The following is a 115,343-nucleotide window of genomic DNA, read 5'->3' on the forward strand; positions in this document are numbered from 1 at the left end:
ACGCCGGGTTGCCGCCTGACCCGGTCGAGGTCGCCGGGGTCCTCCCGGCGGGACGCCCGTCGTGCGTTCTCCGCCGGAAGTCCCCGCGCGGAGAACCACGACGGGCGTTCTCCGCGCGGGGGTCTCCGGCGGAGAGGAACTTCCGGCAAAGCCCTACGGAGCGGGCTCGGCCCGCCGATACAGGGTGTGCCACTCGCGAAGGCCCTCCCCGCCCAGGTCACGACCGCCTCCGCCGGTGCCGGATCCCCGGCCCGGACCGGGGCGCGACCGGATCACCGGGACCGAGGACACAAAAAGGTGGCCTGTTGACCATAATTTTCGGGCCCGACGAGGTTTGAACGCCCTCTAACCTGAGTCGTCCCCTCCCTCTGCACTGTGGAGACCTTCCATGACCATGCTCGATGTCCTGCTGCCGGTGCTGACGATGGCCAACGGCTTCTGGCAGAGCCCCTTCTTCCTGGTGCTGCTCGCGCTCGCCGCGGGTCTCATGGGCGCGAAGGCCGTGGAGCGCATCCCCTTCACGCGCCGGATCATCGAGCGGCGGGAGGCCGAGAACGGCTGACCCCCTCACCGGGTGGCCGGGAACGGCTGACCCCCGCCGGGTGGCCGGGCGCGGATGATCTCATGAGAAGGTTGGACACATGAGCGCGCAGATTCTGGACGGCAAGGCCACCGCGGCGAGGATCAAGGCAGACCTGGCGGAGCGGGTGGCCGCGCTGAAGGAGCGGGGGATCACCCCCGGACTCGGCACCGTTCTCGTCGGCGACGACCCCGGCAGCCAGATCTACGTCGCGGGCAAGCACCGTGACTGCGCGGAGGTCGGCATCGCCTCCATCCGCCGGGACATGCCGGACAACGCCACCCAGGCGGAGGTCGAGGAGGTCATCGACGAGCTCAACGCCTCGCCCGAGTGCACCGGTTACATCGTCCAGCTCCCGCTTCCCCGGCACCTGGACACCCAGGCGCTCCTGGAGCGGATGGACCCGGCCAAGGACGCCGACGGCCTGCACCCGGTCAACCTGGGCCGCCTGGTGCACATGGTCGACGCGCCGCTGCCCTGCACCCCGCACGGCATCGTGCTGCTCCTGCAGGAGTACGGCGTGCCGACCAAGGGCGCCGAGGTCGTCGTGGTCGGCCGCGGCATCACCGTGGGCCGCTCGCTCGGCCTGCTGCTGACCCGCCGCTCGGAGAACGCCACCGTGACGCTCTGCCACACCGGCACCCAGGACCTGGCGGCCCACACCCGGCGCGCCGACATCGTCGTCGCCGCCGCGGGCGTGCCGCACCTGATCACCGGGGACATGGTCAAGCCCGGTGCCGCCGTGCTCGACGTCGGCGTCTCGCGGGTCGAGGGCAAGATCGCCGGTGACGTCGCCCCCGACGTCGCGGAGGTCGCCGGATTCCTGACGCCCAACCCCGGAGGCGTGGGCCCGATGACCCGCGCCCTGCTGCTGGCCAACGTGGTCGAGGCAGCCGAGAGGCAGGCGGCCGCCCGGGGCTGACCCGGACCGCCGCCGCCCGCCTGTGCCGGCCGGTGGGTCAGGACGCCCGCCGGCCCACCGCTCCCGTGGCCGCCGAGGGCTCGGGGGCCCCGGTCGCGCGCTGCGTCGGCACCACGGGCGTGGGCCTGACCAGTCCCAGGGCGACGACCTCGTTGGCCAGCCGGGTGCGCCGGTTGGTCCCCTCCGGGATGCGGAATTTCTGGTAAAGGCGGAGGAGGTGCTGCTTGACCGCCGCCTCCGTCACCACCAGATCGTCCGCGATCTCCCGCGCGGTGGCCGGGGCGACGAACGCCTCGTCCGAGAGCGCGGGCCGGCACAGGGACGTCAGGACGTCCACCTCCCGCCGGGTCAGCTCCGGCGCCGCGGCGCGGCGGAGCTCGACCTCGGGGACGAAGTCCTCGCGCGGGACCCCGCCGATCCGGACCCGGGCGGCGCCGAAGGAGATGACGTCGCCGTCGTCGAGGACCCTCCGGGCGATCGGCCTGCCGTTCACCCGCGTGCCGTTGCGGGACAGGCCCATGTCGACGACGTACAGATAGGGTCCGCGCCGGACGAGTTCCGCGTGCAGCCGGGACACGCTCGGATCGGTGAGCCGGATGTCGACTCCCCGGCCCCGCCCGACCGTCGTGATCTCGGGGCGCAACGGGATCACCTCGCCGGTGTCCTCGATGCGTATGAACGGCCCCTCCACGGCAGTTCCTCCCCAGGTAGCCCGCCGTAACTGTTACTACAGCTCCGGCTTACCCAAACGAGGGGATGGGGAATCTCCTTTGCCAGAAGCAGAATCCTTCGTGAAATTGGTCTGGACCTCTCGAAAGGGTTCGTCCTGCTCACGGGTAGACTTCGGGCGACGATATGCGGAGGAAACACTTATGGCGGACAAGCCCACCAAAGGCCTCGCCGATGTCGTAGCCGCGTCCACAGCGCTCAGCGACATCGACGGCAAGGCCGGTCGCCTCTTCTACCGCGGATACGACATCCACGAGCTGGCCGGTCGCACCACCTTCGAAGAGATCGCCCACCTGCTGCAGTGCGGCACGCTCCCCACCCGTGAGCAGCTGGCCGCCTACGGGGCGGAGCTTGCCGGAGGACGCACGCTCGGCGCCCTCGTCTCGGCGAACATCGAGGAGGTCGCGGCCAAGCAGGCGCCCATGGAGGCGCTGCGCACGCTGGTCTCGCTCGCCGGCGCCGACGACCCGGACAAGGACTCCAACTCGCCCGAGGCGAACCGGCGCAAGGCCGCCCGGCTCACCGCGCAGCAGCCCCTGCTCGTGGCCCGGTACCACGCGGCCCGGACCGGCACGCCGGCCCCGGAGCCGGACCCGGAGCTGAGCGTCGCGGCGAACTTCCTGCTGCAGATCACCGGCCGGCCCGCGGACGCCCGCGCGGTGGAGATCTTCGACACCTGCCTGGTCCTGCACGCCGACCACACGATGAACGCCTCGACGTTCGCCGCCCGCGTCTGCGCCGCGACCCTGTCGGACATGCACTCGGCGATCGTCGCCGCGATCGGCACGCTGAAGGGCCCGCTCCACGGCGGCGCCAACGAGCAGGTCATGCGCACCCTCGAGTCGCTCGACCCGAGCGGCGTGGCGCAGGCCGTACGCGACAAGCTCGCGGCGGGCGAGAAGATCATGGGGTTCGGCCACCGGGTCTACAAGACCGAGGACCCGCGCGCCACGCACCTGCGCGAGATGTCGCGGGAGCTCGCCGAGGCCTCCGGTGACGACACCTACTACCGGATGTCGAAGGAGATGGAGGAGGTCGTCCTCGAGACGAAGGGCCTCTACCCGAACGTCGACTTCTACGCCGCGACGGTCTACCACTACCTCGGCATCCCGACCGACCTGTTCACGCCCGTCTTCTCGGTCAGCCGCATGTCAGGATGGACCGCGCACGTCATCGAGCAGCACGCCGACAACCGGCTGATCCGCCCGGACAGCGAGTACATCGGCGAGCGGGACCAGAAGTGGAAGCCGATCGGCGAGCGGTGAGCACACGGACGACCGACGAACGCTGGGGGCCGTACCCGCTGGTGCTGGCGGGTGCGGTCCTCGCCGTGGCCGCGGCGGTGCTGGTCGACGTCGAGTGGGGAGGGTTCTCGCTCGGCGCCGTCATCATGCTGGGCGCCGTCGTACGGCTGGCCGGAGGCGGACGGCTGGCCGTACGGAAGAAGGCGACCGACGCCGTCACCCTCGCCCTGCTCGGGGCCGCGCTGATGGCGGGATCGTTGCTCCTTGAATACCCATGGCTGATGCCGCGGTGAAGAGATCGACCGTGGCTTTCGCCGCGCACAGTCGTCGGATGACCGGGTGGCCCGCACGCCACACAGGGCCGTCCGATAGCCTCAACGGCCAGTGAGCCTCAAAAAGACTTCTGGTCAGTGTTAGTTCAGAAGGGGAACCACACGCATGCCCAAGATCAAGGTAGAGGGCCCCGTCGTCGAGCTTGACGGCGACGAGATGACCCGGATCATCTGGCAGTTCATCAAGGACCAGCTGATCCTTCCCTACCTCGACGTCGACCTGAAGTACTACGACCTCGGCATCGAGCACCGCGACGCCACCGACGACCAGGTGACGATCGACGCCGCCAACGCCATCAAGAAGTACGGCGTCGGCGTCAAGTGCGCCACCATCACCCCGGACGAGGCGCGCGTCGAGGAGTTCGGCCTCAAGAAGATGTGGAAGTCCCCGAACGGGACCATCCGCAACATCCTCGGCGGTGTCATCTTCCGCGAGCCGATCATCATGTCCAACGTGCCGCGGCTCGTGCCCGGCTGGACCAAGCCGATCGTCGTCGGCCGTCACGCCTTCGGCGACCAGTACCGCGCCACCGACCTGAAGATCCCGGGCGAGGGCACCCTGACCCTCACCTTCACCCCGAAGGACGGCTCGGAGCCGATCGAGCTCAACGTCTTCGACTTCCCGGGCTCCGGCGTCGCGATGGCGATGTACAACCTCGACGAGTCCATCCGCGACTTCGCCCGCGCCTCCATGCGGTACGGCCTGGCCCGGAACTACCCGGTCTACCTGTCGACGAAGAACACGATCATGAAGGCCTATGACGGCCGGTTCAAGGACATCTTCGCCGAGGTGTACGAGACCGAGTTCAAGAAGGACTTCGAGGCCGCCGGCATCTCCTACGAGCACCGCCTCATCGACGACATGGTCGCCGCGTCCCTCAAGTGGGAGGGCGGCTACGTCTGGGCCTGCAAGAACTACGACGGCGACGTGCAGTCCGACACCGTCGCGCAGGGCTTCGGCTCGCTCGGCCTGATGACCTCGGTCCTGATGACCCCGGACGGCCGGACCGTCGAGGCCGAGGCCGCGCACGGCACCGTGACCCGGCACTACCGCCAGCACCAGCAGGGCAAGCCGACCTCCACCAACCCGATCGCCTCGATCTTCGCGTGGACCCGGGGCCTGGCGCACCGCGGCAAGCTCGACAACACCCCCGCGGTGATCGAGTTCGCCGAGAAGCTGGAGCGGGTCTGCATCGAGACCGTCGAGGGCGGCCAGATGACCAAGGACCTCGCCCTGCTCGTCGGCGGCGACGCCGAGTGGCTGACCACCCAGGACTTCCTGGCGGCCCTGGACGAGAACCTCAAGCGGAAGATGGCGCTCTGACGAGCGTTCCCAGGCACGGCAGGGCGGGCCCGCCCCGCCTCCTCCTGCCCCGCTGAGCGCCGCCGCGAGGCGCACAGAGCACTGGAGAAAGGGCCGCCCGGCCGGGCGGCCCTTTCTCTTTTCCGCCTCTCTTTCCGCGCCGGCCCCGGCCGGGGTCCGGCTCTCGGAGGTCCCGGCCGTGGCCTGACCCGGTCCAGGGCTGGAGCCTGTGCCCGGCCCCGGGACCGCCGGGTCACGGCTCCACGGTGACCTTCCCCAGCTTGTTCAGGTAGTCGCCGTGCGCGTATCCCTTCTTGCCGTGGGTGGTGCCCCACACGTTCCGCCACTTGCCGGCGTTCACGCCCGTGCCGTGGGTCCCGCAGCCGCCGACGGTGTAGTCGTGGTGACCGAGGCTGTCGACGACCGCGCTGCCCGTGGACGGCCCGCTGCGGACGTTGAGGCTGCTCTGCCGGGTCTTCACCTTGTAGACGCAGTCGTCCGCCGCGGCGGGTGCGGCTGTCGTGAGTCCGAAGACGAGCGCGCCGCTCCCGGCGACGGCCGTGCCTGCGAGAACGCCGGTGAATCGCTTGAGATCCATGGATCCTCTCCTGTTTCGTGGCGATTTGGGCGTTATGTGCAGATTTGTCCTGGGGGTGTAGGAGAAACCGGTGATGGACGCCTATCTACCGCCCCCCGGCATGTCCATACGGAGCGCCGGGCCGCGCCAGACGGAAGGCCCGGACGGACGGGTCTCCCGTGGGTCACGGCAGGGGGCGGATCTCTCCGGAGGAGAGGGTCAGCACGCCGTACTCCCTCGTCGCGGTCCCCTCGGTCCTGAGCAGGACCTGGCCGGAGGTGATCCACCCCTGGCTCACCCAGCGGATCGCCCCGCCGTACCGGGTGACGTCGGAGCGGATCGTACGACCTCGCCCGGAGCGCCCGGCGGGAGGGCGGGCACCGGCCGCCACGAGATGAGCCCGCCGGTGACGGATCCCGGGCGCGGCCTCGCGGAGCCGGCAGGGCGTGCGGCCGGTCACCACGGGGCGACCGCGCCGACCACGGATGCCCTGAGGCGCTGGTCGAAGTGCTCGTCCGAGTAGGCGAACCCGGGCTCGGCGGTCTTCCCCGTGGCGGGATCGACCAGCTGGACGTCCTCGTCGTCGGGGTCGTCGGCGTCGAGCCTGGCCAGGAAGCGGCCGTCCCCGCTCCAGCCGAGGATCTCCGGGACGTCGGCGTCCTCGTACAGCCGGAGCCGGATCTTCACCCGGCGCAGGGTCCTGGCGGTGGCCGGGTCCACGGTCACCGCCTCGCCGTCCGAGGTGAGAACCAGCAGGCGGCGCCCGTCGGGGAAGAGCCGCGCGCACGCCGCGGGGTCGAAGGGCGCCCTCGCGCGCACGCCGCCGTCCAGGCCCACCGTGACCAGTTCGGCCTTCTCGCCCTCCGGTACGGTGACCGCCGTGAAGCCCCGGGGGCCGACGCCGAGCACCCGGGCGATCCCGGGCACCTCCGCGCTCCGCCCGCCGCCCACCTCGACGAGGCGGGTCCCGCCCGGCCCGGGCCCGGTGGTGGTGAGGGCGGCGTGCCGGCCGTCGTGGGAGAGCACCGGCACCGGCAGGTCCGCGTCGGCCAGCGGGCCGGTGAGGTCGCGGCGGGCTCCGGTGCGCAGGTCGTGGTGGACCATCCGCCGGGTCCGGGCGTCCAGGTAGACGGCGTGGAAGCCGTCGCCGCTGAGCGCGAACGGCGCGGGACGCGGCAGCGGGCCCCGCCGCCCGGCGAAGGCGGCGGCCTGCGGCAGCGAGACCATGCCCGTCGGCTCGTCGGGGCTCTCGGTCGCCGAGATCAGCTCCCACGTCGTGCAGTCCCGGACGGTCCGGCGGTCGCCGCAGTCCTTCAGCACCGCCTCCGTGACCGGCTGGGACACGGTCGTGTCCTCGTCGTGGACGGTTCGGAGTGGGGGCCGCTGTGCCGGGTCGAGTGCGGCGGCCCAGGTGAACGCGGTGCCCAGCACGGCGGCGGCCCAGAAGGCCGCCACGGCGGTGACGGGGGCCGCCCACCGGGGCCTGCGCGGCGCGCGCGGGCCGGGCGCCCACTGCCGGGTGCCCATGGCCAGGGCGACGGCCGGCGCCACCCAGCCTGCGAGGACGAACAGCGGGGCGAGCACCCCCGGCGGGTCCGGCAGGCTCGCCTGGAGCCCGCACCACAGGGCCGCCACCGACCCTCCGGTCAGCAGCGCGTGCGCGGACCGGGAGCGGGCGGCGACCTCCGCCGCGACCAGGTCGTCCGGCGCCGCGGGCAGCGGCCGGGTGCGCAGCCCGCGGACCGGGAGCAGCACGGCCGCCGCCACGGCCACCACGGCCACGGCCCACAGCAGGACGACCAGGGGGGTCTCGGACGGCGGGGCGTCCGCGGGCAGGTCGCGGCGCAGGGATCGGACCATCCCGGAGACGGCCAGCGCTCCGCCGGTCACCGCGCTCACGGCCCACAGCCAGGTCACCGCCGGTGAGACCAGTCGCAGGCCGGGAGTCTCGCACCCGGCGGGCCGGGCCCGTGCCAGCCGCGTCTCGGCGACCACGACGCCGGCGAGCCAGCCGAGGAGCGGGTAGAGCGCGTTGAGCGTGACGAACGGTTCGAAGGCGAGCAGGGCGAGCGCCCCGAAGGTCAGGCCGAGGGCCCGCCAGCGGCGGGTGACCCGCAGATAGGCCAGGACGGGGCCGATGTTGCCCGCGGTGAGCGTGAGACGCTGCCGGGAGGCGAAACGGGTGATCCGGCGCGGGTCCAGGTCGTCGGCGAGCCGCGGGACGACGATCAGCGCGATCGGGGCGAGAATGATCGCGACCGGGGCGAGCGTGGTCACGATCGGAGTGGACGACAGCACGGTCCCCCTTCCGTCCGGGCCGGAAATCTAACATGATCAATTGCCGGCCGGTAAGGGAGGGTGATGATCTCGAACGACGTCCTGGCGCGGTGGGACCCGGGGGCGGGGGCGCTCACCCCGCGAGACAGGCGCCGCTTCACGGTGGTGGGCCTCGTGGGGCTGGTCCTGGCCGGCGTGGGTCTCCTCGTCTGGTACTCGGGCGCGCTGGTGCCCAGGTTCCACGCGTTCCCCCACGGCCACCAGGCGGACATCCAGGACGACGGCCCGGACCGTCCCGGGACGCTCCTCGTCCACGAGCGGCGGATCGTCGTCAACGACGGCCTCCTCCCCGTGACGATCACCGGCGCGGCGGGGCACGGACCGAGCCTGGTCCTGGACTCCGTCGCCGCCGAGGACGGGCGGAGCCTCCCCTGGGTCGTCGGCACGGGGGAGCGGCTGACGGTGGTGGTGAGATACGCCGTCACCGACTGCGAGACGGCCGCCGAGACGATCGGCCTGCGGCTCCGGGCGGAGCGGTGGTGGGGGACGGCGGAGGCGGACGTGCCGTTCGACGAGGCCGAGGGGGAGTTCGTCGGAATGACGGGGCCGGTCACGTCCGCCTGTGAGGACGCGCAGTACACGGCACGGTACTGGGAGAGGGCGCGGCGCTGAGGGCGCGGCACCGGGGCAGGCGCTGAGGGCGCGTCGCCTTCCGCGCCGGGGTGCTCCGGCCGAGGTGCTCCGTACGCGGCCGCACGGAGCGTCCCACGGAGCACCCCGCGGAGCGCCGCTGTCACATCGCGCCGCTGTCACCGCGCTGTCACCGCGGCGCCGTCGCCGTGCCGGCGCCGCGGTGATTCACGGTGCCGTGACCGCGCCGAGGACGATCCGGTCGTCACCGGGCAGGCCGGGCACACGGCGCATCTCGCCGCCGCGCACGCCGACCCGGTAGAAGCCCAGGAAGTCCCCGCTCGCCCGGTCGGTCATCCGGACGACGACCTCTCCGGCGTCCGGCCAGCCCGCGACCTCGCAGTCGGTGGGGCCGCCCAGCGCCGCGGGGAGCGGGAAGCGCCCGGTCGTCCTCCGCGACGCCGGGTCCACGATGTGCAGGACGCAGCCGGTCTTCCCCTCCGAGGCTGCGGCGGCGTGCCGCCCGCTGGGCGAGGGCGCCCAGCCCGCGTACTCCTCGTCGAGCCAGGCCGCGGCCTTCTCCGCGGGTGTGCCCGCACCGGCGGGCAGGTCGGCGGTGGCGCCGGTCGTGAAGTCGGTCCGCAGCCGCCGCTCGCCCAGCGCGACGGTGAAGTAGCGCCCGCTGCCGGAGACGCCGACGGACGTGCCCGCGGCGCGGTCGGCCGGGGTGAGGACCGGTGACAGGTAGCGCTTCGTCCCGGTCGGCAGGTCGTGGGCGACGTACCGGTGCTCCGCCGCGCTGAGGTAGGCGACGCGCCGGCCGTCACGGCTGATGGCCGGCGCGGCCTCGCGGCGGCCGGCGCCGCCGGCTCCCGGGTCCTGGACCGCGTCGGGGACGTCCACCGCGGTCCCGCAGGACCGCCCCTCGCAGGTCTCCGCCGGGAGGCCGGAGCGGTCGCCCGGGGAGCGGCCGGCCACCAGCGTCAGGGTCCAGCCCGAGCAGGGGGTCCGCCCCGCCCCGGCCCGCGGGGAACGTTCTCCCCGGCACGTGGCGGGGACCGCGTAGCGGATCACGGAGGAGGTGCGCGGCGTCTTCCAGGCGGCGGGGGCGGCGGACGGCTCGGCGGAGGAGTCCCCGGAGCCCGCGGCGGGGCCGGAGGACGGCGAGGAGGCGGAGGGCGGGGCGGTCTGCGGGGTGGCGGCCGAGGCGCGGGAGGTGCGGTCCCCGGCGGCCAGGGCGGTGGTCCACACCTGGCCCTGCGGGGTCAGCGTGACGATGAAGGCGACCAGCAGGATGAGGACGACGGCGGTGAGCAGGATCCTCCGCCTGCCGCGGCGGCGCAGGGCCGTGAGCGCCCGGCCGGACAGGTCGGGGACGGAGGCCTCCCCGGCCTGCGTGGCGAACCGGTTGACCAGGCGCTTGCGGTCGCCCTTGGTGAGGGTGTCGAGCGCCTCGGCGATCTCCGACTCCACGGTCTCCACGGACAGGCCGAGGACGTCGGCCATCTCGGCGGGCGTCCTGCCCTCGTGGAGGCAGGCGACCGTGATGAGGCGGCGCCGGGGCGGGATCTTCACCAGGGCGGTGGCGCCGGCGGCGGTGGGCCTGCGGAGGAAGGCGCGGTAGAGCTCGGTGTGCGCGTGCGTGGCGGGGTTCTCCCACGGCGCCGGAGGCCAGGCCAGGCCGACGGTGCGGTACGCACGCAGGGCCAGGCGGATGGCCTGCTCGTGGCTGCCGGTGAGGAGGAGTCCGGTGCCGACGAGGGAACGCTGATCGCGCTGGACGAAGTCGCGAAAACCGATATATCGCCGCATTGGGCCTTACTCCGCATGGTTGGGGAGATCAACGGTATCCACCCGAGTGGCCCGTCCACCAAATCAGGACGAATTTACTGCAGTCGGTGGTGCGGAGGAGCCGGGGCGGCCGGGGCCGGGGAGCCGCCGCTCCGTCTCCGGCCCCCGCCTTCCCGTCTCCGGTCCCCGCCTCCGCGACCGGGCGCGGGGTGGCCGGGCCGAGGAGGTCACGTAGGGGTAACGGGTAGGGCCGGATGGCTACCGCGCCGTAAAGTCTTTCCCAACGGGAGGACAGGCCGGAGGGGTGGGGGACGGAAATGCCGCAGATCGAGCCGCTGGGGGCGGGGGAGCCGCGCCAGATCGGCCCGTTCCGCGTCGCCGGGAGGATCGGGGAGGGCGGTCAGGGGGTCGTCTACCTGGGGGAGGACGACGCGGGGGAACGGGTGGCGATCAAGCTGCTGCACGTGAGGTTCTCCGGTGACGCGATCGCCCGGTCCCGGTTCGCCCGCGAGGCCCGGGCGGCGCAGCGGGTCGCCTCGTTCTGCACGGCGGCGGTCGTGGCGGCCGACCTCGAGGGCGACGTCCCCTACATCGCCAGCGAGTACATCGAGGGCAGGCCCCTGCGGGAGGTCGTCGAGGCCGGCGGCCCGCTCCGGGGCTCCGCGCTGCAGCGGCTGGCGGTCGGCACGGCCACCGCGCTCACCGCGATCCACCACGCCGCGATCGTGCACCGCGACCTCAAACCCGACAACGTGCTCATGGCCGCCGACGGCCCCCGCGTGGTCGACTTCGGCATCGCCCGCATCATCGACTCCACCGGGACGATCACCAGCCGGGCCGTCGGCACGCCCGCCTACATGGCGCCGGAGCAGATCGCCGGGGACGACGTCGGCCCCTACACCGACGTGTTCGCCTGGGGGGCGACCATCATGTTCGCCGCGACCGGGAAGACCGTCTTCGCCGGCGACTCCATCGCGGTGGTGCTGAGCCGCATCCTCACCCACGAGGTGGACGTCGACATGATGCCGGAGCCGCTGCGGGGCACGGTCCGCGCGGCGCTGGCCAAGGATCCCGCCGAGCGGCCCTCGTCCGAGCAGATCCTGCTCCGCCTGCTCGGCCGCCCCGAGGAGGGGAACGTCTCCCCCGCGCTGCTCACCCAGGGGGCGCAGGTCGCCAGCCCGCCGGGGACGGGCGGCGCGGCGCCGTCGCCCGGCGGCGCCGGACAGGAGACGCGGCCCGCCGGGGCGCCGGCCGAGGAAGAGGAAGAGGCCGGGGAGGCCACCAGCGTCCTGCGCGTCCCCGGTTCCCGTACCCCGCCGCCGCCCGCCGGCACCCGGCCCTCCGGCCTCTCCGGCGGCACGGGCGACCCGCGCACGCAGCCGCAGCCCGCCGTCCCCGGGGATCCGCACACCGGGCCGCCGGACCCTTACGGCGTTCCTCGCGCTCACTCCTCCGGTGGTGCCCCGCGCACCCAGCCGGCGCCGCACCCGGCCCTCTCCGACGGCGCCCGGGCCTCCTCTCCGGCCGCGTACTCCCATCCCGCGCCACCGCCGGCGGCCTCCCGTGCGCACCCCGCGCCGCCACCACCGCCGGCTTCCCGGGCGCACCCCGCGCCGCCGCCGCCCGACAGGCCGGGGGCCTACCCGTCCCATCCCGGATACCCGGCGGCCACCGGTCCGGCGGACCCGGCCGGGATCGGAGGGCCGAGCTGGCAGGAGACGCGCCCCGTCGGTTCCGGCGCCTCCCGGCCCACCAGCCGTCCACGCCGGGGACGCTGGATCGCCCTCGCCGTGGCGGTGCTGCTGCTCGGCGGCGCCGCGACCGCCTACGCCACCGGCTGGCGGCCGCCCTTCCTCGCGGAGGCCGCGGGACCGTCCGACGGCCCGACCGCGCCGTCGGGCGGCTCGCTCGTGGACCGGGTGGCCACGACGAAGAAGCTCACCGTCGGCATGCGCGACTTCCTGCCGGGCGTCGCGCTGCAGAACGACGGGACGTGGACCGGCTTCGAGGTGGACCTCGCCAAGGAGATCGCCGAGGCGCTGCACGTGCCCCGGGACGGCGTCACCTTCCGGGCCACCAGCCTGGCGGAGCGGCCGAAGCTGCTGGCGAGCGGCGAGCTCGACCTGGTCATCGCGACCTACCCGATCAACGACAGGGACGAGGTCACGTTCGCCGGGCCGTACTATCTCGCCCACGTGGACGTGCTGGTCAAGGCCGACTCGCCGATCAGGTCCATGGCCGACCTGAGGGGCGGGCGGCTGTGCGCGCCGAAGGGCGGCACGGCCGCCGACGTGGTGCGCGAGCGGGTGGGCACGGTCACGCTGGTCGGCGCCGACAACTACGCCGCCTGCATGAACAAGCTGGTGGCCGGGGACGTCGACGCGGTCCCCGGCGACGACCTGGTGCTGGCCGGGTACGCCGATCCCGCGCGGGAGGCGACCCCAAAGCGGGTGGTCGGCCTGAAGCTCACCGACGAGCGCTACGCGGTGGCGCTGAGGAAGGGCGACGAGCGCGCCTGCAACGCCATCCGGGGCGTGATCGCGGACCTGTACGCCACGGGCAGGATCAAGCAGCTGCTCGACGAGCACTTCCCCGGCGTCGAGTTCCCGACCCGCCAGGACGAGGCCCCGGCGCTGGCCGACTGCGGCTGACCCGCGGCCGGGACCGCCGGGCGCCCCCACGGTGCTCCCGCGGCGCCCCCATGGTGCCCCCGGTGCTCCCGCGGCGCCCCCGGTGCTCCCGCGGTGCCTCCCGCGCCGGTTCCCGAGGTCGCGGGGACCGGCGGCGGGTCAGCCGCGGTCGTCGCGCTCGATCCGGTCGGCGGTCTCCTCGGCCCAGTCGCGCATCATCCGCAGCTGGCGGATCCCCAGGTCCAGGGCGTACGCCCCGAAGTGAGACCCCTGCTCCCGCGGCTTGGACGCCCGCAGCGCCTCCAGCCCGGCCAGCCTGGCGGCGTAGGACTCGGCCTCTCTGCGGAGCAGTGCGGCGGACGCCTCCGGCTCCAGCAGGGGCAGCAGGAAGGCGCGCAGCGCGCCCTCGTCGCGGACCGGCCGGAAGTTCTCCTTCGTCATCAGCCAGTCGCGCAGCAACCGGGAGCCCTCCCCGGTGATCGTGTAGGTCTTCCGGCCGCGGGGTCCCTCCTCGCCGACCGTCACCAGGCCGTCGGCGGCCATCTTGGCGAGTTCTGGATAGATCTGGCTGTGCCGGGCGTGCCAGGCGTGGTTGACCGAGCTCTCGAAACGTTTCGTGAGGTCGTAGCCGCTCGCCGGGCCCGACGCCGTCAGCAGGCCGAGAAGCGCCATGCGCAGGGACATGCCTCCATCTTAGCCAGGAATTGACATGTCAAAACTGACATATCACTATCTACATGTGACTACTGACATATCAGCTCCCCCCGTGCGGGCCCGCTCCGGTGACGGGCCGCTGCTGCTCGCCGTGCTCGGCGGGATGTTCCTGGCGATGCTCGACCAGACGATCGTCGGCACCGCGCTGCCCCGGATCGTCCAGGAGCTCGGCGGCGCCGACCTCTACACCTGGGTGGTCACGGCCTACCTGCTGACCTCCACGATCACGGTTCCCCTGTACGGCAGGCTCTCCGACGTCTACGGCCGCAAGCCGCTCCTGATCGTCGGCGTGGGGCTCTTCCTCGCCGGTTCGGCGCTGTGCGGCGCGGCCCAGGACATGACCCAGCTCATCGCCTTCCGGGGCCTGCAGGGGCTCGGCGCGGGCGCCCTGCTCCCGCTCTCGCTGGCCCTGGTCGCCGACCTGTTCCCGCCCGGCCGGAGCGGCCGGGTGCAGGGCGCGCTCGGCGGGGTGATGGCGCTGAGTTACATCGCCGGACCGTTCCTCGGCGGGGTGTTCACCGACACGGCCGGCTGGCGCTGGGCGTTCCTGGTCAACCTGCCGATCGGCCTGGCCGTGCTCGCGACCGTCGTGGCACGGCTGCCGCACACGGCCGGGCAGGGCCGCGGCGCCCGCCCGGACTATCTCGGCATCGCGGTGTTCTCCGCGGCGATCGGCGCGCTGCTCGTCGGGCTCACCGAGAAGGGGTCGGGCGACCACTCCTGGACCAGCGGCCCGGTGCTCTGGCCGATGCTGGCGGCCGCCGCGGGCCTGATGGTGTTCGTCCTCGTCGAGCGGCGCGCCGCGGAGCCGATCATTCCACTGGAGCTGTTCCGCAACCGCACCTACGCCCTGGCCAACGCGGCCTCGTTCCTCATCGCCTTCTGCCTCTACGCCGGGGTGGTCTTCCTGCCCCGCTACTTCCAGGAGGCCATGGGACTCAGCGCCACCGAGTCGGGCCTGCGGATCTATCCGCTCATGCTCGGGATGGTGGCGGGCAGCGTGGTCACCGGCGCGCTCATCTCCAGGACCGGGCGGTACAAGCCCTGGCTGGTCGCCGGTCCCTTCCTGATCGCGACCGGCGGGCTGCTCTGCGCCGGTCTGGCGACCACCACCTCCGGCCTCGCCCTGGCCGGCTGGATGGCCCTGCTCGGCCTGGGCATGGGCCCCATGCTCTCCGGCCTCACCGTCGCGATCCAGTTCTCGGTCCCGCCGCGTTTCATCGGTACGGCCAGCGCCAACCTGACCTTCTTCCGGCAGATCGGCGGGTCCGTCGCCCTGGCCCTGGCCGGCGGCCTCTACGCCGCGGTCGTCCGGGACGGGACCGCGCCGCACGGCGCTCAGGCGGCGCACGCCGCGGCGACGGCCACCGTCGTCCCCTGGCTCGCCGCCACCGGCGCGCTGCTCGCCCTGGTCGCGCTCGCGGCGCTGCCCCGAGGGCGGATCGGGGCACTCGCCGGAGAGCCGTCCCTGAGCGCGGAGTAACATCCCCAGCGTCAGAATTCACGCTTCGAGTGGGGGAAGGTCATGGCCCAGACTCCCGTAAAGGTCACCGTCACCGGCGCCGCCGGTCAGATCGGCTACGCGCTGCTCTTCCGCATCGCGTCGGGCCAGTTGCTGGGCGCTGACGTCCCGGTCAAGCTGAGCCTGCTGGAGATCCCGCAGGCCGTCAAGGCCGCCGAGGGCACCGCGATGGAGCTCGACGACTGCGCGTTCCCGCTGCTGAGCGGCATCGAGATCACCGACGACCCGAACGTCGCCTTCGACGGCGCCAACGTCGCGCTGCTGGTCGGCGCCATGCCGCGCAAGGCGGGCATGGAGCGCGGCGACCTCCTGGAGGCCAACGGCGGCATCTTCGGCCCGCAGGGCAAGGCCATCAACGACCACGCGGCCGACGACATCCGCGTCCTCGTCGTCGGCAACCCGGCCAACACCAACGCCCTGATCGCCCAGCAGCACGCCCCGGACGTCCCGGCCGAGCGCTTCACCGCGATGACCCGCCTGGACCACAACCGGGCGCTCTCCCAGCTCGCCGCCAAGCTCCAGGTCCCGGTCACCGAGATCAAGAAGATGACCATCTGGGGCAACCACTCCGCCACGCAGTACCCCGACCTGTTCCACGCCGAGGTCGGCGGCAAGATCGCCGCCGAGCTGGTGGACGAGGCCTGGCTGCGCGACACCTTCATCCCGACCGTGGCCAAGCGCGGCGCCGCCATCATCGACGCCCGCGGCGCGTCCTCGGCCGCCTCCGCCGCCAACGCGGCGATCGACCACGTCTTCGACTGGGTCAACGGCACCGAGTGGACCTCCGCGGCGATCCCGTCCGACGGCTCCTACGGCGTGCCCGAGGGCATCATCTCCTCCTTCCCCGTCGCCTCCCGCGACGGCAAGTGGGAGATCATCCAGGGCCTGGAGATCGACGCCTTCTCCCGCGAGCGCATCGACGCCTCGGTGCGCGAGCTGACGGAGGAGCGCGACGCCGTCCGCGCCCTCGGCCTCATCTGATCCGCGGCCGGCCGGCGTCCGGCCGGCGGACCCCTCCCCGGTCCTGAGCGGACGCGCCTGGAAGACGCGCACGGAAGAAGAGCCCCGAGCCCTGTGGCCCGGGGCTCTTTCGCGTCACATGCCCCCGTCATGAGGAAGACGTGGCGTGTCGGTCGGGTGGGAGAACATGATCACCGCGTTCAATGATCGCTGATGGTCGGGGGAGCGCGGTGTTGATGATGCGTGGTGCGGCGCGGGTCGCCGCAGGAGTGATGGGTCTCGTTCTCGCGGGGGTGCCGGGGGCGGCGCCTGCGGAGAGCCGGAGGACGGAGGCCGGACGGGTCCCGGCGGGGGCCGTGGTAGAAGTCGCAGCGGGAGCCACGGCGAGGACCGCAGTGGGGACCGCGGCGGGAACCGCGACGGGGGCCGCAGTGAGGGCCGCGGCGGGAACCGCGACGGGGGCCGCAGCGAGGGCCGCGGCGGTTCCGGGCGGGGCGGACCTGTCCGTGCGGCTGCAGGCGTCGCCGCGGCGCGCGCAGCCCGGGCAGCGGCTGGTCTACCGGGCGAGGGTGCGCAACGCGGGACCCGGTGAGGCGGTGCTGCCGGTGCTCACCGTCCGGGTGCCGAGGGGGGTGAGGATCCTCCACGTGGACGTCGCGGAGTGCCGCCCGGGCCGTACGGCGCGCGAGGTGGTCTGCGCCACCGGCCGGGACGTCCCGGTGGGGGAGGGCGGCAAGGTGACGATCACCGGAGTGGTCCGTCCCGGCGCGAAGGGCCCGCTGCTGGCCACCGCGCGGCTCTCCTCGCAGGTCCTGGACGGCGACGAGAGCGACAACGCGGCGCGTACGGTGACCCGGATCGGCGAGGGCGCCGACCTGTCGGTCCGGCTCTCGGGCCTGCGGCGCGCCGGGCGGACCGTCACGGTGGACGCGCTGGTCGGCAACCGGGGACCGCGGACCGTCCGGGACGGGCTGATCGTCCTGCAGGCCAGGCGGGCCCGGGTCGTCTCGGCGGACGGCGCGCGCTGCCGCTCACGCTCGCACTACACCGGCTGCGCGCTCGCCGCGCTGCGCCCGGGCGACCGGGTCCGGATCCGGTTCGTCCTGCGCGGGCGCGGTGACGCGGTGGACGCCCGGGCGACCGTCTACTCGGCCCGCCTGGGCGACCGCCGGCTGGGCGACAACTCCGACCGCGCGCGGTCACGCTGACGGAGCCGGCCGGCCGGGGCCCGGCCGGCTCCGTACGGCTCAGCGGGGCAGGGCGGCCCAGGCGTCGGCGACGATGTCCCGCACCTCGGGCCGTTCCGCCTTCCAGCCGAGCTCCCGCTGGATCTTCTCGGAGGAGGCCACCAGCACGGCCGGGTCCCCCGGCCGGCGCTCGCCGACGACGGCGGGGATCGCGTGCCCGGTGACCTCGCGGCAGACCGACACGACCTCCTGGACCGAGAAGCCGGTGCCGCTGCCCAGGTTGTAGACCGCGTGCTCGCCCGGGGCGCAGGCGTCCAGGGCGAGCAGGTGGGCCCGGGCCAGGTCGGCCACGTGGATGTAGTCGCGCACGCATGTCCCGTCGGGGGTCGGGTAGTCGGTGCCGAACACGTTGACGGATTCGCGCTGCCCCAGCGCGACGGCGAGGACGTTGGGAATCAGGTGGGTCTCCACGGCGTGGCGCTCGCGGTACACCCTGCCGTCCCCGGCGGTGTAGGCGCCGCCCACGTTGAAGTAGCGCAGGCTCACCGCGGCCAGGCCGTACAGGCCGGCGAAGGCGGACAGCGCGGTGTCGACGGCGAGCTTGGAGGCGCCGTAGGGGTTGGTCGGGCGGGTCGGGTCGGTCTCCACGATGGGGGAGCGCTCGGGCTCGCCGTACGTGGCGGCGGTGGAGGAGAACACGATGCGGCCGACGCCGGCGGCGCGCATGGCGTCCAGCAGGGCCAGGGTGCCGCCCAGGTTGTGCTCCCAGTAGAGTCCCGGCTTCGCCACGGACTCGCCGACCAGGGACTTGGCGGCGAAGTGGAGCACGCCGTCCATCCCCTCCAGCGCGGGGGCGGCCTCGGTGATCGATGCCTGGACGAAGCGCGCGCCCGGCGGCACCGCGTCGGCGTGGCCGGTGGAGAGGTCGTCGAGCACGGTGACCTCGTGGCCCGCCTCGACGAGCTGCGCGGCCACGACGCTCCCGATGTAGCCGGCTCCCCCGGTTACCAGCAGTTTCACGAACCCTCCTGTTTGATCCTGTTAGAAGATGTTTATTTATGTAAGCCTATCGCCAGCATATGCTGGCTCATCCAATATCGGCGACAGGCGGAACGGGCGACGGCCATGACGGAGTCGGTGTCGTGAACAGTGTCCTGGCCAACATCGCACTGGTCCTGCTCTTCGTCCTGATCGGCGGATTCTTCGCCGGCGCCGAGATGGCCATGGTCTCCCTGCGGGAGAGCCAGATGCGCAGGCTCGAGACCCGGGGCCGCCGGGGGGCCAGGGCCGCCAAGCTCGCCCGTGACCCCAACCGCTTCCTGTCGGCGGTGCAGATCGGCGTCACCGTGGCCACCATGCTCTCGGCCGCCTTCGGCGCCGACACCCTCGCCAAGGACCTGGCCCCCGTGCTCACCGGATGGGGCGTGCCCGGCGCCGTCACCGCCCCGGCCGCGCTGGTGCTGGTGACCCTGGCCATCTCCTACTGCTCCCTGGTCCTGGGCGAGCTGGTGCCCAAGAGACTGGCCCTGCAGCGGGCGGAAGGGCTCTCCCTGCTGGTCGCACCGGTCCTGGACCGGCTGGCGGCGCTCTCGCGGCCCGTCATCTGGGCGCTGTCGAAGTCCACCGACGGCGTGGTCAGGCTGCTCGGCGGCGACCCCGGCGCGGACCGGGAGGAGATCTCCACCGAGGAGCTCCGGGACATGGTGGTCGGCCACCACGAGCTCAACGAGGACGAGCGCCACCTGATCGCGGAGGTCTTCGCGGCGGGCAAGCGGCAGCTCCGCGAGGTGATGCTGCCCCGCACGGAGGTGGAGTTCATGGCCGCCGACACCCGGCTGGCCGAGGCCGCCGTCCTGGCCGCGGCCATGCCGCACTCCCGCTTCCCCGTCTACCAGGACTCCTACGACGACGTCATCGGGTTCGTGCACATCCGGGACCTGCTCGACCCGGTGCTCACCGGCTCGATCGAGCCGATCAGCGAGCTGGTGCCGATCCGCCCGGTCAAGCGGGTTCCCGCCAGCAAGCGGGTGCTGAGCACCCTCTCGGAGATGCGCGACGAGGGGCACCACCTGGCGATCGTGGTGGACGAGTACGGCGGGACGGCCGGGATCGTCACCCTGGAGGACCTGGTCGAGGAGCTCATCGGCGACATCCGCGACGAGCACGACCTGGAGGACCGGCACGACGTGCTTCCGGCGGGACAGGTCGAGCTCGACGGGCTGGCCAACCTCGGCGACGTGGCGGAGGAGACCGGCATCCGGCTCCCCGACGGCCCCTACGAGACCCTCGGCGGGTTCGTGATGGCGGCCCTGGGCCACCTGCCGGCGCTGGGGGAGCGGGTGGAGATCCCCGGCTTCGAGCTGTCGGTCGTGGAGATGGACGGGCGCAGGGTCGCGCGGGTCCGGATCGTGCGCAAACCGGAGGAGGCCCGCAGCGATCCGGAGGCGGACTTTCCAGTCGATTCCGGCGCCACGTCCGCGGATTCCGGCGCGCCGCCCGCGGCTTCGCCCCCGAGCACTCCTGACGCCTGACAGAATTGAAGGCATGGCCAGTCCCCGAGTCCTGTCCGGAATCCAGCCCACCGCCGACTCCTTTCACCTGGGCAACTACCTGGGTGCCGTGCGGCAGTACGTCACCATGCAGGAGGGCCACGACGCCTTCTACTGCGTCGTGGACCTGCACGCGATCACGGTGGACTACCAGCCCGAGGCGCTGCGGCGCCGCTCCAGGATCGCCGCGGCGCAGCTGTTCGCCGTCGGCCTGGACCCCGACCGCTCCACGGTCTTCATCCAGAGCCACGTGCGCGAGCACACCGAGCTGGCCTGGGTGCTGATCTGCCTCACCGGCATGGGCGAGGCCGGGCGGATGACCCAGTTCAAGGACAAGTCGGCGAAGTACGGCGAGAGCTCCGCCGGGGTCGGCCTGTTCACCTACCCGATCCTGCAGGCGGCCGACATCCTGCTCTACCAGGCGGACAAGGTCCCGGTCGGCGCCGACCAGAAGCAGCACCTCGAGCTCACCCGCGATCTGGCGCAGCGCTTCAACCACCGCTTCGGTGAGACCTTCACGCTGCCCGAGCCGTACATCGCCAAGGGCGTCGAGAAGATCACCGACCTGCAGGACCCGACGGCCAAGATGTCGAAGTCGTCCTCCTCGCCCGCGGGCATCCTCGACCTGCTCGAGGAGCCGGGACCGCTCCGGAAGAAGGTCATGCGGGCGGTCACCGACACCGGCTCGGAGATCGTGTTCGACGAGGAGAACAAGCCCGGCATCGCCAACCTGCTGCGCATCCTGTCCGCGCTGACCGGCACGCCGATCCCCGAGCTGGAGACCCGCTACGCCGGGCAGGGCTACGGCACCTTCAAGAAGGACGTGGCCGAGGCCGTCGTGGAGACCTTCACGCCGATCCGCGAGCGGACGGAGAAGCTCCTCGCCGACGAGACCGAGCTCGACCGGATGCTCGCCGCCGGAGCCGCACGGGCCCGCAAGGTGGCCGCCGAGACCATGGAGAAGGTCCGCGACCGGGCGGGGTTCCTGCCCGCTCCCTGACGCCGCGAGCGCACCGGCCGCTCCACGGCGGGCCGGCCGGTGAACGGCCCGGGGCGCTCCCGTTTCCCTCCCGGGCTCCGGGGTATCGCAACCGTCATCCACCGGTGGCGGACAGAGAGGGACGCGGTTGGGCGGCCTGGGCGCGCGGATCGAGGCGGTCCGCGCATGGGGCCGCGAGCACGTCGAGGAGAACCGCGTCAGGTGGCACTGGTTCGACCACCTGATCCGGACCGTGCAGCGCTACCAGCTCCAGTCCGGCGACCGGCTCGCCGGCGCGGTGACCTACTTCGCGTTCCTGTCCTTCTTCCCGCTCATCGTGCTGGCCTACGCCGTCTTCGGCTTCTTCCTGTCCTTCCACGAAGACGCCGACGAGGCGCTGACCAAGGCCCTCAACGACTATCTCCCCGGCCTGGCGGACAAGCTCCCCATCCAGCAGATCGCCGACTCCAAGGCCACCGCCGGGATCATCGGCCTGCTCGGCCTGCTCTATACCGGCCTCGGCGCGATCAACGTCCTGCGCGGCGCCCTCCGGCACATGTACATGGCCACCGAGGCGCCGCTCGACTTCTTCCTCGGCAAGCTCCGCGATCTGTCGGCCCTGCTCCTCGTCGGCGTCACGATGGTCGCCTCGACCGTGGTCGGCGGCTTCGCCACCCAGGCCAGCGGGCTGGTGGCCGAGTGGCTGGGCCTGTCGGGCTCGTTCCTCGGGACCGGCACGGTCTGGCTGGCGGGCCTGGCGGTGAGCGTGGCCGCCGACACCGTGGTCTTCCTGATCATCCTCGGCTGGCTGGGCCGCTCCACCCAGCCCTTCCGGGTGGTGCTGCGCGGCGCGCTGCTGGGCGCGGTCGCTTTCACACTGCTCAAGCAACTCGCCGCGTTCCTGCTCTCGTTCACCCTGAACAACCCCGTCTACGGCGTGTTCGCGGTGATGGTCGGCCTGCTGGTCTGGATCAACTTCTCCGCTCGCGTGGTGATGTACGCCGCGGCCTGGACGGCCACCGCCTCCTTCGGGCCGCCGCCCGAGCCGACCCCGGTCCCGGGCGGCGCCGATCTGCCCCAGGACTGACCCCGGGTCGTACGGCTTCTTGGTGGGGCCGGTGCTTCGGTCGTCCGGGTTGTTTGGCTGTCGCTGCGGTGGGGGCCTGCGTGGCGGGCATGGTCGCGCTCTGCGGAGGGACGTCCCGGGCGGCCGTCGCAGTTGACGTCCGGCGGGGTCAGGCCTTCGGCCTGGCGGGCGCGCGGGGTTGCGCTTTCGTATACGCCGCCCGGGACGTCCCCCCGCGCCGCGCTCCTCGCATTCCGCCGTACGGGGTGCGGGCCGTATGGATGCGGTCCTTTCCCGGACGACCGTGCTTCCCGCCGATGCTGAAACCTCGTTTCTGGTCCGCTTCGGGGTGCTCGCCGTCGCCTTGCGGCCATCCTGGAAGGAAGGAGCTCAGGATCGCCCTCCGTAGGGTGCCCCTGCCGGGGGGCAGGAGAGGTCGTCCGTTCGCCCAGCGGTCTCCGAGGGCTGGGAGTACGGGATGTGGTGGGATGACGATGATCCGGATGGCGCCGTCGTCCGGCGGGGGCTACCGTGGTGCGCATGGAGTGCTTCGCCGCCGGGCGTATCCGCCGCTGAGGGCCGGCTCGCCGCCGACACAGGCCGTGAGCGGGCCGACTGATGCCCCTTTTCGTTCGGGCGTCCAGCCCTCAGCCTGAAAGGTGCACTTCCATGATCATCCGTCCGTTCGTTCGGCATGACCTGGCGCGGCTCATCGAATTGACCATAGAGACGTTCCGGCCGTTCTACGAGGACCACTTCAGGCCCCTGGTGGGAGAGGTCGTCTTCGCCAACCAGCACGGCGCCTGGCGCGACGACTACCGCGAGCAGGTGGCCGCGCTCCACGACCCGGGTGTGCACAAGTACGTCGCGGTCGCCGAGGTCGAGGACTCCATCGCCGGCTACGTGGCCTGGAGCGTCGACCCGGCACGCAGGAACGGAACCGTCACGCACCTCGCCGTCTCGGGTGAGCACCGCCGGCACCACGTAGGTACCGTGCTGTGCGAGCACGCCTTCGGCGAGATGCGGACGCTCGGAGCCGAGGTGGTCGAGATCGGCACCGGAGGCGATCCCTTCCACGCGCCCGCCAGAGCCCTCTACAAGAAGCTCGGGTGCACTCCGCTCCCGGTCGCCGTCTACTACAGGAGGCTCTGACCTAGGGCCCCTCCGGGGCAGGCCTTCACCGCCTGCCCCGGAGGGCCCCTGAGCTCTCCCGGGGAGGGACCGCCACTCCTCCGTCGGCGGATCCATATCAGCACGCCCCGGCAGGGGCACCCTACGGAGGGCGACCCTGAGCTCCTTCCTTCCAGGATGGCCGCAAGGCGACGGCGAGCACCCCGAAGCGGACCAGAAACGAGGCTTCAGCATCGGCGGGAAGCACGGTCGTCCGGGAAAGGACCGCATCCATACGGCCCGCACGCCGTACGGCGGAATGCGAGGAGCGCGGCGCGGGGGGATGTCCCGGGCGGCGTATACGAAAGCGCAACCTCGCGCGCCCGCCAGGCCGAAGGCCTGACCCCGCCGGACATCAACTGCGACGGCCGCCCGGGACATCCCCCCGCAGAGCGCGACCATGCCCACCACGCAGGCCCCCACCGCAACGACAGCCCCACCTCCTCTTCGGAGGGTCAGCGGGAACGGCGCCGGCCGTACAGCAGCCAGGCGACGGCGCCGAGCAGGGCCAGGCCGGCCGCGGCGGCCGCGTAGGAGAGCGGGAAACCGGGCCCGGCGGGCTCGGCGTTCTCGCCCGCGGGCCGTACGGCCTGCGGATCGGCGGCGGACCCCTGGGAGCCCGGAGGCGCGGCCTTGAGGGACGGCTGGGGGGCGGGTTCGGGGGCCGGGTCCACCAGACGGCCGACGGGGGTGACCTTGCCGCGGGTGGCGAAGCCCCAGTCGAGCAGGTCGGCGATGTCCTCCCACATGTAGCCGTCGTGCCGCATGATGGCCACGATGATCGTGTGGCCGTCCCGCTTGGCCGCGCCGACGAAGCTGGCCAGGGCCTTGGAGGTCCAGCCGTTCTTGACGCCGATCATGCCCTTGTAGCGCCAGAGCAGCTTGTTGTGGTTGCCGATCTCGTAGTAGCCCTTCGGCGCCGGGAACTTGTCGGTCTTGAGGCTGACGTACCGCCGGAAGTCGGGGTCGGCGAGACCGGCGCGGGCGATCAGCGCCAGGTCGTAGGCCGAGCTGCTCTGGCCGGGCTGGTCGAGGCCGTTGGGCGTCTTGGCGACGGTGTCGAACGCCTGGAGCCGCCGGGCCTCGGCGTTCATGTCCGCGAGGGTCTTGTCCAGGCCGCCGTTGGCCTCGGCCAGGGCGAGGGCGGCGTCGTTGCCGGAGACCAGGAGCAGGGCCTTGAACAGGTCCTCCACGGTGTAGATGGGCTTGGTCACCAGGCCGACCGCGCTGCCCTCCACGTTGACGGCCTCCCTGCTCGGCTTGACCTTCTTCGCCTTGTCGAGCTTCGGGATGAGCGTCAGCGCCGTCAGCGCCTTGAGCGTGCTCGCCGGCAGGTAGCGGCCGTGCGGGTTCTTGGCGGCGAGCACCTCGCCGGTGTCGGCGTCCGCGATCACGTAGGACTTCGCCGAGGTCCTGGGCGGGGCCTTCACCCCGGAGGGGAAGACGATACCCCGCCCGCCGAGGCGGGGGCCGCCGACGGGCTCCCGGGCGGCGGAGCCGGCCGGGGAACCCGCCTGCGGGTCCGTACGGGGATCCGCCAGGGGATCCGCCAGGGGGGCCGCCCGGGTCGGTGCGGGAGCGGGCGGCGCCGGAGCCGTGACGGGCGCCGGGCCTCCGCCCGCCGTGGCCGGTACGGCCTGCGCGGGCGTGCCCAGGAAGAGGGTCGCCGTGAGCAACACTCCGGCAGGTACGACATGTTTCATCCCCATAGGGATCACAGGGTAGCTTTGTGGTGATTCGCCTGTGTTCGGCATGTGTGGGCTCGTCCCCCGGCCCGGACTGCGCCACGCTGAGGAATACGGACACGATGCAAATGTCGCGAAAGATTGCCGGATTTCTGCTGGCCCTTGCCGCTTTCATGATCTTCGAGTGGATCAACCTTGGATTCAACCTGGCGGACGGCCACAAGGCGTCGTTCTACGTGGTCCACGGGATCCTGATCGCGGTCAACCTCGTGCTCGGGATCGTGCTGGGCGTGATCGGGCTGCGCGGCCTACGCGGCGGGGCCGAGCGCCCGTAGGGTCCGCCGGTGCAGGTCGGCGGCCTCCTCCGGAGAGTTCCCGATGCTGGTGAAGCCGAGCTTGCCGAACTCCGGGACGGCGCCGAGCAGGTGCAGCACGTTCCCGGTGCGGGCCTCGCGGTCGAAACCGAGCCCCTGGGCGCGGAGCAGTTCGACGACCTCCCCCGGCCGGCGTCCCCGCAGCCGGGCGGCGGCGCAGTTGTCCGTGGCGACGTAGTACTTGGGCCGGCCGTCGCACATCAGCAGGCCGGTCTCCGGGTCGTAGACGGCTCCCGTGGTCAGCAGCGCGGCGCCGAAGGGATGGGTGGTGCCGCCGATGCGCAGGTTGATCTCGCACAGCAGCGTCCGGTAGCCGCCGTCGGTCTTGACGGCGAAGAAGTCCATCCCGAACAGGCCCACCACGCCCCTGCCGGCCAGCACCGCGGCGATCCGCCCGGCGCACTCGCCGACCTGGGCGCGGTACTCCCGGCTGGCGGGGAAGGAGCAGCCCTGGTAGACGTCGCCGTTCGGGCCGCCGAGGACCTGCTCGTGCGTGGCGACCACGTCGTAGGCGCCGCCGGGCGTGATCCTGGCCAGCGCGCTGGGGGAGCGCAGCGGCCGCTCCTCCAGGAACTCCTCGATCACCGCCCCCCGTTCGGCGATCTTCTCGGCGAAGGTCGCCCAGGTCTCCTCGGCGGCGGAGAAGCTCGTACGGCAGGCGGTCAGGTCCGGCGCGTCCTTGACCACGATGGCGTTGCCCAGCCCGGAGTAGCTGTTGTTGAGCTTGACCATCAGCCTGCCGCGGCTCAGCGCGCGGGCCGCGTGCTCCACCTCGGTCAGCGACCGCAGGTCGGTGAAGCCCGGGACGAGCGGGACGCCGGCCTCCTCGCCGACCATCCGCCCTCCGCTCTTGGAGCCCAGGTGGGCCAGGGCGGTCGCCGGTCCGTAGATCGGCAGTTTGAGCAGTTCGGAGAGGCGCTCCTCGGCCTCGCTGACCACGAAGGGCACCATCCAGGAGTCCTCGGGGTCGGCCAGGGCGCGGCGGACCCGCTCGACCATGCCGGGCCGCCGCAGGAGCTTGTCGGTGAGCGGCATGGGCCGGGCGTCGTCCAAGGTGATCATTTCCAGGCGTCCGCGCGCCTCGTCCGGGTCGTCGAGGAAACCCAGGTAATAGTCCACGATCGCCGGGTCCACCGGGACCGAGCTGAGATAGACGACCTTCACGCCGGGCCGTCTCAGCGTGAACAGCAGGAAGAGCAGCCGCTCCTCGTAGCAGCGCGCGCCGGTGATCCTGCGCAGCTCGTCCTGTGGGAGCGAGAGCGAGGGGATGACCACCAGGGTTCCCTCGTTCGGTTCGAAGATGCTCAATCTGGAGTGCTTCTCCCCAAATGGGATATTAGTGATCATAAGCGGAGTGAACCACGCATTCTTTCGGGTTGCATCAGTCCGCCGGGTTCGATGAGCGGTACCTCGGGGTCACGTAAGTTGCCAGCTCGGGCGATGTTTCAACCGCCCGGGACGAGGGTGCCAGGCTCGTGCCGCCCGGTAGGACTACCGTTCCCTGGTTAATCCTGATCATTCGTCATGGTTCATACGGGTCAGGAGGGACAGGAGAAGGGTAGGAGGCGACAAAACATTTGGCGGGGATGTCGACGCGGGGCGACGTGAGAGGGATACAGTCGTTGTCATCGTCAACGCGCGGTGGCCCCACTCCGGCATGCCGACTCAGCGTTGGCGGTTCGTCGCCCGCACAGGCGTGGCCCGTGACATCCACCCGGCCTTCCGCGCGGCGATCGTTTGTCGAAGGCCGCCCATGGATCAGGCGATTCTGGGCAGTGGCACGTGCGTCGAGGATTTACATGCCGCAGGCGCGGATGGGACGGTGACCGATGCGAGGGCGTAATCTGCGAGGGGAACTCGACGCGTTCCTCGCCGAGCGTGAGGCCGCGATGATCGGCTTCCGCCGCGACCTCCACATGAATCCCGAGCTCGCCTTCGCCGAGTACCGCACGACCCAGCGCATCGCGGAGCGGCTGAGCGCCGCGGGCCTGGCCCCCTCGATCCTCCCGCGCGGCACCGGCCTCATCTGCGACATCGGCAGCGGCGACGGACCCACCGTGGCGCTGCGGGCCGACATCGACGCGCTGCCCCTGCCCGACGAGAAGGACGTGCCCTACAGCTCGACCGTCCCCGGCGTCTGCCACGCCTGCGGCCACGACGTGCACACCACGATCCTGCTGGGCGCCGGTCTCTTCCTCGCCCAGCAGGCGGAGGCCGGGCTGCTGCCCGGCCGGGTCCGGCTGCTCTTCCAGCCCGCCGAGGAGCTCCCCGGCGGGGCGCTGGAGGTCCTGGCCGCGGGCGGCCTGGCCGGGGTGGACCGCATCTTCGGCCTGCACTGCGACCCCAAGGTGGACGTCGGCAAGGTCGGCCTCAAGACGGGGCCGATCACCTCCGCCTGCGACCGGGTCAACGTCCGGGTCTGCGGTCCCGGCGGGCACACCGCCCGGCCGCACCTCACCGCCGACCTCGTCTTCGGGCTCGCCAAGATCCTCACCGAGCTGCCCGCCGCGCTCTCCCGCCGGATCGACCCGCGCTCGTCGCTCAGCCTGGTCTGGGGCCGGGTCGAGGCCGGCTCGGTGGCCAACGCCATCCCGGACGAGGGGATCGCCGAGGGCACCATGCGCTGCCTGGACGAGGAGGCCTGGCACGCGGCCCCCGACGTGATCAAGACTCTGCTGGAGTCGGTCGCCACCGCCTACGGCATCGAGGCGCACCTGGACTACGTGCGCGGTGTGCCGCCGGTGGTCAACGAGGAGGACAGCGTCCAGATGCTGGCCGAGGCGGCCGAGAGCATGCTCGGCGAGGGCGCCGCGGTGCCGACCCAGCAGAGCCTGGGCGGCGAGGACTTCGGCTGGTACCTCGAGTCGGTCCCCGGCGCGTTCGCCCGCCTGGGCACCCGCAGGCCGGGCGCGGTGGACGCCTGCGACCTCCACCAGGGCACCTTCGACGTCGACGAGAGCTGCATCGGCGTCGGCGTGCGCTTCATGGTGGGCACCGCGCTGACCGCCCTGTGGGAGGAGCGGCAGCCCGCCGTCGACGAGCCGCTCGTCGTGGTGAACGCCGAACCCTGATCCCGGGCCGCGCGGCCGGTCATGCTCCGGCCGATCCCGGGCAAAGGTTCCGCCGCCCGGCAGGGCGGGCGACGCCCTCCCGGTGGTGTCCCCGGTGGCCGGAGCGGTCACCTCCGGTGCGCGGAGGTGCGGGCGGAGGCGTGGCGGAGCGTCCGGTATCCGCCCTATGTGAGCGTTCCGTGACATGATCGTGACGACGGGGGATCCTACCACCCGGTAGATTCACCACGCCTCGTGTGTCACAAGGTGGCTTGAGCTGGGTAACGGACCTGTTGCGGACCTGTGTGCCGGTTTGGTCCGTGCTCACCGAACAACTATCTTCCGTGCAGAGTTGCCGTGCGTCTCTTCGCGCGTGCACTGGACGCGAAGGGAGTCCATCTTGCTTAAGAAGCGATTCGGCAAGCTGGCCGCGACGACACTTGCGGGCAGCATGCTCATGACCGCCGCCGCGTGCGGCGGTGGCGATGAGACCGCCACCACGGCCTCGCCGGGCGCCACGGGCACCTCCGCTCCGGCCGCCTCCGACCTCAAGGTCGGCCTCGCCTACGACATCGGCGGCCGCGGCGACCAGTCGTTCAACGACGCCGCCGCCGCGGGCCTCGACAAGGCCAAGACGGAGCTCGGCATCGCCGACACCAAGGAGCTCGAGGCCGGCAGCGGCGAGACCGAGGCGGCCAAGGAGGAGCGGCTCCGCCTGCTCGCCCAGGGCGGCTACAACACGATCATCGCGGTCGGCTTCGCCTACTCCGGCCCGGTGAAGAAGGTCGCCACCGAGTTCCCGGACGTCAAGTTCGCCATCGTCGACGACGAGGCCGCGACCGGCGCCAACATCAGCAACCTGGTCTTCGCCGAGCACGAGGGGTCCTTCCTCGTGGGCGCCGCCGCGGCGCTGAAGTCGAAGAAGAACCACGTCGGCTTCGTCGGCGGCGTCGAGGTCCCGCTGATCAAGAAGTTCGAGGCGGGCTTCGCCGCGGGCGCCAAGGCCGTCAAGTCCGACATCAAGGTCGACGTCAAGTACCTGTCGCAGCCGCCGGACTTCTCGGGCTTCACCGACCCGGCCAAGGGCAAGACCGCGGCCGAGGGCATGTTCGACGCGGGCGCCGACGTGGTCTACCACGCCGCGGGCGGCTCCGGCGGCGGCGTGTTCGAGGCGGCCAAGGCCGCCAAGGGCTGGGCGATCGGCGTCGACTCCGACCAGGCCCTCACGGCCGCGCCGGAGGTGCGGGACGTGATCCTCACCTCCATGGTCAAGAAGGTCGACGTCGCGGTCCTCGACTTCCTGAAGGGCGTCGCGGACGGCTCGGTCAAGAGCGGCCCGGTGGTCTACGACCTCAAGGCCGGCGGTGTCGACTACTCCACCACCGGTGGCCACGTCGACGACATCAAGACCCAGCTCGACGAGTACAAGCAGAAGATCATCTCCGGCGAGATCAAGGTGCCGAGCGAGGTCTCCTGACCTGATATCAATGAAGGGCCCGGTGGAGGCGTTCCCCGGGCCCTTCGGCTCTACATCTGCCGATATATCCCGCATTTACTTTTCACACCAAGTAATCGTGGCCATCCGATGGAGGCCGTCATCAGCACCTCGACACCGGCCGTCGAGCTCGAGGGGATCACCAAGCGGTTCCCCGGCGTCGTGGCCAACCGCGACATATCCATGACCGTGCAGCAGGGGCACGTGCACGCCATCGTCGGCGAGAACGGCGCGGGCAAGTCCACCCTCATGAAGATCCTGTACGGCATGCAACGCCCCGACGAGGGCGAGATCCGGGTGAACGGCCAGGCCGTCGCCTTCAAGTCCCCCTCGGACGCCATCGCCTCGGGCATCGGCATGGTCCACCAGCACTTCATGCTGGCCGACAACCTCACCGTGCTGGAGAACGTGGTCCTCGGCAGCGAGCCGCGCAAGGGCGGCATCGCCCTCGACTTCGGCTCCGCCCGCAAGCGGATCAGGGAGATCTCCGCCACCTACGGCCTGGGCGTCGACCCCGACGCCATGGTCGAGGACCTGGGCGTCGGCGCCCGGCAGCGGGTGGAGATCCTCAAGGTCCTCTACCGCGGCGCGCGCATCCTGATCCTGGACGAGCCCACCGCGGTGCTCGTGCCCCAGGAGGTGGACGAGCTCTTCGCCAACCTGCGCGAGCTGGTCCGCGAGGGCCTGACCATCATCTTCATCTCCCACAAGCTGGACGAGGTGCTCTCGGTCGCCGACGCCATCACCGTCATCCGGCGCGGCACCACGGTGGCGAGCGTCGATCCCAGGGACGTGACCGCCCGGCAGCTGGCCGAGCTCATGGTGGGCAGCGAGCTGCCCAGCCCGGAGACCCGCGAGTCCACCGTCACCGACGTGGTGGCGCTCTCGGTGCGCGACCTGTCGGTGCACTCCGCCGACGGGCGCGCCCTGGTGGACGGCGTGAGTTTCGACATCCGCAAGGGCGAGGTCCTGGGCGTCGCCGGCGTCGAGGGCAACGGCCAGGCCGAGCTCGTCGAGGCCATCATGGGCATGCGCCACGCCGGGGGCGAGATCCGGCTCGGCGAGGAGGACATCTCCTCCTGGTCCACCCTGCGCCGCCGCGAGGCCGGCATCGGCTACATCCCCGAGGACCGGCACCGGCACGGCCTGCTGCTGGAGGCCCCGCTCTGGGAGAACCGCATCCTCGGCCACCAGACGCGCCGGCCCAACGCCAAGGGCCCGTGGATCGACCGGGCCGGGGCCCGCGCCGACACCCGGCGCATCGTCGAGGACTACGACGTGCGCACCCCCGGCATCGACGTGGACGCCGCGGCGCTGTCCGGCGGCAACCAGCAGAAGCTGATCGTCGGCCGGGAGATGAGCGGCGACCCGGTCTTCCTCATCGCCTCCCACCCGACCCGCGGTGTGGACGTCGGCGCCCAGGCCGCGATCTGGGACCACCTGCGCGCCGCGCGCGCCGCCGGTCTGGCCGTCCTGCTGATCTCGGCCGACCTGGACGAGCTCATCGGCCTGTCCGACACGCTGAAGGTGATCCTGCGCGGACGCATCGTCGCCGACGTCGACCCGCAGCACGTGACCCCCGAGCAGCTCGGCTCGGCCATGACGGGCGCGGGGGAGGCGGCATGAACCTCCGCACGCTCCGCGCCGGATCCGGAGTCATCGCATGAAAACCGCCGAGTCGAGTTTCACCGACCGCCTGCTCGGGCGGGTACGGCTGAGCGGCCTGCTCTCCGTCGTCGCGCCGGTCCTGGCCGTCGTCTTCGCCGGCCTGATCACCTCGCTCGTCCTGCTCGCCACCGACGCCCCGCCGCTGGAGACGCTGGGCGTCATGGCCGAGTACGGCGCGCAGCCGCGGTCGATCGCGCTGATGCTGAACTCCGCGACGACCTACTACCTGGCCGCGATCGCGGTGGCGATCGGGTTCCGGATGAACCTGTTCAACATCGGCGTCGACGGCCAGTACCGCCTCGCGGCGCTCGTCGCCGCGGCCGTGGGCGGCGCGGTCGCCCTGCCCGCCCCGCTGCACATCGCCCTGGTCGTCTTCGTGGCCATGGTCGTCGGCGCCGGCTGGGCCTCGATCGCGGGCCTGCTGAAGGTCAAGCGCGGCGTCAGCGAGGTCATCTCCACGATCATGCTGAACGCCATCGCCACCGCTCTGGGCGCCTGGCTGCTCCACAAGGACCGGCTGGCGGTGGAGGTCTCGGGCAGCAACAACATCGGCACCAGCCCGCTCCCCGAGTCCGGGCGGGTGCCCGGCATCGAGCTCGTGCCCGGCACCGAGTACCCGGTCTTCGGCCTGATCATCCTCGCGGCCGTCGTGGGCGTCGTCTACCACGTGCTGCTCAACCGGACCCGGTTCGGCTTCGACCTGCGGGCCACCGGGCGGTCGGAGACGGCGGCCGTGGCCAGCGGCGTCAGCGTCAAGAAGATGATCATGGCGACGATGCTCCTGTCCGGCGCCGCGGCGGGCCTGATCGGCATGCCGCAGCTGCTCGGCGCGTCCTACTCCTACAGCCTGGACTTCCCCACGGGGCTGGGCTTCACCGGCATCGCGATCGCGCTGCTGGGCCGGAACCACCCCGTGGGCATCGCGTTCGGCGCCCTGCTCTGGGCCTTCCTGGACACCTCGGCGAGCATCCTCCAGCTCCACGAGATCGCCCCGGAGATCGTCCAGATCATGCAGGGCACCATCGTGCTCTCCGTCATCGTCGCCTACGAGCTGGTGCACCGCTACCAGATCACGGCGGGACAGCGCCGGGTGGGCAAGGAACTGGCGAGCAAGACCCCGCCGCGGGCTGAAGGAGCGTCGGCATGACCGAGGAGAGGGACACCACCGCCGAGATGCGGGTGGAGCAGGTCGAGCGGATCCCCTCGAGGTTCCGCTTCACCTGGAAGCACCTCCTGCTCGCCCTCGGCGCGCTGGTCCTGCTGCTGTCGTTCGTCCGGGCCGTCACCGGGGCCGTGGACCTCACCTCGTCGGGCGCGATCAACGCGGCCATCGCGCTGGCCGTGCCGATCGGCCTCGCCGGCCTCGGCGGCCTGTGGTCCGAGCGGGCCGGTGTGGTCAACATCGGTCTCGAGGGCATGCTGATCCTGGGCACCTGGGGCGGCGCCTGGGGCGCCCTGGAGTTCGGCGACCCGTGGATGGGCGTGCTCGTCGGCGCGCTCGCCGGCGCGGTGGGCGGCCTGCTGCACGCGGTGGCGACCGTGACCTTCGGGGTGGACCACATCATCTCGGGTGTCGCGATCAACATCCTGGGCCTGGGCATCACCCAGTTCCTGTCCAAGGTGACCTTCGCCGAGATGCCCGGCGGCGGCGACACGCAGTCGCCCCCGGTGCCCAAACCGGGCCTCGTCAGCATCCCGGGCATCGGCGAGCCGCTCCAGTCGCTGGAGGCCAAGCAGTGGTTCCTGGTCTCCGACCTGGCCGGGATCGTGCGCGGCCTGACCGTCAACGTCTCGCTGCTGACCATCGTGGCGGTCCTGCTGGTCCCGCTCACGTTCTACCTGCTCTGGAGGACGGCGTTCGGCCTGCGGCTGCGCGCCTGCGGTGAGCGGCCGGTCGCCGCGGAGTCGCTCGGCGTCAACGTCTACACCTACAAGTACGTCGCGGTGGTCATCTCCGGCGCGCTCGCGGGTGTGGGCGGCGCGTTCCTGTCGCTGGTCGCCTCCAGCGCCTACCGCGAGGGCCAGACCGGCGGCCGCGGCTTCATCGGCCTGGCCGCCATGATCTTCGGCAACTGGCGGCCGGGCGGGCTGGCGGGCGGCGCGCTGCTGTTCGGCTACACCGACGCGCTCCAGCTCCGCCGGGGCGGCGAGTCGGTCCACGCGCTGCTGCTGCTGGTGGCGGTCCTGCTCGCCGGGGTCGCGGTCTACCAGCTCGTCAAGCAGAGCCGGACCCGGGCCGCGGTGATCACCGGTGCGGCGGCGGTCATCGTGCTCGTGCTGTTCACGCTGACCGACAGCATCCCGGCGCAGTTCACCTCGGTCACCCCGCACATCACCACGCTGCTGGTGCTCTCACTGGCCGCGCAGCGGCTGCGGATGCCCGCGGCCGACGGCGTGCCGTACCGGAAGGGACAGGCGAAATGACCACCTCCATCGACTGGGAGGCGCTGCGGGCCGAGGCCGTGCGGATCATGGGCAACGCCTACGCCCCGTACTCCCGGTTCCCGGTGGGCGCCGCCGCGCTGGTGGACGACGGGCGGATCGTGTCCGGCTGCAACGTGGAGAACGCCTCCTACGGCGTCGGGCTCTGCGCGGAGTGCGGCCTGATCTCCGCGCTCCAGGCGAGCGGCGGCGGCCGCCTGGTCGCCTTCACCTGCGTGGACGGGCACGGAGAGGTGCTCATGCCGTGCGGGCGCTGCCGTCAGTTGCTGTTCGAGTTCGGCGGGACCGACCTGCTGGTCGAGACCGTCGACGGGCCCAGGCCGATGGCGGAGATCCTGCCGTACGCCTTCGGGCCCGAGGACCTGGGCCGGGGGGCCTGACCATGGACGCCATCGATGTCATCGTCACCAAACGGGACGGCCGCGAGCTGTCCACCGAGCAGATCGACTGGGTGATCGACGCCTACACCAGGGGCGTGGTCGCCGACGAGCAGATGTCCGCGCTCGCGATGGCCATCCTGCTCAACGGCATGACCCGGCGGGAGATCGCCGAGTGGACCCAGGCCATGATCCGTTCCGGGACCCGGATGGACTGGTCGTCGCTGCCCGGCCGTACCACCGACAAGCACTCCACCGGCGGCGTCGGCGACAAGATCACGTTGCCGCTGGCCCCGCTGGTCGCCGCGTGCGGCGGGTACGTCCCGCAGCTGTCCGGGCGCGGTCTGGGCCACACCGGCGGCACGCTGGACAAGCTGGAGTCCATCCCCGGCTGGCGGGCCTCGCTCTCCAGCGACGAGATGCTCGGCGTGCTGGGCGAGGCCGGGGCCGTCATCTGCGCTGCCGGTGAGGGCCTCGCCCCGGCCGACAAGAAGCTCTACGCGCTGCGCGACGTGACCGGCACCGTCGAGGCGATCCCGCTGATCGCCTCCTCGATCATGTCGAAGAAGATCGCGGAGGGCACCGGCGCGCTGGTGCTGGACGTCAAGGTCGGCTCGGGCGCGTTCATGAAGACCGTGGAGCGGGCCCGCGAGCTGGCCACCACCATGGTCGAGCTGGGCACCGACGCGGGTGTGAACACCGTGGCCCTGCTGACGGCGATGGACCGGCCACTGGGTCTGACCGTGGGCAACGCCCTGGAGGTCGCCGAGTCCGTCGAGGTGCTCGCCGGCGGCGGCCCCGAGGACGTGGTCGAGCTGACCGTGCGGCTGGCCCGCGAGATGCTCTCGGCCGCGGGCCTCGACGGCGGCAAGGACCCCGCCGACGCCCTGAAGGACGGCTCGGCGATGGACGCCTGGCGGCGAATGATCATCGCCCAGGGCGGCGACCCGGACGCGGCCCTGCCGGTGGCCGCGGAGACGATGGAGATCGTCGCGCCCGCCACCGGCGTGCTGACCAGGCTCGACGCCTACGGCGTGGGCCTGGCCGCCTGGCGGCTCGGCGCCGGCCGGGAGCGCAAGGAGGACCCGGTCTCCTTCGGCGCGGGCATCACGCTGCACGCCCGCCCGGGCGACGAGGTCCGCGAGGGACAGCCGCTGATGACCCTGCACGCCGACGACGCGGCCCGCTTCGAGCGGGCGGTCGCCGCGCTGGACGGCGCCTACGCGGTCGGCGGGCCCGGCGAGGTCGACCTGCTCCCGCTGGTGATCGACCGCATCAGGGCCTGAACGACGCGGTCCGGGCACGCGACCCCGGACGGATACGGCCGGCCGCCCTTCCCGGGGCGGCCGGCCGTACCCGTGCCGGAAGCCTGCCGGAAGCGCGCGGAGGGACGGCGCGCGCGCCGGGATCTTTGCGGTGCGGGCGGTGAACCCGGCGGCCTCCCGGGGCATCTAAAACGGCAGGAGGCTCACGATGAAAAGCTCTCGCGCCGTGCTCGCGGCCGTCCCCCTCGCCCTGCTGCTGGCCGGCTGCGGCGCGTCCACCGAGGCGGACCCCTCGAGGTCCTCGGGGGCCGCGGGCTCCTCGGGGGCCGCGGCGGACCCGTCCCCGGCGCCCACCGTCACCGTGACCCGGTCGGGCCCGCCGCCCGCACGGCCTCCGGCGCCCGTCCCGGGCTCCACTTCGGCGCCCAGGTTGTCCGCACCGTCGAACACCGTTCCGGTCGAGGTCGAGCGGAGCGTCGACGAGCCGCCGCTCGTCACCGGCGTGCGGTTCGCCAGGCACTCCGCCGGCTTCGACCGGGTGGTGATCGACTTCGACGGCGCCCTGCCGGGATACACCGTGGACTGGGTCCCCGAGCTGGTCCAGGACGGGTCGGGCGACCGGATCGAGGCCGAGGGCGGGGCCTATCTGCAGGTGACGCTGACCCCGGCCAACGCGCACACCGAGTCGGGGGAGCCGACCCTGAAGGGCGGTCCGGTCTTCCAGGCCGGGCTGGGCAACGTGCGCAGCGTCGTGCAGACGGGTGACTTCGAGGCCGTCGTGGGTGTCGGCATCGTGCTGGAGCGCAAGGCCGGCTTCCGCACCTTCGAGCAGAAACAGCCCAACCGCCTGGTCGTCGACGTCGCCCACTGATCCTGGCCGGCATGCCCGCCGGTCCCGTGCGCGACCACGGTGGGAGAATGGACGGATGGTGAGGAGAATCGAGAACGCGACGCGGATCCCGGTGCCGGGCGGGAAGATCATCGACGAGTACGTCGGGCGGGTCAACAGCGGCGACGCGGGGGTCTCGATCGCGCACATGAAGGCCCCCGCGGGCTGGGACGAGCCCGCCCAGACGCCGGAGTTCACCGAGTACACGCTGGTGCTGGCCGGCACGGTCGTCGTCGAGCACGCCGAGGGCACCACCGAGGTCCACGCCGGTCAGGCGATCGTGTGCGAGCCGGGGGAGAAGGTCCGCTACAGCTGCGGCGCGGAGGGCGCCGAGTACGTCGCCGTCTGCCTGCCCGCCTTCTCGCCGGAGGCGGCGCGCCGCGACGAGTAGTCCCGGCGGACCTTCGGTGATCTTCACGAACCCGCTGACCTGCTACCGGACAGTAAGATGACGAGATGAGCCAGCTACCCACGCTTGAGGAGATCCGCCGGGCTCCGAAGGTCTTGCTCCACGATCACCTCGACGGTGGTCTGCGGCCCGGGACCATCGTCGACCTGGCCCGCGAGACCGGCTACGACCGGCTGCCGACCACCGACCCGGAGGAGCTGCGTGTCTGGTTCCGCCAGGCGGCCGACTCCGGTTCGCTGGAGCGCTACCTGGAGACCTTCGACCACACGGTCGGGGTCATGCAGACGCGTGAGGCGCTGGTCCGGGTCGCCGCCGAGTGCGCGGAGGACCTGGCGGCCGACGGCGTGGTCTACGCCGAGGTGCGTTACGCGCCCGAGCAGCACACCGAGCGCGGCCTGAGCCTGGAGCAGGTCATCGAGGCGGTCCTGGAGGGCTTCCGGATCGGCTCGGAGGGCCGGGGCATCCGGGTGGGCACGCTGCTCACCGCGATGCGCCACCAGGCCAGGTCCATGGAGATCGCCGAGCTCGCGGTCCGCTACCGCGACGTCGGCGTGGCCGGCTTCGACATCGCCGGGGCCGAGGCGGGCTACCCTCCCACCCGGCACCTCGACGCCTTCGAGTACCTCCAGCGGGAGAACGCGCACTTCACCATCCACGCCGGTGAGGCGTTCGGGCTCCCCTCGATCTGGCAGGCGATCCAGTGGTGCGGCGCCGACCGGCTCGGCCACGGCGTGCGGATCATCGACGACATCGCGCTCGCCGGCGCCGGCGACGGAGAGCCCAAGCTCGGCCGCCTGGCGGCCTACGTGCGCGACAAGCGCATCCCGCTGGAGATGTGCCCGACCTCGAACCTGCAGACCGGGGCCGCGCCCTCCATCGCCGAGCACCCGATCGGCCTGCTCCGGAGGCTGAACTTCCGGGTGACGGTCAACACCGACAACCGGCTGATGAGCGGGACCACCGTCTCGGAGGAGTTCGCCAAGCTGGTGGAGGCCTTCGGCTACGACTGGGACGACCTGCAGTGGTTCACCGTCAACGCCATGAAGTCGGCCTTCCTCCCCTTCGACGACCGGCTGGCGCTCATCAACGGCGTCATCAAGCCGGGCTTCGCGCGGCTGAAGTGGCGGGCGTGAGCGGGGCCGGGACGGGGACGGCGCGGCAGGTGTTCCGGTCGAAGACCGCGGTGGTCCTCGGCTGGGTGTGGATGGTCTTCGCCGCGCTCAACGCGGTCGACCTGATCGTGCGCTACACCGGGCCGGCCTCCCTGGCCGCCGCGGCGGTCCTGGGGGTGCTGACCGCGATGGTCTTCGTCACCTGCCTGCGCCCGGCGGTCGTCCTCGGCGAGGAGGGGGTGCTGGTCCGCAACCCGCTGCGGACCGTCTCCGTGCCGTGGGCCGGGGTGGACGACGTCACGGTCGCACACGCGATCACGATCACCTCCGGTGGCGACGTGGTCCGCTGCTGGACGCCGCAGACCACGGCCCGGGAGCGGGCGGCCGCACTGCGGCGCGGCGGGCCCGGCTCCGGCGGAGGCGGCCGGGGCCCGGCGGGCGAACCGGGCCGGAGCAGGGCTGAGCAGGCGGCGGCCGAGGCGCTGGCCGGCCGTACCCACGCCGACTGGGTGGCCGAGCAGATCAGGGAGCGCGCCGAGGCCGCGCGGCGGAGCGAGGGGCCGGGGGCCGGGGCTCCGGAACACACGGCCGGGGCGATGCGGACGACCTGGTCGCCGAGCGCCCTGGCGGTCCTGGGCGCCTCCGCGGCCCTGGTCGTGGCGGCCTTCCTGGTAGCCTGAGGGCGCCGCCCAGGAGGGACCTGATGCCCAGGGCCGAACCAGCCGCCGGGGTGACCGGCGTGACCGCTCAGGAGGGGCTGGGCCGCCAGGCGACCAGGCCCGGGACGGTCGGCATGGCCGTTCAGGAGGGGCTGGGCCGCCAGGCGGCGACCAGGTCCTCCGGAGTGACCAGCGTGACCTCCGCGGTCGCCGAGCCGCTCCGGGAGACCGCGAGCAGGGGCGTCCCGGGACCCGTGCCCGGCATCCGGGAGCGCCGCACGATGAGGGCGTCCAGGTCGCGCCGGTCGAACGGCCGGCCCTCGCGCCAGACGACGGAGCCGGCCAGGGTGACCCGCTCGCCGACCGGCTCCCGGTCCGTCCCGACGAGGTCGATCTCCGGGGCGTCGGTGCGGGTCCAGTAGCCGCCGATCGCGCCCGTCCCCTCGGGCAGATCCCCCATCCGGCGCAGGGAGGCGCGGACCAGGGGCTTGACGGCCGTCTCGCGCCAGTCGCCCCAGGAGCGGAGCAGCCGGGCCAGGACCAGGTCGCTCCGGTCCCGCGCGATCTCCGGCAGCCGGGGACCGACGAAGGCGAGCCAGAACCACAGGTGGCTGTCGGCGACGTGGTAGCGGGTCTCCCGCGACGGCCGGGTGGAGAGGGGGAGCGCGGCGGTGACCAGCCGCCGCTCCACGAGGGACTGCAGCGCCCGGTTGAGCGAGGCCCTGGGCACCGCGGGCACGGCGCGGCCGATCGAGGAGTGGGAGCGGTGCCCCGCGCCGACGGCGGCCAGGACGGCCCGCGCCTGCGTGCCCGGCGGCGCCTCGGCCGCCAGGATCCGCTCACCGGTCGCCACCAGGGGCGAGGCGGGATGCGCCAGGGCCCAGCGGAGGTACTCCGGAACGGGGAGCCCCGGCGGCCACTCCCGGCAGATCAGCGGGAGGCCGCCGGAGACCAGGCGGGCGTCGACGGCGTCGGCGGCGGACAGCCCCAGCGTGTCCGCCAGGTCAGCGGGAGTGAGGGGATGGAGCAGCATGTCGGTGGCGCGCATGTAGAACGGCCTGCCGCGCCGGTTCACCGCCTCCATCACGGCCGGGTCCGAGCCGACGAGGACGAGCAGCACGGGACGGCGGGACAGGTCCCGGGCGAACGCCGCCTGCAGGGCGCTCTCCAGCTCCGGGTCGGCGGTGAGCAGCTCGGGGAGCCCGTCGAGCACGACGATGCTCGGCGACTCCGCCGGGAGCGCCTCGGCCAGGAGCCGGAGCGCCGTCTGCCACGAGTCGGCGGACCGTCCCGCCAGGAGCCGGGCCCCGGGCAGCTCCGAGGCGGCGCCCTCCTCCAGCAGGGCCGCCACCTGCTCGGCCCGCGTGCCGGCGCTCACGGAGTGGAACAGGCACGGTACGGCCGAGCGCCGGGCGAGCTCCTCCACCAGCCGGGACTTGCCGACGCCGCGGCGGCCCCGGAGCAGGACGGCCCGGCCCGGCCGTCCCGCCCGCCCGCCCGCCGCGACCTTGTCCAGCAGGCGCTGCAGCCTGGACAGCTCGTACTGTCTCCCGATGAAGGCGGCCATCGCTCCCGAACGTCCCATCCGTGAGCGTCTCCGCTCTGAGACGCTCACGGATGGGATCCCCCGCAGCGGCGGTCTCACGAATGAGACCCTCCGATATGACCCTCTCGCGGCCGATGCTTTCACCGGTCTTGCCGCCGTGCTCGCATACGGCCCCGATTCAGGCGCTCCCCCCGGTGGAACAGCGCTTTCCGGGGCCGTACCGGCCGCTCCGCAGATGTCCTACAGGCCCAGCGCGGCCGACAGGTCGGCCTTGAGCGCCTCCAGGTCCGCCGCGGCCCTCGTCCGGGCCTCGGCGACCTCGCCGGTCACCGGCACCACCGTCTCCAGATAGCACTTGAGCTTCGGCTCGGTGCCCGAGGGCCGGACCACGATCCGGGCGCCACCGGCGAGGCGGTACCGCAGACCCTCGGTCGGCGGCAGCCCCCCGGCGCCCAGGCTCAGGTCCTCGACCGCCTCGACCTTGCGCCCGCCGAGCTCCACCGGCGGGGCGGCGCGCAGCCGCGCCATGGCGCCCGCGATCAGGGACAGGTCCTGGACCCGGACCGAGAGCTGGGAGGTGGCGTGCAGGCCGTACCGGCGGGCCTGGTCGTCGAGGAGGTCGAGCAGGGTGCGGCCGTCGCGCCTGGCCGCGGCGGCGAGCCCGGCGACGGTCAGGGCGGCGCCGATGCCGTCCTTGTCGTGGACGGGCAGGCCCTCGTCGGAACCGACGCTGTAGCCCAGGGCCTCCTCGTAGCCGTAGACGAGCCTGCCGCGGCCGCCCCCGGCCTTCATGATCCATTTGAAGCCGGTGAGCGTCTCCTCGTAGCCCACGCCGTACTCCGCCGCGATCTTCCCGAGCAGGGACGACGAGACGATGGTGGTGGCCACCAGGCGGCCGGGCCCGGAGGTCTGAGCGATGACGTGCTCGCCGAGGAGCGCGCCGACCTCGTCGCCGGTGAGCATCCGGTAGCCGCCCTGGGGCAGGGGCACGCCCACGGCGCAGCGGTCGGCGTCGGGGTCGTTGGCCAGCACGAGGTCCGCGCCGATCCGCCCGGCGAGCTCCAGGGCGAGATCCATCGCGCCGGGCTCCTCCGGGTTGGGGAAGGCGACGGTCGGGAAGTCGGGGTCCGGGTCGGCCTGCGCCTCGACGGTCACCGGCGCCTCGAACCCGGCCGCCAGGAAGGCGGAGGCGAGCGTGACGCCGCCCACGCCGTGCAGGGGCGTGTAGGCGACCCGCAGGCCGCGGGCGTCGCCGAGCGGGAGCAGGGTCACCGCGTCCAGGTAGGCCGCCACGATCTCCTCGCCGAGATCGGTCCACTCCGGATCCTCCGGGGAGCCCAGCGGGAGCGAGGAGACCGGGCCGACGGCGTCGATGGCCGCGGAGATGCCCGCGTCGATCGGCGGCACGATCTGCGAGCCGTCGCCCCAGTAGACCTTGTAGCCGTTGTCGCGGGGCGGGTTGTGGCTGGCGGTGACGGTCACGCCCGCGTCCGCGCCGAGGTGCCGCACGGCGAAGGCCAGCACCGGGGTGGGCAGCGGCGCGGGCAGCAGCGACGCCCGAAGCCCGGCCCCGGTCAGCACCGCGGCGGTGTCGCGGGCGAAGACGTCGGAGTTGTGCCGGGCGTCGTAGCCGATCACCACGTGCTTGTCCGGGCCGAGGACCGCGGCCAGCCCGGCGGCGGCGCGCATGACGGTGACGCGGTTCATCCGGTTGGGGCCGGCGCCCAGCTCGCCGCGGAGGCCCGCGGTGCCGAACTCCAGCTTGGCCGCGAACCGGTCGCGCAGCGCCGCCTCGTCCCCGGCGGCGAGGAGCGCCTCGAGCTCCGCCCGGGTCCGCGGGTCCGGGTCCTGGTCCATCCAGTCCTGTGCGAGCCGTACGAGATCGCTGCTCATGATCACCTCACGCTCCGGGCGGGACGCCGTGCCCCCGCCGGTTGTCCCTTCCGTCCGGCCCGCGGGCGCCGCGGGCCGGGCGCCTACAGCTTGTTGACGATCCCGGCGAGCAGGACCCCCATGCGGGCGGCGGTGGTACGGCCGACCTGGAGCACCTCCTCGTGGTTGAGCGGCTTGCCGACCAGGCCGGCGCCCGGGTTGGTCACCAGGGAGATGCCGAGCACCTCGGCGCCGGCCTCGCGGGCGGCGATGGCCTCCAGCACGGTGGACATGCCGATCAGGTCGCCGCCGAGGATCCGGCACATCTGGATCTCGGCCGGCGTCTCGTAGGTCGGGCCGCGGAAGGCGACGTAGACGCCCTCGGTCATGGTGGGCTCCACCGCGCGCACCAGGTCGCGCAGGCGGCGGGAGTAGACCTCGGTGAGGTCGACGAAGGTGGCTCCGAAGATCGGGTTGGCACCGGTCAGGTTGATGTGGTCGCTGATCAGCACGGCCTCGCCGACCTCCTGGACCTCCGGTCGCAGGCCGCCCGCGGCGTTGGTCAGCACGACGGTGCGGGCCCCGGCCCGTACGGCGGTGCGCACGCCGTGCACGACGGGATCGACACCGCGGCCCTCGTAGAGGTGGGTGCGGCCCAGGAAGATCAGCGCGTTCTTGCCCGACTCGGTGCGCACGGCGCGGATCTTGCCCGCGTGGCCGGCCACCGCCGGGGGCGCGAAACCGGGGAGGTCGGTCACCGGGATCTCGGCGATGGTCTCGCCGATCGCGTCGGCGGCCGGGACCCAGCCCGACCCCATCACCAGCGCGACGTCGAAGGAGTCGACCCCGGTGGCGCTCTTCAGCGCGGTCGCGGCGTCCGTGGCGAGTGCATATGGGTCATTGCTCACCTCACTGAGCGTACTCGCCATGCCGCCCCCGGCATGTCTCCGGTGCGGTGACCCGCCGTGCCGAGGTGGACCGGCCGTGCCGTCCGACCGGCGGCGATGCGGTGCGGGCCGCCGCCGGACACCGCCGGACACCGCCGGACGCCACCGGACACCGCCGGCCGCGTCCGGCCGCCCTCAGCCGCCGGAGGCGCAGGGGCGGTTGCGCAGTTCCTTGACGTAGTCGTCGGGGGCTCCGGCCTTCTCGGCGGCGTCGGCCAGGAACCCGAGGTAGCGGGCCGAGGGCAGGCCGCCCTCGTAGCCGTCGAGCACGTAGAACCAGGCCACGACCTCGCCGTCCAGGGTCTGCACGCGCAGCCGCACCTTGTGGTAGAGGCCGCGGGTGGTGCCCTCCCACTGGTCGAGGGTGGCCTCGTCCCACTCGGGCACGTCGTAGAGCACGACGAAGACCTGTTCGGCGGGGTCCTCGACGATGGTGGCGAGCGCGCCCTCCGCGCTCTGGCCGGCCCCGCCGAAGGTCAGGCGCCAGCCGGCGAGCCAGCCCGACCCCCGGACAGGGGAGTGCGGGGCTCGCTGGGCCATCTGCCCGGGGTCCATGTTGCTGCCGTAGGCGGCGTAGACAGGCACGGTGCCAAAGCCTAATCCATGATCGTGCTCAGGCCCGTCGCGCCACGTCATGTCGTGGATTTCACCCGGCCCGGTGGGTTCTCCGGCGGCCGGGCAGGGGACTCGCGCGACGGTTGGTCCGGAGATGCGGGAGAATGGGACAGTGACAAGGATCGTGATCATCGGTGGCGGGCCGGGCGGATACGAGGCGGCACTGGTGGCGGCGCAGCTCGGCGCGCAGGTCACCGTGGTCGAGAAGGACGGTCCCGGCGGGGCCTGCGTCCTCACCGACTGCGTGCCCTCCAAGACCCTGATCGCGACCTCCGTGCGCAAGCAGGCGCTGCTCGACGCGGCCGCGCTCGGCGTGCACTACACCGGCGGCCCGGACGGTGACGTGGGCACCCCCGTCGCCGACATGCAGCTGGTCAACCACCGGGTGAAGGAGCTGGCCCAGGCGCAGTCCGTCGACATCGCGGCGCGGCTGGCGGCCGAGGGCGTCGAGGTGGTACGGGCGCCCGGACGGCTGGTGGACCCGCAGGTGGTGCGGGCGGGCGACCGGACGATCCGGGCCGACGTGGTCATCGTGGCGACCGGCGCGACCCCGCGCATCCTGCCGACCGCCGAGCCCGACGGCGAGCGCATCCTCACCTGGCGGCAGATGTACGACCTGCAGGAGCTGCCCGAGCACCTCATCGTGGTCGGCTCCGGCGTGACCGGGGCGGAGTTCGCCGGCGCCTACCGCTCGCTCGGCTCCGAGGTGACGCTCGTCTCCTCGCGCGACCGGATGATGCCGAACGAGGACGCCGACGCCGCCGAGGTCCTGGAGGAGGTCTACCGGCGCCGCGGGATGAACGTCATGGGCCGCTCCCGCGCCGAGTCGGTCAAGCGCACCGCCGACGGCGTGGTCGTCACCCTGGAGGACGGCCGGACCGCCGAGGGCAGCCACTGCCTGATGACGGTCGGCATGGTCCCCAACACCACCGGGATCGGCCTGCAGGAGGCCGGGGTCGCCCTCGACCGGGGCGGCTTCATCCAGGTGGACAAGGTCTCCCGGACCTCCGCGCCCGGCGTCTACGCGGCCGGCGACTGCACGGGCGTGCTGATGCTCGCCTCGGTCGCGGCCATGCAGGGCCGGATCGCGGTCTGGCACGCCCTGGGCGAGGCCGTCCAGCCGCTCCGGCTGGCCACGGTGGCCTCCAACATCTTCACCGACCCGGAGATCGCCGCCGTCGGCATCACGCAGAAGGCCATCGAGTCCGGGGAGATCCAGGCCAACGTGGTCAAGCTCCCGCTCGCCACCAACGCCCGGGCGAAGATGCAGGGCTTCCACGACGGCTTCGTGAAGCTGTTCTGCCGCCCCAACACCGGGATCATCCTGGGCGGCGTCGTGGTCGCCCCGCGTGCCTCGGAGCTGATCCTGGCGGTTTCGGTGGCGGTGCAGCAGCGGCTCACCGTGGACCAGCTCGCGCACACCTTCGCGGTCTACCCGTCGCTGTCGGGCTCCGTCACCGAGGCGGCCCGCCGCCTCATGCAGCCGATGACGCCCAGCGGCATCTGACCGGGCCGTTCCCCGCCCGTTCCGGGGCGGGGCCCTCCGCGCCGCCGGTCCTTTCGCGTCGCCGTCCGCCCAGCTGCCCGGAGCCGTGCCCGTCCGTCCGGGGCGGGACGCGGGGCCGGTCAGGAGGGTCAGGCCGGGCGGGCGTGCGCGCGTGCCGAGGCCGTTCCGCGGCCGACGATCGCCGGGGCCTCGTGGACCAGGGCGTCGTCGGTGAGCGCCTCCACCATGAACAGCGCGAAGTCCACCCGCCGGGTGAGGTTGCTCGCCAGTACGGGGTCGCCGACGTGGCGGCTCCACACCGGCAGTCCCTGGCTCTCGCCCTCCTCCAGGTCGCTGCCCCGCACGACGGTCCAGCGGGTGCCGCTGGCGAAGATCCGGCGGCACGCCTCCACCTGGTCGTCGACGTCCGCGATCCGGGCCAGCCGGGCGAGCAGGCCGAACGCCCTGACGAACGCCCGGAGCCTGAGCGTGTAGCGGTCCTCGCCGTCGCGGGTGATGTGCCAGCCGCAGGAGAAGACCAGCCGCGCTCCGGCGGGGGCGTGGTCCAGCACGGCCTGGGCCGTCCCGCTCGAGTATCCCCGCACGCCCCAGGGGACCAGCACCGTGAGCACCCCGTCGCATCCGGCGACCGCGCGCGCGATGACCTCGCGGTCGTCGGTCGCCCCCGGTACGACGGTGATGCGCCCGGCGAACTCCTCGAGTTTCCCGACGCTCCGCTCGCGGCAGACGCCCACCACCTCGTAGCCCCGCTCCAGGGCGTGCCGGACCATGTACCGGCCGAGCTTGCCGGATGCCCCGACGACGCAGATCCTCAGCCCGCCCCGACCGGCCGTGCCGTCCGTTCCCTCACGTGCGCCCATGCTCTCTCCCTGCCGGTCGCGGGGCCGCCGTGGAGGGGAGGCGGGCCGGAACCCGTGGATTCTTACAGTCGTAAGGTACGGTTCGACGCTATTCTTACGGCCGTAAGGCGTCAAGTCCCGGAGCGCCGGAGACTTCCGAGGCACCGGGGGGATCGGGAGGCGGCAATGGCATCGCGCCCCGGCGGGCGGCGGGCGCCCCGGGCGTCCCTGAGCAGGGAGCGGGTCCTGGAGGCCGCCGCGCACGTGGCGGACGAGCGGGGCGTCGCCGCGGTCACCATGCGCAAGGTGGCCGAGCACCTCGGGGTCGAGGCGATGTCGCTGTACTACCACGTGGCGAACAAGGACGAGATCCTGGACGGGGTCGTCGACCTCGTCTTCGGTGAGATCGAGCTGCCCTCCGGCGAGGCCGACTGGAAGACCGCCATGCGCCGGCGCGCGGCCTCGGCCCGGCGGGTGCTCGCGCGTCACCCGTGGGCGCTCGGGCTGATGGAGTCCCGGCGGAACCCCGGTCCCGCGACGCTGCGCCACCACGACGCCGTGATCGGGAGCCTCCGGGCGGCGGGATTCCCGATCGGGATGGCCGCCCACGCGTTCTCCGCCATCGACAGCTACGTCTACGGGTTCGTCCTGCAGGAGTCCAACCTGCCGTTCCGCACGCCCGAGGAGCTCGGGGACGTGGCGGAGTCGATCGCGCGGCGGATGCCCGAGGGCGTCTACCCCCACCTCGCGGAGATGATGGCGGAGCACGCCCTCCAGCCGGGTTACGCCTACGCGGACGAGTTCGAGTTCGGGCTCGACCTGGTCCTCGACGGCCTGGAGAGGATCCTGCACGCGCCGGACGGGCCGGCCGGCGCCGCCGCGGAACCGCTCGGTTGACGGACGCGACCGCGGAGCCGGACCGGCCGGCGGGCGCGGCCGCGGAACCGCCTCGGTCAGCGGACGCGGCCGCGGAGCCGGTCCAGGGCGCTCCTGCCGTCCTGCACGGCCCGCGCCACGGCGTGCAGGTCCTGCTCCCGGCCAGCCGCCGCCAGGGTGTTCTTGGCCGCCTCGTAGGCGTCGAGGGCGCGCCGCCAGTCGTGGTCGCCGCTCCCGGCGCGCCCGCTGATCTGGAACTCGTAGTCGAGCCGGTCGATCTCCTCGCCGAGCCGGGTGACGTCCTCCTCGGCGCCCCGGAGCATGAAGGCTAACCGGGCCGCCCGCCTGCTCCGCCGCTGGGCGCTGACGCCCCAGGCCACCACGGTGACCGCCAGGCCCACCGCGCTGACCACGACCAGGACGAGCCCGGTGGAGATCCCTCCGCCGGCCGGGGCCGCCGGCTCCTCGTCGCCGCCGCTCCCCGGCAGGAACGCCTCCGGCAGCGAGGTGGGCAACGAGGTGGGCAGGGACGTCGGCAGGCCCGCGACCCCGGTGGGAGCGCCCCGGGCGCCCGTCAGGTCCGCGTCGTCGGCCATGGTGAAGGAGGCGCCCTCGACCGTCGCCCCGGTGAAGTCCGCTCCGCCCAGCTCGGCCATGGTGAACTCGGCCTCGGTCAGGTCGGCCCCGGCGAAGACGGCGTTGCGGAGGTTGGCCTGGGTGAAGGCGGCCTCGCGGAGCTTGGCCCGGGTGAAGTCGGCCTTGCGGGCCTTGAGCTGGCCGGGGGTGCTCTCCGACAGGTCGGCCCCGACCAGCTTGGCGTCGGTGAACTCCACCTGGGTCAGCACGGCCCGGTTCAGCTTGGCCCCGCTCAGGTCCGCGTGCGGGAACTCGGCCTGCCCCGCCTCGGCGTCGACGAGGACCGCCCCCCGCAGGTCGGCGTGGTCGAGGTGGGCCTGCCCGAGGTCGGCCTCCCTCAGGTTCGCGCCGCGCAGGTCGGCGTACTTCAGGACGGCCTGGGTGAGGTTGGCCTCCTTCAGCGAGGCGTCGCGCAGGACCGCCCCGGTCAGGTCCTCCTGCACCAGGTCGAGGCCGTCGAGCTTGGCTCCGGTCAGGTCGGCGCAGCGCAGGCTGTCGGGGAGGGACGCCCCCTTGGTGAAGTCCCTGCCGCGCAGGTTCGGGCCCTCGCCGGGACGGCAGGGCCCGGCCGAGGCGTGGGCGGGCGAGGCGTGGGCGGGGGAGGCGGCCGCGCCCGGCAGCGCGACGCACGCGGTGACGAGGGTGGTGACGAGGACGGCGGCGGGAGCCGGCAGGGGACGACGCACGGGGAGCCTCCAGTTCTGGTGCGACCCCGAGCGTGCCGTGCGCCGATTGCAGGCCGCTGGACGGCCGCTTGACCCGGCCGCCGCGTTCCCCTCAGCGCGGCACCCTGGCCACCGCGTACCCTCCCGGGGGCAGCAGCAGGTTACCGGGGATCTTCTGCTCCAGGCTGCCGTGGTTGATGGAGAAGACCCATTCGCCGCGCCGTACGGACTCGACGGGGGCCTCGGGGCCGAGGCCGAGCAGGCGGGCGTAGGCGTCGTCGGCCAGCCGGGTGGAGACGTAGACGGCGGTGCCGCGGCGGGTGACCGCCGGGGTGCCGTCCGGGTAGCGGGCCAGCGCCTCGGCCCCGGCCAGGTGGACGCGCTCGGTCCACAGGGTCGCGCTGTCCCCGGTGTCGAGGGTGACCGGCCCGCCGATCGGGCGGAACTCCTCGACGCGGACGCCGAGCAGGTCGCGCAGCGCGCCGGGGTAGCCGCCGGTCCGGACGCGGGCGTGCTCGTCGGCGATCCCGCTGAGGAAGGAGACCACCAGGCGGCCGCCGCGCTCCACGTGCCGGCGCAGGTTGTCCGCCGCCTCGTCGCAGGTCAGGTAGAGGCTCGGGACGAGCACCAGCTCGTAGGCCGACAGGTCGCCGGTGGGGTGGACGAAGTCCGCGGTGACGCCGTGCCGGTAGAGCACCCGGTGCGCCTGCCGTACGGCCTCCAGGTAGGGCACCTCGGTGGAGGGGAGGCCGGGGGAGCCGAGGGCCCAGCCCGACTCGGGGTCCCAGACGATCGCGGCGGCCGCCTCGACCGGCTCGCGGCAGGCGTCGGCCAGGGCGGGCAGCAGCGCGCCGAGGTCGCGGATCTCGCGGAAGATCCGCGAGTCCGGGCCGGCGTGCGGGACCATCCCGCCGTGCCAGAGCTCGGCCCCGCCGCGCGAGGCGCGCCACTGGAAGAACATCGCCCCGTGCGAGCCGCGGGCGACGTGCGACAGGCTCAGCCGGGTGATCTCCCCGGGTTCCTTGGCGGCCATCCGGGGCCCGGTGTAGGTCACCACGGCCTGCTCCATCAGCAGCCAGGGCCGCCCGCCCGCCCAGCCGCGGGCCAGGTCGGCGGCGAAGGCGGTCTCCTGGGGCGGGTCCTGGGACGGGTAGTGGTCGATGGCGACCAGGTCCACCTCCTTCGCCCAGTCCCACTGGTTCACCGGGACCCAGTCGCCGAAGACGAAGTTCGTGGTGACCGGGACGTCCGGGGTCAGCTCGCGCAGCACCGCCTTCTGCTCGCGGAAGTGGGCGAGCATCTCGTCGGAGAGGAACCGGCGGAAGTCGAGGGTCTGGGAGGGGTTGGGCAGGTACTGGGTGGCGCGGGGCGGCATGACCTGCTCCCAGGCCGAGTAGAGCTGGCTCCAGAAGGCGCCCGTCCAGGCGTCGTTGAGCGCCTCCAGCGTGCCGTACCGATCGCGCAGCCACGCCCGGAAGGCGGCGGCGACGTGGTCGCAGTGGCACCAGGTGCCGTACTCGTTGTGCACGTGCCACATGGCCAGCGCCGGGTGGCCGGCGTAGCGCCCGGCGAGCGCGCGGGCGATGCGGACCGAGGCCGCGCGGTAGGCGGGGGCGGCCACGCAGTAGGTGTCCCGGCTGCCGTGGGTCAGCCGGGCGCCGCCGGCGGTGACGGTCAGCGCGTCGGGGTGGGCCAGGGAGAACCACGGCGGCGGGGAGGCGGTGGGGGTGGCCAGGTTCACCTTGACGCCGCCCGCGTGGAGCAGGTCCATGACCCGGTCCAGCCAGCCGAAGTCGTAGACGCCCTCGGCGGGCTCCAGCCGCGCCCAGGAGAAGACGCCGAGGCTGACCAGGGTGACCCCGGCCTGCCGCATCAGCGCGACGTCCTCTTCCCAGACCTCCTCGGGCCACTGCTCGGGGTTGTAGTCCCCGCCGTAGCACAGGCCGCCGAGGCGCTCGGTCCAGTCCACTCTGGATCCTTTGTTCGGATGGAATCTAAACTAATTATCCATGGATCACGGAGTCGTCTCAACCGGCGCGACCGAGGACTGGGAGCGCGCCCTCATCACCGGCAACGGCCGCCAGGGCGCCCTGGTGTACGGCGGGCCGGGAGAGCTGCGGGTCACGCTCTCCCACGAGCGCCTGTTCCTGCCCGTCACCGAGCCCCTGCCGCCCCCGCACACCGCCCCCGTCCTGCCGGAGCTGCGCGAGCTGCTGCTGGCCGGGCGGGGGCGCGAGGCCGCCGCACGGGTGGTCGGGCTGGCGGCCGCCGAGCACCCCGGCTACGCCGGCACCCGCTGGATCGACCCCCTGGTCCCCGCGGCGGACCTGGTGCTGTCCACCCGGGTGCCGGGGGAGACCCGCGGCCGCTGCGACTTCGCCACCGGCCTGGTGACGCGGGAGCACGGCGTGCTCCGGCAGGAGGTCTTCGCCTCCCGTCCCGCCGACGTGGTGGTCGTCCGCCACCGGGGGGCCGGCGGGCTGCTCCGGCTCCTGCCGCCGGCCGGCGAGCCGCCGGTCCCGATCCGCTTCGCCTCGGCCACCGCCCCGGGCTTCCTGGTCCTGAGCGCGGACCTGCCCGAGTGCCGGCCCGGCGCCGTCACCGGCTACACGGTCGAGTGCCGGGTGATCGGCCCGGCGCGGGAGGTCTCCGGCGGCCTGGCGGTCGGCGAGGACGTGCTCCTGCTGGTCCGGACGGTGGTGCACGGGGTGGAGGCCGGGCGGGGGCCGTACCCGGATGCCCCGGCCGGCCCGGGGGAGCGCCTGAGCGGGTCGCCCGGCTCCCCCGGGCGGCCGCCGAGCGAGGTCCCGGCCGGCTCCGGGCGGCCGCCGAGCGAGGCTCCGGCCGGCTCCGGGTGGCCGCCGAGCGAGGTCCCGGCCGACTTCGAGCGGTTGCTGGCCGAGCACGCGGCCGCGCACGGGGAGCTGATGGGCCGCTCGAGCCTGCGGCTCCCGGACGACGCGCGGGTGGAGCGGCTGGTCGCCGCCGGGCGGTACGCGGCGGTCTCCAGCGCCGGGGAGCTGCCGCCGACCCTGCAGGGCGTCTGGAGCGGCACCTACGACCCGCCGTGGCGCAGCGGCTTCACCCTGGACGGGAACCTCGCCTCGGCGGTGGCGGGCTTCGCGCCCACCGGCACGCCGGAGCTGGTGCTGCCCGTCTTCGACCTGGCCGAGAGCATGCTGGAGGACTTCCGGCTGAACGCGGCCCGGCTCTACGGCTGCCGGGGGATCCTCGCCCCGGCGCACGCCTCCACGCACGGCCTGCACAACCACTTCGGTCCCGTCTGGTGCCTGACCTTCTGGACGGCCGGGGCGGGCTGGCTGGCCCGGCTCTACCACGACCACTACGCGCACACCGGCGACCTGGCCTTCCTGCGCGAGCGGGCCTGGCCGTTCATGGCCGAGGCGGCCCTGTTCTACGAGGACTTCCTGACCGACGGCGGCTTCGTGCCGTCCTACTCGCCGGAGAACACGCCCGCCGGCGGCGACTCGCAGGCGGGCGTCAACGCGACCATGGACGTCGCGGTCGCCCGGGACCTGCTCCGCAACCTGATCCGGGCCTGCGAGCGGCTGGGGTTCGAGGCGGACCGGTGGTGGCGGCTGCTGGAGCGGCTCCCGCCGTACCGGATCGCGCCGACCGGGGAGCTGGCCGAGTGGATCGGCCCCCTGAGGCCCGGAGGCGGTACGGCGGGCGGAGGGAACGGCGGGAGGAACGCTGGAGGGAGCGGCGGCGCAGCGGCCGGGACGTCGGCCGGGGACGGGCCGGCGGAGGGGCCGGCGGACAACCACGCGCACCGGCACGCCTCGCACCTGTACCCGCTCTGGTACGAGCGGGACCCGGCCTTCGACGACCCCCGGCTGGCGGCGGCCGCGGCGCTGGCGGTCCGGCGGCGGCTGGCCTGGTGGCGCGGGGCGGACAGCGACGAGATGGCCTTCGGCCTGGTCCAGCTGGGGCTGGCGGCGGCCGCGCTGGGCATGGCCGGTGAGGCGTACGAGGCGCTGACGCTGCTGGCCACCCGCTACTGGCGCGAGGAGAACCTGGTCTCCACCCACAACCGGGACGCGATCTTCAACGTGGACGTCTGCGGCGGGCTCCCCGCGCTGGTGGCCGCGATGCTGGCCCGCTCCTCGCTGCCCGGGACCGGCTACGGCCGGGTGGACCTGCTGCCCGCCCTCCCGGCGGAGTGGGAGTCCGGCGAGGTGGGCGGGCTGGTCGTGCGCGGCGGGACGGTCGAGCGCCTGTCCTGGCGGCCGGGGCGGGTGGAGGCGGTGGTGCGGGCCTGGGCGCCGCTCCTGGTCACCTGCGGTGCGCAGAGCGCCCGGGTGCTCCCCGGGGAGGCGCTGCCATTGACGTTTGTTGGTTTGGACGCAAAACTAATTCAGCAACTGGAAGCCTGAAGCGCTGGAGACCCCATGCCCTACCGTCCTCCCCTGATCGCGCATGAGTACTTCGTCGCGGACCCGCCGGAGCTGCCCGTCCGCTCGCGCGGCGAGGACGGGCTCTCGGCGCTGGCCTCGGCGGAGCTGGTGGCGGTCGACGAGGCCGGAGTGATCCTCAAGGCGACGACCTCCGCCGAGGAGACCCTGGTGGCCTGCGTGGGCGTGGCGGGCGAGGGGGTGATCCGGGTGCGGCTCGGCGAGGACGCCGACGCGCGCACCCGCTCGGCCCGCGCGATCACCATGGTCACGCCGGGCGCCTTCGCCGGAGCGCGGGTGGAGACCGGCGACGGCACGGTGACGGTCGACGCGGGCCCGCTCCGCGCCGAGATCACCCTGTCCCCCTGGCACCTGCGCTTCACCGACGCCACCGGGGCGACCCTGCTGGAGCAGGACCGCGGCCACGTCGACATCAGCGGCCGGCTCCGCACCCTCCCGTTCGGCCGGTCCACCGCCGACGGCGGGGTGGCCGGCTACCACGAGAGCTTCGCCGCCCCCGCCGACGAGGCGTTCACCGGCTTCGGCGAGTCGTTCACCCCGCTGGACAAGCGCGGCCAGCGGCCGGTGATGTGGAACTTCGACGCCTTCGGCGCCGAGTCGCAGCGCGCCTACAAGAACGTGCCGTTCTACCTGTCCAGCCGGGGCTACGGCGTGCTGGTCGACAGCGGCATGCCGGTGGAGTTCGACGTCTGCCAGTCCACGCACAGCTGCGTGCAGATCGTCGTCCCCGACGACCTGATCGACTACTACGTGCTCGCCGGGCCGACCCCGCCGCAGATCCTCGACCGCCTCGACCGGCTGACCTGCCGCCCGCAGCTCCCGCCGAAGTGGGCCTTCGGCACCTGGATCTCCTCAGGCTTCTTCGTCGACACCCAGGAGCGGGTGATGAACCGGGCCCGGACCATCCGCGAGCGCGGCATCCCCTGCGACGTGCTCCACCTGGACACCTACTGGCAGACCGACGGCCACTGGTCCGACCTGCGCTGGGACGAGACGAACTTCCCCGACCCGGCCGGCATGCTCGCGGACCTGAAGGAGATGGGCTTCAAGGTCTGCCTCTGGATGAACCCGTACGTCTCGCACCTGAGCCCGGCCTTCGCCGAGGCCGCCGCCGCGGGCTACTTCCTGAAGAAGGCCGACGGCGAGGTCTACGTCGCCGACTCCTGGCACGGCTCCTACCCGGAGTGCGGCATCGTCGACTTCACCGACCCCGAGGCGGCCGAGTGGTTCCGCGGGCTGCTCCGCCCGCTGCTGGAGCAGGGCGTGCAGGTCTTCAAGACCGACTTCGCCGAGGGCGTGCCGCACGACGCGGTCGCCGCCAACGGCATGACCGGCACCGAGCTGCACAACGTCTACACGCTGCTCTTCAACGACCTGGTCTCCGAGGTGACGCGCGAGGTCACCGGGCACGGCATGGTCTGGGCGCGCTCGTCGTTCCTCGGCGGGCAGCGGCACGCCGCCCAGTGGAGCGGCGACACCTACACCAGCTACCCCGCGATGGGCAGCACCCTGCGCGGCGGGCTGGCCCACGGCCTGTCCGGCATCCCGTTCTGGAGCCACGACGCCGGAGGCTTCACCGGCCGCCCCACCGACGACCTGTACGTGCGCTGGACCCAGTTCGGCGCCCTGTCCCCGCTGCTGCGCCTGCACGGCACCACCAGCCGGGAGCCGTGGGAGTTCCCCGAGGTCGAGGCGGAGGCCGTGGCGGCGCTGGGGCTGCGCTACCGGCTCATGCCGTACATCTACACCGCCGCGGTCGAGGCCGCGCGGACCGGGGCGCCGATGATGCGGGCGCTGTGCGTCGACCACCCGGACGACCCGGTCGCCTGGCAGGCCGACCTGGAATACCTGCTCGGCCGCGACCTACTCGTGGCCCCCATGACCTCGCCCGGCGGCGTCCGGAAGGTCTACCTCCCGGCGGGGGAGTGGGTGGACCACTGGACGGGCGAGACGCTCACCGGCGGGCGCCACGTCACGGTCTCCGCGCCGCTCGAGCGCATCCCTCTCTTCGTACGGCACGGCGCGCTCATCCCCGTCCTGGCCGACCCCGGCCAGACCGTCGGCGACGGGCCGTTCGGGGAGATCACGCTGGTCGGCTACGGCACGGAGACGGGGACCGCCGTGATCAGCGATGTGGACGGCGACACCACGGTGACCGTGGACGCCGCCGGGATCCGGGTGGACGGCCCGGCCCGGATCACGGGCGTCGACCGGGCCGGGACCGCCTGAGCAGCCCGGGCGCCGGGCGGGCCGGGGCCGCCCGCGCGGCCCGGCCACCGGGCGGGCCGGGGCCGCCCGCACGTCACCACCTCTAGGAGAGAACATGTTCAAGGTGAGAACCGGTGCGGCGGCGCTGGCCGCGGCGGCCATGCTGGCCGTGCTGGCGGCCTGCGGGAGCGACGCGGAGGAGCCCGGCGGGTCCGCCGCCTCCTCCGGCCCCCGGACGCTGAAGCTCTGGCACTACGAGAGCGCGGACGGCGCGATGGGCAAGGCCTGGACCGAGGCGATCAAGCAGTTCGAGGCCACGCACCCCGGGGTGAAGGTCCAGTTCGAGGAGAAGGCGTTCGAGCAGATCCGCCAGTCGGCGGGCATGATCCTCAACTCGGACGAGGCCCCCGACGTGATGGAGTACAACAAGGGCAACGCCACCGCCGGCCTGCTCTCCAAGCAGGGCCTGCTGACCGACCTGTCCGAGGAGGTGGCGAAGCGGGGCTGGGACAAGCTGCTCAGCCCCTCGCTGCAGACCACCGCCAAGTACGACGACCGGGGCGTCATGGGCTCCGGCAGGTGGTTCGGCGTGCCGAACTACGCCGAGTACGTGATGGTCTACTACAACAAGGACCTGTTCGAGAAGCACAAGGTCGAGGTGCCGGCCACGTTCGAGCAGTTCACCGCGGCCATGGACGCCTTCGTCAAGGCAGGGGTGACCCCGCTGGCGGTCGGCGGCGCCGAGTACCCGGCGCAGCAGATCTTCTACCAGCTCGCCCTGAGCAAGGCGCAGCGGCCGTGGGTCGACGCCTTCCAGCTCTACAAGGGCAAGGTCGACTTCCACGGGCCGGAGTTCACCCACGCGGCCCGGACGATGGCCGACTGGGTGAAGAAGGGCTACATCGCCGAGGACTCCGCCGCCATCAAGGCCGAGGACATGGGCACCTCCTTCATCTCCGGCGACTACCCGATGGTGGTCACCGGCTCCTGGTGGTTCGGCCGGTTCGCCACCGACATCAAGGACTTCGAGTGGGGCACGTTCCTGTGGCCCGGCAACGCCCTGCACGCCGGATCCAGCGGGAACATCTGGGTGGTCCCGGAGAACGCGAAGAACAAGGACCTCGCCTACGACTTCATCGACATCACGATGAAGAAGGAGATCCAGAACCTGCTCGGCAACTCCGGCGGCATCCCGGTGGCGGCCGACCCCGCCGCGATCACCGACCCGAAGAGCAAGGAACTGATCGAGAACTTCAACGGGCTCTCGGCCGCCGACGGCCTGGCGTTCTACCCGGACTGGCCCGCGCCGGGCTACTACGACGTGCTGGTGTCCGGGGTGCAGAACCTCGTCAACGGCAGCAAGGAGCCCTCCGCGGTGCTCGACGAGCTCGCCGGGCCGTACGAGGAGAATCTCGCCGACATCGGCGGCTGACGCCGGAACCGGGCCGGGCGGGACGACGGGGCCGGCGGGAGCCGGCGGGGCCAGAGGGAGCCGGAGGGAGACGAGATGGCAGTGCAGGCTCCGGCCGCCCGGCCGGGGAAGCCGGGGAAGCCCGGGAGGACGGCGCGGGCACCGGGACGGCCCCGCGGGCGGCGCGGCGGATACTGGGTGTTCCTGCTGCCCAGCGCGGTGCTGTTCACCGCCGTGATCGCGGTGCCGTTCCTGATGAACATCGGCATCTCCTTCACCCGGTGGTCGGGGATCGGCGACCCGAGGTGGCTCGGGCTCGACAACTACGCGCGGCTGGTGGCCGACGAGCGGTTCTGGGCGTCGTTCCGGAACAACGTGGCGCTGATCGTGGCGATGGCGATCGTGCCCACGCTCATCGGCCTGGTCCTGGCGGCGACCCTCTTCGACCACGTGGGCAAGAAGTTCGGCCCCCGTACGGCGAGCGTGCTGCGGGCCGCCTACTACCTGCCGCAGGTGCTGCCCGTCGCGGTCGCCGGCATCGTCTGGGGCTGGATCATGCACCCCCGGTACGGCGTGCTCAACGAGTTCCTGGGGCTGTTCGGCGCCGAGCCGCGCAGCTGGCTCGGCGACCCGGACTGGGCGCTGCCGAGCGTCATGATGATCATGGTCTGGTTCCAGATCGGCTATCCGGTCGTCATCTTCATGGCGGGCCTGCAGCGGGTGGACCCGGCGCTGTACGAGGCCGCGGAGATGGACGGGGCCTCGTGGTGGCGGCGGCTGCGGCACATCACGATCCCGCAGATCCGCCCGGAGATCTACGTCGTCCTGCTGACCTGCACGATCGCCGCGCTCAAGGTCTTCGGCCCGATCTTCGTGCTGACCCGGGGCGGCCCCGGCGGGGCCACGCTCGTGCCGTCGTACTTCAGCTACCAGAACTTCTTCGAGAAGGCCAACGCCGGGTACGGCGCGGCGATCGCCACCGTGCTCACCCTCGTGATCATCGTGATCACGGTGTTCTTCCTGCGGATCCAGGACGACGAGGAGCGGGAGCCGTGACCCGCCGCCCGCACCCGCGCCGGGCCGTGACCCGCCGCCTCCGCCCGCGCCCGAGGAGCGTTCGATGATCCGGAAGTACTCGGTCCTGGTCTCGCTGGCCGTGCTGGCCGTCGTGATGCTGGTGCCGTTCGGCATCGTCACGCTCAACGCGGTGCGCCCGGCGGAGGACTACTCGGCCAACGGCCCGCTGAGCCTGCCCGAGGGGATCTCCCTGGAAGGGATCGCCGAGTTCTGGACCCGGGTCGACTTCGGCGGGAAGCTCTGGAACAGCCTGCTGATCAGCGGTTCGGTGGCGGTGCTCGCGGTCGTGCTCTCGGTGCTGAACGCCTACGCCCTCGGCATCGGCCGCGTGCGCGGCCGGACCTGGATCCTGGTGCTGTTCCTGGCGGCCAACACGCTGCCGCAGGAGTCGCTGGTCTACCCGCTGTACTACCTGTCCAAGCAGGCCGGGCTCTACGACACCCGGCTCGGAATGATCATCATCTTCACGGTGATCCAGAGCGCGTTCGGCACCTACCTGCTCTCCTCGGTGCTCGGCCGGTTCCCGCGCGAGATCCTGGAGGCCGCCGCGCTCGACGGGGCGGGGAGGTGGCGGGCGCTCTGGCGGGTCGTGGTCCCGGTCAGCCGGCCCACCCTCTCCGTGCTGCTGATCTTCTTCTTCATCTGGACCTGGAACGAGTTCTTCCTCCCCCTGGTCTTCCTGATCTCCAACGAGAACCAGACCGTCCCCGTCGCGCTGGGCGTGCTCCAGGGCGACAAGATGATGGACGCCACCATGTCGAGCGCCTCGGCGCTGCTCGGCATCCTCCCGGCCGTCGTCTTCTTCCTCATCTTCCAGCGGACCCTGACCCGCGGCGTGACCGTGGGCGCGATCAAGTAGGGGCCGCCGCAGCCGCCTTCGGAGGTCACCGTCCGCCGCTCGGGGGGTGGACGGTCCCGCCACCCCGCGAGAACCAGCGCTCGACCACCTGACCTGGAGGCGCAGTGTCCTTCCGCACGTCCCCGCGCGCGTTCTTACGCGTGTCTTCACGCCCGTTCTCACGCCCGTTCTCACGCCCGTTCTCACGCGTGCCTCCGCGCACGCCGTACCCCGGGGGCGCGCGCACGCCGTCCCCGGTCCTGGCCCGCACGCCGTACCGCAGGCGGCTGCGCGGGCCGGCCGCGGCCGCCGCGGCGCTCGCGCTGGCCCTCGGGCTCGGCGCGGCCCCGGCGCACGCGGACCCCGAGCACCCCTTCCGCGACCCCTCGCTCCCGCTCCAGCAGCGCGTCGACGACCTGCTCGGCCGGCTGACCCTGGCGGAGAAGGTCTCCTGGCTCCACCAGTACCAGCCCGCGGTCGAGCGGCTGGGCATCGGCCTGTTCAAGACCGGCACCGAGGCGCTGCACGGCGTCGCCTGGTCCACCGACGCCGACGACGGCGGCAACGTCGTCACCGCCAGGGGCACGGTCTTCCCGCAGGCCGTCGGGCTGGCCAGCACCTGGAACCCCGGCCTGGTGAAGAAGGTCGGCGAGGCCGTCGGCACCGAGGCCCGCGGCTACCACGCCGAGAACCCGCGCGTGTGGGGCCTGCAGCTGTGGGCGCCCGTGGTCAACCTGCTGCGCGACCCGCGCTGGGGCCGCAACGAGGAGGGCTACTCCGAGGACCCGCTGCTCACCGGCGCCATCTCCACCGCCTACGGCCAGGGCATCCAGGGCGACGACCCCGGCCACCTGCGGGCCGCCCCGGTGCTCAAGCACTTCGCGGCCAACAACAACGAGGTCCGCCGGGACACCACCAACTCCAGCCTCCGGCCCCGGGTCATGCACGAGTACGAGCTCCCGGCGTTCCGGACCGCGCTGGCAAGCGACGCCGCCACCGGCGTGATGACCGCCTACAACCTCGTCAACGGCCGCCCCGCCACGGTCACCGACCTCAACGCGAGCGTGCGGAAATGGACGGACCGCACGCTGTTCAACGTCTCCGACGCCGGCGGACCCAACAACCTGACCGGCTCGCAGAAGTACTTCGCCACCCAGGCCGAGGCCGCCGCCGCGCTGGTCAAGGCGGGCGTGGACAGCTTCACCGTGGACAACACCGACGGCCGCCCGACCGTCGCCTCGGTCGACGCGGCCCTCGCGCAGGGGCTGCTCACCGAGGCCGACATCGACCGGGCGGTGCGGAACATCCTCAGCGTGCGGTTCCGGCTCGGCGAGTTCGACCCGGACGGCGGGCCGTACGGGAAGATCACGAAGGAGGCGGTGGACAGCCCCGAGCACCGGAAGCTGAACCGGCGGGCCGCCACCGAGGCCGCGGTGCTGCTGAAGAACTCCGGCGGGACCCTCCCGCTGGACCCCGCCGAGACGGTCGCGGTCATCGGCCCGCTCGCCGACACCCTCTACACCGACTGGTACTCCGGCGCCCTGCCGTACGAGGTGACCCCGCTCGACGGGATCAAGGAGCGGGCCACCGTCACGGCCGGGGTCGAGGGCGCCGACCGGATCGCGCTCAAGGCCGGCGGGAGGTACCTCACCGCCGGGACCGGCGCGGGCGCCGACCTGAAACTCTCCTCCACCACGCCGGGCGCGACCGAGCAGTTCGACGTCTTCGACTGGGGACAGGGCGTCGTGACGTTGCGCAGCGTCGCCAACGGCAAGTACGTCAGCCGCGCCAACTGGTCCACCCTCGTCAACGACCGGGACCAGCCCACCGGCTGGTTCGTCCAGGAGCAGTTCAAGCTGGAGGCCCAGGACGACGGGACCGTGCTGCTGCGCTACGCGGGCTATGAGACCGCCGAGCCGTGGTTCGGCCCGAACGTCTACGTGCGCGCCGCCGAGGACGGCACGCTCTCCCTGACCACCGCCGGGGCCGCCACCCGCTTCACCAAGGAGGTCGTGCGCAGCGGGATCGACGAGGCCGTCGCGGCGGCGAGGAGCGCCGGGACGGCGGTGGTCGTCGTCGGCAGCATGCCGTTCATCAACGGCCGCGAGGCCCACGACCGCACCGACCTGAACCTCGCCGAGGGCCAGCGGAAGCTGGTCGAGGCCGTGCACGCGGCCAACCCGAACACGGTGGTGATCCTGGAGAACAGCTACCCGGCCACCGTCGACCGCCTGCAGGAGTCGGTCCCGGCCATCCTGTGGACCACCCACGCCGGAGCCGAGACCGGCCACGCCCTGGCCGACATCCTGTACGGCGACGCCAACCCGGCCGGGCGCCTCGCCCAGACCTGGCCGCGCGCGGGCGCGAAGCTGCCGGACATCCTCGACTACGACATCATCAAGACCCGTTCGACCTACCTGTACTCGAAGGACAGGCCGCTGTACGCCTTCGGGCACGGCCTGAGCTACACCACCTTCGGCTACCAGGGGCTGAAGGCCCGGCGCAGCGGCGGCGGCTTCGAGGTGAGCGTCAAGGTGACCAACACCGGCCCGCGCGCCGGCGACGAGGTCGTGCAGCTCTACACCCACCAGCGCTCCTCGCGGGTGGAGCAGCCGGTCAGGCAGCTGCGCGGCTTCGAGCGGGTGCACCTGGCGCCGGGCGAGACCAAGACGGTGACGTTCACGCTGAAGACCGCCGACCTGGCGCTCTGGGACGTGACCCGGGGGCGGTTCGCGGTGGAGGAGTCCGCGCACGACGTGCTCGTCGGCTCCGCCTCGGACCGGATCCGGCAGCGGACCGTGATCCAGGTGGACGGGGAGCGCATCCCCGCCCGCGACCTGTCCCGGGTGACCCGGGCCGCCGACTTCGACGACCACTCCGGGGCGGAACTGGTCGACGAGACCAAGGCGAGCGGGGACGCGGTCGCGCTCTCGGCCGGGGAGTGGATCTCCTTCGCCGACGCCGACCTCGGCCGGGGGGCGAGCGGGGTGAGGCTGGGCGTCGCCGCGACCGAGGCCGCCTCCGTGGAGGTCCGCGCGGGCTCGCCGACCGGCAGGCTGCTCGGCACGGTCCGGGTGCCCGCCACCGGCGACGTCTACCGGTGGGCCGAGGCGTCCGCCCCGCTGGTGCGGGCCTCCGGCCGGCAGGACGTCCATCTGGTGGTCCGGGGCGACGTGCGGATCAAGGACCTCGTCCTGAGCCGCTGAGCCGCTGAGCCGTGCCTCGGCGGGACCGGTCCCGCCGAGGCACGGCGGCTCGGCGGCGCGGCGGCTCGGCGGCGCGGCGGCGCGGTAAGGATGAAAAATCTTTCCGAGGTAACTTGCATCCATGGAGCCTAGGAACCTATAACTGAAGTATGAGGTTTCCAGTAGGCAGGGCCTGAGGAACCCTGCCCGGCACAACGGAGGTGGTTATCGATGCTGCTGACGTCGATCGATCCGTTCGTTCAGGAGTTCGACCGTCGGTTCGACCGGATCGCACGCCAGGCGTTCGGCTGGGGTGAGGACACTGCGCGCGGGGCCATGCCGCTGGACGGCGTCCGCCGCAAGGACGACGTGCTCCTCAAGTTCGACCTGCCGGGCATCGACCCCGACTCCATCGAGGTCACCGTCGACCGCGGCGTGCTGACCGTCAGTGCCCGCCGCGAGGAGGAGTACGGCGAGGACGACCGCCTGTTCGTCCGCGAGCGTCCCATGGGCACCTTCACCCGCCGCGTCTACCTGCCCGATCACCTCGACGCGGAGCAGGTCGACGCCGCCTACTCCAACGGTGTCCTGGCCGTGCGCGTCCCGGTCGTGGAGAAGGCCCGGCCGCGCAAGGTCGAGATCCAGTGGGCAGACCAGAGGTCCATCGATTCCTGACCGGCCGACCCGGGCCGAGACGGGGTGGGCGCCCTTCGGGTGTCCGCCCCGTCGCCTCATCCGAGACCGGTGGAGGAGACGACGATGAGCCGGCTGCCGTTCGACGACGAGCACGCCCCCCTGTACTCCGTCGGTCAGGTGGCCGACATGCTCCAGGTCCAGCAGGCGTTCCTGCGCCGCCTCGACGAGCACGACGTGGTCCGGCCGTCCCGCTCCGCCGGAGGGCAGCGGCGCTACAGCCGCCATGAGATCGGCAGCCTCCAGGACGCGATGCGGCTCATCGACGAGGGCATGACCCTCGCCGCCGTCCGCCGCATCTTCGAGCTCCAGCAGCAGGTCCGCGACCTGCAGGCCGAGATCGCCCGCCTGCGCGCCGCCGGGGGGACGTCCGCCGGGGAGGCGTGACCACCCTCAGAGATGCGCGCCGTACGGCCCGCAGGCTGGTGTGTTTCCCCGGGGGTCAGGGAATGCGGATGTCGCGCTGCCGGAGCTCGGGCATGACCGCGGAGACCGTGACGAAGTCGTTGCCGGCATGCAGCAGCGTGAGCCCGTGGTGGACGGCGGTGGCGCAGAGCAGGAGGTCGATCGCCCCCGCTGAGCGGTGCCGCCCCTTCAAGGTGAGCTTGTACTGTGCCTGCTCGACCCAGCGCCAGGCGTTCTTGGGCACGGCGGCGAGCCGGCAGAGGTCGTTGAGCTCGGTCTCCAGTTCGTCCCGGTGGTCGGGGCCGGTCGCGGAGTGGAGGAACTCCGTCCGGGTGGGTTCGCAGATGCCCAGTGCCTGGAGGTGATGCGATCGGCCCACGCCTCCTGCGTCTCCGGGGTGCGGAGCAGGTGCCAGAGCGCGGAGGCGTCGATGAGGTAGCCCGTCAAGAGAAGGCGTCCCTACGCGCCTGCTCGGCCTTCTCGTGGGCGGCGATGGCCTCGTCGAACTCCCCGCGTGCCGTCCGGGCGGAGAGTTTCTCCAGCGCCTCGATGCGCTTGATGCGGGCGACGCACTCCCGCAGGGCCGTGTTCACGGTGTCCTTCTTCGTGGTGGTGCCGAGTAGGCGCATGGCCTCGGCGAGGGCCTCGTCATCGATGTCAATCTGAGTGACGGACATGCCTGCCCCTCTTTGTTGGTTACCTATAAACGTACGTACATAGCCCATCATCGATGGGGTGAGAAAACCGCGAAGGACGAGGGGAGCCGCGATCCGGCTCCCCGTATGGGCTCGGCGTTCCCGGTGCGATGCGGAGGATGGGACCGCTCGCCGGCGGTGCCGCTCCAGGATGACGTCCGGATGCGACCAGCGGTGGAGACGGAGCCGCGATGATCCGCGGAAGTCGTACCCGGCCGGTGGCCTTCCGGCCGAAGCGCCCGCGGCCGGGGCGCCGGGACGATGATCCGCATGTCACGATCAGTACGTTCACCTCATCCGGCTCACTCGGCTCGCTCGGCACGTCCGGCGCTCCGCGGTGCTCTGGCCGCCGCCGTCGCGCTCCTGGCCCTCGCCGCTCCTGCCCCGGCTCTCGCCGCCCCCGGTACGGCCGGCGCGGCGAGCCCGGCCTCCGCGTCCCCGGTGCGGCCCGTGGCGGGGAAGCCGGCCCCGAGGCCGGACGCGGCCGGTGCGCTCGCCCTGCCCCGGCCCACCGGCCCGCACCGGGTCGGCGTGACGGCGCTCCATCTGGTGGACCGCTCCCGCCCCGACCCGTGGGTGCCCGAGCGGAAGGTCCGGGAGCTCATGGTCTCGATCTGGTACCCGGCGCGGACCCCCAAGGGGGAGCGGGCGCCGTACATGACGGCGGAGGAGGCGGAGCTGCTGCTGAAGGGCCAAGGCGTCGAGGTGCCGGGGGAGGTGCTGAGCCGCACCCGGACCAACGCGGTCGCCGGCGCCACGCCGCGGGGACGCCGCGGGAGCCTCCCGCTCGTCGTGCTCTCCCCGGGCTTCGGCATGCCCCGCAGCTCGCTGACGGCGCTGGCCGAGGACCTGGCGAGCCGGGGTTACGTGGTGGCGGGCGTCGACCACACGCACGAGGCCCCCGTCACCTTCCCCGACGGGCGCACCGCGCCCTGCGCCGCCTGCGCGGTGGAGGACGATCCCCGGTTCGGCGAGAGGAGCACCCGGGCCCGGGCGGCGGACGTCTCCTTCGTGCTGGACCGGCTGACCGGGAAGGACCCGGCCTGGAAGCACGCCGGGCTGATCGACCCGTCCCGGATCGGCATGGCGGGCCACTCCATCGGGGGCAACAGCGCCACGCACACCATGCTCACCGACCCCCGGGTGCGTGCCGGGGTCAACATGGACGGCAGCTTCTGGATCCCGATCCCGGACACCGGGCTCGCCAGGCCGTTCCTGCTGCTGGGGGCCGGACAGGAGGTGAAGGACCCCACGTGGCCGCGGGACTGGGCGAACCTGACCGGGTGGAGGCGCTGGGCGACGGTCAAGGGAGCGGGCCACGGCTCCTTCACGGACTACGCGCCGCTGCTGGCCGGTCTGCTCGGTGACGAGGAGACGTTCGGCACGCTCTCCGGCGCCCGCTCGCTGGAGATCACCCGTACGTACGTCGCCGCCTTCTTCGACCTCCACCTGCGCGGGCGCGCGCAGCCGCTGCTCGACCGGCCCTCGCACCGCTACCCCGAGGTGGCGCTGCGCAGGTGAGCGGTCCGGTACGGCCGGCGCACGGGTGCCGGCCGTACCCGCGGCACGGGGTGCGGCCGTACCCCGGTGCGGCGGAGCGCGGGTCCCGCCGTGCGGCGGGACCCGGTCAGCCCTTGACGGCGCCGATGATGACGCCCTTGGTGAAGTGCTTCTGCACGAACGGGTAGATGAACACCACCGGGATCAGGGCGAGCACGACGATGGCCATCTGGATCGCCAGGTTGGGCGGGAGCGCGCCGCCGACCGAGGTGTCCACCGCCGAGCCGAGGGTGAGCGACTGGCCCTGCTGGACGTACTGGCGCATCACCAGCTGGAGCGGCCACTTGGCGTTGTCGTTCATGTAGAGGATCGCGTTGAAGAAGGCGTTCCAGTAGCCCACGGCGTAGAACAGGCCGATGACCGCGACGACGCCCTTGGACATGGGCAGCACGATCCGCATCAGGATGCGGAACTCGCTCGCCCCGTCGATGCGGGCGCTGTCGGGCACCTCCTCCGGGATGTTCATGAAGAACGCGCGCATGACCACGAGGTTGAACGCGTTGATCGCGGTCGGCAGGATCAGCGACCAGTAGCTGTCGATCAGGCCGAGCGAGCTGACCAGCAGGTAGCTGGGGATCATGCCCGGCGTGAAGAGGAACGTCAGCAGGATCATGAACAGCAGCGGCCGGTGGAACAGCGAGCCCGGCCGGGACAGGCCGTAGGCCGCGAGCACCGTGCAGACCAGGCTCACCGCCGTGCCCACCGCGGTGATACCGAGGCTCACCAGCACGGAGCGGGTGACCACGCCGCCGGAGAACAGCTCGCGGTAGGCGGCGAAGGAGAACCCGTCGGGCACCATCACCAGGCCGCCGGCCTCGTTCACCGCGGAGGCGGGGGACAGGCTGGTGAGCACCACGATGTAGATGGGGAAGAGGACGATGAGCGAGATGAGGGACAGAGCCAGGCCCTTGGCCAGCCTGCCCGGCAGACTCGGCGCTTCCTCCCAGGCGGGACGTGTACTCATGATTTCTTGTAGATTCCCTGCTCGCCGAAGCGGTGGGCGACCTTGTTGGCCACGATGATCAGGACCAGGCCGACCAGGCCCTTGACCAGGCCGGCCGCGGCGCCGTAGCTCCACTCCCCGGTGACGAGCGTGCGCCAGTAGACGAAGGTGTCCAGCACCTCGGCGGCCTCCCGGCCCACCGCGTCGCGCTGGAGGAAGAACTGCTCGAAGCCGACGTTGAGCGCGTCGCCGAGGCGCAGGATCAGCAGCAGCACGATGACCGGGCGCAGGCCGGGCAGGGTGATGTGCCAGATCCGCCGCCACCGGCCGGCGCCGTCCACCGCCGCCGCCTCGTAGAGGTTCTGGTTGATCGCCGCCAGCGCGGCCAGGAAGATGATCGTGCCCCAGCCGGCGTCCTTCCAGACCGACTCCGCCGTCACCAGCAGCAGGAAGGTGTCCGGGTTGGTCATGACGTCGACGCCGTCGTAGCCGTTGGCCCGGAGCAACTGGGAGGTCAGCCCCGCGCCGCCCAGGATCTGCTGGAAGATCGTGACGACCAGCACCCAGGAGAAGAAGTGCGGCATGTAGACGATGCTCTGCACGAACAGGCGGACGCGGGGGTGCATCACGCTGTCGAGCAGGATCGCCAGGATGACCGGGATCGGGAAGTAGAACACCAGCTGGAACGCCGTGATGCTGAGCGTGTTCAGCGTGGCGTCCCAGAAGCTGGGATCGGTGAGGAGCCACTGGAAGTTGGCGAAGCCGATCCAGGGGCTGTCCGCGATCCCCACGTGGGGCGAGTAGTCCTGGAAGGCGATCACGTTGCCGAGCGTCGGCACGTAGTGGAAGACCGCCAGCAGGCCGACCGCGGGCAGGGCCATCAGCAGCAGCTGCCAGTCCCGCCTGAACCGGGCGCCCAGTGAGGCCTTCCTGCGGGGGTTGCTACGCTTTGCGGGAGCGCCGGCGCCGGCGGGTGAGGTCAGGTCACCCGCCGGGCCGGTGCTCTTGTCGTTCCTGGCCTTCTCGGCGTTCTCAAGCACGGCCGTTGTCCTGCAGCACCTTCATGTAGAACTCGCGGCTCTTGTCGCCGCCGTCCTTGCGCCACTCGTCGACGACCTTCTTCAGGTCGCTGAGCGGGCGGCGGCCGCGGACGACGTCCTGGATCTTGTCCTCGGTGGGCTGCTCCAGGGCCGCGTACTCCGCGGGCCGCTGGATGCGGATGCCCTCGTGCGGGTTGGGCGCCCAGTGCTGGGCGGCCTCGTTGTACCAGTTGGCCGCGGTCTCCACGTACTTGGGCAGCTCGCTCTCGGTGATCGCGTCAGGCCGGCCGCTGAGGAAGAAGTAGGTCGGCGGGGCCTCTTTGAGGCCGAGATCGGTCCGCTTGGGGGAGCCGTTCTCGTTCTTGGTGAAGTGCTCGCCCTCGACGCCGTAGACGGACAGCATGTGCTCCTGCGTGCCGAACGGCGCGGCGAGGTAGTTCATCAGGGAGAGGACCTCCTCGACCTTCTCCTTGGCCAGGCCCTTCTTGATGAAGGTGTACTGCCCCGGCTCCTCGCTCTTGTGGTAGGCGGGGGCGCCCCCGTCGTGGCCGAAGTGCGGCAGCCCCTCGATCCAGAAGTCCGGCTTGCTGGGGATCATCTGCTCCAGCATCTCCTTCCACCCGCCGAAGCCGTCCTGGGTGATGAGGATCTGGCCGGACTTGAACAGTTCCTTGGCGTTGGCGCCCTTGCTGCTGACGATGTCGGGGTGGATCAGCTTGCCCTCGTAGAGCTTGCGCGTGAACTCGACCGCCGCCTCGAACTCCGGCGTCTCGTACCGGTGGACCAGCTTGCCGCCGGACAGGACCCACTCCTTGGGGGCGCGGAAGATCTGGTAGGTCATCAGCTTGATGTCGCCGAAGGCCCAGCGCTTCTTCTTGGGGTCGGTGATCTCCTTGCCCAGGGCGAGCATCTCGTCGGCGTTCTTGGGGGCGGTCCACCCGCTGCCGTCGAAGATGTCCTTGCGGTAGAGGAGCACCAGGCCCATCGGAGCGGTGTAGCTGCCGGGGATGCCCATCAGCTTGCCGTTGAAGACCCCCCACTTCCAGGCGTCGGTGGGGATGTTGGCCAGCAGCGGGTACTTCTTGACGGCGTCGCCCTGCAGGTAGGGGGTGAGATCCTCGAAGAGCTGGCCCACGGCCTCGCCGAACTGGGGGATCTGGTTGACGGTCCAGCTCGGGATCATCGTGATGTCGACGACGTTGCCGCTGGCGATGACCGCGTTCATCTTCTCGACGATCGTCATGCCGTCGAGGATGTTGAACTCGATGGTCGCGCCGAGGTCGGTGTTGACGGCGTCGAAGTAGGAGTTCTCGCCCAGCGGCGGCGGGAGCGGGCCCCACAGCGGGGTCATGGCCTTGTACCGGCCGCCCTTGCCGGGCTTGGCGGTGACCGCGTCGACGAGGGCGGCGGGATACTTGGTGAAGCCGCTGGGCGCGCCGTTCTGTCCGACGATGTCGGGGGTGATACCCGCGTAGGGGACGTGGGCCGGCGTCAGCGAGGTCAGCTTGTCGAGGGCGGCCGCGGTGGCGCCTCCGCTGCCGGGCCGGGGTCCGGCCGGGGTGGAGCAGCCGCTGAGCAGGCCGCCGCCGGCCAGGGCGGCCGCACCGAGGCCCACCAGGCCGAGGAAGCCGCGGCGGCTGGTCGTCGCGCCCTCGGGAGGAGTCTTCATGGCGCGTTCCCTTCGTTGTCATCGACGGATCGGGGTTGTCGGAAGAGGATAGGAGGAAGGTAGAGTTAGTTCGTCTTTTGACCAAACAAATTAGTCGAGGGGCACTCTCGCCACAAGGGGCCGGTGATCGCGGTTCTCCGGGCGGGTGGGGCATGATGGGGCCAGCCGGGGGACGTCCGCGCGACGGCTCCCGGACCGATCGGGACGGGACGGACCTTGATCACATCTACGACGAATCCGCAGCCGGCTGACTTCGCCGATGTCCGGGCCACCAACCTCGCCGTGGTGCTGCGGTTCGTGCGGGAGCACGCACCGTGCTCGCGGGCGGACATCGCGGCCTCCACGGGCCTCAACAAGGCGACCGTGTCGAGCCTGGTCGCCGACCTGATCGACCGGCGGCTGGTGCGGGAGACCGGGCTGACCGAGAACCGCGTCGGGCGCCCGGCCACGATGCTCGTGCTCGACGGCTCGCCGTACGCCGCGATCGGCATCGAGATCAACGTCGACTACGTCACCGCGGTGGCGGTGGACCTGTCGGGTGAGCGGCTGCTGTCCTGGCGGCGCTCCTTCTCCGGCGGGGCCGGCGCGGCCGGCGCGGACCCCGCCGGGGCGGTCCCGGCCGGGGAGGGCGGCGCGTCCGGCGGGGATCCCGGCGGGGATCCCGGCGCTCCCGGCCATCCCGGTGCGGCGGGCGCACCGGGCGCACCGGGCGCACCGGGCGCACCGGGCGCACCGGGCGCACCGGGCATGCCGGGCTCCGTGGGGCAGGCGGTGGGCGCCGTCGCGGCGATCGTCCGCCGGGTGGTGGGCCGGATGGCCAAGCAGGAGCGGCAGGTCCTCGGGCTGACCGTGGGCGTGCCCGGCCTGGTCGGCACGGACGGCACGGTGCTCGTCGCCCCCAACCTCGGCTGGCGCGGCGCCGACCTGGCGGGCGACCTCGCCAAGGCGCTGCGCGACCCCGGCTTCCCCGTCCAGGTCGACAACGACGCCAACCTCGCGGCCCTGGCCGAGCACCGCTTCGGCGCCCAGGCGGGCACCGCCGACCTCGTCTACCTCACCGGTGAGATCGGGGTCGGCGCCGGGGTCATCCTGGACGGGCGGCTGCGCCGGGGCGGGCGCGGCTACGGCGGCGAGATCGGCCACATCCAGCTCGACCCGCTCGGTCCCGAGTGCCGGTGCGGGCGGACCGGCTGCCTGGAGGCGGTGGCCGGGATCGGCGCGGTGCTCCGGCACGCCCCGCTCTCCCCGGCCGAGGTCGAGATCGAGCTGGAGGAGGTCGTGCGGCTGGCCCGCGCCGGGGACCCCGGCACCCTCTCCCTGCTGGCCGGGGTCGGCCGGCAGCTCGGCAAGGGCGTGGCGATCGTCGCCAACCTGCTCAACCCCGAGGTGGTCATCCTGGGCGGCTACTACGTGCCGCTGGCGCCCTGGCTGCTGCCCGCGGTGGAGGAGGAGACGCGCGGCCGGACCATCGCGCCGGACGGCGGCGGCTGCCGGGTGGTGGCCTCGACCCTGGGCCACGACGCGGCGGCGCTGGGCGGCGCGGCCCGGGTGCTCGACTCGGTGGACTCCGGCCGGCTGCCCCGCCTGTCCTGATCGGTGGACCCGGGCCGGCTGCCCCGGCCTTCCTGTCCTGTGCCGGCCGCGGTGCCCGCCGTTCCCGGCGGCCCGCTCCGGGAGGGGAAAGGACCGAAGAATGATCCACGATTTTCCCCGCGCCTCTTGACCTGGATCTCACATCCAGGCACCCTTCAGGGAAACTCCGCTTGAAACATGGATGTAACGGGCGGAGTTTTCCTGGACCGACTATCGAAGCGCTTCGAAAGAGGCGCCTTTTCCCGCCCCGTTGTCGAAGCGCTTCGACGCTCAGCAGAGGGATGGTCCCCCCGATGAACGAACCGTTCCGCGACCCCGAGCTCCCGCTCGCCACCCGCATCGCCGACCTGCAGGGCAGGCTGACCCTGGTGGAGAAGGTCGCCCTCCTCCACCAGTACCAGGCCCCGGTCGAGCGGCTGGGCGTGGGCCCCTTCCGCACCGGCACCGAGGCCCTGCACGGCCTGGCCTGGCTCGGCCCCGCCACGGTCTTCCCGCAGGCGATCGGGCTGGCCAGCACCTGGGACCCCGAGCTGGTCCGGCGGGTCGGCGAGGCCACGGCCGACGAGGTCCTCGCCTTCCACCACAAGGACCCGGCCGGGGCCGGGCGCAACGTGTGGGCCCCCGTGGTCAACCCGCTGCGCGACCCCCGCTGGGGGCGGAACGAGGAGGGCTACTCCGAGGACCCCTGGCTGACCGGCGTCATGTCCGTGGCGTACGCCTCCGGCCTTCGTGGGAGCCATCCCGCCATCCTGAAGACCGCGCCCACGCTCAAGCACTTCCTCGGCTACAACAACGAGACCGACCGCTGCACCACCTCCAGCGACCTGCCGCCCCGGGTGCTGCACGAGTACGAGCTGCCCGCCTACCGGCCCGCCCTGGAGAGCGGCGCGGCCGTCGCCGTCATGCCCTCCTACAACCTCGTCAACGGCCGCCCCGCCCACCTCAGCCCGCTGATCAACGGCGTGCTGCGCACCTGGGCCCCCGACGACGTCCTCGTGGTCAGCGACGCCTACGCCCCCGGCAACCTCACCGGCCTGCAGGCCTACCACGACGACCCCGCCGAGGCCTACGCGCACGCCATCAAGGCCGGACTCGACAGCTTCACCCAGGACGACGACCGGACCGGGGCCGTGCTCGGCCACATCCACGACGCGCTGGAGCGGGGCCTGCTCACCGAGGCCGACATCGACACGGCCGTCAGGCACGCGCTCTCCATCCGGTTCCGGCTCGGCGAGTTCGACCCCGCCACGCCGTACGACGGCGTGACCGAGGCCGTGGTCAACTGCCCCGAGCACCAGGCGCTGGCCCGCGAGGCCGCCCGGCGCTCGATCGTGCTGCTGGAGAACGACGGCATCCTCCCGCTGACCGGGGTGCGGAAGATCGCCGTCATCGGCCCGCTCGGCGACACCCTCATGGAGGACTGGTACTCCGGCACCCTGCCGTACGCCGTCACCGCCCGCGCCGGACTCGCCGAGCGGTGCGAGACGGTGTTCTGCGAGGCGGTGGACCGCATCACGCTGAGCTCCGAGAGCGGGCACGTCGTCGCCGACCCCGGCGGCGGCCCGCTCACCGTCACCCCGGAGGCGGCCTCCCCGGCCGGCCTGTTCGACCTGTTCGACTGGGGCGGCGGCTCCTACGCGCTGCGGGCCGCGGCCACCGGCCGCCACGTCTCGGTGGACGACGACGGGGTGCTGGTCAACGACCAGCCGGGACCGAACGGCTGGGAGGTGCGCCAGACCTTCCGGCTGGAGGAGCGTCCCCGCGGCACGCTGGCGCTCCGGCACATCTCCACCGGCCGCTACGTCGGGCTCGCCCCCGCTCCCGGCGCCGCCGGGGGTGCCGCCGACCCAGCCGTCGGCGCTGCTCCGGGCGATCCTCTTCCGGGCGGTCCTGTCCCGGGCGGTCCTGCTCCGGACGGTTCCGCCCTGGACGGCGCGGCGCCCGCTCCGGCCCTGCGCCCGGCGGACGGCGCGGTCCCCGCCCCGGTCCTGCGCCTGGTGGACGACGCGGACGCCGCGCTCTGGCTCACCGCCGAGACGGTCGTCAGCGGCGCGGAGGCCGCCGCCGCGCTGGCCGCCGCCGCGGACGTCGCGGTCGTCGTGGTCGGCGACCACCCGCTGGTCAACGGGCGCGAGACCGAGGACCGCCACGACCTGGCGCTCCCGCCCGCCCAGGAGGCCGTGGTCGCGGCGGTGCGCGCGGCCAACCCGCGGACCGTCATGGTGATCAGCAGCGGCTACCCGATGGCCTGGTCGCCGCGGGACCTGCCCGCCGTCCTGTGGTCCTCGCACGGCGGCCAGGAGTACGGCCACGCGCTGGCCGAGGTGCTCTTCGGCGACGCCGACCCCGAGGGGCGCCTCACCCAGACGTGGTACCGCTCGGCGTGCGAGCTGCCCGACCTGCTCGACTACGACATCATCGCCGCCGACGCCACCTACCAGTACTACCGGGGCACCCCGCTCTACCCCTTCGGCCACGGCCTGTCCTACACGGACTTCGACCACTCCGCCCTGACCGCCGAGGCCGCCGACGGGAGGATCACCGTCTCGGCCGTGATCACCAACACCGGCGCCCGGCCCGGGACCGAGGTCGTCCAGCTCTACACCCACCAGCAGCGCTCCCGCGTCAAGCAGCCGCTCCGCCGCCTGCGGGGCTTCGCGAAGGTACGGCTGGCACCCGGCGAGAGCACCACGGTCCGCTGGAGCATCGACATCACCGACCTGGCCTTCTGGGACGTGACCCGGGACCGGTTCACGGTCGAGGACGCCCCCCACAAGATCATGGTGGGGCGCTCGGCCCGCGACATCAGGCTCTGCGCGACCGTCCACGTCCCCGGCGAGCACATCCCGCCCCGCGACGCCCTCGCCGGCCCGATCGCGGCGACCGGCCACGACGAGTACGACGCGGTGGCGTTCACCGACGCGTCCAGGGTCTCCGGCGACGCCGTACGGTCCACGGCGGAGGGCGCGTGGATCCTCTTCCGCGGCGTGGACTTCGGGACCGGGGCGGACACCGTCGCGCTGGAGGCCGCCGGCGCCGAGGGCGGCGTCGTCACCCTCCGCCTCGACGACCCCCTGTACGGCCCGGTCCTCGGCACCGTGCCCGTCCCGCGGGCCGGCCGGTACGACCTGGCCTGGATCACCGGCGCCCTCACCGGGGCGCGGGACGTGCACGACCTCTACGTGGTGTTCGAGAATGCCGGTATAACCGTTTCCCACCTGGCCTTCGAACGGGTCTGCGAGCGGGCGGAGATTTCATGAGCGGTCGAGCGGTCACCATCGCCGAGGTCGCCCGGCACGCCGGCGTGGCGGTGAGCACGGTCTCGTACGTGCTCAGCGGGAAACGCGCCATCTCCGCCGACACCCGGCGGCGCGTGCTCGACAGCGTGCGGACGCTGGGCTACCACCCCAACGCCGGGGCCCGGGCACTGGCCAGCAGGCGGGCGAACGTGATCGCGCTGGTGCTGCCGTTCCGGGTGGGCATGCACGTGCCGGTGCTGATGCAGTTCGCCACCTCGGTGGTGACCGCGGCCCGCCGCTACGACCACGACGTGCTCCTGCTCACCGCTGACGAGGGGCCCGACGGGATCCGCCGGGCCGCCGCCAGCGCGCTGGTGGACGGGCTGGTGCTCATGGACGTGGAGCTGCACGATCCCCGGGTGCCGCTCCTGCGCCAGTTGGCCGAGCCGAGCGTGCTCATCGGCTTCCCCGCCGACACCACCGGGCTGACCTGCGTCGACCTCGACTTCGCGCGGGCCGGGGCGCTCTGCGTGCAGCACCTGGCCGAGCGCGGCCACCGGGAGGTCGCGCTGCTCGGCGCGCCCGGCGTGGTCTACGACCGGGGCACCGGATTCGCCCGGCGGACCAGGGAGGGCTTCACCGAGGCCGTGGCCGCGCACGGCCTGACCGGGGTGGCGCTGCCGTGCGAGGAGACGTTCGACGAGGTGGCGCGGATCGTGGGCGAGCTGCTGGAGCGGCGGCCGGGCCTCACCGGGCTGGTCGTGCACAACGAGGCCGCGGCCGGCCACGTGCTGGGGGCGCTGCGCCAGCACGGCAGGCGGGTCCCGGAGGACATCGCGGTGGTCGCGATCTGCCCCGACGACATCGCGGAACGCTCCAGCCCGTCGCTGACCTCGGTGCTCGTCCCGGCCGAGGACGTCGGCCGGGAGGCGGTCCGGCTGCTGATGGACAAACTGGAGGGCCGCACCGTCCCCGACGGCACCCTGCTGGCTCCCCGGCTGACGATCCGGGACAGCACCTGAGGCGGACGGGCCGGTCTGCCGTTCGATCTCGCCTGCCTAGGTTGGAGGCAGCACCAGCAGAGGACGGATATGGCGGGATCAGTCGCCCTTAGAAGGGTTCACCAGATCCCACACTCGTATAGACCTGTCGGCACTGCTGGAGACGACGACCGGTTGGATTTCCCACTCCGCCGCTATCAATGAGTTGACATCATCGGTATGTCCCGTGAAGGGATTTCCGATTTGCTTGCCTGTGGTCAGATCCCATATTCGCACGGTCTTGTCCCAGCCGCCGGAGGCAACAACCGGTAGGTCGTTCAGTTCTGTCACCACCACTGAATTGATCTTCTCGGTGTGACCGGTCAGCGGTTGGCGGAGTTGCTTGCCTGTGGTCAGGTCCCACACCCGCACAGTATTGCCCGCACCATCAGAGACGATAGCCGGACGACCGTCCAGCTCGGTCACCGCCAGAGTGGTGGCCCCTACGTATTCGATCGGCCGGATGACCGGTTTGTGTGTTGCCAGATCCCACACATGAATTGAACTTCCGACAGCGGCGGCAACAGCAGGGCGTCCGTCCACTTGTGCCACCGCCACAGACCAGACGTAAAGATCATTGGTGATGGGCTTACCGATCGGTTGCTTTGTGGCCAGGTCCCACACTCGCACGGTCTTGTCCCGCCCTCCAGAGATGACGACCGCTCGGTCGTCCAGCTCTGTCACGGCTATGGAGAAAACCTCATCGGTGTGCTCTGTGAAGGGCTCGCCGATCTGTTCACGGGTGGTGAGGTCCCATACCCGTACAGTTTTGTCCCTGCTGCTGGAGACCGCGATTGGGCGACCGTCCAGTTGTCCTGTCGCCACTGCGATGACGTCATCGGTGTGGCCTGTCATTAACCCACCAATTTGTGTTCCGGTAGTCAGATCCCATACTCGCAGGGAGTCGTCCCAACTACCCCAGACGATCGCTGGATGGCCGTTCAGCTTCGTTGATGCCATGTGGGACGCGACATAAGAGCCAGTTGAGTACGTCGCGGAGTAACCCGTATCGACGGGAGTCGTGGCGGAAGGAGCAGTACTGGGAGCCGAAGAGGTTGAAGAAGGCACAGCGGTCGGCACGGTGGAAGGGTCGATGTCGGTAGGCGAGGTGCCCATGTAGATCACGACACCCGCTACGGCCCCCACGGCAACCGCGGCCACCGTGGCCAGGGCGAAAGGCGGAACGCGACGGCGTGAGATCCCCGTGGGCGTGGACGCGGCCACGGCGGATCGTTCGGAAGGTGCGGTGGCGGCGGAACCGCCATTGCCGGAGGCGAAGACCGCAGGGGCGTGGCCGGCACCGGCGGGGTGTGCGTCGTTCTGGGCCGCACTGCGCTCCGGGGTCTTCCCCGACCGTGGAGGAAAGGGGTTCGCTCCGGCACGGTGGGGAACCGGTGGCGGGGGCATACGAGGACCGCGCTCTCCGGGAGTGCCGTACATGGTCACGTCGTCGGGGTGAGGCCGGGGGGATGGGCCGGCCCCCTGATCGGCGGGAGCCGGTGAACCAGGCGCGGCCGGTGATCCGGTGAGCCGGCCCGGCACGGTGCGGTTCGCCTCCTGCGAGCCGTTCCCTCCGAACGGGCTCTGAGCGGTGCCGTTCCCGGTCAGCGTGGCCAGCACCCGGTCGGCCGTGGGCCGGGAGGCCGGGTTCTTGGCCAGGCAGGACGTCAGCAGCGACCGCAGCCCGCGCGGCACCCCGTTCAGGTCGGGCTCGCCGTTCATGACGGCGTTCATCACCGCCGCCGGATGCTGGCCGGTGAAGGCCGGGTGCCCGGTCGCGGCGTACACCATGGTGGCGGCCCAGGCGAAGACGTCGGAGGCGGGGCCGGCGGGTCCGTCGGAGAGCTGCTCGGGCGCCATGTAGCCGGGGCTGCCCACCAGCGCCGAGTTGGTGGCGCTGGCCTCCAGGATGCGGGCGATGCCGAAGTCGATGACGACCGGCCCCTCCGGCCCCATGATCACATTGGCCGGCTTGAAGTCGCGGTGCACGATCCCGACCCGGTGGATGGCGGCCAGCGCGGTCGCCGTGGCGACGGCCAGGCGCTCCAGCCCGCTGCCGGTTCGGGGCCCCTCGGTGGTGACCAGCTGCTGCAGCGACGGTCCGGGGACGTACTCGCTGACCAGGTAGGGCCGCCCGCGCTCGATGCCGGCCTCCAGCACCTGGGCGGTGCAGAACACCGCGACCCGGCGGGCCAGCTCCGCCTCCCGCTCGAACCGCTCCCGGAGGGCGGCCTCGGCGGCCATGCGGGTGTGCAGCACCTTGACGGCCACCCGCCGCCCGGAAGGGTCCTGACCGAGGTAGACGGTGCCCTGGCCGCCCTCGCCGAGCACTCCCACCAACCGGTACGCGCCGATCTGCTGCGGGTCGTCCATGCCCAGCCGACCGGAATCGGGCACAATTTCCCCCTTCTCCGTCGTCGCCGTGCCGAGCCCTGTGGCGAAGCTCGGCACGCGGGACGGTGCCGATCAGAAACCCTGATCAGCAGCCTGTCACAATCGCCTGTCATCTCGCCATAGCCAGTGATGACCATGGGATTTGTGAATGTTCACTGGTTGTCCGTCATTTCCGATAATGAGCCGACCGTAAATGGGGGAATGAAAAAGCGGGGGCCGTACGGTCCTTTCCGGATCCGTACGGCCCCCGCCGCGTCGTGGAACGACCGGCGCTCAGCCGTGACCGCCGCGATTACCAGTCGCCTCCGCCGAAGTCACCGCCGCCGAAGTCGCCTCCGCCGAAGTCGCCCCAGCCTCCGCCGCCGAAGTCGCCTCCGCCGCCACCGCCCCAGTCGCCGCCCGCGTCGGACACGCCTTCCTGGTAGCCGGCGCCGTAGCCCATGCCGTAGCCGCCCATGCCCCAGCCGCCCATCATGCTGCCGAGCATCGTGCCGACGAGCATGCCGCTCATCACGTCACCGAAGCCGCCGTAGTAACCGTAGGCGTAGGGCTGGTAGGCCGGGCCCGCCTCGTAGTAGGGGCGGCGCTGGCCGTTGGCCATGACGACCTCACGGCTCTGCGGCTCGAAGCCGCGCTCGATGGCCTCGGCGTCGGCCGCGCAGGCCGGGACGTCGCGCAGCGCGCCCCCGGGCGGGGCCCAGCGCACGTCGCGGGCCGAGGGGCCGTGCTGCGGGTTGAAGAAGCACGGGGAGCGCCGCTCGGGGAGCGGCTCGTGGTTGACGCGGGCCTTCACGCAGGCGAGGGCGTAGCGGCCCTCCTCCAGCGCGGTGGTCACATCGCGCAGCTGGTCGGGGCGCCTGACCTCCTCGAGCTCCGCCTTGGCCCGCTCGTAGGAGTTGAGGGCGCGGGTCCAGTCCTCCTGGTGGTCGCCGCCGTCGGCCAGCATCTTGACGTCCATGTCCAGCGCGGTGATCTCCTCGCCGAACTTCGTGATGTCCTCGTCCACGGTCTGCTTGACCGCGGCCAGCTCGGCGGCCTCGCGGGCCTCGCGCTCCTTCTTCTTCTTGCGGGAGTAGAGGAGCAGCCCTCCGCCGCCGGCCAGGGCCAGCACCAGGATGCCGACCAGCACGCCGCCGCCACCGCCACCGCCGGTGGAGCCGGCGGGCTCACGGGAGCCGTTCGCGCTCAGGGCGGCCCTGGTGTCGCCGGACTCGGCCAGCTCCACCCGCCTGACGAAGTCCTGCATCCCGCTGACGACGTCGCTGTTGGTGCGGACGGCCACCTTGGAGATCTCATTGGCGACGCCCGCACGCAGGGAGTTGGATGCGGCGAACAGGCTCTTGCCGTCCAGGACGGCGATGGTCGCCTTGCTTGTGCCCTGGGATTCAAGCTGCCTGCCCAGCGTTGTGACGAACTCAAGGGCGGCTGACCTACTGGTCAGCGTGCCGTGGGGCAGGGCGGCCACGTAGATCGGCGGATTCTTTCCCTTGAGGGAGTCACGGATGGCCGACTGCTCGCTCGAGGTGAGAGCCGAGCCCGGCTCCACGTAGAGGGGGTCGGATGCCCATGAGGAGACGATCGCACTGGGATCGGGTGCCGAGGCGGCGTGGGCCGCAGGGGCGATCATGAAGATGGTCAGTAACCCGGCGAAGAGCGCGGTGACCGCGGCACCGAGACGACCTGCTGAGAGTTTTGTGGTGGTCACGGCAGTAAAGCCTCCTTCGTCCGATAAGGACGAATGAGCGGACATCGAAGTTCCCTACTACCCGACCGTATCCCCTTCATCCGGTGATCGGGCACCGAGTTGGAGGATCGTCGCAGATCGCACACCGGGGGCGGCCCGCTACGGACCGCCCCCGGTGTGCACGCGCGTACCGGGCCCGGACCGGAAGCCGCAGAGTCGCAGCCGGATCAGCCGGTCCTGGCGAGGGTCAGGCGTCCTTGATGTCGCAGAGCACCGCGCCGGAGGTCACCGTCTGCCCCACCTGCGCGGAGAGCCCGGTCACCGTGCCCGCCTTGTGCGCGGTCAGCGGCTGCTCCATCTTCATCGCCTCCAGCACCACGACGGTGTCCCCGGCCGCGACCGTGTCGCCGTCGGCGACCACCACCTTCACGATCGTGCCCTGCATCGGGCTTACCAGCGCGTCCCCGCCGGCGGCCGCCTTCTTGGCGGCCCCGCCCGCCCGCCGCCGCGGCGCCGAGGCCGCGGCCGTACGGCCCGCGCCCGCCGGAGCGCCGAGCCCGGCGGGCAGCACGACCTCCAGCCGCTTGCCGCCGACCTCCACGGTGATGCGCTCCCGCTCGACCGGCTCGCCCTCCGCGCCGGTCTCCCCGGCGTAGGGCTCGATCGTGTTGTCGAACTCGGTCTCGATCCACCGGGTGTGGACCGAGAACGGCTCACCCGTGAACGCCGGATCGGCCACCACCGTCCGGTGGAAGGGCAGCACGGTCGGCATGCCCTCGATCTCGAACTCGGCCAGGGCGCGCCGGGCGCGCTCGAGCGCCTGCGTGCGGGTGGCGCCGGTCACGACCAGCTTGGCCACGAGCGAGTCGAACGACTGCGGCACGGTCATCCCGGTCTCGTAACCGGAGTCCAGCCGCACGCCCGGCCCCGACGGGGTGGACATGCGGGTGATGGTGCCCGGGGCGGGAAGGAAACCGCGCCCGGCGTCCTCGGCGTTGATCCGGAACTCGATCGAGTGCCCGCGCACCACGGGGTCGCCGTAGCCGAGCTCCTCGCCGTCGGCGACGCGGAACATCTCGCGGACCAGGTCGATGCCGGCGACCTCCTCGGTGACCGGGTGCTCGACCTGCAGGCGGGTGTTGACCTCGAGGAACGAGATCGTGCCGTCCTGGCCCACGAGGAACTCGCAGGTGCCCGCGCCGACGTAGCCGGCCTCACGCAGGATCGCCTTGGAGGAGGAGTAGAGCAGCTCGGTCTGCTCGGCCGTCAGGAACGGGGCCGGGGCCTCCTCCACCAGCTTCTGGTGGCGGCGCTGCAGCGAGCAGTCGCGGGTCGAGACCACCACGACGTTGCCGTGCTTGTCGGCCAGGCACTGGGTCTCCACGTGGCGGGGCCGGTCCAGGTAGCGCTCGACGAAGCACTCGCCGCGGCCGAACGCGGTCACCGCCTCGCGCACGGCCGACTCGTACAGGTCGGGGATCTCCTCGAGGGTGCGGGCGACCTTCAGGCCGCGCCCGCCGCCGCCGTACGCCGCCTTGATCGCGATCGGCAGGCCGTGCTCGGTGGCGAAGGCGACGACCTCCTCCACCCCGGAGACGGGGTCCGGGGTGCCCGCGACCAGCGGGGCGCCGACGGCCTGGGCGATGTGCCGCGCCTGCACCTTGTCGCCGAGCGCGGTGATCGCGGCCGGGGGCGGCCCGATCCAGGTCAGGCCCGCGTCGATGACGGCCTGGGCGAAGGCGGCGTTCTCGGCCAGGAAGCCGTAGCCGGGGTGGACGGCGTCCGCACCGGCCTGGGCGGCGACGGCGAGGAGCTTGTCGATGTCGAGGTAGGTCTCGGCCGGGCTCTGCCCGTTCAGGGCGTAGGCCTCGTCGGCGACGCGCACGTGCAGGGCGTCGCGGTCCTGGTCGGCGTAGACGGCGATGCCGGTCAGTCCGGCGTCCTTGCAGGCGCGGGCGATCCGCACGGCGATCTCACCACGGTTGGCGATCAGGACCTTCTGCACCGAGGTCGTTCCCTTCTGCACGCGGACAACAGGCCGGGCGGGCCTCCAACGGAGTGTAAGCGTCCTCTGATTCCCCGGTTCCGCTGGGTCTCACCTTCCGAGATAGGCGCCGCCGTTGACGTGGATGACCTGCCCGGTTATGTGGCGTGCCTCCGGAGAGGCGAGGAACCTCACCGTCTGCGCCACGTCCTCGGGGGTGCCGGCGCGCCCGTTCCGGGTGCTCTCCACCCGGCGGCGCACCCCCTCCTCGGTGAGGCGGCCCCGGAAGAACTCCGTCTCCACGACCAGGCCGGGGGAGACGACGTTGGCGGTGATGTCGCGCGGCCCGAGTTCGGCCGCCAGGTCGGCCGTCCAGGCCTCCAGGGCGGCTTTAGCCGCGCCGTACGAGCCGGAGCCCGTACCCCTGGCCGCGATCGAGCCGATCGTGACGATCCTGCCTCCGTCGGCGAGCCGGGGGGCCAGCGCGGTCGTGACCAGCACGGCCGACATCAGGTTGGCGTTGAGATTGGCCCACCAGCTCTCGGCCACGTCCATCAGGTCGTCGTCGGCGGACGCGCGGTCCAGGTCGGTGTTCCCGCCCGCGTTGTTGACCAGCACGTCCACCCGGGCGGGCAGCCTGTCCAGCGCCTCGCCGACGGCGACCGGGTTGGCCGCGTTGAAGACCGCGTAGCCGACCTGTCCGGTACGGCCGGCGTCCAGCCGGTCGGCCGCCTCCTTCAGGACGTGCTCCCGCCGTCCGGTGACGGTGACCCGGTCCCCCTGGGCGGCGAACGCCGCCGCGATGGCGTGACCGATCCCGGTGCCCCCACCGGTCACCACGATCTCCCGCATTTCCGGATGTCCCTCATATCGCGATAAACAGATAAAAAAATCAACGGTATCTGGTGGAGATCATAACCGCTAGGTATAACGCTGATAGAAAGTGATCCATGCGCGTACCGTGAGTTCGTTTGGTGACCCCTCTGACACCGATCCCGAAGGAGACGGCATGAGTCACAGCATGCTCGGAGGCAATCTGGCGGACATGGATGCCATGGCCCGCCAGTTCGGCCAGCGGGCTCATCAGGTAAGGGAGATCGTGGCCGCGCTGAACACTGAGGCGGCCAAGGTCAACGTTTCCTGGACCGGCCCGGGAGCCACGCGATTCGGAGAGGCCTGGCAGAACTACAAGGCAGCCTTCGAGCGTATGGCTGTGGAGTTGGAGGAGGCATCGAAGGTCATCAACACCTATCGAGCCAACATCGAGTCGGCCACCCGCTGACATTCGGTCCACCACGGCGCCGTCTCAGCTTCGGGCGGCGCCTCCGTGGTGTCCGGAGGCGTCCCATGCACGACCCCGACCTCGACAACCTCCTCACCAGAGCAGCCGGTACCGCGACCGGCACCGTCTCCACCGCGGACATCCTGACCGAGCTGGACCGGGTACGGGCCCGGCCCCTACCCCGGAAGTGCCGCCTGGACCGGCGTGACGGTCCCCAGAGTGATCAGCAGGCCGCGGCCCGGAGGGCCGCCGACCGCGCCGCGCGGCAGCCGTACGGTGAACAGGTCGCCGTCGGCGGGGCTCTGCACCGCGAGCAGCAGGCCGGTACGGGACTTGCGGGCCTCGGCGGCGAAGCCCCGGTAGGCGGTGGTCAGGTCGCCGGTGGCCCCGGCGAGGACGAGGCCGTGCTCGCCGTCGCGCCCGGTGCGCAGCACCCGCTCCAGGGCTGAGCCGAGCGGGCTGTCGGGGGAGAGCAGCTCCGCGTCATCGACGAGCACCACGTAGCGCTCCCGGCCCGCCACGGCCGTCTCCAGGTCGCCGTCCCCGCCGTCCCCACCGAGCACGGCCAGCACTCCGTCGGCGCCCTCCAGCGTGCGCAGCGGGCTGCGCCGGGGGGTGACGAGGACGACCGGCGTGCCGCGGTCGAGCAGGGAACGGGCCGCCGTCAGCAGCACCGAGGAGCGGCCCGACCGGGGTGGCCCCGCGACTACCGCGCCGGGGCCCTGGGCCAGCAGGTCGACGCCGAGCGGGGCGAGGGAGTCGCCTCCCGCGCCGAGCAGCGCCCACAGGGGTGAGGGCGGCTCGAAGCCCGGGGCCAGGTCCATCGCCTGCGCGGCGGTGATCCGCAACGGCAGCGCGTCCACCCGTAGCGGTGGCTCGCCCTCCCAGATCCACCCGGGCCTTCCCGCGCTCTCGCCGGCCCGCCCGGTGCCGGTGCGCTCCGCGGGCCGCAGGAGGCCGGGGCCGTCGGCGGACGCGGCGGTGTCGTCCGGCCGGTGAACGGTCGCGCCGGCGACGTCGTCCGGTCGGTGAACGGCCACGTCGGCGACGCCGTCCGCCCAGGGGAGCGCGGCGGTGCCGGGGAACCGGTCGGGCACCGTACGGGCGAGGGCCTGCACCACGGCGACCTGCGAGGGACCGGAGGGGTCGGCGTCGAGCAGGGCGATCTGGCTCTCGGTCGGGCCGTGCTCCCCCACGGACAGCGCCCGGCCGGGGGGGAGGGCGGCGGGCAGATCCTTGGTGGGCAGCCCGGCCAGCCCGTAGTCCGCGGGGTCGGCGAGGCGCAGGATGAGCCGGTCGTCGAAGACCGTGGAGATCTGCCCGAGCAGCGCGGACCGGTCGCCGGTCACCACGGCCCGGAGCCCGACCGCGGGGCCCTCCCGCAGCAGCTGCAGCAGCGCGTCGACCAGCCGCCCGTAGTCGTAGCCCTCGAACGCGGCGACGAACCCCTCCCAGCGGTCGAGCATCAGCACCAGCCAGGGCGGCCGGGGAGCGCCGGGGGAGGCGCGCATCTCGGCCAGGGAGGCGTGCCCGGCCTCGGCCAGCAGCTGCTGGCGCCGCCCCACCTCCGCCCGCAGCCGGGCCAGCAGGCGCTCGACCCGGTCGAGCTGGTCGCGGGTCACCACGGCGCCGCAGTGCGCCATCGCCACCAGGGGGAGCAGTGCCCCCGACCCGCAGTCGATCGCGTGCAGGTGCACGTCCTGCGGGGACGCGCCCGCCGCGATCGCCCCCGCCAGCGTGCGCAGCGCGGTGGACCGGCCGCTGCGCGCCGTCCCCGCGATGAGCAGGTGCCCGCCGCGGGCGAGGTCCAGCTCGAGCGCCCGCCGGTCCTGCGCCCAGGGCAGGTCGGTCGTCCCGAACACCAGCGGCGGCACCTCCTCGGCTCCCGCCCGGTACGGCGGGCCGTCCGCCCCGGACGCCCCGGACGGGCCGGACGCCCCGGGCAGGACGACGAGGGCGGGGAGCGGGTCGAGCCAGGGGCTGGGCTGCCCGGGGACGCCGGCCACCCGCGCCGCCTCCCCCAGGGCGTCGACGAGCAGCGACAGGTCGGTGACGGAGGAGTCCTCCGCCCCGCTCCCCGGTGCGGTCGCCGGATGGCCCAGCGCCCGCCAGCCGACCTCGGTCACCCGTGTCCTGACCCCGCCCGTCACGGTGGCGCTCCGCCCGCCGATCCGCGCGGTCTGCACCGCCGCCGGGGCGCCCGCCCCCGACCGCACGTAGCACCGGCCGGGGGTGGACTTGGAGATGTGCGCGGCGTCGGAGGTGCCGATGACGTCGGCGGACTCCGCGGTCTCGGTCACCCGCAGCGCGATCCGCAGCGAGGTGTTGGCCTGGATGTCGGGGGTCACCACGCCCGCCGGCCGCTGGGTGGCGAGGATCAGGTGGATGCCCAGCGAGCGGCCCCGCCGGGCGATGTCCACCAGCCCGGTCATGAAGTCGGGCAGCTCGCTGACCATCGCCGCGAACTCGTCGATCACCAGCACCAGGCGGGGCAGCGGCGCCAGCGGCGCACCGCCGCCGCCCGGGCCCCGGCCCCGCGGCGGCGCGGCAGGGGACACGGCCGGGGACGGGCCTCCCGCCACCAGCAGGTCGCGGGAGGCGCGGGCCGTCTGGGCGTCGCGCAGCGCGTGGTAGTCCTCGATGTCCTTGGCCCCGGCCGCCAGCAGCAGCCGCTCCCGGCGCCGGATCTCGGCCGCCAGGGAGGCCAGGGCCCGCTGGGTGAGGTGGCCGTCCAGATCGCTGACCATGCCGACGGTGTGCGGGAGCCGCACGCACTCCTTGAAGGCGGCGCCGCCCTTGTAGTCGATCAGCACGAACGTCAGCTCGTCCGGCCGGTTGGCCACCGCGAGCGAGCAGATCAGCGTCTGCAGCAGCTCGGACTTGCCCGCGCCGGTGGTGCCCGCGATGAGCGCGTGCGGCCCGTCCCTGCTCAGGTCGACGGAGAACGGGCCGTCCGGGCCCACACCGATCACCGCCTCGGTGGAGCGCCCCCACCGCCTGGCGAGGACCGCCGCCGACAGGGGGTCCGGGCCGGAGGAGGCGGGGGCCGGGGAGCCCGGGGGCCCGGCGGGAAGCGGATCCGGCCCAGCGGCGCTCCCAGGAGGGCTCAGGGCGGCGGGGGACCAGGGGGACCCCGAGGAGCCCGAGGAGCCCGGGGAGCCGGGGGCGTCCGGGCCCGGGGAGAGCCGGAGCAGGTCCAGCAGCCGGGCGGAACCGGGCAGGGCCAGGCCCGCGTCGTCGCGGCTGACGTCGCGGATCGGGGCCAGGGAGCGGGCCAGCCGGTCGCACCAGGAGGCCGAGACCTGGTCGGCCAGGACCCCACCGAGGTCGCCGAGGTCACCGAGGCCGTCGAGACCGCCGCCGCGGAGCCGGAGCCGGCCGTCCGCCTCCGCCTGCACGACGGTGGCGCACTCCTCGGGCAGCAGGCGCTGCTCGTCGTCCAGCGCCAGCGTGTGGACACCCGCGCGGGGGCCCTGACGCAGCACCTGCGGCATGCCGGGCAGGGCGCGCAGCACCCGGGCGCCGTCCAGGAGCACCAGCACGTCGTAGGGGCGCTCGTCGTAGCGGGGCGTCGCCGGGGCGGCCGCCCCGCCGGGTCCGCCGAGCCCGCCCCAGCCGGACGGGACGCGGGGGGCGCCTGCCGGCCTGCCGTCCTCGCCGAGGCGCTCCCCGATCAGCGTGCCCAGCTCGGCCACCCGGCGGGCGGCGGCCTCCGGGTCGGCGCCGACCAGCGCCACGCAGTCCTCGCCGTTGCGCGGGGCGCAGTGGGGCAGCCACCGGACCCAGTTCCACCGCTCCTCGCCGTCGCCGTGCGCGGACAGCACCACGATCGCCAGGTCGCGGGGGCTGTGCAGGACGGCGGCCTGGCCGACGAGCCAGCGGGCCAGGCCCGCGACGACCTGTCGGGGACCGGTCAGGCCGGCCACGCCGAGCCGTCGCATGGCCAGCGTCACCGGCACCGCCCGGCAGATCGGGGGCTCGGGCAGCGGGACGTCCGGCGGGGCGCCGCGCTCGGGGACGAACTCCAGGCCGGCTGCCAGGTCGGCGAGCCCGACCCGGAGGAGGAGCGCGTCGGGGTCGTGGTCGCGGCGCTCCCAGAGCCGCCGCCGGGGACCGGTGGCGGTGAGCAGGATCTCGGCCGGATCGGGGGCGGCGCCGCGGCGGGCGGCCTCGTCAGCGGCGCGGGCCCGCTCCACCGCGGTCTCGAAGAGCGCCAGGCGCTCCCGGTAGTCCTTCATCTGCTGCCGGTGCCGCTTGCGGCCGTGACGGCGGTCGCTCCACCACTGCCCGATCATGATCAGCGGGCTCAGCAGGGCGAACAGCAGGAAGTACCACGTGTTGAGCGCCCAGGCCATGACCAGGCCGAGCAGGAGCGGCAGGGACGCGGCCAGCAGCTGCAGCCGCATGGTCTCGGCCCGCCGGGGCTCGACCGGGACCTCCAGGCGCCACCCGGCCTCCGGGGGACGGAGCCGGGGCGGCCGGTTGTAGGCGAGCCCGCCGTCGGGCTGGGGGTCCAGGTGCGCGTCGGGGGGCTCGACGGCCGTCAGCGTCAGGACCGAGGATCCGCAGGTCAGCACCGCGTGCTCGGGCCAGTCGACGGCGCGCTCCAGCGGCTCGCCGTCCAGGGCGGGTGCCGCGTCGCGCGCGGCCCGCCGGGCGGAGGGGGCGGCGGCCGGCTCGATCGGCTCGCGGTCCGGCGCGGGGCCCGTGCCCCGGGACCGGCCGGAGGAGCGCGGCGCCGCCGGGGAGGGGTCCGATGGACCACCGGCCTGGGGGCCGGCGGGCTCCACGGTGATGGCGTCGGGGGTGAGCCGCACGACGGCGGACCGGTCGGGCAGCAGGGGGTCGGGCAGGGCCACCGTGCAGGTGGGGTCGGAGCCGATGGTGTGCACGCCGAAGCCCAGGCGGTGCACGGAGCCGGCGGCGGGGCCGCCGGACACCCGGATCTCCACGATGCCGCCGGGCTCGTCGGCGAACGTCGAGACCGCCAGCCGCCGGTCCAGGGTGACCAGGTCGCCGTCGCGCAGCAGTCCGAGCACGGGCGCGTCGGGGGGCAGGGCGCGGCCGTCCCGCCAGAGGTCGGGCGGAGCGGCCCCCGCTCCGGAGCGGCCCAGTCCGTAGGGGGCCCGGCTGCGGGTCAGCCGGACCACGTTGGCGTGCCGTTCGCCGGTCTGCCCGGCGAGCGCCTCGGCGAGCCGGGCGACCGTGGTCGTGTCGTCGCCTTCGACCACGACGTCCCGGTCGGCGTGCTCGCTGAGCACGGTGAGCATGATCCGCATCGCCGTCTCCTCGGTCAGGCCCCCTGCCAACCTAGCGACTGGGGACGGTCAGGGAAGGGGCATTCACGGCAGACGCACGCACTCGGAGGAAGTATGTGGAAAACCTTCCCTCCTGTGGACAACTTCCGTTCGGTGCCGACGTGTCGCGCTGTTTCCCGTGGACATCCACCATTACGGGAACGGGCCGGCGTGCGCGGACGGTCCGGCTTCTCCTGTGGATAAACCTCAAAGGCTGTGGATAACCCCTGGAGCGGGTGACCCCCTGGAGCAGGTGAGCCCCTGGAACGGGTGCTCGCCTCGGGCGGGCGGCTCATCGGGGGCCGGCGGTCCTCTCCTGGGCGCGGGCCCTGGCCCTCAGCTCGTCGGCCTTCTCCTCCAGCAGCTCGGCGTAGGCGTGCACCTCGGAGGTGACCTCGGCCAGTCCGGCCGCCGCCCGGTGCAGACGACCGGCGGTCCGCTCGGTGACGCGGACGGAGGCGAGGTGCTCGGTTATGCGGGCGGGGTCGAGGCGCCCGGCGCTCCGGCGGCCCGGGAGACCTCGGAGGCGGAGCCGTTCGGCGGCCGACCGGACGATGCGGCGGAGACCTCCAGGGCCTGGCGGGACCCGCCTGAACCACGTTGCCATGATCCCAGGATGGCATATTTTGAACAGGTTCAGTATGCATCGCGGTGAAAAGGAACGCACAACCGGCCCGCCTGGAGGTGAACCGCGTTCGGGCGGAAGGGAAACGACCGGGCGGGGTCCTTGTGACGGTTGTTAAATAGATTTATTTCTGTCCATATCATCAGTCGGCTCCGGTGTCATCTACCAGAAGAGTAAGGTTCTGGTGGATTGGGATTGACAAGCCGTTCTTACCAAACGAGCATTGGTCCTCGCTTTTGCCCGACGGCATATCGGCAGAGTGCGCATAATGGCGTAAATTCGATCAGCAACCCATACTTGATCACTCTGGGAGCCCCCTCGCCCATGAGGACGACAAGCGAGAAGTCATCCGGCCGTGCCCCGGTGAGCGCGGACCGGCCTGCTCCGGCGGGCGCCCTGTCGGGCCCGGCGTCGCGGAAACTCCCCGTTCCCCCCAGGGAGCGCAAACCGGCGCTCGCGGCGCTCGCCGTCCTGCTCATCCTGGGCGGGGCGCTCGCCACCACCCTGCTGGTGCTGCGCAGCGGCGACCGGGTCTCCGCGATCCAGATCGTCCAGCAGATCGGCACCGGGCAGCCCATCACCGAGGCCGCGATGCGCGAGGTCCAGATCGCCGACACCGGCATCGGCTACGTGCCGTACGCCGCGCGCGGGCGCGTCACGGAGTCCTTCGCCCGGGTCACCATCCTCCCGGGCACGCTGCTGACCGAGGAGATGACCCTCTCCGCCAGCGAGGAGCTGGGCCCGGGGAAGGCCCAGGTGGGCCTGGCGCTCAAGCCCGGGCAGATGCCCTCCACGCTCCGGGCGGGGGACCGGGTCCAGGTCATCCACGTCTCCGCCCGGGGCGAGGCGGGCGGGACGCCCGGCCGCGTGCTCGCGCAGAGCGCGCTCGTCCACAGCGTCGGCGCGCAGGGCCGCGGCGGCTCGGGCGGCTCCGGCGGCCAGGTCACGATCATCGTGGACTCCACGATCTCGCCCGCGGTCGCGGGTTACTCCGCCCGGGGCGAGATCGCCCTGGCCGAGCTGCCGGGGGCGCGCTGACGTGGCGCTCATCGTGCTGGCGGCGGACAAGGGCGCACCCGGCGTGACCACGGCGGCCACGGCGCTCGGCGCGGTCTGGCCGCGCCCGGTGCTCCTGGCCGAGTGCGACCCGGCCGGCGGGGACATCGCCTACCGGCTGCCGGCCGCCGACGGCGGCGTGCTCAACCCCGGCCGCGGCCTGCTCACACTGGGGGCCACGGCCCGCCGGGGCCTGACCTCCGCGCTGATCCACGAGCACACCCAGAAGATCGTCGGCGGGCTGGACGTGCTGGCCGGGCTCACCCACGGAGAGCAGGCGGCCGGGCTGACCTGGCTCTGGGGCCCGCTCGGCCGGGCGCTGGCCGCGCTGCCCGGCGCCGACGTGCTGGCCGACTGCGGCCGGCTGGGGGGCCACCCGGAGCTGGGGGAGCTCATCGCCGAGGCGGAGCTGGCCGTCCTGTTCACCCGGGGGAGCCTGGACCACGTCGCCCACCTGCGCGAGCGCCTGCACGTGATGCCCAAGGGCGTGCGGGCCGGGGTGGTGGTGATCGCCGACCCCCGGCAGTACCGGGGCACGATCGACGACGTCCGCAGGATCGTCACCGCCACCGGAAGGGACGTCTCCTTCGTGGCGGGGCTCGCGCACGACCCCAAGGGCGCGGAGCTGCTGCGCGGCCAGTGGGGCGGGCGCCTGGACCGCTCACTGCTGATCCGCACCGCGCGGGAGCTGGCCGGCCGCCTGGCCGCCGAGGCGCTCCGGGAGGCTCCGGACCCCCGCACGGCCCCCGGCCCGTACGGCGAGGCATCCGGTCCGTACGGCCCGGCACCCGCCCCGGGTGACACCCGGGGTCCGTACGGCCCGCCGCCCGGCCCGCGCGGCGACGCCCCCGGCCCGTACGGCCCGGCGCCCGCCCCGCACGGGTCCCCGGCCCCGTACCCGGCGCCGGCCGGATGGCGGGAGGGCCCGTGAGCGAGCGGAGCGAACGAGCGACGGGTGCGGCGGCGCCGCCCATGCGGCGGGCGGGGGATGCCGCATGAGCGAGCGGAGCGTCGACCACACGCTGGTGAAGCGGTTCCGGCAGGAGGTCGGAGACCGGCTGGCCCACCAGCGCCGCCTGGACCAGGCCGGCGGACTCCCCCCGATGACCGGGGAGGACGAGCGCCAGTTCGCCCGGGCGCTGATCGCTCAGGTGCTGGAGGAGTACGCCCGCGGTGAGATCGGCGTCGGCCGTACCCCGCCCACGGCCGAGGAGGAGGAGGCGCTCGCCTCCGGCATCCACGCGGCGCTGTTCGGCGTCGGCCGGCTGCAGCCGCTGCTCGACGACCCCGAGGTCGAGAACATCGACATCAACGGCTGCGACCGGGTCTTCATCGGCTACGCCGACGGCCGGGAGGTGATGGGGGAGCCGGTCGCCGACTCCGACGAGGAACTGGTCGAGCTGATCCAGATCCTCGCCGCCTACAGCGGCCTGTCCAGCAGGCCGTTCGACACCGCCAACCCCCAGCTCGACCTGCGCCTGCCGGACGGCTCCCGGCTCTCGGCGGTCATGGACGTGACGGTCCGCCCGGCGATCTCCATCCGCCGCGCCCGGCTCGGCAAGGTCTTCCTCAGCGACCTGGTGGGCAACGGCACGCTCACCCCGATGCTGGGCCGCTTCCTGTCGGCCGCGGTCGCGGCCAGGAAGAACATCATGATCGCCGGGTCCACCAACGCCGGGAAGACGACCCTGCTGCGCGCGCTGGCCAACGAGATCCCGCCGGCCGAGCGGCTCATCACCGTGGAGCGCGCGCTGGAGCTGGGCCTCGACCAGTTCCCCGAGCTCCATCCGAACGTGGTGGCCTTCGAACAGAGGCTGCCCAACTCCGAGGGCCAGGGCGAGATCAGCATGGCCGAGCTGGTCCGCCGCTCCCTGCGCATGAACCCCTCCCGGGTGATCGTCGGAGAGGTCCTCGGCGACGAGATCGTCACCATGCTCAACGCGATGACCCAGGGCAACGACGGGTCGCTGTCCACGATCCACGCCAACTCCTCGATGGAGGTCTTCAACCGGATCGCCACCTACGCGCTCCAGGCCGCCGAGCGGCTGCCGATCGAGGCCACCCACATGCTGATCGCGGGCGCGATCGACTTCGTGGTCTTCATCGAGAAACGCAACGACTACGCCCGGGGCGGGCGGCTGCGGCGCTTCGTGTCGAGCGCGCGCGAGGTGGCCGGCGTCGATGGCCGGGTGCTCTCCTCGGAGGTCTTCGCGGCCGGGCCGGACGGCCGGGCGGCGCCGCACGCGCCGCTCTCCTGCCTGGAGGAGCTCGCCTACCACGGCTACGACCCCGGGGAGTGGGCATGACGGCCGTCCCGCCCCGCGCGGTGGCCGTCCCGCCCCGCATGCTGGCTGTCCCGCACGGCGCGACGGCGGTCCTGTCCTGCGCGGCCGCCTCGCCCGGCGTGGCAGACGGACGGCTCGATGCGCTCGCGCACGGCGGGCCGCCGCGGGGGAGGTGGCAGCGGTGATCGAGATCCCGCCGGGGCTGATCGACCCGCTGGCGCTGCTCGCCGGAGCGGCCGTGGGCGGCGGCCTGTTCCTGCTGGGGCTGGCCCTGTACGGCGTGCGCCCCCGTCCGGCCGCCCCCGCGAGGAGGGCCGGACGGCGCGAGCTGCTGAAGGCCCTGTCCACCCGGTCCGCGGCCGGAGTGATCGCCGGGGTCGCCGTGCTCGCGGTGACCGGATGGCCGGTCATGGCGGCCGGCGCCGTACTGCTGGCCCTGGGCTGGCGCGGCCTGTCCGGCGGCGCGGCGGAGGAGCGCACGGCGATGCGGCGGCTGGAGGGGCTGGCCGCCTGGACCGAGTCGTTGCGCGACACCATCGCCGGGGCCTCCGGCCTGGAGCAGGCGATCCCGTCCTCGATCCGGGCCGCCTCCCCGATGCTCCGCCCGTACCTGCGCGACCTGGTGGACCGCCTGCACACCCGGATGCCGCTGCCCGACGCGCTCCGCCTGTTCGCCGACGAGCTGGACGACCCCTCGGCCGACCTGGTGGTCGCCGCGCTGATCCTCAACTCCCGGCTGCGCGGTCCCGGTCTGCGGGACGTGCTCGGCGCGCTCGCCGTCTCGGCCCGGGAAGAGCTCGACATGCGCCGCCGGGTCGAGGCCGAGCGCCGCTCCACCCGGCGCAGCGTGCAGATCGTGGTCGGCACGGCCGTCGTCTTCGCGGCGATCCTGGTCGTGTTCAACCCCGACTACGTAGCCGAGTACGACGGCGCCCTCGGCCAGGCCGTCCTGGTCGTGGTCGCGGGCTTCTTCGGCGCCGGGTTCGCCTGGATGCGCCGTCTGGCCAGGTTCGACAAGCCCGCCCGCCTGCTGGGCCTGCCCTCCGGAGGCGAGGTGCGCGATGACTGAGGCGCTGCTGGCCGGCGGGGTGCTCGGCCTCGGCCTGTTCCTGCTGGTGCGGGCGCTGTTCCCGGCCCGGCCGGGGCTGGTGACGCGGCTGCTGGCGCTGGACGCGGCCCGGGAGGGCACCGACGCCCCGCGCGTGCGGCTGGTCCTGCCCGACGAGGAGGTCGGCGACCTCCGGCGCGGGCTGGGCGAGCGGATGGCCCGCCTGTACGCGGCCCGGGGCTGGGAGGTCCGGTCGGCGCGGGCGGACCTGGCGCTGCTCGGCAAGTCCTTCGAGGGCTTCCTGGCGACGAAGGCGCTGCTGGCCGCCTCCGGGCTGCTGGCCTTCCCGCTGCTGGCCGGCTGGCTGGCGGTCATGGGGTGGGGCGTCTCCCTGACCGTCCCGCTCTGGGCCGCGCTCGTCGTCGCCGTCGTCTTCTTCTTCCTGCCCGACCTGCAGATCAGGAGGGACGCCGCCCGGATGCGCCGCGACTTCCGGCACGTGGTCGGGGCCTTCCTCGACCTGGTGGCGATGAACCTGGCCGGCGGGCGGGGCGTGCCGGAGGCGCTCATGATGGCGGTCTCCGTGAGCACGGCGGGCACGGCGGGTACGGCGAGGGCCGCGGGTACGGCGGGCGCCGCGGACCCCGGGGAGGGGGCCAACTGGGCGATGGCGCGCATCCGCGAGGCGCTCGGCAACGCCCGGATCGTCGGCATCACCCCCTGGCAGGCGCTCGGCCAGCTCGGCGACGAGATCAACGTGGACGAGCTGCGCGACCTGTCCGCCGCGCTCGGCCTGGTCGCCGACGACGGCGCCAAGGTCCGCGCCTCCCTGACGGCCCGCGCCGCCACCCTGCGCCGGCGCGAGCTCGCCGAGGTGGAGGGGCAGGCGGGGGAGCGGTCCCAGTCGATGCTCGTCGCCCAGCTCCTGCTCTGCGCAGGGTTCGTGATCTTCCTGAGTTTCCCGGCCGCTATGAAGATGTTGGGGTCCTGACCATGGTCAACCATCCGTGGATCGTCTATACGGTCGCGCTGCTGAGCGTGCGGATCGAGAGGGCGCGCAACGCCCCCACCCGAGGCGCCTCGGCCGTCGAGTGGGTCATCATCACCGCCATCATCGCCGGGGTCGCCCTCGGCCTGGCCACGCTCATCAGGCAGCTGGTCCAGGACAAGCAGGCGGAGATCTCCGACCAGTTCGGCGGCGGGGGAGGCGGCACCGGAGGTGACGGCGGTGGCGGCACCGAGCCGTGACCGGGCGCGCGGCCGGCCCCGTCTCCGCGGCCGGCCCCGTCTCCGCGGCCGGCCCCGTCTCCGCGGGCGGGGCCGTCTCCGCGGGCGGGACCGGGCGCGCGGGTGGTTCCACGACCGGGACCGCGGCCATGGCCGGAACGGTGGCCGCGGCCGGGTGCGCGGTCGTGGACGGGACCGTGACGCCGGTCGTGGCCGGGGTGCGGAGCGGGGCGCCACCGCCGTCGAGCTGGCGATGATCATGCCGGTGGTGCTGGTCGTCATCCTGCTCGTGGTGCAGTTCGCCGTCTGGTTCCACGGCCGTCAGGTGGCCGACGCCGCCGCGCGGGAGGGCGCCCGGCTGGCCAGGGTCGACACCGACTCCTGGCGGCAGGACGCCGAGGGCCGGGCCCGCGAGGTGCTCCGGGCCGTCGGGCCGGAGTTGCTGTCCGGCGCCACCGCCACGGCCTGGGAGGACGGGGACCGGCGCGGCGTCGAGGTCACCGCGACCGCCGTCCAGGTCGTCCCGCTGCTGCCGCCCACCACGTTCACCGTCACCGCGCGGTTCGGCGGTCCCGTCGAGTGCTTCCGCCCCGACGACGGGAGCGAGGGATGCGAGTAGCCCGCCGGACCGGCTCCCGCTCCGTATCCCGCCCCTCGCCGGGGGCGGGGTACGGCGGTGCGTCCTCCGCACCGGGGACGGCGGGGTACGGCACCGCGCCCCGGTCCCTGCCGGGAACGGGGTACGGCCGCGTGTCCCGGCCCTCACCGGGGGCCGGGCACAGAGGCGCATACCGGCACGAACGCGGCTCGCTCTCGGCCGAGACGGTGCTGCTCGCCCCGGTCTTCCTGCTCTTCCTGCTCTTCCTCGTCGGCGCGGGGCGGATCGTGGAGGCCCAGGGAGAGGTCAACGGCGCGGCCAGGGACGCCGCCCGGGCGGCCTCGGTCGAACGCACCCGCGCCGACGCGGAGGCGTCCGCCGCCGACGCGGCCGAGGACTCCCTGTCCGGTGAGTGCGAGCCGCAGGTCAGCTTGGACGGCACGGAGTGGGAGGAGGGAGGCCAGGTCAGGGTCGAGGTGACCTGCTCCCTGGACCTGGGATTCCTCGGCTTCGGCGCGGCCAAGGAGATCCGCGGTGACTCCGTGGTCCCTCTGGAGCGCTTCCGGAGGGTGGAATGAGCCGGGTTCCGATGGCACGCCGCGGTCCCTCCCGTGTCCCGGCCCTCCGGGCCGCTCCGGCGGAACGGGGGTCGATGGCGGTCTTCACGGTGCTGTTCTCCGTGGTGGTCTTCCTGCTGGCCGGGCTGCTGGTGGACGGCGGGGCCGCGATCAACGCCCGGCTGCGGGCCGCGGACATCGCCGAGCAGGCGGCCCGGGCCGCCGCCGACCGGATCGACGTCGAGCACCTGCGCCGGACCGGCCAGGTCCGGCTGGAGGCGGGCGACACCGCCTGCGCCGCGGCCGAGGAGGTCGTCTCCGCCCACGCCGCCGCCGACGTCGAGCTGACCGCGTGCGAGCCCGGGGACGCGGAGGTGGAGGTGACCGTCTCCGTCCGCTGGGAGGCGTTCTTCCTGGCCGCCCTCGGCTTCCCGGGATCGGAGATGGAGGCGGCGGTCGTGGCCGGTCCGGACATCGGCGAGGAGACGTGACGACCAGGTGCGCCCGGTGCGCCCGGTGCGCCCGGAGCGTCCGCGACGCGGCGGGACCCCGAGGGACGCCCGGGGCGCCGAGGGCCCCGGGGACGCCGGGGGAGCCGGGGGAGCCGGGGGAGCGCTGAGGGGCGCTGACCGGCACCGGGGCGTCGGCGGACATCGGGGGACGCCGGGGCGCGGAAGGACGAGGGACACGGAAGGACAGGAGAGGAGACGCATGCCGACGCGGCAGCCCATGCGCATCAGGCCCAGGCGCACGGCCGGTGACCTGCTCGCGGGCCTCGGCGCGCTGGTCCTGCTGGCCGCACTGGTCGGCGGGGTCCCCTACGCGCTCCTCCGGCTCGCGGGGCCGCCGCTCCCACCGGAGCTGCTCGACCTCGACCTGCTGAGCAGTCAGGTGGGCACCGGCACGGTCGTGGCGATCCTGGTGCTGCTGGTCTGGCTGGCCTGGCTGCAGCTGGTCGTCTGCGTGGTCGTCGAGCTCTACGCGGGGATCCGCCGGGTCGGCATGCCGGCCCGGGTCCCGCTCTCCGGGGGCACCCAGGCGCTGGCCAACCGGCTCGTCTCGGCGGTCCTGCTGCTGTTCACGGTCTCGGCGGTGGCCGTGCCCCTCGTACGGCCGGCCGGCCCGCCCGCCGACCGCCCGGCCGCCACGGCGGCGGCCGGCGTCTCCCCCCTGGCCGCGCCGGTCACCGGGGAACGGGCCGACCTGGTGCCGGTGGAGAAGGCCAGGAAGGTCTACGTGGTCCAGCCGCCGCACGGCCGCCACCACGAGAGCCTGTGGGAGATCGCCGAGAAGTGCCTGGGCGACGGGCGCCGCTACGCGGAGATCTACCGGCTCAACCAGCACAAGGAGCAGCCCGATGGGAGCCGCCTGCGCATCGCGGACCTGATCCGGCCCGGCTGGGTCCTCGACATGCCGGACGACGCCCGGAACGTGCACATCGTCCCCGCCGGCCAGTCCCGCCCCGACGTCCTCCGGGAGCACCCCGGCAAGCCCGCCGAGCTGGACGGCCGCACCCGGCACGTCACCCCCGCCACCGCCCCGGCCCCCGCCGACGCCCCGGCCGACGCCCCGGAGGTGTCCCCGGAGCGGCCGGCCGGGGCGCCGGAGGGAGCGTCCGCACCGGAGAGGGCGCCCGCGGAGCGGCCGGCCGTACGGACCGGCCCGCCCCCGGCGGCCGCCCCCGAAGCCTCTGACAAGGCTCCGGAGGTCTCCGACGGGGCCCCCGGGAGCTCCGCCGGGGCCGGTGAGCGCGAGGGGTCCGGCGCGGAGCGCGGGACGCGGCAGGAGCAGCAGGAGCCGGAGGAGGGCGGTGACGCCCTGGGCATGCTCGACTACCTGGCCGGGGCCTCGCTGGCCGCGGCCGGGCTGCTGGCGGCGCTCGGGCGCAGGCGCCGCGAGCAGCTCTGGCACCGGGCCTTCGGACGCCGGATCGTCCGCCCCCGGCAGGACGCGGCCGAGGCCGAGCTCGCGCTCCGGCTCGGCGCGGACGCGCCGGGCAGCCGGATGCTGGACCTCGGGCTCCGGCTCCTCGGCCGGTCCCTCGCGGAGGCCGGGCGGGTCCCGCCCACGGTCTACGCCGCGCACCTGTCCCCGCGCCATCTCGACCTGTGGATCCACCCGCCGGACCCCGGCGCGCCCGAGCCGTGGACCGCCTGCGACGGCGGCCAGGTGTGGCGGCTGCCCGCCCACGAGGGCAGGCTGCTGGACGAGCGGGTGCTGTCCGACGCGCCCGCGCCGTACCCGGGGCTGGTCTCCCTGGGCGGGGACGGCGAGGGCCGGCTTCTGGTCGACCTGGAGGCCGCGCACGGGCTGATCGGCGTCCGGGGCGCGCAGACCACCGCCGCGCTCGCCGCGCTCGCCGTGGAGCTGGCCACCAACCGCTGGTCGGACCGGATGCGCGTCACGCTCGTCGGCTTCGGAGAGGAGCTGGTGGACATCGCCCCTGAGCGGATCAGGTGCGTGAGCAGCCTGGCCGAGGTCCTGCCGGAACTGGAGGCCGAGGCGCGGGCGGCGGCCGCCGGCCGCGGGTACGGCGCCGAGGTGCTCACCGGGCGGATCCACGGCCGCGCCGCCGACCCCGTCTGGTCGCCGCACTACCTGCTCTCGGCGATCACGCCGAGCGCGCAGGAGGCCCGGCGGCTGGCGCTGCTCGCCAGGAAGGGGGCCCGCACGGCCGCCGGGTACGTCGTCGCCGGTGACGTCCCGGACGCCACTTGGAACTGGGAGATCGACGCCGGCGGCCGCGTCCGGGTGGACGCGCTCGGCTTCGAGGTGACCGCGCAGCTGCTGCCCCGCAGGCAGTACCGGGCCCTGGTCGAGCTGTTCGCCACGGCCCGGCGGCTGGAGGGCGAGCCCCTGGCCGACGACGCCGGGCCCGTCCCGCAGGACCCCTCGGTGGAGGTGCGGATCCTCGGCCCGGTCGAGATCGCGGGGCCGCCGCCGATGGAGGAGGGCCGGGCCGCGCTCGCCGTCGAGATGGTCGTCTACCTGGCGACCCACCCGGATGGCGTGCACCCGGTCGTGCTCGGCGGCGTGCTCTGGCCGCGCGGGGTGCAGGCCGTGGTGCGGGACGCCACCGTGGCCCGGGTGGCGGCCTGGCTGGGGACCGACTCCGCGGGCCGGCCCAACCTGTACGCCGACTCCTCCGGCCGGCTCCGCCTCGGCCCCGAGGTGCGGACCGACTGGGCGCTCTTCCGCGACCTGGTCCGCCGCTCCCACGGCGACGCCGCGGCGCGCGCCGTACTGCTGGAGCAGGCGCTCGGCCTGGTCCGGGGCCCGCTGCTGAACGGCCGGCCGCGCGGCCGCTACGCGTGGCTGGCCGCCGACGACCTGGAGTACGAGGTGACGGCGGGGGTCGCGGACGCGGCGCACCGGCTCTGCGAGGTCTGGCTGGAACACGGCGAGGCCGGCCGGGCGGTGGCCGCGGCGCGGGCCGGGCTGCTGCTGGCCGCCGACGACGAGGGGCTCTGGCGGGACCTGCTCCGGGCCGCCCACCGGACCGGTGACCCGGCCCGCCTGCGGGCCGTGGCCGACGCCCTGCACCGGCGGGCCGCCTCCCACCCGTACGGCGGGGGCATGGCGCCGGAGACGGAGGCCCTCATCGACGAGCTGCTGCCCGCCTGGCGGATGAGCTCGGCGCCGTCGGCATGAAGACCGCCAAGAGGACCGCCAAGAGGGCCGCCGTCACGAGGGTCGCCGATGTGAGGGCCGCCGGCATGAGGGAGGAGCGAACCATGCCGATCCGTGCATACCGCTGGTCGCGGGCAGGGACGGTTCCTAGCGTGGCCGGTGTGCGTGCGCTGATCGCTCCGGCCGCCGTACTGGCCGCAGTGCTGGCCGTCGTGCTGGCCGCGGGAGCGGCGGGCTGCTCCTCGCGGCCCGCCCCGTCGTTCACGCCCGCCGACCTGCGGGCCGGCGCCTCCGGCGCGCCCGGGCCGTCCGGGACCTCTGCGGCGTCCGGCGCCCCGGTCTCGCCGGAGGCGGCCGCGCCGGGCACCGAGACGGTCCGGGCCGCACCCGGTGTGCGGGTGGTCGTCGAGACCCCGGCCGGGGCCGATCCGGACACGACCGCCATGGTCGGCCTGGTCCGCGACTACTTCACCGAGACGCTCAGGTCGATCACCACCGCCGGTGAGGACGACGCCTATCTGGGGCTGCTGGAGATGGACGGGAGCCGGCAGGGCTACGAATGGGTGCACTCCTTCGTGGACGACGGACTCTCGGTGCGCGGGACCGCCCGGCTGTACGCGTTCACCGTGCGCGCGGTGCACGGGCCCGGGGCGGAGCTGGGCCTGTGCGTGGACATGTCCGGGATGCGGCTGATGGACGCGCGGACCGGAAGGGCCCGGAAGGCCGAGCCGTGGATGCGCAGGCCGTACTTCCAGGTCGCGGGGGTCCGCCGCTACGACGACGGGACCCGGAAGATCAGGAACCTGCTGCACTCCCTGCCTCCCGGAGGCAGCGCGGAGGGATGTCAGAAATGATCATTGAAGCGGTCGTGGCGGGAACCCTGCTGCTGGATCCGGTCCCCTCGGGAGAGGGCTTCCAGGAGGGCCGGACGGCCGGGGTCCGCCTGCAGAACTCGCAGATCGTCGTCACCGGGACCGGGCTCAGGGGCGGCCGGGGCGACGGCTACCGGATCAAGCGCCCCTGCTGGTACGAGCCGGGCAAGGACGCCTCCGGCATGCTCCGGACCCAGGAGGACCTGCGGGCCTGGTGGTTCCGGCTCACCCCGGGCGCCACCGAGGAGAAGTTCCAGGAGTTCCTCGAGCAGTTCAAGGACAAGGTCGGCCAGGAGGGCCGGTGGTGGACGCCCGCCTACAACGCGGCCGACCCCGGCGGGAACGCCTGCTGGAACGGCCTCGAGCCCTTCGTCTGGGTGCCGCCGGGCACCACCCCGCCGGCCGGGATCACCCTCGCCGAGCTCGTCGAGATCGCCCGCGCCGCGCTGACCGTCCCCGAGCCGCGGGTGGAGCTCAACCCGGACGCCAAGAGCTACGTCAACCTGCCGACCTGGGTCTGGCTGGGCGGGGCGGGGGAGACCACCCGGTCGGTGACCGCCACCATCCCGGGCTTCATGAGCGCGACCGTGACCGCCACCCTCGACGGGCTGGAGATCGACCCCGGGACGACCGCCGACCGCGCCGAGGTCAGGGAGGAGTGCGGGCCGCGCGGCCGGCCGTACGCCAAGGGGGCGGAGTTCACCTGCGGGGTCCGCTACCTGCGCGCCTCGGCCGACCAGCCGCGCAAGGTCTACGAGCTGACGGTGACCTCCGTCTGGCAGGTCGAGGTGGAGGACGACGTGGTGCCCTTCGCCTACGATCCCGTCGAGGTCGGCGCCACCCGCGACGTCCCGGTGGGCGAGGTGCAGAGCGTCGTCCGCGGCGGCTGACCCGGCGGCCGGCTCAGCGGGCACCGGCCTCGTGCTCGAGCAGCCAGCGCTTGACCGGCGTGCCGTAGTAGTAGCCGCCGTAGCCGCCGGTGGACGGCAGCACGCGGTGGCAGGGCACGAACGGGGCGACGAGGTTCCCCGCGCAGGCCCCGCCCGCGGCCCTGGCCGCCGTCCGGGGCATGCCCGCCCGCTCGGCCAGCTCCGCGTAGGTGACCGTGGTGCCGGGCGGCACCTCGCGCAGGGCCGCCAGCAGCCGCTGCCGCCGGGGCGTGCCGGGCTGGCTGACCGGCACGCCGTCCAGGGCCTTCAGGTCGCCGTCCAGATAGTCGCGTACGGCCTGCGCCGCGGGCCCCAGGTCGTCGACGACGGTCATGCCGAGGCTCCGCAGGGCGGGGGAGAGCCGGGCGAGCATGTCCCCGGCCTCGGCGGTGAAGCCGGCCGCGACGAGCACCCCGTCGTGGGAGAGCAGCGCCAGCGGACCGGTCGGGGTGGCCAGGATCTGTGCCTTGATCATCGCGGTTCCTTCGGTCGTGGGAGCGGTCATTCGGAGCTCCACAGGTGGAGAGCGGCGTAGGCCCGCCAGGGCCGCCACCGCTCGATGTGCTCGTCGGGGATGCCGAGGCACGCCATGGCCCGCCGGAGCCCGAGATCGCCCTCCGGCCACGCGTCCGGGTCCCGCAGCGCCCGCAGCGCGATGTATCCGGCCGTCCACGGCCCGATCCCGGGCACCCGGAGCAGCGCGGAGACGGTCTCACCGGGCTCGTGCGCCCCGTCCAGGTCGATCTCGCCGCCCGCCACCCGCTCGGCGAGCGCCCGCAGCGTGGCGATCCGCCGCCCGGTCAGCCCGAGCCCGTCCAGGTCGGCGGCGAGGAGCTGCCCGGCGGTGGGGAACAGGCGGGTGACCTCTCCCTCCGCGGGGGGTACGCCCTCCCCGGCGGACGTGCCCTCCCCGGCGGACGTGCCCTCCGCGTGGAGCGCGTCCTCCGCGGCGGAGAGGGCGGGGCGGCCGGCCCGGGCGACGATGCGGCCCAGAATCGTGCGGGCCCCGGAGACGGAGATCTGCTGGCCGACCACGGCGCGCACGGCCAGCTCGAAGCCGTCCCACGCGCCGGGCACCCGCAGTCCCGGACGGGCCGCGGCGAGCGGGCCCAGCGCGGTCTCCCCGAGGGCGGAGGAGATGGCCACCGGATCGGCGTCGAGGTCGAGCAGGCGGCGGCAGCGCGCGACCACCCGGGCGAGGCGGCCGGTGTCACCGAGCCGCACGTCCAGGCGGACGTGGCCGGGCAGCGGTGTCAGCGTGACCAGCCCTCCGGGAACGGCCCGGGTGTAGCTCCAGCCGTACTCCTCCCGGTCCTGCGGACCCGGTCGCGGCTCCTCCCGGCCTTCCCGCCCCGGCCAAGGCTCCTGCCGGCCCGCAGGACCCGGGGCCGGGCCGTCCACCCGTTCCAGGCCGGGGATCGCCCGAGCGCGCAGGAAGCGCATCATGGCCCCGGCGTCGTACGGCTCCCGCCGGTGCAGCCGGAGCGTCAGCGCGGCGCCGGGCGGACCGCCTCCTGCCCCGGCCCGGTCCGTGCCCGCTCCGTTTCCGCCGCCCCGGGCCCGGTCGCCGGCCACGGCCCGGCCCGCCGTGGCCCGCAGCTCGCCGGGGGTGAAGCCGTACGTCTCCTTCATGGTCGCGTTGAACTGCCGCACGCTCCCGAACCCCGCGGCGAAGGCGACGTCCGTGATGGACAGGTCGGTGTCGGTCAGCAGCTGCTTGGCCAGAAGCAGGCGCCGGGTCCTGGCCACCGCCAGCGGCCCCGTGCCGAGCTCGGCGGCGAACAGCCGGTGCAGGTGCCGCTCGGTGATGTGCAGCCGCCGGGCCAGCCCCGCCACCCCGGTGTCGTCGGCGACCCCCTCGTCGATCAGCCGGAGCGCCCGGCCGATCACGTCGCCCCGCTGGTCCCAGCCGGGATCGCCGGGGCTGAGCTCGGGACGGCACCGTTTGCAGGGCCGGAACCCGGCGGCCTCGGCGGAGGCGGCGTGCCGGTAGAAGCGCACGTTGCGCAGGGCGGGTGTGCGGGCGGGGCAGATCGGACGGCAGTAGATGCCCGTCGAGGTGACCGCCGTGTAGAACCGCCCGTCGAAGCGGGCGTCCCGCGCGGCCACGGCCCGGTAACAGGCGTCGAAATCCAGTTCTCTCAGGGACACGTCTACGACGCTATCCGCAGCCCACACCGTACGGCTGGCGGGAATCAGACATGAGCGTGGCCGCCTACGCGCGGCCGCTCCCGGGGCGGCCGGGCGAACCGTACGGGGCCGGATCGGCCGGGAGCGCGGGCCCGCCGGAGGACTCACGCGGAGGCCGGGCGACCGGGGCCGGACCCGCCCCGGAGGCGCGGCGGGTCAGCGGGAGGAGATGCCGACCCCCAGGTCGAACTCGCGGTAGACCCGGGCCCAGAAGCCGTCGCGGAGCCAGACGCGGGCCTCGGGGAAAGGGCGCAGCGAGTGGCCGAGCTCCTTCTCGGCCTCGATCAGCAGCTCGGTGTCGATCACGGTCGGCAGGATCGGCCCGGGGAGCAGGTCGCGGATGTTGTCGCGGCCGCGGGTGAGGATCCACTTCTGCGCGACGTGCTCGCCGACCTCCTCGACCCGGGGCCGGCTGGGGCCGAGCTTGGTGACCCCGCCCGCCGGGAGCTTCGGTTTGACCGCGGGGGCGCGGCCGGCGAAGACCTGGGCCGGGGAGGGCGTGGCCGGGGGGACCGGGACGGGCTGGGGCGCGCGGCTGAAGAAGTCGCGCAGGAAGTCGGCGCTGAGGATCTCGACGGTGTCGGCCTCCCAGACGAGCCGCTCGGCCTGGTTGGTGCCGTAGGGCGGCTCGACGCCCCACAGGTGGATGCGCACGCCGTACGCCTGGGCGGCCTCGACGGCCGGCACCATGTCCTCGTCCCCGGCGATCAGGATGGTGTCGCTGACCGCGTGGTGCCGGGCCAGCGCCTCCAGGTCGCTGCGGATCTGGGCGTCGACGCCCTTCTGCTGGCCGCGGGCGTTGAGGTTGCCCAGGCGCACCTTGACCCAGGGGAGCTGGGCGATGACGCGCTGGTCCACGGTCGGCACGCGGTCGCGGGCGGCGTCGTACCAGTAGATCCGGAGCAGCTCGCCGTGGATGCGGGCCTCGGCGTGCTTCTGCAGGGCCTGGATCAGCTCGTCGGCGGCGACGCGGTACTCCTTGCGCTCCTTGGCGCCGAGGAGCACCTCGCCCGCGGCCGCGTACAGGTAGCCCACGTCGACCAGGACGGCGTACTTGGCCGCCACGGGGTGAGCGGTGAGGTCAAGGATGGCCATCGTCGTCCTCCAGGCCTCGGGGCTAGCTGATCGGCTGACTATATGCGCCCATTTCTTAGATGCTCCCAACTCTCGCGCGACTTGACACCCCGTTCCGGGGATCTATCTCGGCAGTCCGCTCGATCTCCATGCGCCTTGTCCGGTGGGGAGAGGCTTTCGCATGCGATGGGCTGGATTTCGCCAGTTTTCCCGCTTTTGTGGGATTTTTGACTCTGGAATGGCATGCGACGCCAGGGCGACCACCAGCGCGGTGATCTCCTCCGGGGTCGCGTCCCCGCGGACGATCCTCAGGTCTGTCACAGCGGAATGTTCCCGTGCTTCTTCGGGGGCAGGGTCGCGCGCTTGTTCCGCAGCGCGCGCAGTGCCCGGACGATCTGGACTCGGGTGTCGGACGGTCGGATCACCGCGTCCACATACCCTCTTTCGGCCGCGAGATACGGGTTGGCGAGGGTGTCTTCGTACTCGGTGACGAGCCGGGCCCGCTCGGCGTCAGGGTCGGCGGCCGCGGCGAGCTCGCGCCGGTAGAGGATGTTGACCGCGCCCTGCGCCCCCATCACCGCGATCTGCGCGGTCGGCCAGGCCAGGTTGACGTCCGCGCCCAGGTGCTTGGAGCCCATGACGTCGTAGGCGCCGCCGTACGCCTTGCGGGTGATCACCGTGACCAGCGGCACGGTCGCCTCGGCGTAGGCGTACAGCAGCTTGGCGCCGCGGCGGATGATGCCGTTCCACTCCTGGTCGGTGCCGGGCAGGAAGCCGGGGACGTCGACGAAGGTCAGGACGGGGATGTTGAAGGCGTCGCAGGTGCGTACGAACCGGGCGGCCTTCTCCGAGGCCGCGATGTCCAGCGTGCCGGCGAAGCTCATCGGCTGGTTGGCGACCACGCCCACCGGGCGTCCCTCGACCCGGCCGAAGCCGACCAGGATGTTCGGGGCGAACTGGGCGTGCAGCTCCAGGAACTCGCCGTCGTCCAGGACCGCCTCGATCACCGTGTGCATGTCGTACGGCTGGTTGGCCGAGTCGGGGATCACCGTGTCGAGCTCGCGGTCGGCGTCGGTGACGGTGAGGACCGGTTCGGTCTCGAAGACCGGGGCGTCGTCCATGTTGTTGGACGGCAGGTAGGACAGCAGCGCCCGGGCGAACTCCAGGCAGTCGTCCTCGTCGGAGGCCTCGTAGTGCGCCACGCCCGAGCGGGAGTTGTGCGTGTGCGCGCCGCCGAGCTCCTCGAAGGTCACCTCCTCGCCGGTGACCGTCTTGATGACGTCCGGCCCGGTGATGAACATGTGCGACTTCTCCGAGACCATGAGCACGAAGTCGGTGAGGGCGGGCGAGTAGACCGCACCGCCCGCGCACGGGCCCATGATCAGCGAGATCTGCGGGATCACCCCGGAGGCGTGCACGTTCCGCTTGAAGATCTCGGCGTACAGGCCGAGGGAGACGACGCCCTCCTGGATGCGGGCGCCGCCGGAGTCGTTGATGCCGATCACCGGGCAGCCGGTCTTGAGGGCGTGGTCCATGACCTTGACGATCTTCTCGCCGAAGACCTCGCCCAGCGATCCGCCGAAGACCGTGAAGTCCTGGGCGAAGACGGCCACCGGGCGGCCGTCGATCGTGCCGTGACCGGTCACCACGCCGTCGCCGTAGGGCCGCTCGCGCTCCAGGCCGAAGCTCGTGGAGCGGTGCCGGGCCAGCTCGTCGAACTCGACGAAGCTGTCGGGGTCCAGCAGGGCGAGGACCCGCTCGCGGGCGGTCATCTTGCCCTTGGCGTGCTGCTTCTCCACCGCGCGGGCGGAGCCGGCGTGGGCGGCCTCGTCCAGGCGGCGCTCCAGGTCGGCGATCTTGCCTGCCGTGGTGTGGATGTCGATCCCGGGGGAAACCGGCTCAGCACTCATCAAATCGGCTCCTGCTCGCACGTCCGGCGGTCCATGCCCAGCAGGGTAACCAGCCGCTGACATCGACGGCCAACAGGGGCTGGCATTCGTTCCCCCCGGGGAGGCGTAGGGTCAACGAATAGGAAAACAGTGCAAGGTGGGTGCCAAGGTGGACATCAGGGCGGGCAGCGGGGCGGACACGGTGGACGCGGTGCGGACGCAGGGGTTGGTCAAGCGGTTCGGCGACCAGGTGGCCGTGAGCGGTGTCGACCTGGTCGTGCCCCAGGGCAGTTTCGCCGGGCTGGTCGGGCCCAACGGCGCGGGCAAGACCACCACGCTCAGCATGGTCACGGGCCTGCTCCGCCCGGACGGCGGGACGGTCCTGGTCGGCGGCGCCGACGTCTGGCGCGACCCGGTCACGGTGAAGGCCCGCATCGGCGTGCTGCCCGAGGGGCTGCGGCTGTTCGAGCGGCTGTCGGGCCGGGAGCTGCTGTCCTACAACGGCCAGCTGCGGGGCATCCCCAGGGCCGAGGTGGAGCGGCGCGCCGAGGAGCTGCTGCGGGTCATGGACCTGACCGACTCGGCCGACAAGCTCGTCGTCGACTACTCCACCGGCATGCGCAAGAAGATCGGCCTGGCCGCCGCGCTGCTGCACAACCCCCGGGTGCTCTTCCTGGACGAGCCCTTCGAGGGGGTGGACCCGGTCAGCGCCAACACGCTGGTCGAGGTGCTGCGGCGCTACACCGCCTCCGGCGCGACCGTCGTCTTCTCCAGCCACGTGATGGACCTGGTGGAGCGCCTGTGCGACTGGGTCTCGGTGATGAGCCGCAGCCGGATCGTCGCCCAGGGCCCGCTGGACGAGGTGCGCGGCGGGCGGAGCCTCAACGAGGCGTTCCTCGACCTGGTCGGCGCACACGGGCACGCGGACGGAGGGGAGGGTCTCTCATGGCTGGGAGCGACCTCGGCGTGAGCGCCGGCGGGGGCGGCGCGGCGCCCGTGGGGCCCGCGGTCTTCGCCCGGCTCAAGCTCCGGCTGGTCGCCGGGAACCTGCGCGGCGACACCGCCCGCCTGCTCGGCTTCCTCTTCACCCTGGTGGCCGCGCTCCTGGTCGCGTCCGGAGGGTTCACCCTCATGGTGATGCTGCGCCAGGCGCCCCCGCAGGTCGCGCTGGACGTCGTGACGCTGCTGTTCACGTTCTCCCTGGTCGGCTGGGTGGTCGTCCCGCTGCTCGCCTTCGGCCTGGACGACACGCTCGACCCGTCCCGGCTGACGCTGTTCCCGCTGACCACCGGCCGGCTCGCGGCCGGCCTGTTCACCGCCTCGGTCACCGGAGTCTGGCCGATCTCCCTGCTGGTCGTCACGTCCGGCGCGGTCGCCGCCCTCGCCGGCGGGATCGGCGGCGCGCTGCTGGGCGTCGTCGCCGTGCTGCTGCAGTTCGCGCTCTGCATCGTCACCTCGCGGCTGGTCACCACCTCCCTGTCCGGGGTGCTGCGCACCCGCCGCGGCCGGGACGTGCTCGCGGTCTCGGTGGTCTTCTTCATCGTGGGCGCCCAGCTGCCCAACCTCCTGCTCAACCAGGGCCTGGCCGGCGACCCGCTGCGGATGCTGCACGACGTCGCAGGGGTGCTGCGCTGGACCCCGCCGGGCATGGCCGCGCACGCCGTCGCCGACGGCGGCCTCGTCGCCCTCACCGAGCTGCTCCTGCTGGCCGTCCTGGTCGTCGCGGTCGGCATGCTCTGGATCACGGCCCTGCGCCGGGCGATGGTCACCGCGGACGCCTCCACCGAGGCCGCCTCCGTGCGCAACTCCCGCGGCCTGCTGGCCCGGCTCCTGCCCGACGGCCCGCTCGCCGCGGTCGCCGCCAAGGAGCTCAAGTACGCCCGCCGCGACCCCCGCGGGCGGGTCGGCTGGTTCGCCGCCCTGGCGGTGTCCGGCATCATGGCGTTCTCCCTCAACGGGGACGCGGAGATCGACGCCGGCCCGGTGCTCGCCATCGCCCCAGCGTGCCTGGGCGCGGTGATGGTCGGCCTGCAGGCGTGCAACTCCTTCGGCATCGACGGCCGCTCGCTCTGGATGAACGCCGCTGTGTACGGCACGGCCCGCGCCTGGCGGACCGACCTGGCCGGACGGCACCTGGCCGTGGCGGCGATCGCGGTCCCGGCGCTCACCGTGCTGTCCGCGGTCGCGGCCCTGCTCGCGGGCGAGCCGGTCTGGGCCGTCCCGGCGGCGCTCACCGCCTGGGGCGTGCTGGGGGTCGGGCTGGGCGTGGGCGCGATGACCAGTGTGCTCCTGCCGTACACGGTGCCCGAGCGGCTCAACGCCTTCACCGGCGCGGCCCCGGGCCAGGGCGGCCTCGCCTTCGCGGGCTCGTTCGGCGCGATGATCGGCACCGCGGTGCTCGCCGCGCCCGTCATGCTGCCCGTGTTGTTCGGCGCGACCTGGGTGAGCGCGCTGGCCGTGCCGTACGGCGTGCTGCTCGCCGCGGGCGGGCGCAGGCTCGCCGGGCGGATCGGGTTCGACCGGCACCCGGAGATCCTGGGGGCGATCTCGCAGCAGGCCTGAAGCGTTCCGCATTGGTCTAGTCCAATAGGTGAGACCGGTCTCCGGCGGAGAAAACGCACTCGATACCCTGGCAATCATGTCCGCCAGCGCGCCCAACCAGGCAGAACGTTCTTCCGCAGTAACCGAGATGCCCGACGAGCTCCGCGCGGACGTGCGGCTGCTCGGCGAGCTCCTCGGGCAGGTCATCGCCGAGCACGGCGGCGACGACCTGCTCGCCGACGTCGAACGCCTCCGCAAGGCCGTCATCGCGGCCCGCCGTAAGGAGATCTCCACCGACGAGGTCGCCGCGATGGTGACGGAGTGGCCGATCGGCCGGGCCGTCAAGATCGCCCGGGCCTTCACCTGCTACTTCCACCTCGTGAACCTGGCCGAGGAGCACTTCCGCATCCGGACCCTCCGCTCCCGCGACACCGGGCACGAGCCGCTGCCCGAGTCGCTGCTCCAGGCCGTGCAGGAGCTCGGCGGCGAGCGCGTCGCCGAGCTGGTGGAGGAGCTGCGCCTCCACCCGGTGCTGACCGCGCACCCCACCGAGGCGCGCCGGCGCGCCGTGGTCACCGCGATCCAGCGGGTCAGCGCCCAGCTCGCCGTCTACAACGACCCCCGGACCGGCGCGGGCGAGCGCGCGGAGACGCGGCGGCGGCTGCTGGAGGAGATCGACCTGCTCTGGCGGACCGCCCAGCTCCGGCACACCAAGCTCGACCCGCTGGACGAGGTCCGCACCGCGATGGCGGCCTTCGACGAGACGCTGTTCCGGATGGTCCCGCACATCTACCGGGCGATGGACGCCGCGCTCGCCGAGGACAGCGGGACCCGCGCACCGCTGGCCCGCCCCTTCATCCGCTACGGCAGCTGGATCGGCGGCGACCGCGACGGCAACCCCAACGTCACCGCCCGGGTCACCCGGGAGGCCCTGCTCATCCAGGCCGAGCACGTGCTGATCGCGCTGGAGAACGCCACCTCGCGGATCGCCCGGACCCTCACCCTGACCTCCGAGTACACCCCGCCCTCGCCGGCGCTGCGGGCCGCGCTGGTCCAGGCCGAGCACGACCACCCCGAGCTGGTCTCGGAGATGGCGACCCGCTCCCCCCGGGAGCCGCACCGGCAGTGGCTGCTGTTCACCGCCGCCCGCGTCGCCGCCACCCGGCAGCGCGGCCTCGACCTGGCCTACCGCTCGCCGGCGGAGTTCCTGGCCGACCTGCGCCTGGCCCAGGACTCCCTGGTGGCCGCCGGGGCGAGGCGGCAGGCCTACGGGGAGCTGCAGCACCTGATCTGGCAGGTGGAGACCTTCGGCTTCCACCTGGCCGAGCTGGAGGTGCGCCAGCACTCCCAGGTGCACGCCGCCGCGCTGGCCGAGCTCGCCTCGGGCGAGGTCTCCGAGCGCACGGAGGAGGTGCTGGCGACGATCCGGACCATCGGCTGGATCCAGGAGCGGTTCGGCGTGGACGCCTGCTCCCGCTACGTCGTCTCCTTCACCCGCTCGGCCGCCGACGTCGCCGCCGTCTACGAGCTGGCCGCGCACGCCCTCGGCGAGCGGGCCCCGGCGCTCGACGTGGTCCCGCTCTTCGAGTCCGGCGCCGACCTGGCCGCCGCGCCCGGCGTGCTCTCCGGGATGCTGGAGCTGCCCGCCGTGCAGGAGCGGCTCGCCGCCGGCGGCAGGCGCCTGGAGGTCATGCTCGGCTACTCCGACTCCGCCAAGGAGCTCGGCCCGGCCGCCGCCACCCTGAAGCTGTACGAGGCGCAGGAGGCGCTGGCCGCCTGGGCCGCCGAGCACGAGGTGAAGCTGACGCTCTTCCACGGCCGGGGCGGCGCCCTGGGGCGCGGCGGCGGACCGGCCAACCGGGCGGTGCTCGCCCAGGCTCCCGGCTCGGTCGGCGGCCGGTTCAAGGTCACCGAGCAGGGCGAGGTCATCTTCGCCCGCTACGGGCACGAGGCCATCGCCCGCCGCCACCTGGAGCAGGTCACCTCGGCGGTGCTGCTCGCCTCCACCCCGACCGTCGAGGCCCGCACGGCCGAGGCCGCCGACCGGTTCCGGGCGGTCGCCCAGCAGGTCGCCTCCGCCTCGGAGAAGGCCTACCGCTCGCTCACCGAGGCGCCCGGCTTCCCCGAGTGGTTCTCCCTGGTCAGCCCGCTGGAGGAGATCGGCTCGCTCCGGCTCGGCTCCCGCCCGGCCCGCCGCGGACTGGGCGCGCCCCGGTCGCTGGACGACCTGCGGGCCATCCCGTGGGTGTTCGCCTGGGCGCAGACCCGGGTCAACCTGCCCGGCTGGTACGGCCTGGGCAGCGGCCTGGCGGCGGTCGTCGCCGAGACCGGCGTCGAGGAGCTGCGCGCCGCCTACCGGGAGTGGCCGCTCTTCGAGACCATGCTGGACAACGCGGAGATGTCCCTGGCCAAGACCGACCGCGACATCGCCTCCCGCTATCTGGCGCTCGGCGGCCGGGACGACTTCGCCGAGCAGGTCCTGGGCGAGTACGACCTGACCCGCCGCCTCGTCCTGGAGGTCACCGGCCACAGCCGCCTGCTGGAGAACCGCCGGGTGCTCTCCCGCGCGGTCCAGCTCCGCGACCCCTACGTGGACGCGCTCTCCCACCTGCAGCTGCGCGCCCTGTCGCGGCTGCGCGCCGACGAGGACCTGCCGGAGGAGGAGCGCGAGCGGCTGTCCACGCTCCTGCTGCTCTCGGTCAACGGCGTCGCCGCCGGCCTGCAGAACACCGGCTGACGGTCCCCGCCCGCCGTACGGTCCCCGCGCCCGCCCGGGGACCGTACGGCGGGCGACCGCCTGTGGGCCATGCGACATGGCGTGACCGCGGCGGCGCCTCCACGTTCTTTCGCCTCCATGCTGTTCGGGAAAAGCCCAGTCTCCGCGGTCAGCGGAATCGGGTGATCTCATGAACGCCTGTGCGCGGTGTCACGACGGAATGCCGAGCCGTTCAGGGCTCGATCGCCTTGAGCAGGTCGCCCACGGTGGATGAAGGGTTGTCTTTCGGGAACATGCTCTGGTTCTGCGCGTGGCGTTCAGCCAGGAGAGCCGCACGCTGCGACGCGGCATGTCGACGTTGCATGTACTGGTCCGCGGCGATTCGCTTCCCGGAACGCCCGTCGAGCTGGCGGCTCCTGCGCTCGGCCTCGTCAGTGCTCATGAAAGCCGTCTGGTCGTGGAAGTGAAGGATCAGCCACAGTTCGAAGCAGGGATTCGAGATGGCCAGGCGGATCCCATGCTCTTTGGCGGCCTGGACGGCCTGCCGTAGATTCGGATGGTTCTTGGGCCACTCGACGTCGAACACGCACCAGCATTCGTCGACTTCATCGTCGCGGTTCCTCTCGATCGCCCGCCTGACCAGAGCCGACGGCACTCCGTTCTCGGCGGCGATCTCGATGCTGATCGCGGTGTTGGCGCGAACGTCAGGAAGCCGTTTCAACGCGTTTATGTAATCAGGCTCGGAGGCCTCGCCTTCGCAGAAGATGACAATGGTTCTACGCTCAGGGCGGCTGGCGATCCTCCGCTTGAGGCTCTTCGCCCGGCTCCTTCGAGGCGCCATCCTGGTCAGCCGATCAGTCCGAGAGCACGGAGGATCTCGGTTCGATCGACATCGGGAAGCGCGCCGAACCGGCCATGGAGGTATGCCTTCTCCAGGTTCTGGGATCTTCTGACCCGTTCACCGGCGAACTCGGCCAGCGCGCCGAGCCGGGTTACGCCGTCCTCTGTCTTCTCGGTCAACCACACCTCGTCCCGGTTCAGATGGTTGAGCAGGCTCGTGTCGTGGGAGGTGAAGACCAGCTGCGCGCCTCTCGGATTCGTCGCCGGGTCATGGAACAGCCGGATCAACTGCGCGGACAACGTCGGATGCAGGCTCGCGTCGAGCTCGTCGAAGAGCAGAAGCGATCCGGATCTGAGCGCGGTCAGCACCGGCCCGATGAGGTGGAACCAGGTGCGTGTGCCCTCCGACTCGGCCGCGAAGTCGAGTGGCGCCTTCTCCCGGGCCGTTCGGTGGACGAGGCGTACCCGGCGTTGCGTTCGCATACCTTCCGGATAAGGAACCTCGTGCTCGTCGACCATCACGTCGTCGATGCCGAGATCGGCCATTCGGAGCAGAGCCAGCGCCTGGTCTCGATCCACCTGAGAAGCTCTGTCCATCTCCTCGAATTCCGGCAGTGGCAACGGGTCGTTGCCGGAGTCCTCGCCGAACCAGAGAAGAGTCGAACGGACGGAACCGCGGTACGGGAAACGCCGGTCCCACGACCTCAGCCCGAGCGTCTGAGCCGCAAGCAGATCGTGTGCGAAATCCGAGACGAGGGGTTGATCGAAGCGTCGGGCGATCGACAGCGCGAGCGTACGGGCCGTCAGCAATTCGCGGGTGCCGGAGAGGCTGCCGAGACCGCGCTGGAGCTTGAGATCGTCGCCTTCGCGTTCGAAGATCCGGCGCCTTTTCTTCTCCGGATAGTGGAACAGCGCCTCATAGCGGACCGCCTGCCGGTCGAGCTCGACGATGTACTCGAACCGCACGCCCGAGACGACGGACTCGACAGTGAACTCCGAAGGGCGGTCACCGCCGTCGGCGAACGCGAACGGCTCGACGGGGATCTCATCGTCCCAGAAACGCAGTGATGTCTGGACGGCGTTCCGCAACCATGTCAGCGCGGCGATGATGTTCGACTTGCCGGAGGCGTTCGGGCCGAAGACGGCCGCGACGGGCAACAGACTCTCACCCAGATTGGGCACCGGGCGCGCCTCGACCCGGTCCCGGTCGACGGCGACCATCGACAACTCGACGGGGTCGAGCACGGAGCGGAAGTTCGCCACCTCGAAGCGGATCAGCACAGTGCTCCCCTCGCTGCATTTATGCGGTCAGCATAGCGACGCTTTCGTCGATAATCGACGAAGAAGGGCTTCTGCCTGCGCTCACTCGACGGACATAGCTCTGTTCGCGAAGTGATCCTGCCGCTGGTCCCTCTCAGATGTTCGGGCGGCGGGCCGGTCGTCCGCCACCCGCTCCACCAGCTCCGCGGGCAGGTCGATGTCCGGGATCGCGGTGGCCAGCCGGCGGGCGTGGTTCTCGCTGGCGATGACCATCACCCCGGCGTAGACCGGCACGTCCACCGGGTTGGCCTCGCGCCAGCGCAGCAGCGCCTCCAGCGAGAAGCTGACCTGCACGAACACGAAGTCGGCCGCGCGCTTCCAGGCGGGCAGCGGGCGCAGCCCGGCGGCGGTGCCGACCCGGAAGGCGGGGACGTCCGCGAAGGCGGGGTCCTCGCCGAGGGCGCGGACCTCCTCGATCATCGAGCGGACGGTGAGGTCGCTGGTCCGGCTGCCCGTGGTGGGCTTGTCGCCGTACACGAACAGGAGCTCCTCCACCCCGTAGGCCGCCGCGGTGAGCAGGTCGCGGCGGAAGCCCAGCAGGTTGCGGTCGCGCGAGTTGAGGCAGGCGATGCTCCGCCCGCCCATCGCCTGGACCTCGTGGGCGACGGCGACGCTGGACACGGTGGCCCGGCCGATGTGATTGTCCGGGATCAGGAAGGAGTCGGCGATCCGGCCGAGGGTGCCGATCTGGTGGCGGACGTGCTTGAGGTCGGGGCTGGTCGGCGGCTCGACCTCGCAGACGACCTCGAAGGGACGATCAGTCATGGGGCCGAGCCTACGGAAACCGTGATGCCCGGCCCGGACCGTCCACTGGACGAGACGGGGCCGGGCCGCCTGCCGGTCGCGGCGAGCGCCGGGCCGGCCGTGCCGCTCCCCACCGCTCTCGCCCGCCGCCGGAGCACCGGATGGCCGGAAAGGCCGCAGGTCACGCGCGCAGGAGCATGGTGGGAGGCCCGGGGACCGCGCGTGACGGTGAACGGATCGGCCGGGGGTCAGAGACCGCGGAGGCGGTCGGGGCGGGAGTAGACGTTGAAGCGCTCGCCCCGCAGGAAGCCGACCAGCGTGATGCCGAACTCCCGGGCCAGGTCCACCGCGAGGGAGGACGGGGCGGAGACCGCGCAGACCACCGGGAGGCCCGCGGCCAGGGCCTTCTGCATGATCTCGTAGCTGGTCCGGCCGCTCACCATCAGCACGTGCCCCGCCAGCGGGAGCCGGCCGGAGGTCAGCGCCCAGCCGACCAGCTTGTCCACCGCGTTGTGCCGCCCCACGTCCTCGCGGAGCGCCACCAGCTCGCCGCCGGAGGTGAACAGCCCCGCCGCGTGCAGGCCGCCGGTCTTGCCGAACACGCCCTGAGCCCGGCCGAGCGCCTCCGGCAGGCCGTACAGGGTCCCGGGGTCCAGCGCAGGGCCCGGCTCCGTGATCGGCGTCAGGCGGCGGGAGCGCAGCGCGTCGAGGCTCGCGGCGCCGCAGACGCCGCAGGCGCTGGAGGTCACGAAGTGCCGGTCGAGGGCGGGCAGCTCGGGCGGGGCCGCGCCGCGCAGCCGTACGGTGACCGTGTTGTGGCGCGCCTCGGGCGGCACGTCGGCGTCGGAGCAGTAGGAGATCGCCGCGATGTCGCCGGGCGCCGCGAGCCCTTCGCCGTGCAGGAACCCGGCGGCCAGTTCGAAGTCGTGGCCGGGGGTGCGCATGGTGACGGCGACGGTCCGGCGGGTCCCGCCCGCCAGGACGCGGATCTCCAGCGGCTCCTCGGTGGCGAGGTCGTCGCGCCGGTCGCGGACGCGCCCGCCCGCGACCTCGCGGATCCGCGCCCGGGTGGTCGGCCCCGGCCGTACGGCCGCCGCCCGGGGCCCCGGCACGCCTCCGGGAAGGACCTCCCCGCGGGGGCGGCCGGTCTCCCCGGGGGTCACGGGTCGAGCTTCGTGATCGTGGCCAGCGCGTTGTAGTCGGGGATCCGGGCGTCGGGGGAGCGGCGGCCGGCGTCCAGCAGGACGTTCCCCTCCGGCCAGTGGATCTGCAGGCTGCCCGGGGTCAGCGGGGCCCGCAGCACCCGGCCGCGGTACGTCCGGTCCCCGCCGACCGAGCGCAGCTCCACCGGCGCCCCGTCGGCCAGGCCGAGCCGGTCGGCGTCGTAGGGGCTCATCAGCACGGCCTCGCGGGTGGCGCCGTTGAAGCCGTCGCGCCGCTCGTGGACCATGCTGTTGAACTGCTTGCCGCGCCGGGTGGCGACCGTGAACGCCCCGTCCGGGCGCTCCAGTGCGGGCAGCGGTACGGGTGCGAAGCGCCCCCGGCCGTCGGGGGTGGGGAAGCGGCCGCCGGGGCACAGGTGGCGTCCGCCGTACTGGACGTTGTCGCCGAACTTCGACAGTCCAGCGATGCCCGCGTAGAACGGGACGGCCCGCTCGATGTCGGCGCGGATCTCGGCGGTGCCGGAGTAGCGGACGCGGTCGGCCAGCTCCGGCCGGGCGCGGGCGGCCAGCTCGGTGAAGATCTGCCACTCCGGGCGGGCCTCGCCGATCCGGGGGCCGGGCACCTCGGGCGAGAAGATGATCCGCCGCTCGGTGGAGGTCTCGGTGACGCCGCCCGCCATCTCGTAGCGGGTCTGGGCGGGCAGCAGCAGCACGTCTCCCTCGCAGGGCACGAGCATCTGCGACGAGAGCACGATGTCGATGTGCACGCGCAGCTTGAGCCGGGACAGGGCCTCGCGGCAGTAGGCGGGGTCGGGCAGCACCTCCAGGAAGTTGCCGCCGCTGGAGACCAGCACGTCCAGCTCGCCCGCGTGGGCGGCGTCGATCATCTCGGTGGTGGTCAGGCCGGGTGCGGCGGGCACCGCAAAGCCCCACAGCTCGCCGAAGCGCCGGGCGTTCTCCTCGGTGACGGGCAGGCCGCCGGGCAGGCCGGTCGCGTAGGCGCCCATCTCGGCGCCGCCCTGCACGCCGCTGTGCCCGCGGATCGGCATCAACCCGCAGTGGTCGCGGCCGACGAAGCCCCGGGCCAGCGCGAGGTTCACGATCGCCTGGACGTTGTCCTCGCCGTGGGTGTGCTGGGTGATGCCCATCGACCAGACCAGCACCGCCGAGCGCGCCTCGCCGAGCAGCTCCGCCAGCTCGCGCATCCGCTCGCGGGTCGAGCCGGACAGCGCCTCCAGCTCCTCCCAGGACTGCTCGCGGACCGCCCGCGCCGTGT

The 115,343-nt window shown here is 73.0% G+C and carries 93 protein-coding genes (1 of these 93 running past the window's edge); 57 read left to right on the plus strand and 36 right to left on the minus strand.

What is annotated here, in order from left to right:
* Positions 1-388 precede the first annotated feature (388 nt).
* Both ACFOWE_RS06250 and ACFOWE_RS06255 read left to right on the plus strand, forming a co-directional pair.
* On the plus strand, positions 389-562 hold the full coding sequence (locus ACFOWE_RS06250; RefSeq protein WP_377286002.1) for a hypothetical protein: 174 nt from the start codon (positions 389-391) through the stop codon (positions 560-562).
* Between the two features lie 79 nt (positions 563-641).
* Positions 642-1,502 carry a bifunctional methylenetetrahydrofolate dehydrogenase/methenyltetrahydrofolate cyclohydrolase gene (locus tag ACFOWE_RS06255; RefSeq protein ID WP_377286003.1) on the plus strand — a complete coding sequence of 287 codons (861 nt, stop codon included), beginning with the start codon at positions 642-644 and terminating at the stop codon, positions 1,500-1,502.
* A 37-nt stretch (positions 1,503-1,539) separates the two neighbouring features.
* On the opposite strand, the gene ACFOWE_RS06260 is transcribed toward ACFOWE_RS06255, so the two are convergent.
* Complete coding sequence (locus ACFOWE_RS06260) at positions 1,540-2,193, minus strand: FHA domain-containing protein (protein WP_377286004.1); 654 nt, start codon at positions 2,191-2,193, stop codon at positions 1,540-1,542.
* A 181-nt stretch (positions 2,194-2,374) separates the two neighbouring features.
* On the opposite strand from ACFOWE_RS06260, the gene ACFOWE_RS06265 reads away from it, so the two are divergent.
* The 3 genes from ACFOWE_RS06265 to ACFOWE_RS06275 all read left to right on the plus strand — a co-directional run bounded on the left by ACFOWE_RS06265 (position 2,375) and on the right by ACFOWE_RS06275 (position 5,131).
* The gene (locus ACFOWE_RS06265; protein WP_377286005.1) at positions 2,375-3,496 is read left to right on the plus strand and encodes a citrate/2-methylcitrate synthase; all 1,122 of its coding nucleotides are present in this window, start codon (positions 2,375-2,377) and stop codon (positions 3,494-3,496) included.
* On the plus strand, positions 3,493-3,768 hold the full coding sequence (locus ACFOWE_RS06270) for a DUF3017 domain-containing protein (protein WP_377286007.1): 276 nt from the start codon (positions 3,493-3,495) through the stop codon (positions 3,766-3,768). Before ACFOWE_RS06265 ends, ACFOWE_RS06270 begins: the two co-directional genes overlap by 4 nt.
* 145 nt (positions 3,769-3,913) lie before the next feature.
* The gene (locus ACFOWE_RS06275) at positions 3,914-5,131 is read left to right on the plus strand and encodes an NADP-dependent isocitrate dehydrogenase (RefSeq protein ID WP_377286008.1); all 1,218 of its coding nucleotides are present in this window, start codon (positions 3,914-3,916) and stop codon (positions 5,129-5,131) included.
* Positions 5,132-5,363: 232 nt separating this feature from the next.
* Here the strand turns inward: ACFOWE_RS06275 and ACFOWE_RS06280 are convergent, their stop codons facing one another.
* Entirely contained in the window at positions 5,364-5,708 is a 345-nt protein-coding gene (locus tag ACFOWE_RS06280; protein WP_377286009.1) for a hypothetical protein, read from the minus strand.
* A 435-nt stretch (positions 5,709-6,143) separates the two neighbouring features.
* A complete protein-coding gene (locus ACFOWE_RS06285; protein WP_377286010.1) occupies positions 6,144-7,964 on the minus strand; it encodes a hypothetical protein in 1,821 nt (606 codons plus the stop codon).
* 84 nt (positions 7,965-8,048) lie between these two features.
* On the opposite strand from ACFOWE_RS06285, the gene ACFOWE_RS06290 reads away from it, so the two are divergent.
* Complete coding sequence (locus ACFOWE_RS06290) at positions 8,049-8,636, plus strand: hypothetical protein (protein ID WP_377286011.1); 588 nt, start codon at positions 8,049-8,051, stop codon at positions 8,634-8,636.
* A 186-nt stretch (positions 8,637-8,822) separates the two neighbouring features.
* Here the strand turns inward: ACFOWE_RS06290 and ACFOWE_RS06295 are convergent, their stop codons facing one another.
* Positions 8,823-10,406, minus strand: a complete 1,584-nt coding sequence (locus tag ACFOWE_RS06295; RefSeq protein ID WP_377286012.1) for a hypothetical protein — start codon at positions 10,404-10,406, stop codon at positions 8,823-8,825.
* A 296-nt stretch (positions 10,407-10,702) separates the two neighbouring features.
* Between ACFOWE_RS06295 and ACFOWE_RS06300 the strand changes: the two genes are divergently transcribed.
* Positions 10,703-13,036, plus strand: coding sequence for a protein kinase domain-containing protein (locus ACFOWE_RS06300; RefSeq protein WP_377286014.1), 2,334 nt, complete (start codon positions 10,703-10,705; stop codon positions 13,034-13,036).
* 138 nt (positions 13,037-13,174) lie between these two features.
* On the opposite strand, the gene ACFOWE_RS06305 is transcribed toward ACFOWE_RS06300, so the two are convergent.
* A complete protein-coding gene (locus tag ACFOWE_RS06305; RefSeq protein WP_377286016.1) occupies positions 13,175-13,699 on the minus strand; it encodes a PadR family transcriptional regulator in 525 nt (174 codons plus the stop codon).
* Positions 13,700-13,754: 55 nt separating this feature from the next.
* Between ACFOWE_RS06305 and ACFOWE_RS06310 the strand changes: the two genes are divergently transcribed.
* The 3 genes from ACFOWE_RS06310 to ACFOWE_RS06320 all read left to right on the plus strand — a co-directional run bounded on the left by ACFOWE_RS06310 (position 13,755) and on the right by ACFOWE_RS06320 (position 17,419).
* On the plus strand, positions 13,755-15,212 hold the full coding sequence (locus ACFOWE_RS06310) for an MDR family MFS transporter (protein ID WP_377286018.1): 1,458 nt from the start codon (positions 13,755-13,757) through the stop codon (positions 15,210-15,212).
* Between the two features lie 42 nt (positions 15,213-15,254).
* Entirely contained in the window at positions 15,255-16,232 is a 978-nt protein-coding gene (locus tag ACFOWE_RS06315; RefSeq protein ID WP_377286019.1) for a malate dehydrogenase, read from the plus strand.
* A 485-nt stretch (positions 16,233-16,717) separates the two neighbouring features.
* Positions 16,718-17,419, plus strand: coding sequence for a hypothetical protein (locus ACFOWE_RS06320; protein WP_377286020.1), 702 nt, complete (start codon positions 16,718-16,720; stop codon positions 17,417-17,419).
* Positions 17,420-17,458: 39 nt separating this feature from the next.
* Here ACFOWE_RS06320 and galE read toward each other — a convergent pair whose 3' ends face one another.
* Positions 17,459-18,418, minus strand: coding sequence for a UDP-glucose 4-epimerase GalE (gene galE / locus ACFOWE_RS06325; protein WP_377286021.1), 960 nt, complete (start codon positions 18,416-18,418; stop codon positions 17,459-17,461).
* 122 nt (positions 18,419-18,540) lie between these two features.
* On the opposite strand from galE, the gene ACFOWE_RS06330 reads away from it, so the two are divergent.
* From ACFOWE_RS06330 to ACFOWE_RS06345, 4 genes are all read left to right on the plus strand, one after another.
* Entirely contained in the window at positions 18,541-19,929 is a 1,389-nt protein-coding gene (locus tag ACFOWE_RS06330; protein WP_377286022.1) for a hemolysin family protein, read from the plus strand.
* A 13-nt stretch (positions 19,930-19,942) separates the two neighbouring features.
* Positions 19,943-20,947 (plus strand): tryptophan--tRNA ligase, encoded by a 1,005-nt coding sequence (gene trpS, locus ACFOWE_RS06335; protein WP_377286024.1) that lies wholly within the window; start codon positions 19,943-19,945, stop codon positions 20,945-20,947.
* A gap of 127 nt (positions 20,948-21,074) precedes the next feature.
* Positions 21,075-22,013 carry a YihY/virulence factor BrkB family protein gene (locus ACFOWE_RS06340; protein ID WP_377286025.1) on the plus strand — a complete coding sequence of 313 codons (939 nt, stop codon included), beginning with the start codon at positions 21,075-21,077 and terminating at the stop codon, positions 22,011-22,013.
* Positions 22,014-22,661: 648 nt separating this feature from the next.
* Positions 22,662-23,144, plus strand: coding sequence for a GNAT family N-acetyltransferase (locus ACFOWE_RS06345; RefSeq protein ID WP_377286026.1), 483 nt, complete (start codon positions 22,662-22,664; stop codon positions 23,142-23,144).
* A 473-nt stretch (positions 23,145-23,617) separates the two neighbouring features.
* Here ACFOWE_RS06345 and ACFOWE_RS06350 read toward each other — a convergent pair whose 3' ends face one another.
* Positions 23,618-24,838 (minus strand): D-alanyl-D-alanine carboxypeptidase family protein, encoded by a 1,221-nt coding sequence (locus ACFOWE_RS06350; protein WP_377286028.1) that lies wholly within the window; start codon positions 24,836-24,838, stop codon positions 23,618-23,620.
* A gap of 137 nt (positions 24,839-24,975) precedes the next feature.
* On the opposite strand from ACFOWE_RS06350, the gene ACFOWE_RS06355 reads away from it, so the two are divergent.
* Positions 24,976-25,182: an SCO4848 family membrane protein gene (locus tag ACFOWE_RS06355; protein WP_377286029.1), complete on the plus strand. Its 207-nt coding sequence runs from the start codon at positions 24,976-24,978 to the stop codon at positions 25,180-25,182.
* On the opposite strand, the gene ACFOWE_RS06360 is transcribed toward ACFOWE_RS06355, so the two are convergent.
* The gene (locus ACFOWE_RS06360) at positions 25,156-26,529 is read right to left on the minus strand and encodes a peptide ligase PGM1-related protein (protein WP_377286030.1); all 1,374 of its coding nucleotides are present in this window, start codon (positions 26,527-26,529) and stop codon (positions 25,156-25,158) included. The two genes, ACFOWE_RS06355 and ACFOWE_RS06360, sit on opposite strands and share 27 nt — an antisense overlap.
* 521 nt (positions 26,530-27,050) lie before the next feature.
* On the opposite strand from ACFOWE_RS06360, the gene ACFOWE_RS06365 reads away from it, so the two are divergent.
* From ACFOWE_RS06365 to ACFOWE_RS06415, 11 genes are all read left to right on the plus strand, one after another.
* Positions 27,051-28,292: a M20 family metallopeptidase gene (locus tag ACFOWE_RS06365; protein ID WP_377286032.1), complete on the plus strand. Its 1,242-nt coding sequence runs from the start codon at positions 27,051-27,053 to the stop codon at positions 28,290-28,292.
* Positions 28,293-28,671: 379 nt separating this feature from the next.
* Positions 28,672-29,748: a BMP family lipoprotein gene (locus ACFOWE_RS06370; protein ID WP_377286033.1), complete on the plus strand. Its 1,077-nt coding sequence runs from the start codon at positions 28,672-28,674 to the stop codon at positions 29,746-29,748.
* Between the two features lie 108 nt (positions 29,749-29,856).
* A complete protein-coding gene (locus tag ACFOWE_RS06375) occupies positions 29,857-31,392 on the plus strand; it encodes an ABC transporter ATP-binding protein (RefSeq protein WP_377286035.1) in 1,536 nt (511 codons plus the stop codon).
* A 37-nt stretch (positions 31,393-31,429) separates the two neighbouring features.
* On the plus strand, positions 31,430-32,581 hold the full coding sequence (locus tag ACFOWE_RS06380) for an ABC transporter permease (protein ID WP_377286036.1): 1,152 nt from the start codon (positions 31,430-31,432) through the stop codon (positions 32,579-32,581).
* Complete coding sequence (locus tag ACFOWE_RS06385; RefSeq protein ID WP_377286037.1) at positions 32,578-33,858, plus strand: ABC transporter permease; 1,281 nt, start codon at positions 32,578-32,580, stop codon at positions 33,856-33,858. The genes ACFOWE_RS06380 and ACFOWE_RS06385 overlap by 4 nt, the downstream gene beginning before the upstream one ends.
* Complete coding sequence (locus tag ACFOWE_RS06390) at positions 33,855-34,256, plus strand: cytidine deaminase (protein WP_377286039.1); 402 nt, start codon at positions 33,855-33,857, stop codon at positions 34,254-34,256. The genes ACFOWE_RS06385 and ACFOWE_RS06390 overlap by 4 nt, the downstream gene beginning before the upstream one ends.
* Before the next feature lie 2 nt (positions 34,257-34,258).
* Positions 34,259-35,539, plus strand: coding sequence for a thymidine phosphorylase (locus ACFOWE_RS06395; RefSeq protein WP_377286040.1), 1,281 nt, complete (start codon positions 34,259-34,261; stop codon positions 35,537-35,539).
* Between the two features lie 187 nt (positions 35,540-35,726).
* Positions 35,727-36,389, plus strand: coding sequence for an AMIN-like domain-containing (lipo)protein (locus ACFOWE_RS06400; protein ID WP_377286041.1), 663 nt, complete (start codon positions 35,727-35,729; stop codon positions 36,387-36,389).
* A 55-nt stretch (positions 36,390-36,444) separates the two neighbouring features.
* Complete coding sequence (locus tag ACFOWE_RS06405) at positions 36,445-36,798, plus strand: cupin domain-containing protein (protein ID WP_377286043.1); 354 nt, start codon at positions 36,445-36,447, stop codon at positions 36,796-36,798.
* Between the two features lie 65 nt (positions 36,799-36,863).
* On the plus strand, positions 36,864-37,949 hold the full coding sequence (locus ACFOWE_RS06410) for an adenosine deaminase (RefSeq protein WP_377286044.1): 1,086 nt from the start codon (positions 36,864-36,866) through the stop codon (positions 37,947-37,949).
* On the plus strand, positions 37,946-38,608 hold the full coding sequence (locus ACFOWE_RS06415) for a PH domain-containing protein (RefSeq protein WP_377286045.1): 663 nt from the start codon (positions 37,946-37,948) through the stop codon (positions 38,606-38,608). The genes ACFOWE_RS06410 and ACFOWE_RS06415 overlap by 4 nt, the downstream gene beginning before the upstream one ends.
* A gap of 121 nt (positions 38,609-38,729) precedes the next feature.
* Here the strand turns inward: ACFOWE_RS06415 and ACFOWE_RS06420 are convergent, their stop codons facing one another.
* From ACFOWE_RS06420 to ACFOWE_RS06435, 4 genes are all read right to left on the minus strand, one after another.
* Positions 38,730-40,172, minus strand: coding sequence for an AAA family ATPase (locus tag ACFOWE_RS06420; protein ID WP_377286047.1), 1,443 nt, complete (start codon positions 40,170-40,172; stop codon positions 38,730-38,732).
* Between the two features lie 201 nt (positions 40,173-40,373).
* On the minus strand, positions 40,374-42,026 hold the full coding sequence (locus ACFOWE_RS06425) for a phospho-sugar mutase (RefSeq protein ID WP_377286048.1): 1,653 nt from the start codon (positions 42,024-42,026) through the stop codon (positions 40,374-40,376).
* Positions 42,027-42,109: 83 nt separating this feature from the next.
* Positions 42,110-42,913, minus strand: coding sequence for a purine-nucleoside phosphorylase (locus ACFOWE_RS06430; protein WP_377286050.1), 804 nt, complete (start codon positions 42,911-42,913; stop codon positions 42,110-42,112).
* Between the two features lie 174 nt (positions 42,914-43,087).
* Positions 43,088-43,537 carry a gamma-glutamylcyclotransferase gene (locus ACFOWE_RS06435; protein ID WP_377286051.1) on the minus strand — a complete coding sequence of 150 codons (450 nt, stop codon included), beginning with the start codon at positions 43,535-43,537 and terminating at the stop codon, positions 43,088-43,090.
* Positions 43,538-43,679: 142 nt separating this feature from the next.
* Between ACFOWE_RS06435 and ACFOWE_RS06440 the strand changes: the two genes are divergently transcribed.
* Entirely contained in the window at positions 43,680-45,074 is a 1,395-nt protein-coding gene (locus tag ACFOWE_RS06440; RefSeq protein ID WP_377286052.1) for an NAD(P)H-quinone dehydrogenase, read from the plus strand.
* Between the two features lie 128 nt (positions 45,075-45,202).
* Here the strand turns inward: ACFOWE_RS06440 and ACFOWE_RS06445 are convergent, their stop codons facing one another.
* Complete coding sequence (locus ACFOWE_RS06445; RefSeq protein ID WP_377286054.1) at positions 45,203-45,934, minus strand: NAD(P)-dependent oxidoreductase; 732 nt, start codon at positions 45,932-45,934, stop codon at positions 45,203-45,205.
* Positions 45,935-46,099: 165 nt separating this feature from the next.
* Here ACFOWE_RS06445 and ACFOWE_RS06450 point away from each other — a divergent pair, with 165 nt between their 5' ends.
* Positions 46,100-46,810, plus strand: coding sequence for a TetR/AcrR family transcriptional regulator (locus tag ACFOWE_RS06450; protein WP_377286056.1), 711 nt, complete (start codon positions 46,100-46,102; stop codon positions 46,808-46,810).
* A 56-nt stretch (positions 46,811-46,866) separates the two neighbouring features.
* On the opposite strand, the gene ACFOWE_RS06455 is transcribed toward ACFOWE_RS06450, so the two are convergent.
* Entirely contained in the window at positions 46,867-48,111 is a 1,245-nt protein-coding gene (locus tag ACFOWE_RS06455; RefSeq protein WP_377286057.1) for a pentapeptide repeat-containing protein, read from the minus strand.
* 91 nt (positions 48,112-48,202) lie between these two features.
* The gene (locus ACFOWE_RS06460) at positions 48,203-50,059 is read right to left on the minus strand and encodes a beta-galactosidase (protein WP_377286059.1); all 1,857 of its coding nucleotides are present in this window, start codon (positions 50,057-50,059) and stop codon (positions 48,203-48,205) included.
* A gap of 40 nt (positions 50,060-50,099) precedes the next feature.
* Between ACFOWE_RS06460 and ACFOWE_RS06465 the strand changes: the two genes are divergently transcribed.
* From ACFOWE_RS06465 to ACFOWE_RS06500, 8 genes are all read left to right on the plus strand, one after another.
* Positions 50,100-52,487 (plus strand): glycosyl hydrolase family 95 catalytic domain-containing protein, encoded by a 2,388-nt coding sequence (locus tag ACFOWE_RS06465; protein ID WP_377286060.1) that lies wholly within the window; start codon positions 50,100-50,102, stop codon positions 52,485-52,487.
* Between the two features lie 15 nt (positions 52,488-52,502).
* A complete protein-coding gene (locus tag ACFOWE_RS06470) occupies positions 52,503-54,755 on the plus strand; it encodes a TIM-barrel domain-containing protein (RefSeq protein WP_377286062.1) in 2,253 nt (750 codons plus the stop codon).
* A gap of 94 nt (positions 54,756-54,849) precedes the next feature.
* Positions 54,850-56,166, plus strand: a complete 1,317-nt coding sequence (locus ACFOWE_RS06475; protein WP_377286064.1) for an ABC transporter substrate-binding protein — start codon at positions 54,850-54,852, stop codon at positions 56,164-56,166.
* A 75-nt stretch (positions 56,167-56,241) separates the two neighbouring features.
* Entirely contained in the window at positions 56,242-57,201 is a 960-nt protein-coding gene (locus ACFOWE_RS06480; RefSeq protein WP_377286066.1) for a carbohydrate ABC transporter permease, read from the plus strand.
* Positions 57,202-57,265: 64 nt separating this feature from the next.
* Complete coding sequence (locus ACFOWE_RS06485; protein ID WP_377286068.1) at positions 57,266-58,081, plus strand: carbohydrate ABC transporter permease; 816 nt, start codon at positions 57,266-57,268, stop codon at positions 58,079-58,081.
* A 188-nt stretch (positions 58,082-58,269) separates the two neighbouring features.
* A complete protein-coding gene (locus ACFOWE_RS06490) occupies positions 58,270-61,266 on the plus strand; it encodes a glycoside hydrolase family 3 protein (RefSeq protein ID WP_377286069.1) in 2,997 nt (998 codons plus the stop codon).
* Positions 61,267-61,476: 210 nt separating this feature from the next.
* Positions 61,477-61,920, plus strand: a complete 444-nt coding sequence (locus tag ACFOWE_RS06495) for an Hsp20/alpha crystallin family protein (protein ID WP_377286070.1) — start codon at positions 61,477-61,479, stop codon at positions 61,918-61,920.
* Positions 61,921-62,004: 84 nt separating this feature from the next.
* Complete coding sequence (locus ACFOWE_RS06500) at positions 62,005-62,325, plus strand: MerR family transcriptional regulator (protein ID WP_377286071.1); 321 nt, start codon at positions 62,005-62,007, stop codon at positions 62,323-62,325.
* A 55-nt stretch (positions 62,326-62,380) separates the two neighbouring features.
* On the opposite strand, the gene ACFOWE_RS06505 is transcribed toward ACFOWE_RS06500, so the two are convergent.
* Positions 62,381-62,722, minus strand: coding sequence for a PIN domain-containing protein (locus ACFOWE_RS06505; protein ID WP_377286072.1), 342 nt, complete (start codon positions 62,720-62,722; stop codon positions 62,381-62,383).
* 64 nt (positions 62,723-62,786) lie between these two features.
* Entirely contained in the window at positions 62,787-63,020 is a 234-nt protein-coding gene (locus ACFOWE_RS06510; RefSeq protein WP_377286073.1) for a type II toxin-antitoxin system VapB family antitoxin, read from the minus strand.
* A gap of 468 nt (positions 63,021-63,488) precedes the next feature.
* Here ACFOWE_RS06510 and ACFOWE_RS06515 point away from each other — a divergent pair, with 468 nt between their 5' ends.
* Positions 63,489-64,559 (plus strand): alpha/beta hydrolase family protein, encoded by a 1,071-nt coding sequence (locus tag ACFOWE_RS06515; protein ID WP_377286075.1) that lies wholly within the window; start codon positions 63,489-63,491, stop codon positions 64,557-64,559.
* 106 nt (positions 64,560-64,665) lie between these two features.
* On the opposite strand, the gene ACFOWE_RS06520 is transcribed toward ACFOWE_RS06515, so the two are convergent.
* Genes ACFOWE_RS06520 through ACFOWE_RS06530 form a run of 3 tightly spaced genes read right to left on the minus strand, consistent with a single transcriptional unit; the run spans position 64,666 to position 68,250 of the window.
* A complete protein-coding gene (locus tag ACFOWE_RS06520; RefSeq protein WP_377286077.1) occupies positions 64,666-65,562 on the minus strand; it encodes a carbohydrate ABC transporter permease in 897 nt (298 codons plus the stop codon).
* A complete protein-coding gene (locus tag ACFOWE_RS06525) occupies positions 65,559-66,581 on the minus strand; it encodes an ABC transporter permease (protein WP_377286078.1) in 1,023 nt (340 codons plus the stop codon). The genes ACFOWE_RS06520 and ACFOWE_RS06525 overlap by 4 nt, the downstream gene beginning before the upstream one ends.
* Entirely contained in the window at positions 66,574-68,250 is a 1,677-nt protein-coding gene (locus ACFOWE_RS06530; RefSeq protein WP_377286079.1) for an extracellular solute-binding protein, read from the minus strand. Before ACFOWE_RS06530 ends, ACFOWE_RS06525 begins: the two co-directional genes overlap by 8 nt.
* Positions 68,251-68,466: 216 nt before the next feature.
* On the opposite strand from ACFOWE_RS06530, the gene ACFOWE_RS06535 reads away from it, so the two are divergent.
* From ACFOWE_RS06535 to ACFOWE_RS06545, 3 genes are all read left to right on the plus strand, one after another.
* Positions 68,467-69,843, plus strand: a complete 1,377-nt coding sequence (locus ACFOWE_RS06535; RefSeq protein WP_377286081.1) for an ROK family transcriptional regulator — start codon at positions 68,467-68,469, stop codon at positions 69,841-69,843.
* 293 nt (positions 69,844-70,136) lie between these two features.
* Positions 70,137-73,103: a glycoside hydrolase family 3 C-terminal domain-containing protein gene (locus tag ACFOWE_RS06540; RefSeq protein WP_377286082.1), complete on the plus strand. Its 2,967-nt coding sequence runs from the start codon at positions 70,137-70,139 to the stop codon at positions 73,101-73,103.
* A complete protein-coding gene (locus ACFOWE_RS06545; protein ID WP_377286083.1) occupies positions 73,100-74,104 on the plus strand; it encodes a LacI family DNA-binding transcriptional regulator in 1,005 nt (334 codons plus the stop codon). Before ACFOWE_RS06540 ends, ACFOWE_RS06545 begins: the two co-directional genes overlap by 4 nt.
* A 78-nt stretch (positions 74,105-74,182) precedes the next feature.
* Here the strand turns inward: ACFOWE_RS06545 and ACFOWE_RS06550 are convergent, their stop codons facing one another.
* From ACFOWE_RS06550 to ACFOWE_RS06565, 4 genes are all read right to left on the minus strand, one after another.
* The gene (locus ACFOWE_RS06550; RefSeq protein WP_377286084.1) at positions 74,183-76,573 is read right to left on the minus strand and encodes a protein kinase domain-containing protein; all 2,391 of its coding nucleotides are present in this window, start codon (positions 76,571-76,573) and stop codon (positions 74,183-74,185) included.
* Positions 76,574-76,808: 235 nt separating this feature from the next.
* A complete protein-coding gene (locus ACFOWE_RS06555) occupies positions 76,809-78,221 on the minus strand; it encodes a hypothetical protein (protein WP_377286085.1) in 1,413 nt (470 codons plus the stop codon).
* A gap of 226 nt (positions 78,222-78,447) precedes the next feature.
* Complete coding sequence (locus tag ACFOWE_RS06560) at positions 78,448-80,205, minus strand: acetyl/propionyl/methylcrotonyl-CoA carboxylase subunit alpha (RefSeq protein WP_377286459.1); 1,758 nt, start codon at positions 80,203-80,205, stop codon at positions 78,448-78,450.
* Between the two features lie 90 nt (positions 80,206-80,295).
* On the minus strand, positions 80,296-81,036 hold the full coding sequence (locus tag ACFOWE_RS06565; protein ID WP_377286086.1) for an SDR family NAD(P)-dependent oxidoreductase: 741 nt from the start codon (positions 81,034-81,036) through the stop codon (positions 80,296-80,298).
* A gap of 157 nt (positions 81,037-81,193) precedes the next feature.
* Between ACFOWE_RS06565 and ACFOWE_RS06570 the strand changes: the two genes are divergently transcribed.
* Positions 81,194-81,466 carry a WXG100 family type VII secretion target gene (locus ACFOWE_RS06570; protein WP_377286087.1) on the plus strand — a complete coding sequence of 91 codons (273 nt, stop codon included), beginning with the start codon at positions 81,194-81,196 and terminating at the stop codon, positions 81,464-81,466.
* A gap of 176 nt (positions 81,467-81,642) precedes the next feature.
* Here ACFOWE_RS06570 and ACFOWE_RS06575 read toward each other — a convergent pair whose 3' ends face one another.
* Together ACFOWE_RS06575 and ACFOWE_RS06580 are read right to left on the minus strand one after the other, a co-directional pair.
* Positions 81,643-86,745 (minus strand): FtsK/SpoIIIE domain-containing protein, encoded by a 5,103-nt coding sequence (locus ACFOWE_RS06575; protein ID WP_377286088.1) that lies wholly within the window; start codon positions 86,743-86,745, stop codon positions 81,643-81,645.
* A 310-nt stretch (positions 86,746-87,055) separates the two neighbouring features.
* A complete protein-coding gene (locus ACFOWE_RS06580) occupies positions 87,056-87,370 on the minus strand; it encodes a hypothetical protein (RefSeq protein ID WP_377286090.1) in 315 nt (104 codons plus the stop codon).
* 342 nt (positions 87,371-87,712) lie between these two features.
* Between ACFOWE_RS06580 and ACFOWE_RS06585 the strand changes: the two genes are divergently transcribed.
* The 13 genes from ACFOWE_RS06585 (at position 87,713) to ACFOWE_RS06645 (ending at position 99,551) form a co-directional block, all read left to right on the plus strand.
* Positions 87,713-88,426, plus strand: coding sequence for a hypothetical protein (locus ACFOWE_RS06585; RefSeq protein ID WP_377286092.1), 714 nt, complete (start codon positions 87,713-87,715; stop codon positions 88,424-88,426).
* Between the two features lies 1 nt (position 88,427).
* Entirely contained in the window at positions 88,428-89,375 is a 948-nt protein-coding gene (locus ACFOWE_RS06590; protein WP_377286093.1) for a hypothetical protein, read from the plus strand.
* A 64-nt stretch (positions 89,376-89,439) separates the two neighbouring features.
* Positions 89,440-90,750 (plus strand): CpaF family protein, encoded by a 1,311-nt coding sequence (locus ACFOWE_RS06595; RefSeq protein ID WP_377286094.1) that lies wholly within the window; start codon positions 89,440-89,442, stop codon positions 90,748-90,750.
* Positions 90,747-90,914 (plus strand): hypothetical protein, encoded by a 168-nt coding sequence (locus ACFOWE_RS06600; RefSeq protein WP_377286095.1) that lies wholly within the window; start codon positions 90,747-90,749, stop codon positions 90,912-90,914. The genes ACFOWE_RS06595 and ACFOWE_RS06600 overlap by 4 nt, the downstream gene beginning before the upstream one ends.
* Positions 90,911-91,798: a type II secretion system F family protein gene (locus ACFOWE_RS06605; protein ID WP_377286096.1), complete on the plus strand. Its 888-nt coding sequence runs from the start codon at positions 90,911-90,913 to the stop codon at positions 91,796-91,798. The genes ACFOWE_RS06600 and ACFOWE_RS06605 overlap by 4 nt, the downstream gene beginning before the upstream one ends.
* A complete protein-coding gene (locus ACFOWE_RS06610; RefSeq protein ID WP_377286098.1) occupies positions 91,791-92,768 on the plus strand; it encodes a type II secretion system protein in 978 nt (325 codons plus the stop codon). Before ACFOWE_RS06605 ends, ACFOWE_RS06610 begins: the two co-directional genes overlap by 8 nt.
* A gap of 2 nt (positions 92,769-92,770) precedes the next feature.
* Positions 92,771-93,025 carry a Flp family type IVb pilin gene (locus tag ACFOWE_RS06615; protein ID WP_377286100.1) on the plus strand — a complete coding sequence of 85 codons (255 nt, stop codon included), beginning with the start codon at positions 92,771-92,773 and terminating at the stop codon, positions 93,023-93,025.
* Positions 93,026-93,179: 154 nt separating this feature from the next.
* Positions 93,180-93,623, plus strand: a complete 444-nt coding sequence (locus ACFOWE_RS06620) for a TadE/TadG family type IV pilus assembly protein (protein ID WP_377286101.1) — start codon at positions 93,180-93,182, stop codon at positions 93,621-93,623.
* A 131-nt stretch (positions 93,624-93,754) separates the two neighbouring features.
* Positions 93,755-94,180, plus strand: a complete 426-nt coding sequence (locus ACFOWE_RS06625; RefSeq protein ID WP_377286103.1) for a TadE/TadG family type IV pilus assembly protein — start codon at positions 93,755-93,757, stop codon at positions 94,178-94,180.
* 74 nt (positions 94,181-94,254) lie between these two features.
* On the plus strand, positions 94,255-94,650 hold the full coding sequence (locus ACFOWE_RS06630) for a pilus assembly protein TadG-related protein (RefSeq protein ID WP_377286104.1): 396 nt from the start codon (positions 94,255-94,257) through the stop codon (positions 94,648-94,650).
* A 220-nt stretch (positions 94,651-94,870) separates the two neighbouring features.
* Positions 94,871-97,810 (plus strand): BTAD domain-containing putative transcriptional regulator, encoded by a 2,940-nt coding sequence (locus ACFOWE_RS06635; protein ID WP_377286105.1) that lies wholly within the window; start codon positions 94,871-94,873, stop codon positions 97,808-97,810.
* Positions 97,811-97,950: 140 nt separating this feature from the next.
* Complete coding sequence (locus tag ACFOWE_RS06640; RefSeq protein ID WP_377286107.1) at positions 97,951-98,643, plus strand: hypothetical protein; 693 nt, start codon at positions 97,951-97,953, stop codon at positions 98,641-98,643.
* Entirely contained in the window at positions 98,640-99,551 is a 912-nt protein-coding gene (locus ACFOWE_RS06645) for a hypothetical protein (protein WP_377286108.1), read from the plus strand. Before ACFOWE_RS06640 ends, ACFOWE_RS06645 begins: the two co-directional genes overlap by 4 nt.
* Before the next feature lie 13 nt (positions 99,552-99,564).
* On the opposite strand, the gene ACFOWE_RS06650 is transcribed toward ACFOWE_RS06645, so the two are convergent.
* The 5 genes from ACFOWE_RS06650 to ACFOWE_RS06670 all read right to left on the minus strand — a co-directional run bounded on the left by ACFOWE_RS06650 (position 99,565) and on the right by ACFOWE_RS06670 (position 104,764).
* The gene (locus ACFOWE_RS06650; RefSeq protein ID WP_377286110.1) at positions 99,565-100,065 is read right to left on the minus strand and encodes a methylated-DNA--[protein]-cysteine S-methyltransferase; all 501 of its coding nucleotides are present in this window, start codon (positions 100,063-100,065) and stop codon (positions 99,565-99,567) included.
* Positions 100,066-100,091: 26 nt separating this feature from the next.
* Positions 100,092-101,741, minus strand: coding sequence for a DNA-3-methyladenine glycosylase 2 family protein (locus tag ACFOWE_RS06655; RefSeq protein WP_377286112.1), 1,650 nt, complete (start codon positions 101,739-101,741; stop codon positions 100,092-100,094).
* A gap of 195 nt (positions 101,742-101,936) precedes the next feature.
* On the minus strand, positions 101,937-102,875 hold the full coding sequence (locus tag ACFOWE_RS06660) for an NYN domain-containing protein (RefSeq protein ID WP_377286114.1): 939 nt from the start codon (positions 102,873-102,875) through the stop codon (positions 101,937-101,939).
* Between the two features lie 102 nt (positions 102,876-102,977).
* A complete protein-coding gene (locus tag ACFOWE_RS06665) occupies positions 102,978-103,175 on the minus strand; it encodes an acyl-CoA carboxylase subunit epsilon (protein WP_377286115.1) in 198 nt (65 codons plus the stop codon).
* Positions 103,172-104,764 (minus strand): acyl-CoA carboxylase subunit beta, encoded by a 1,593-nt coding sequence (locus ACFOWE_RS06670; protein WP_377286116.1) that lies wholly within the window; start codon positions 104,762-104,764, stop codon positions 103,172-103,174. The genes ACFOWE_RS06665 and ACFOWE_RS06670 overlap by 4 nt, the downstream gene beginning before the upstream one ends.
* A 136-nt stretch (positions 104,765-104,900) precedes the next feature.
* Between ACFOWE_RS06670 and ACFOWE_RS06675 the strand changes: the two genes are divergently transcribed.
* The 3 genes from ACFOWE_RS06675 to ACFOWE_RS06685 all read left to right on the plus strand — a co-directional run bounded on the left by ACFOWE_RS06675 (position 104,901) and on the right by ACFOWE_RS06685 (position 110,021).
* Positions 104,901-105,713: an ABC transporter ATP-binding protein gene (locus ACFOWE_RS06675; protein WP_377286117.1), complete on the plus strand. Its 813-nt coding sequence runs from the start codon at positions 104,901-104,903 to the stop codon at positions 105,711-105,713.
* Complete coding sequence (locus tag ACFOWE_RS06680) at positions 105,689-107,305, plus strand: hypothetical protein (RefSeq protein WP_377286118.1); 1,617 nt, start codon at positions 105,689-105,691, stop codon at positions 107,303-107,305. Before ACFOWE_RS06675 ends, ACFOWE_RS06680 begins: the two co-directional genes overlap by 25 nt.
* Positions 107,306-107,381: 76 nt before the next feature.
* Entirely contained in the window at positions 107,382-110,021 is a 2,640-nt protein-coding gene (locus tag ACFOWE_RS06685) for a phosphoenolpyruvate carboxylase (RefSeq protein ID WP_377286119.1), read from the plus strand.
* A gap of 211 nt (positions 110,022-110,232) precedes the next feature.
* Here ACFOWE_RS06685 and ACFOWE_RS06690 read toward each other — a convergent pair whose 3' ends face one another.
* The 5 genes from ACFOWE_RS06690 to ACFOWE_RS06710 all read right to left on the minus strand — a co-directional run.
* Entirely contained in the window at positions 110,233-110,841 is a 609-nt protein-coding gene (locus tag ACFOWE_RS06690) for an RloB family protein (RefSeq protein WP_377286120.1), read from the minus strand.
* Between the two features lie 5 nt (positions 110,842-110,846).
* The gene (locus ACFOWE_RS06695) at positions 110,847-112,121 is read right to left on the minus strand and encodes an AAA family ATPase (RefSeq protein ID WP_377286121.1); all 1,275 of its coding nucleotides are present in this window, start codon (positions 112,119-112,121) and stop codon (positions 110,847-110,849) included.
* Positions 112,122-112,202: 81 nt separating this feature from the next.
* Positions 112,203-112,925 carry a methylenetetrahydrofolate reductase gene (locus tag ACFOWE_RS06700; protein WP_377286122.1) on the minus strand — a complete coding sequence of 241 codons (723 nt, stop codon included), beginning with the start codon at positions 112,923-112,925 and terminating at the stop codon, positions 112,203-112,205.
* A 227-nt stretch (positions 112,926-113,152) separates the two neighbouring features.
* The gene (fdhD, locus tag ACFOWE_RS06705; protein ID WP_377286123.1) at positions 113,153-114,067 is read right to left on the minus strand and encodes a formate dehydrogenase accessory sulfurtransferase FdhD; all 915 of its coding nucleotides are present in this window, start codon (positions 114,065-114,067) and stop codon (positions 113,153-113,155) included.
* Positions 114,064-115,343: the 3' portion of an FdhF/YdeP family oxidoreductase gene (locus tag ACFOWE_RS06710; protein WP_377286124.1), read on the minus strand. The gene runs 964 nt beyond the window's last position; 1,280 of the gene's 2,244 nt are visible here — the last part of the coding sequence; its start codon lies off the right edge, out of view; its stop codon occupies positions 114,064-114,066. Before ACFOWE_RS06710 ends, fdhD begins: the two co-directional genes overlap by 4 nt.

It is taken from the genome of Planomonospora corallina, from assembly GCF_042650625.1.
Lineage (GTDB): Bacteria > Actinomycetota > Actinomycetes > Streptosporangiales > Streptosporangiaceae > Planomonospora_B > Planomonospora_B corallina.

Excerpts from the sequence above, each read along its gene's own strand:
- ACFOWE_RS06250 (WP_377286002.1), top strand. The coding sequence starts at position 389 with ATGACCATGCTCGATGTCCTGCTGCCGGTGCTGACGATGGCCAACGGC.
- ACFOWE_RS06255 (WP_377286003.1), top strand. The coding sequence starts at position 642 with ATGAGCGCGCAGATTCTGGACGGCAAGGCCACCGCGGCGAGGATCAAG.
- ACFOWE_RS06265 (WP_377286005.1), top strand. The coding sequence starts at position 2,375 with ATGGCGGACAAGCCCACCAAAGGCCTCGCCGATGTCGTAGCCGCGTCC.
- ACFOWE_RS06275 (WP_377286008.1), top strand. The coding sequence starts at position 3,914 with ATGCCCAAGATCAAGGTAGAGGGCCCCGTCGTCGAGCTTGACGGCGAC.
- ACFOWE_RS06280 (WP_377286009.1), bottom strand. The coding sequence starts at position 5,708 with ATGGATCTCAAGCGATTCACCGGCGTTCTCGCAGGCACGGCCGTCGCC.
- ACFOWE_RS06290 (WP_377286011.1), top strand. The coding sequence starts at position 8,049 with ATGATCTCGAACGACGTCCTGGCGCGGTGGGACCCGGGGGCGGGGGCG.
- ACFOWE_RS06295 (WP_377286012.1), bottom strand. The coding sequence starts at position 10,406 with ATGCGGCGATATATCGGTTTTCGCGACTTCGTCCAGCGCGATCAGCGT.
- ACFOWE_RS06300 (WP_377286014.1), top strand. The coding sequence starts at position 10,703 with ATGCCGCAGATCGAGCCGCTGGGGGCGGGGGAGCCGCGCCAGATCGGC.
- ACFOWE_RS06305 (WP_377286016.1), bottom strand. The coding sequence starts at position 13,699 with ATGTCCCTGCGCATGGCGCTTCTCGGCCTGCTGACGGCGTCGGGCCCG.
- ACFOWE_RS06315 (WP_377286019.1), top strand. The coding sequence starts at position 15,255 with ATGGCCCAGACTCCCGTAAAGGTCACCGTCACCGGCGCCGCCGGTCAG.
- trpS (WP_377286024.1), top strand. The coding sequence starts at position 19,943 with ATGGCCAGTCCCCGAGTCCTGTCCGGAATCCAGCCCACCGCCGACTCC.
- ACFOWE_RS06345 (WP_377286026.1), top strand. The coding sequence starts at position 22,662 with ATGATCATCCGTCCGTTCGTTCGGCATGACCTGGCGCGGCTCATCGAA.
- ACFOWE_RS06355 (WP_377286029.1), top strand. The coding sequence starts at position 24,976 with ATGTCGCGAAAGATTGCCGGATTTCTGCTGGCCCTTGCCGCTTTCATG.
- ACFOWE_RS06365 (WP_377286032.1), top strand. The coding sequence starts at position 27,051 with ATGCGAGGGCGTAATCTGCGAGGGGAACTCGACGCGTTCCTCGCCGAG.
- ACFOWE_RS06375 (WP_377286035.1), top strand. The coding sequence starts at position 29,857 with ATGGAGGCCGTCATCAGCACCTCGACACCGGCCGTCGAGCTCGAGGGG.
- ACFOWE_RS06380 (WP_377286036.1), top strand. The coding sequence starts at position 31,430 with ATGAAAACCGCCGAGTCGAGTTTCACCGACCGCCTGCTCGGGCGGGTA.
- ACFOWE_RS06385 (WP_377286037.1), top strand. The coding sequence starts at position 32,578 with ATGACCGAGGAGAGGGACACCACCGCCGAGATGCGGGTGGAGCAGGTC.
- ACFOWE_RS06390 (WP_377286039.1), top strand. The coding sequence starts at position 33,855 with ATGACCACCTCCATCGACTGGGAGGCGCTGCGGGCCGAGGCCGTGCGG.
- ACFOWE_RS06395 (WP_377286040.1), top strand. The coding sequence starts at position 34,259 with ATGGACGCCATCGATGTCATCGTCACCAAACGGGACGGCCGCGAGCTG.
- ACFOWE_RS06400 (WP_377286041.1), top strand. The coding sequence starts at position 35,727 with ATGAAAAGCTCTCGCGCCGTGCTCGCGGCCGTCCCCCTCGCCCTGCTG.
- ACFOWE_RS06405 (WP_377286043.1), top strand. The coding sequence starts at position 36,445 with ATGGTGAGGAGAATCGAGAACGCGACGCGGATCCCGGTGCCGGGCGGG.
- ACFOWE_RS06410 (WP_377286044.1), top strand. The coding sequence starts at position 36,864 with ATGAGCCAGCTACCCACGCTTGAGGAGATCCGCCGGGCTCCGAAGGTC.
- ACFOWE_RS06420 (WP_377286047.1), bottom strand. The coding sequence starts at position 40,172 with ATGGGACGTTCGGGAGCGATGGCCGCCTTCATCGGGAGACAGTACGAG.
- ACFOWE_RS06425 (WP_377286048.1), bottom strand. The coding sequence starts at position 42,026 with ATGAGCAGCGATCTCGTACGGCTCGCACAGGACTGGATGGACCAGGAC.
- ACFOWE_RS06445 (WP_377286054.1), bottom strand. The coding sequence starts at position 45,934 with ATGGGCGCACGTGAGGGAACGGACGGCACGGCCGGTCGGGGCGGGCTG.
- ACFOWE_RS06450 (WP_377286056.1), top strand. The coding sequence starts at position 46,100 with ATGGCATCGCGCCCCGGCGGGCGGCGGGCGCCCCGGGCGTCCCTGAGC.
- ACFOWE_RS06465 (WP_377286060.1), top strand. The coding sequence starts at position 50,100 with ATGGATCACGGAGTCGTCTCAACCGGCGCGACCGAGGACTGGGAGCGC.
- ACFOWE_RS06470 (WP_377286062.1), top strand. The coding sequence starts at position 52,503 with ATGCCCTACCGTCCTCCCCTGATCGCGCATGAGTACTTCGTCGCGGAC.
- ACFOWE_RS06475 (WP_377286064.1), top strand. The coding sequence starts at position 54,850 with ATGTTCAAGGTGAGAACCGGTGCGGCGGCGCTGGCCGCGGCGGCCATG.
- ACFOWE_RS06480 (WP_377286066.1), top strand. The coding sequence starts at position 56,242 with ATGGCAGTGCAGGCTCCGGCCGCCCGGCCGGGGAAGCCGGGGAAGCCC.
- ACFOWE_RS06485 (WP_377286068.1), top strand. The coding sequence starts at position 57,266 with ATGATCCGGAAGTACTCGGTCCTGGTCTCGCTGGCCGTGCTGGCCGTC.
- ACFOWE_RS06495 (WP_377286070.1), top strand. The coding sequence starts at position 61,477 with ATGCTGCTGACGTCGATCGATCCGTTCGTTCAGGAGTTCGACCGTCGG.
- ACFOWE_RS06500 (WP_377286071.1), top strand. The coding sequence starts at position 62,005 with ATGAGCCGGCTGCCGTTCGACGACGAGCACGCCCCCCTGTACTCCGTC.
- ACFOWE_RS06510 (WP_377286073.1), bottom strand. The coding sequence starts at position 63,020 with ATGTCCGTCACTCAGATTGACATCGATGACGAGGCCCTCGCCGAGGCC.
- ACFOWE_RS06520 (WP_377286077.1), bottom strand. The coding sequence starts at position 65,562 with ATGAGTACACGTCCCGCCTGGGAGGAAGCGCCGAGTCTGCCGGGCAGG.
- ACFOWE_RS06530 (WP_377286079.1), bottom strand. The coding sequence starts at position 68,250 with ATGAAGACTCCTCCCGAGGGCGCGACGACCAGCCGCCGCGGCTTCCTC.
- ACFOWE_RS06540 (WP_377286082.1), top strand. The coding sequence starts at position 70,137 with ATGAACGAACCGTTCCGCGACCCCGAGCTCCCGCTCGCCACCCGCATC.
- ACFOWE_RS06545 (WP_377286083.1), top strand. The coding sequence starts at position 73,100 with ATGAGCGGTCGAGCGGTCACCATCGCCGAGGTCGCCCGGCACGCCGGC.
- ACFOWE_RS06565 (WP_377286086.1), bottom strand. The coding sequence starts at position 81,036 with ATGCGGGAGATCGTGGTGACCGGTGGGGGCACCGGGATCGGTCACGCC.
- ACFOWE_RS06570 (WP_377286087.1), top strand. The coding sequence starts at position 81,194 with ATGAGTCACAGCATGCTCGGAGGCAATCTGGCGGACATGGATGCCATG.
- ACFOWE_RS06575 (WP_377286088.1), bottom strand. The coding sequence starts at position 86,745 with ATGCGGATCATGCTCACCGTGCTCAGCGAGCACGCCGACCGGGACGTC.
- ACFOWE_RS06580 (WP_377286090.1), bottom strand. The coding sequence starts at position 87,370 with ATGGCAACGTGGTTCAGGCGGGTCCCGCCAGGCCCTGGAGGTCTCCGC.
- ACFOWE_RS06585 (WP_377286092.1), top strand. The coding sequence starts at position 87,713 with ATGAGGACGACAAGCGAGAAGTCATCCGGCCGTGCCCCGGTGAGCGCG.
- ACFOWE_RS06595 (WP_377286094.1), top strand. The coding sequence starts at position 89,440 with ATGAGCGAGCGGAGCGTCGACCACACGCTGGTGAAGCGGTTCCGGCAG.
- ACFOWE_RS06600 (WP_377286095.1), top strand. The coding sequence starts at position 90,747 with ATGACGGCCGTCCCGCCCCGCGCGGTGGCCGTCCCGCCCCGCATGCTG.
- ACFOWE_RS06610 (WP_377286098.1), top strand. The coding sequence starts at position 91,791 with ATGACTGAGGCGCTGCTGGCCGGCGGGGTGCTCGGCCTCGGCCTGTTC.
- ACFOWE_RS06615 (WP_377286100.1), top strand. The coding sequence starts at position 92,771 with ATGGTCAACCATCCGTGGATCGTCTATACGGTCGCGCTGCTGAGCGTG.
- ACFOWE_RS06630 (WP_377286104.1), top strand. The coding sequence starts at position 94,255 with ATGGCGGTCTTCACGGTGCTGTTCTCCGTGGTGGTCTTCCTGCTGGCC.
- ACFOWE_RS06635 (WP_377286105.1), top strand. The coding sequence starts at position 94,871 with ATGCCGACGCGGCAGCCCATGCGCATCAGGCCCAGGCGCACGGCCGGT.
- ACFOWE_RS06645 (WP_377286108.1), top strand. The coding sequence starts at position 98,640 with ATGATCATTGAAGCGGTCGTGGCGGGAACCCTGCTGCTGGATCCGGTC.
- ACFOWE_RS06650 (WP_377286110.1), bottom strand. The coding sequence starts at position 100,065 with ATGATCAAGGCACAGATCCTGGCCACCCCGACCGGTCCGCTGGCGCTG.
- ACFOWE_RS06660 (WP_377286114.1), bottom strand. The coding sequence starts at position 102,875 with ATGGCCATCCTTGACCTCACCGCTCACCCCGTGGCGGCCAAGTACGCC.
- ACFOWE_RS06670 (WP_377286116.1), bottom strand. The coding sequence starts at position 104,764 with ATGAGTGCTGAGCCGGTTTCCCCCGGGATCGACATCCACACCACGGCA.
- ACFOWE_RS06680 (WP_377286118.1), top strand. The coding sequence starts at position 105,689 with ATGGCTGGGAGCGACCTCGGCGTGAGCGCCGGCGGGGGCGGCGCGGCG.
- ACFOWE_RS06685 (WP_377286119.1), top strand. The coding sequence starts at position 107,382 with ATGTCCGCCAGCGCGCCCAACCAGGCAGAACGTTCTTCCGCAGTAACC.
- ACFOWE_RS06690 (WP_377286120.1), bottom strand. The coding sequence starts at position 110,841 with ATGGCGCCTCGAAGGAGCCGGGCGAAGAGCCTCAAGCGGAGGATCGCC.
- ACFOWE_RS06700 (WP_377286122.1), bottom strand. The coding sequence starts at position 112,925 with ATGACTGATCGTCCCTTCGAGGTCGTCTGCGAGGTCGAGCCGCCGACC.